The sequence below is a fragment of the Paraburkholderia sp. C35 genome (assembly GCF_003121405.1).
Classification (GTDB): Bacteria; Pseudomonadota; Gammaproteobacteria; order Burkholderiales; family Burkholderiaceae; genus Paraburkholderia.
In genome coordinates, this window is sequence record NZ_QBUY01000030.1 from 1 (window position 1) to 82,313 (window position 82,313).

An 82,313-nucleotide genomic window follows, 5' to 3' on the forward strand; every position below is an offset into this window, starting at 1 on the left:
CGTGTGAGGGATAGGACCGGTTGGGGGCCCGCAGGCAATAACTAGCATTGGCGGTGTTAGCCCGCTTTCTTTGCTTACTTTCTTTGCGGCGGCAAAGAAAGTAAGTGCGCCCCGCACAGGGGCAACACTAGCAGACCACTAACCAAAAGCGGATGCCAACAAAAGACAAACCAAAACCGACCCAAACCCAACCCCAAACCCTGATTTGCTAGTATCTGCTAAGTCAGTCAGATCCGCCGCACGCCCGGAGGGCAACCCAACCCATGCGCCACTACACCAAAGACAACTTCAGACTAACAGCCAGCGTCGGCTACCAGCTCGTAAAAGCAAGAAACCTGATCACAACCGAGATGGACGCAGCGCTAAAGGACCTGGACATTTCCAGCCAGCAAATGGGCATCATGCTGATGCTGAGGCAAAAGCTCGCGTCGACACCTTTCGAGCTTTCGAAAATGCTCAGCATCGACACGGGCCTGATGACCCGCATGCTAGACAAACTCGAAATGAAAGGCCTCGTAGTACGTTCCCGCGATGAACAGGACCGCCGCGTCGTCAACCTCGCGCTGACCAGACCAGGCATCGCCGTCGCCGACCAGATCCCCGAAATCGCACCGGACGTGCTCAACGCCCGCCTCAAAGACTTCACAAAAGCCGAACTCAACGAACTGCGCCGCCTGCTGCGCAAATTCGTCAGCGACTGAACACCCGTCCTTCCCGCCGCATGTCTGTGGCGCCCGCCCCATTATCCGTTTGAAAGAAAAGAACTACTGCGTCTAGTGCAACAATGAGTTGCACCCAGACGTGGTTGACTGTATCTGACCTGTCAATTATTGTTCGTGCAAATAGCGAGGAGTCAGAGATGTCGCACTATTCAAAGGAAGATTTCCATTTGACCGATAACGTCGGTTTCGCGATCTCCAAAGCGCGCAACCTCGTGACGAGCCAGATGGATGCAGCCGTAAAGGGCTTGAACGGGCGGGCGCATCACGTCGGGATTTTCATGTCGTTGCTGCGTGGCACGGACACGACGCCCGTCATGCTGTCGCGCCACCTCGGAATCGATTCGGGCCTGATGACGCGCACGCTGGACAAGCTCGAAACGCTCGGCATGCTCACCCGCACGCGTAGCCAGGACGATCGCCGGGTCGTGAATCTCGAACTGACCGAGGCGGGCCGCGCCGTGGCGCTGCGCATCACCGAGATCGCGCCTGACGTACTGAACGCGCGCCTGCAGCGCTTCACCAGGGACGAATTCGACGAATTGAGCCGTCTGCTTCGCAAGTTCCTTGACGATTGAACATTTTTTTACCCAATTATCTGATAGGTCAGACAATGAATAAGCAAAGAAATATCAGGCAACGTGCGGCAGGCACCTTGAAAGTGGGTGTGTCGGTGATGTTTGCCGCAGTGCTATCGGCATGTGTGAACTACGCTGGTATCCATAGCGATGCAAAACCGGCTGAGCCGCAGCAGTATGCGACGCAGCAGAGCATTCCCGCCGAACAGGGTCATTGGCCCGCCGCGAATTGGGCCGATCAGTTCGGCGACGCGCAACTGAAGGCGCTGATCGACGAGGCGCTGAAAAGCAGTCCGACGCTCGATCAGGCGCGCGCTCGCGTGGCGTCGGCGTCTGCCTACAGCGAAACGGCAAAGGCGAGCACGATGCCGCGCGTCGATGCCAGCTATTCGCTGACGCGTCAGCAATATTCGAGCACGGCGATCGTGCCGCCGCCATATGGCGGTTCGTGGCAGACAGAGAACAAGGGCCTGTTGAGCGCTTCCTATGATCTCGACCTCTGGGGCAAGAATCGCGAAGCGCTGAAAGCAGCCGTCTCGCAACTGCAGGCGAGTCAGGCCGATGCGGAAGTCGTGAAGCTGACGCTCACGACATCGATTGCGCGCACCTACAACCAGCTCGCGCGCCTGTATGCACTGCGCGATATTGCGCAACAGGAAATCGCCCAGCGCGAACAGATCGATCGCATCACGGCGGGCCGCATCGCGACGGGTCTCGATACGGAAGTGGAGCGCAAGACCGCGCAGGCGAACCTCGCGACGAGCCGCGCGACGCTGAAATCGCTCGACGGACAGATTCTGACCACGCGTTATCAGATCGCCGCTCTGCTGGGCGCAGGCCCGGACCGCGGCATCCAGATTGCGCGCCCGGCGCTCGGTATCGGCGATGACGTGAAGCTGCCCGACAACCTCCCCGCCAATCTCGTGAGCCGCCGCCCGGACATCGTGGCCGCGCGCTGGCGCGTCGATGCGATGACGCATGACGTGAAGGAAGCGAAGGCCGAGTTCTATCCCGACATCAACCTGAGCGCGGCCATCGGACTCGATGCATTTGGCTTCGGCCGCTTTCTCACGGCGGCGAGCCGCACGGCGTCGGTCGGTCCGGCAATCAATCTGCCGATCTTCGATGCAGGCCAGTTGCGTGCGCAACTGAAGGGCCGTTACGCGGACTTCGACTATGCCGTCGCGACCTACAACCAGACGCTGGTGACGGCATTGAGCGAAGTCGCCACGCAACTCGCCGACGTGCGTTCGACCGACGGACAACTGGTCGATGCACAGACCGCGCAGGACGCCGCGCGCCAGGCCGATCAGCTCGCACTCGTGCAATACAAGGCGGGACTCACGAATCAGTTGACCGTGCTGAATGCCGACGTCAACGCGCTCAACGCTGACCAGTCCGTCGCGAATCTGCGCATGGATCGCCGCGATCAGCAGATTTCGCTCGCGTCTGCGCTGGGGGGCGGTTTCGTCGATACATCGAATGCCGATCAGGATGCGCGCGTGGCATCGGCCAATGAAACGTCTGCCGCAGCGCGCTGAGCGCCCACCGATCGAACTACCAGGAGAACGAAAATGAGCGAAATCGAAACGACCGATCGCGAGAAGACACAAAAGAAGGGCGCGAATCAGCACGCAAACGCAAAGCCTGCTGCTGCGGCGAGTGAACCCAACACGCGCAAGCGCAAAGTGCTGCTTTCGCTGCTGGGCGTGGCGGTTGTGGTGTCGGCAGCCGCGTATGGCGCGTACTACATGACCTATGCGCGCTATCACGAGAACACCGACGACGCCTATGTCAGCGGTAATCTCGTGCAGTTGACACCTCAGGTAACGGGTACCGTGGTCGCCGTGAACGCCGACGATACGCAAGTCGTGAAGATGGGCGACCCCGTCGTCACGCTCGACAATGCCGACGCGAAGATCGCGCTCGGCAACGCCGAAGCGGCGCTCGGGCAGACCGTGCGTCAGGTGAGCAGCCTGTACGTGAATAACGATTTCTACGCGGCAAATGTCGCGCAGAAGCAATCCGATCTCGCACGCGCGCAAGACGATCTGCGCCGCCGTCAGGCGGTCGCCGGCACGGGCGCGGTGTCGCTCGAAGACATCTCGCACGCACGCGATGCCGTCACCGCTGCGCAGGCCGCACTCGATGCCGCACGTCAGCAGGCACAGGCGAACCTCGCCCTGACCGACCGCACGACGGTTGCAGAGCATCCCAACGTGCAGGCAGCAGCATCGAAGGTGCGCGACGCGTACCTCGCGTATGCACGCAACACACTGCCCGCGCCCGTCACCGGCTATGTGGCGAAACGCTCGGTGCAGGTCGGCCAGCGCGTGTCGCCGGGCACGCCGTTGATGGCGATCGTGCCGCTCGACGGCGTGTGGGTCGATGCGAACTACAAGGAAAGCCAGCTGCGCAACATGCGCATCGGCCAGCCTGTCACGCTGACGGCCGACGTGTATGGCGGCAAGGTGCAGTATCACGGCCGCGTTGTCGGTTTCTCGGCGGGTACGGGCAGCGCCTTCGCCACGTTGCCCGCGCAGAACGCGACGGGCAACTGGATCAAGGTGGTGCAGCGTCTGCCCGCGCGTATCCAGCTCGATCAGAAGGAACTCGAAGCGCATCCGTTGCGTATCGGTTTGTCGATGGACGTCGACGTGGATACGCGCGACAACACCGGTCCGCAACTCGGCGCCGCGATGACCACCACGTATCGAACGGATGTGTTCGCGCAATACGGCGCGCAGGCCGATGCCGAGATCGACCGGATCATCGCGCAGAACATGGTGCCGACGCATGGCGCGCAGCAAGCGTCTCGCGATGCATCACATCCGCTTGCCAGGCGTGACGCAGACAGCAAGAGCGTGACGTCCCAGCGCGCAGGCTAAGCCGAAACGGAGCGACGCGCACATCTGCGCGTCCTTGCATGTTCCATTACCTGACAGGTCAGATAAAGAAAGCGCCATGAATCCCTCGACGCAAACTGCACCGGCGCCGTTCACGGGCGGCAAGCTGGTTCTCGCGACACTCGCTGTCGCACTCGCGACGTTCATGAACGTGCTGGATTCGTCCATCGCGAACGTGGCGATTCCAACCATATCCGGCAACCTCGGCGTATCCGTTGATGAAGGCACGTGGGTCATCACGCTGTTTTCGGCGGCCAATGCCATCGCCATTCCACTGACAGGCTGGCTCACGCAGCGCGTCGGCCAGATCAAGCTGTTCGTTGTTTCGATCCTGCTGTTCGTGTTCTCGTCGTGGCTGTGCGGCATCGCGCCGAACCTGATCGTGCTGCTCGGCGCGCGCATTCTGCAGGGCCTCGTGGCAGGCCCGCTGACGCCGCTTTCGCAGGCCATTCTGCTCGCGTCGTATCCGAAGGAGAAAAGCTCGACGGCACTTTCGCTGTGGGCAATGACGGCGACCGTCGGCCCGATTGCCGGTCCCGCGCTCGGCGGCTGGATCACCGACAGTTATTCATGGTCGTGGATTTTCTACATCAACATTCCTGTCGGCATTTTCGCCGCTGGCGTGACGTGGATGCTCTATCGCGACCGTGAATCGCTGACGCGCAAGCTGCCCATCGACAAGATCGGTTTGCTGTCGCTGATCGTGTGGGTTGCCGCGCTGCAGATCATGCTCGACAAGGGCAAGGATCTCGACTGGTTCAACTCGCCCGTGATCTGTCTGCTTGCGGTAGTGGCTGCCATCAGTTTTATCTTCTTCCTGATCTGGGAGTTCACGGAAAAGAACCCGATTGTGGATCTGCGTCTGTTCGCGCTGCGGAATTTCCGTGGCGGCACGATTGCGATTTCCGTCGCCTATGGTGTGTTTTTCGCGAACCTCGTGATCCTGCCGCAGTGGATTCAGGGTTTTCTCGGCTATCGTTCCGTCGACGCGGGGCTGGTGACCGCGCCGCTCGGCATCTTCGCCGTGCTGCTCGCGCCGGTGATGGCGAAGATCATGCCGCGCTCCGACGCGCGTGTACTCGCTACGCTCGCTTTTGTCGGCTATGCGGCGGTGTTCTTCATGCGCTCGCAATACACGACGGGCGTCGATCAATGGACGCTGATCCTGCCGACGCTGCTGCAAGGCATTCCCACCGCACTGTTCTTCGTGCCGTTGACGGCGATCATCCTGTCGGGTCTGCCTGCGGAGAAGATTCCCGCTGCAGCGGGCCTGTCGAATTTCGCGCGGATTTTCGCGGGCGGCGTGGGCACGTCGCTGATCTCGACCGGCTGGAATAACCGGACGATCCTGCATCACTCGCAACTCGCTGAGCAGTCGAGCGTGAACAACCCCGACTACGCGAATGCGCTTTCCGGCATTCATGCGACGCTCGGCGGCAGCACGGATCAGGCAGTCGCGTTCTTCGAACAGTCGTTGAATGCACAGGCCACGATGCTCGGGCTGAACGACATCTTCTGGCTGTCGGCGATGATCTTCATCGTGATCATTCCGCTGATCTGGCTGACGAAGCCGAGCAAGGGCGGCGGTGGCGCTGCAGCGGCGGGCGCGCACTGAGCAACGCGCTCGATGCCTTTTGACCGGAAAGCCCCGTTCGCAACATCGCGAGCGGGGCTTTCCTCTATCTGCTGTGCGTTCAGCCGCGTTGCTGCTGCGCGATGGCCTTGCTGATGGGGTCGAACTTCTGCACGCCGTCGCGCGGCGGCTTCGGGGTTTCGTCGAGCCGTTTCGCTTCGATGTCGCCGTTGTCCTTGTTCAAGGTGCTGTTGGCCGCTTTCGCGGGCAGCGTCAGATCGGGCCTGCTGCAGATCTGATTGTGTGCGGCGGCCTGCATCGTCACGGGCTGCATGCCTGGCGCGTCCTTGCTTGCGCCTGCTTCGATCTGCGCATCGCTGCATCCCCACGATTCGAGCAGCGAGCGCGCCATGCCCGTCGCACACTGCGTGCGGCTGCGCGTGATGCGAGCCGCGGTCTTCGCGAACGCGCCGTCGTGCAAGCTTGCAAGCCGCTCATAGGCGCGGCCCGCGTCGTCGAGATTCAGCGCAACGGCGTTGCGATACGCGTCGCGTGCTTCGTCGATGGCAGCCGCAGACACGAGGCCTGTTTTCATCGACGGCAGCCTCAACGCGTCGCCGAGATTCACATACGCCTCCTGATAGCCGGGACTCTTCTCGATGGCGATCCGGAATTCACGCACAGCGCCTGCGCGATAGTCATGGGCCTGCGACGCCATGCCGGCGAGCATCGGCTTTTGCGCCAGCGCGAGCCATGCGCGTCCGAGTGCGTTGTGTGCGGGTGCGTAGTCCTTGTGCAGATCCACGGCGCGCCTGAGCACGTCGGCGGCCTGCTGGTAGCAACCCATGTCGTTCAGCGCGACGCCCCAGTTGTAGTAGGCCCACGGACGCACGCGCTGCCACGAATACAACTCGTCGCTCATCTCGACGATATGGCGCGCATGGCGGATCGAGCCTTCGTAGTCGCGTGCGTAGGTGTCCAGCTTCGACAATGCGAGCATCGCCCACGCGTTGTCTTCCTTCGATGCACCGGACGCATCTCTGCCCGAGCCTGCAGCGATCTGCGCGAACGCCTCGCGCACGTCGTCGAACTGGCAGGGCGTGGCGCCCGTCAGGCAGCGCTTCTGTTCCATCTGCGTCAGATACGACGCATGCAGCAGCGGGCTTTGATGCTGCAGGATCGTTAGCGCGGCCTGCCGGAGCGCATGCCGCATCGCCTGCGATTCATTGGTCACGTTGGGCTGTGTGCCTGTGTCGGGCGGCACGTCGTTGCCGAGCGCGACAGTGCGGCCATCGGGATCGCGCAACGTCAGCATCACCGCAAACGACGACGGCGTGCCGACCACCGTCCCATACACCGACGAATCGCGCTTGAGCAGCGTGCGCGCGAATTCGATCAGCGGCCGGACCGACAGGCCCGTTCCCGGCACCGTGAAGTCGGGCAGCTTGAATTCGGAGAGCACGTGCTCGGTGTCGTTGGCGGGCGTGACGGATTCGGCTTCCTTGCGCAGATCGCTGATCGTATCGACGAGCAGATGCTGCAAGGTCTGATCGGTATAGCCCTGGCGGCGAAAATCGTCGGAAACGGCGATCGGCTCGACCAGCGTCAGCGGATCGAACCACGCGCCGCACAGCGCGATGATGCGCGGCCCGAGAAAGAACGCGGCGACGAGGATCAGCGGCACCGCGATGCCGAGGTAGAGCACGTGGCGGCACAGGAACCGGACCGCCCAGAGCAGCGAGGCGAGCGGGTTGTCGAGGGGCTTCATGCGGATCTCCTTGCGGTGCGCAGCGATGGGCGCGATTGTCACAAGGCATCGAACATGCCAATTCGTCTGAGGCTTGGCGGAGGCCGGTCTGGAGGGCCACGCAGCCGAAAAGTGTTGGTTCTTCTCCAACGGACGGGTGGCGACCCGTTGGTCTGAATGGATCACATGCGGGCACCCGGCCCCAATATGAAGTCGAATAGCCGGTTTTGGTCGCGTGTCCGTCGACCATCCGTAGGGTGTTGAAAGGCCATCGAACGTCGAATAAGGGTAAACGTAAGGTCAAATCTGGTATCGTCCACCCCTGCTCGATCGGCTGGTATTTAGCACGAGCGTTTGAACCAGCCGGTACACCGGCGCGAGCGCGCTGGCTGGAAAGCGAGTCTCCATGCGGCCTGCGGCTGTGGGACGCCAGGCGCACGCGCGAGCCGCGCCATCTCCGGGGTGAGAAAAATTCGCCTCGAACTGAGCCCGATCATCGGCCACATCAGGATTTCTTAAGCGATAACTGCAAAAAATCGCCTCCGGGTCGCTCCCGGTGTCAACCTTTTGGGCAAATTGCCGTTGTCCATTTGTAAAGAGTTGAAAAAGGCGACTTCAGGACGGCAATCGCGTCCGGCGCGCTCCGAAATCCAACCTCATTCGATGCCATAGCAACGAGACCTTTGCTGCGGCATCAGGCAACACCCGGATTCATCCATGTCTGACCATCCCCGTTCGTTTTTCAGCCGCGCCGCCGCGCTGCTTCAGCGTGCATTTGCCGCGGCGAGCAGCCGGCGCGTGCTGTCGCCCGTGTTGTCGCTGGGCGTGTGCGTGCTGCTGCTGATCGTCTTGCAGCACCTGTCGCAGGCCGTCGATTACCGCTCGGTGATCCGCCATCTGCGGCATCTGACGGCGGGCGAGTGGTCGGCGGCGCTCGGCGCGACGATCCTCAGCTACATCGCCCTGGTGGGGCGCGACGCCGTCGGGCTGCGCTACATCGGCAAGGCGGTGCCGCGCGCGGCGCTGTGGATCGGCGCGACGGCGGGTTCCGCGCTCGGCAACGCGACCGGCTTCGGCGCGCTGACGGGCGGCGCGGTGCGCGCGCGCGTCTACGCGGTTGCGGAAGTGACGCCCGCGCAGATCGGCCGCATGACCGTGTTTACGAGTGTCTCGCTGGCTTTGGCCCTCGTTCTGATGACGGCGCTCGGCATGCTGTGCGACGCGCAGACGCTCGCGCCGATGCTGCACAGCCCGACGGGTCTGCTGGCGTGGGGCGGCGCGGCGCTGCTGACCGTGCTCGGCCTGATGACGCTTGCCTGCGGCAAGGAAACGCGCCAGATTCGCACGCGCTGGAGCTGGCTTGCGTTCGACGTGCCTGCGCGCCGCGATTTCGTCGAGCAGGTGCTGCTCGCCGTGCTCGACGTCGTCGCGGCTGGCCTCGCGCTGTGGGCGCTGCTGCCGCACGCACATGTGAGCTTCGTGTCGTTCATCACCGTCTATGCAGCGGCCATGCTGCTCGGCATGATCGGCCATACGCCGGGCGGCGTCGGCGTGTTCGAGGCGGCGATGGTGTTCGCGCTCGGCGGCAGCGTGCAGACGCATTCGATGGTCGCCGCGCTGCTCGCGTACCGCGCGATCTATTTCGGTTTGCCGCTGATCGTATCGGCGGGACTGCTGGCAGGTTTCGAAGGCCGCGCGCTGAAGAAGCATCTGCCGTTGCATCACGCAGCGACTGTGTCGCAACTCGCGCCGCTGTTCCTGAGCCTCGTGACTTTCGTGGTCGGCGGCATGCTGGTGATTTCGAGCGCGACGCCCGCGTTCTGGCAACGTATCGCGATCCTGCGAGATTTCGTGCCGCTGTGGGTGCTCGAAAGCTCGCAGATGCTGTGCAGCGTGGTCGGTGTCGCGCTGCTGTTCGTCGCGCGCGGTCTGTCGCGGCGTCTGGACGCCGCATGGTGGCTCACGCTGGGTCTTGCCGTGCTGAGTCTCGGCCTGTCGCTGACAAAGGGTCTCGCGTTCGTCGAAGCGGGCGTGCTGACCACGCTGATCGTGCTGCTGATTTCGACGCGCTCGCGTTTCAACCGCCGCTCGTCGCTGTTCTCCGAGCCGTTCACGGCGGGCTGGCTGGTCTCGGTTGCGATGGTGCTGATGCTGGCCGTGTGGGTGATGCTGTTCGCGTTCCGCGACGTGCCTTATACGCGCGACTTGTGGTGGCAATTCGCCTTCGACGAACGCGCACCGCGCGCGTTGCGTGCCACGCTGGCTGCCAGCCTGTTTGCGGCAACCTTTGCGTTCTGGCAATTGCTGCGTCCTGCAGCGGGCCGCTTCGAAAAGCCCGTCAAACAGGATCTCGACGACGCCGCGCGCATTTTCCGCGCACAGGAACGCAGCGACGCGGGCCTTGCGCTGATGGGCGACAAGAGCTTCCTGTTCTCCGAATCGCGCCAGGCGTTCCTGATGTACGCGAAATACGGCCGCACGTGGGCCGCGCTGCACGATCCGGTCGGTCCGCGCGCGGAATGGGCGGAGCTGATCAGCAAGTTCGTCGCGCTCGCGCATGCGCATGGTGGCCGTGCGGCTTTCTATCAGGTGCGTGCCAATGCGTTGCCGCTCTATCTCGACGCCGGTCTCACGCTGATGAAGCTCGGCGAGGAAGCGCACGTCGTGCTCGACGAATTCGACCTGAAAGGCTCGCATCGCGCGCATCTGCGCTATGCATTGAAGCGCGGCGAACGCGATGGCTTTGCTGTCGAAGTGATTGAACCGGCGCGCGTGCCGGAATCGATCGAAACGCTGCGCTCGATTTCCGATGGCTGGCTCGATAGCCGCGATGCACGCGAGAAGAGCTTCTCAGTGGCGGCGTTCACCGAAGACTACCTCGCTGCGCAATCGGTGATGCTGGTGCGCCAGAACGGCGCGCCCGTCGCGTTCGTCACCTTCATGACGACGGACCTCAACACGGAAGCCACGGTTGGCGTGATGCGTCACGTGCCGCAGGCTTCGCCGTATGCGATGGAGTATCTGTTCACGCAGCTCGCGCTGCATCTGAAGCATGCGGGTTTCCGTTCGCTGAGTCTCGGCATCGCGCCGTTCTCCGGCATGTCGCCGACGCCGCTCGCGTCGCGCTGGCATCGCCTCGCGAACATCGTGTGGCGCTTCGGCGGCCGCTTCTACAATTTCCGCGGACTGCGCGCTTTCAAGAGCAAATTCCAGCCTCAATGGGAGCCGCGCTATCTCGCTGCATCCGGTTCTGTCGGCGTGTTCTTCACGCTGGCCGACCTTTCGTTGCTGGCAGGGGGCCGGCGTTCATGATCATGCAAAAGTTTTACCGGCTCGCCACACTGGCGAGCGTTTCGTTGTGCTCGCTCGCCGTGTTCGCGCCGTCGGCGCATGCGTATGAGACCGTCTCCGGCGGCCGTTACGGCCAGGTCACGGTGACCAAGCCAGCAGGCGATGTGCGCGGTTTCGTCGTGCTGTTCTCGAAGGAGAGCGGCTGGAACCCGGCCGATCAACAGGCCGCCGACGCGCTCGCGAAGAACGGCGCGATGGTGGTGGGCGTCGATACCGCAAAGTACGCGGCCAATGTCGAAGCAAAGAAAGAAGCCTGTCATCAGCTGGTGGGCGATGCTGAAGCCGTCAGCCATCAACTCGAACGCCAGGTGCAGTCGGACCGCTATTTCATGCCGATTCTCGCCGGCTCGGGACAGGGCGGAACACTGGCCATGCAGGTGCTGAAGCAGGCGGCCGAGAACACGGTAGCGGGCGCGGTGTCGGTGGCTGCGCAGCCCGCGCTCGACAAGCGCTTCAATCCCTGCCCGCCGGACCCGACCATCACCCACGGCCCCGGTTTGCCGGGCTTCGCGGAAACCGATGCGAACGCGGCGGCAGGCACGCAGCGCATCGTCGATCTGACGTCGCCGCATCTGCGCGTCGTTGCGATGAAGGAAGAGGATGTCTCGGACCTGCCGCTGATCGAACTGCCCGCCGCGCATCCAAACGGCATGATGGCGATCGTGATCTCCGGCGACGGCGGCTGGCGCGACCTCGACAAGACCATCGCCGAAGAATTGCAGAAGGATGGCGTCTCGGTGATCGGCTGGGACAGCCTGCGTTACTTCTGGTCGGAGCGCTCGCCCGATCAGACGAGCCGCGACCTTGCACGCGTGCTGCAAACCTATAGCAAGCGCTGGCATGCGGATCACGTTGCGCTGATCGGCTATTCGTTCGGCGCCGACGTCATGCCGTTCGCGTACAACCGCTTGCCTGATGCGGTGCGTGCGAAGGTCTCGCTGATCTCGCTGCTTGGCTTCGCGCCTTCTGCGGACTTCCAGATCCGCGTGACGGGATGGCTCGGCATGCCTGCAAGCGACAAGGCGTTGCAGGTCAAGCCGGAATTCGCACGTCTGCCGCCGAAGCTCGTGCAGTGTTTCTACGGCGAGCACGAAGAAGACACGTTGTGCCCGACGCTCACGAACACGGGTGTCGAAGTGATCCGTACGTCGGGTGATCATCATTTCGGGCACGACTATGCAGCGCTCGAAAAGCGCATCCTCAATGCATTAAAAAAGCAGGCTGGCGGCGCCTGATAGAAAAAGGCAGTGCGGCGACTGCATGGTCATGCACGAGCATGAATGAGCAGTCGCCGCGCTTGCAATGGATAGCGGGCATGGCCCGCCATGCTGGCGAATAGACGCGGTCGCAATGACCGCGATGGCTGTGCGTCCTTAGTGGAAAATCAGATACAGAATCACAAGGACGATAAGCGGCACACCGAGCAACCAACCGATCAGATAAGGCATCTCTCTTCTCCCCTGTGCGACTGCCGAGACCAGACGGTCGTCGTGACACAGCGCTTGCCGGATGAATATGCAAGCGATATGCCACTGTGATGTCGATTGCAGCGCAGCATGACACTGCACATCGAGCAAAGCCTTGTCGCAGAAGGCTTTAAATGCGCTTTACGCGCGCTATCCCGATCCCGCTTATTGCGCTTTACAAAGGCTTTTTCGCCTTGGAGCGCGAATTCCCAATGCGCGAATTGCCGCGTCATCGCAATCTTTTCAGTGCTTTTTTTCCATCGATTCAATGCGGCGAAATTCGCCACGCGCACTACTATGAAATCTGACTGAAAGTGAAGGCGCGTTGACGCCATTTCAGTTGAGCCACGGCTGGTGCGTTTTACTGGTGTCGATGCGGGATTCCTCTGAGAGATGCCATGATGAAGCGTCGAACCTTCCTGCTGGGCAGCGCGGGCCTCGCGGGCGCGCTGGTAGTTGGATGGTCGGCGCTGCCGCCGCGTCAGCGGCTCGTTCCGTCCGAACCATTGCCTGTACGCCCCGGCGAAGCCGCGCTCAACGGCTACGTGAAGATCGCCGCGGACAACACGGTCACCGTCATGATGTGCCGGACCGAGTTGGGGCAGGGCGTGCATACGGGGCTCGCGATGCTCGTCGCGGAAGAACTGGATGCGAACTGGGCGGATATACGTGTTGCCGACGCACCTATCGACGGCATTTATAACAACATCGAAAGCGTGGTCGGCGATCTGCCGTTTCGCCCCGATAACGACGGCGTCTTCAAGGAACTCACGGTGTGGCTCACGCGCAAGCTGGCGCGCGAGATCGGCACGGTGATGACGGGCGGCTCCTCGACCATCAACGATCTCTGGCAACCGATGCGCGAAGCGGGCGCATGCGCACGCACCATGCTGATCGCTGCTGCTGCCGAACGCTGGGACGTGAGAGCCGTCGATTGCCGCATTGAAAAGGGCATCGTGCTCGATAACGCAGGCCATCGCGCAGCCTTTGGACAACTCGCGCTGGAGGCCGCACGTCAACCCTTGCCGCGCAGGCCCGTGCTGAAGGAACCGGAGCGGTTTCAACTGATCGGCAAGTCGCTGCCGCGTCTCGAAGCGCCGTCGAAGCTGAACGGCAGTGCTGTCTTCGGCATCGACATCAAGCCGCCGGACATGCTGTATGCCAGCATTGCGATGTGTCCCACGCTGGGCGGCACGGTGAAGAGTTTCGACGGCAGCAAGGCAGCGGCGATGCGTGGCGTGCACAAGGTCTTTGCCGTCGATGCCTATAACGGCGGCACGGGCGGTGTCGCCGTGATCGCGGAAGACACATTCATCGCGATGAACGCGCTCGAGGAACTGACGATCGTCTGGAACGACGGGCCGACCAAAGATCTCACCGACGAGGAGATCGACAGGCGTCTCGTGCAGGCGCTCAATGAAAGCGATGGCCATGCATGGTATTGCCACGGTGACGTGGATGGTGCGATGAGCCGCGCCACGCACCGCCTGGAGAAGGAGTATCGCGCGCCTTATCTCGCGCATGCGGCGCTGGAACCCGTCAATTGCACGGCGCAAGTGAAGGACGGCAAGGCCACGGTGTGGGCAGCGACACAGGTGCCCGCGGTTGCGCGCAAGCATGTCGCGGGACTGCTCGGCATCAGCACGGCAGACGTGGACCTGCAGCAGCAGATGCCCGGCGGTGCTTTCGGACGCCGGCTGGAAGTCGACTACATCACGCAGTCGGTCGCGATTGCGCGCGAAGCGGCTGGACGTCCCGTGCAAACGCTGTGGACGCGCCCGCAGGACATGCAGCACGACTTCTATCGGCCGGCCTGCCTGTCGCGTTTTCGGGCAGGACTCGATGCAGATGGGCAACTGATCGCGTGGCACAACACATCGGTGAGTCAGTCGGTTGTCGCGAAGTGGCTGGCGCGTAACTATGGCATCCCCGATCTCCACCTCAATCTCGACAAGACCATTTCCGAAGGCGCATTCGATCAGCCTTATGAAATGCCCAACGTGTGGATCGGGCAACGTCTGATCGAATTGCCGATGCCCGTCGGCTTTCTGCGTTCGGTTGGGCATTCGCACCAGGCATTCTTTGTCGAGAGCTTTATCGATGAACTCGCCGTATTGGCGCGCAAAGATCCCATTGCATTTCGCCTCGGTCTGCTCGCGCGGCATCCACGTCATCGCGCGGTATTGCAGAAAGTGGCGGCCATGTCTGGCTGGCGTTCGCCACTTGCCTGGACTGCAAAAGGCGTGAAGCATGCGCGCGGTGTCGCGCTTCACGAAGCGTTCGGCAGCATCGTTGGCCAGGTGATCGATGTATCGCTTGCGGCGGGCAATACCGTGAAGGTCGAACACGTGTACTGCGCGATCGATTGCGGTTTGCCTGTGAATCCGAATCTGATCAGACAGCAGGTGGAAGGCGGGATCGTGTTCGGGCTGTCCGCTGCATTCAAGGAGGAAATCACGCTTTCCGAAGGCGTTGTCGTGCAAACCCTCTACAGGCAGTTCGACGTGGTGCGCATGGATGAATGTCCCGACATCACTGTCGAGATCATGCCGTCGACATCGCATCCACAAGGCGTCGGCGAAGCGGCCGTGCCGCCCGTCGCGCCCGCCGCCGCCAACGCGCTGTATGCGTTGACGGGTACGCGCTACTACGCGTTGCCGCTGAACATGCCGCTGTTTTCCGAGGTGGAGCAATGCCCAGCAAGCTGAACATCAACGGCCGGAAGGTGGACGTGCACTCCGACCCCGAGACGCCCTTGCTCTGGGTTCTGCGCTGCGAACTGAAGATGACGGGGACGAAGTTTGGCTGCGGCGTGGGTGTGTGCGGCGCCTGCACGGTGCACGTCGGCAAGGTAGCAACGCCTTCCTGCCAGCAAACGATCAAGACAGTCGGCAACAACCCCATCACGACTATCGAGGGTCTGCAGGGGCCGCAAGCGAACGCGCTTAGAGAAGCGTGGACGCGCATCGATGTCGTGCAATGCGGCTACTGCCAGAGCGCGCAACTCATGGCAGCAAGCGCATTGATTCAGGGCAATCCGACGCCGAGTCTGAAAGACATAGACTGCGCGATGCACGGCATCATTTGCCGCTGCGGCACGTATCCGCGCATCAGGCAGGCGATTCTCGAAGCGACAGGGCAACTCAAACGAACCTGACGCAGCCCCGTCGCGTCTTCAACTGCCATGTACTAGTTATTGCCATGCGAGTACAGCGTCAGCTTGTTGCTGACCGACGTAACGCCCGCCACACCCTTTGCGACTTCCGTCGCCTGCGGAATCTGCGATCCATCGGGCACGCTGCCCGATAGCACCACAGCGCCGCCGCGCGCCCGCACAAACACGTTCGATACGTTGAAGCCAGGTGCTTTCGACAAGGCCTTGCGCACGTCGCGGCCGAGTTTCTTGTCGGCAGGTGTTGCCTTCTTCGAAGGCGCTGCCGGAGTGGATGCCATCGACATCGAATCGCTGGCTTGCGCGTACGCATTCGACGTCAACGTCACGCAGCCAATTACGGCGAGCAGCGTCAGGGCGTTGCGGATCTTCATGATGGCTTCTCCTTGTTTGCTTGCGGGACCGCTCACTAAAGATAGCCAACATTCTGCTTTCTCCAAAGTTGGGTTTGTTTGACCAGGGAAAACCCGCAACTCATCATTATCCAAAATCGAGATAACGCTTATTCACGCTATTGCGTTGCTCGATAGAGGCATGGACGGCACACTTTGACCCACATCAAAGACACGCACCACGCATTCAGGAGACACACATGCGTACTCAAGTCGGCATCATCGGCGCTGGTCCTGCTGGACTGCTTCTTTCTCATCTCCTCCACCTTCAGGGCATCGATTCCGTCGTGCTCGAATCGCGCAGCCGCGAGCAGATCGAATCGACGATCCGTGCGGGCGTATTGGAACAGGGAACGATGGATCTGCTGACCGAAACCGGCGTTGGCGAACGGATGAAGGCAGAGGGTGCGCTGCATCATGGTTTCGAGCTCGCGTTCGAAGGCAAGCGCCGCCGTATCGATCTCACCGATCTCACGGGCAAAGCCATCACCGTCTATGCACAGCACGAAGTCATCAAGGATCTCGTCGCCGCGCGCGTGGCCGCGCAAGGGGCATTGAAGTTCGAAGTGTCCGACGTGTCGCTGCATGACATCGACGGCACGACGCCCGTGATTCGTTATCGACATCAAGGCGAAGCGCATGAACTGCAATGCGATTTCATTATCGGTTGCGATGGTTCTCAGGGCATTTCGCGCAACGCGATTCCCGAAGCACTGCGCCGCGACTATCAGCGCGTGTATCCGTTTGGCTGGTTCGGCATTCTGGTCGAAGCGCCGCCTTCATCGGATGAACTGATCTACGCGCGCCATGAGCGCGGCTTTGCACTCGTCAGCACGCGCTCGCCGAACGTGCAGCGCATGTACTTCCAGTGCGATCCGAAGGACACCGTCGACCACTGGTCCGATGATCGCATCTGGGCTGAGATGCACGCGCGCGTCGATTCCGACGACGGGCATCAGGTGGTCGAAGGCAAGATCTTCCAGAAGAACATTGTCGGCATGCGTAGTTTCGTTTCGACGACGATGCAGCATGGACGTCTGTTCCTTGCCGGCGACGCCGCGCATATCGTGCCGCCAACGGGCGCGAAAGGGCTGAACCTGGCTGTGTCCGATGTGCGGATTCTGTCCGCTGCATTGTGTGCGTTCTATAAGGAAGACCGCAGCGATCTGCTGGAAAGCTATAGCGAAACGGCGCTCAAACGCATCTGGCGCGCAGAGCATTTCTCGTACTGGATGACGCGCATGATGCACCGTCTGGACGATGCGTCACCGTTCGAGCAGCAACTGCAGGTCGCGGAACTCGAGCATGTGACGACGTCGCGCAGTGCGGCGATCTCGATGGCCGAGAACTATGTCGGCGCGGTAGCGGTGTAGATCACAGTTACAGCGCCTCGACAGTCTTCCGCTGATAGCCTCGCGTCGCGAGCAGCAGACTCCGCGAATACTCATTCTCGACCTGCTGCGCGCGAATGCGCTCGACATCCAGCGCCTCGACGATCTCACCATTGCGCATGATCGCAACATGCGAGCAAAGAAAGCCGACCACGGCGAGGTTGTGACTGACGAGGATCATCGTCAGATTGCGCTCCTGATGCAGTCGTTTGAGCAGGTTCAGAATTTCAGCCTGCACGGAATCATCGAGCGCCGAAGTCGGTTCGTCGAGCAGCAGCACGCGCGGCTCGACGATCAACGCACGCGCAAACGCCCCGCGCTGACGCTGCCCGCCTGACAACTGATGCGGATAGCGAAAACGAAACGACGCATTCAGACCCACTTCGCGCAGCGCATTGACGATGCGCTCCTCATGCCGATCGATACCATTGATCCGTAACGGTTCACGCAAGGTCTGATCGACGGTGAAGCGCGGGTGCAGCGAACCATACGGGTCCTGAAACACCATCTGCACATCGCGCCGGCTTGCAGGCTGACCTTGCGGCCCGATGCGCATGCTTCCTTCAGCAATCGGCGTGAGTCCGCTCAACGCACGCAAAATGGTCGACTTGCCTGAACCCGATTCGCCGACGAGACCAAACACATCGCCCTGCGCGACATGAAAGCTCGCGTTGCGCACGGCATCGACGGCACCGGCTGCCGTCTTGAAGCGCACCGTCACTGCATCGACGTCGATCATGCGGAGGCTCCTTGTGGATCGGCGAGCCATGCTGGATCGCGCGACAGCACGGGCAGTTCGGCGGGTGGAGTGGCGAGAGGTGGATTGGCCGCAAGCAGGCCGCGCGGGTAGGGATGCTGTGCGTGCATGAGATCGCGCGCCGTGCAGGTCTCGACGACACGCCCCGCATACATCACCACCACGCGGTCGCAGAACGACATCACCAGCGGCAGATCGTGGCTGATGAAGATGAGGCCAGTATCATGTTTCGCGATCATCTCATCGAGCACGGCCAACACCTGCATCGATACCAGCACGTCGAGCGCGCTGGTCGGTTCGTCGGCAATCAGCAGGCGCGGCCCCGTCGATACCATCATCGCGATCATCACACGTTGCCCCATGCCGCCCGAGAGTTCATGCGGATAGGAATCCGCGACGCGCTCAGGATTGCGGATATGCACGGCCTCCAGCGCAGCGATGATCTTCTCGCGCATCGCTCGGCGGCCAAGCTTCGGGTCGTGCAGCGCAAACGCTTCGCGCATCTGCTGTGCAACGGTCATCACGGGGTTCAGCGAATACTTGGGGTCTTGCAGAATCATGCCCATCTGCTGACCGCACAGTTTGCGGCGTTTATCGGCGCGCATGCTCAGCAAATCGTTGCCGTCGAAGCGCATCGTCTTCGCGCGGCAATGCGCTGCAGGCGGCAACAGCCCGAGCAGCGCGCGGCCCGTCAACGCTTTACCCGATCCCGATTCGCCGACAATGCCAAGCCGTTCGCCCTTGTTCAACGTAAGCGAAAGCCCGCGCACGGCTTCGTTCATCGTGCCATCGTGGGTACGGAACGCAATGCGCAGATCGTCGATTTCGCACAGCGGCGCCGTCGTATCGTGCGTGCTCATGTCAATCTCCATGCCGCGGATCGAAAACGTCGCGCAGTCCGTCGCCGAGCAGATTGAACGCGAGACTTACGAGCAGAATCGCGATGCCCGGAATGGTGGCGACCCACCATGAGTCGAGCAGCACATTGCGGCCCGACGCCACCATGAAGCCCCATTCAGGGCTGGGCGGTTGCGCGCCAAGCCCGAGAAAGCCAAGACCCGCGACAGTGAGGATGATGCCCGCCATATCGAGCGTTGCGCGCACGATCACAGACGACGAACACAGCGGCACGATATAGCGCAGCAGAATGCGCGCGTTCGAAGCGCCTTGCAGGCGCGCGACGTGGATGAAGTCCGCCTGCACCAGCCGCAAGGTCTCGGCACGCGAGAGCCGCGCATACGCGGGCCAGGCGGTGATCGAAATGGCGATCACCGCGTTGATCACGCCAGGACCGAGCGCGGCGGCGAAGGCCAGTGCGAGCACGATCTTGGGGAACGCGAGCGCGATGTCCGTCACACGCATCAGCACGTTGTCGATCCAGCCGCCGAAGAAGCCCGCCGTGGTGCCGATCAACAATCCGATCGGCACGACGACCACCACGACCAGTATCGCAATCGATAACGTGAGCCGCGAGCCGTAAATGATGCGCGAGAGAATATCGCGGCCCAGTTGGTCGGTGCCAAGCCAGTGCGACGCGGAACCCGGCGGAAACAGCCGGTCGGAGAGCACCTGACGCAACGGATCGTGCGGGGCAATCCACGGTCCGATGATCGCGACGATCACGAGCAGCACGAGAATCAGAAAGCCGAATACCGACAGCGGATTGCCCGTGAAGCGCCGCCAGCGCCGGTATGCAAGACCGCATGCCGCCTGTCGCCGCGAAGCGGGCGTGTCCGTCAACAGCCATTCCTTCCAGGTGGGACGCGGCGCGTTCATCGGCCAGTCCTGCGTCGAAGGGTCAACAGGGTGTCGCACGTCGAAGGTCTCCGTTGCATCAGCGGGCGCGCGGATCGAACACGCGATAGAGTGCGTCGGTCAGCAGATTCAACGCGATGAATGTCATGCCGATCACGAGCGTGCTGCCGAGCACGGCATTCATGTCGGCGTTCAGCAATGCACCTGTCAGATACGAACCGATGCCGGGCCACGCAAAGACGATCTCCGTCAACACCGAGCCTTCGAGCAGGAAGCTGTACGACAGTGCGATCACCGTGAGCAGCGGCACGGCGATATTACCGAACGCATGCACCCACACCACGCGCCGCTCGGGCAGACCTTTGGCGCGTGCCGTGGTGATGTACTCCTGATTTAGCTGGTCGAGCATGAATGAGCGCGTCATCCGGCTCAGATACGCGACCGAGTAATAACCGAGTATCGCGGCGGGCAGTGCGATATGCGAAAACGCATTGAAGAACACATCCCATTCGCCCGCGATCAATGCGTCGATCAGCAGGCTGCCCGTTTTTGTGTCGACCATGCCGTCGAATACAGGATCGAGCCGTCCCGGTCCCGATACCCAATGCAGCTTTGCATAGAACAGCAGCAAGCCCATCAGGCCAAGCCAGAACACCGGCACGGAACTGCCGATCAACCCGATGAAACGCGCGACGTGATCGATCCAGCGGTTATGTCGCACGGCAGCGATCACGCCGAGCGGCACACCCACCAGCACACCGATGATGGTCGACAGCGTGGCGAGTTCGAGTGTTGCGGGGAACACGCGCTTGATGTCGTCGATCACCGGATTGGCTGTGAGCAGCGACACGCCGAGATCGCCATGCAACACCGCACTCACATAGATAAAGAACTGCTCCGCAAGCGGCTTGTCGAGACCCAGCTGGATGCGCGCGGCTGCATAGGCACTCGCCGATGCGCGATCGCCGAGTATCGCGAGCACGGGATCGATGGGCACCTTGCGGCCGATCACGAAGGTCACGGCCAGCAGCCCCGTGAACGTGATCGCCAGCGTGAGCACCCAGCGCAGCACGCGCAGCGTCCAGCGCACGCTTGCGCTGTGCGCGGACGCTGCGCGCAGACGGTCGGTGGGAGTGAGCGGTGTCGACATACCGGCCGTTATTGCTTCTTCACGTGCTGATACGACACGAGATCATTGATCGGACCGACTTCGAGACCCGACACGCCCGGACGCATCGCGACTTGCGACACCTGCTGGAACATGATGACGAACGGCGACTTCGCGAGCATTTCCTTCTGCATCGTCTGATAGAGCTGCGCGCGTTTGGCCGGCGACGATTCGGCAAGTGCCGCATTGGTCTCTTTCGTCAGATCGGGAATGTCCCACGAATTACGCCACGCGAGCATCTTGTACGCGGACTTGTCCGAGTTGTCGGGGTTCCACGCGTAGCCTTGCGCGTTGCTGTGCGGATCGATGTAATCCGCCGACCATTCACCGATATAGATATCGTGCTGGCGCGCGCGGTACTTCGCGAGCGTCTGCTTGTTATCGCCCGGAATGATCTCGACCTTGATACCGCCTTGTGCAAGATTGGCCTGTACGGCCTGTGCGATTTCGTTGTACGGGTACGCGCTACGCACATCCATTGTCACGTTGAAACCGTTCGGCAGGCCGGCTTTGGCGAGCAGTGCTTTCGCTTTCGCCACGTCCTGGTGATACGGATTGGTGTTCAGCGCGCCGAGAAAGCCTTCAGGCAGGAACGTCTGGTGTACCTTGAAAGTACTCTTCGTCACGTTCTTCTGGATGCCGTCGTAATCGATCAGCCATTTCATCGCTTCCTGCACTTCCGGCTTCGCGAGATTCGGGTTCTTCACGTTGAGGCCGAGATAGAGCAGCGTCGCTTGCGGCACGGACGTCACGCTGACCTTGTTGCCCTTCGTGAGCGCAGCGAGATCATCGGGGCTGAGATTGCGTGCGACATCGGCATCGCCGTTTTCGAGCAGCAGACGCTGGCTTGCAGCTTCAGGCACATGGCGCATCACGATGCGCTTCATGGCCAGCGGATTGCGATAGCCGTCGTACTTCTGCAGGATGATGCTGTCGTTAGCGGTCCACTTCACGAGCTTGTATGCACCCGAACCGGCTTCATTTGTGCGCAGCCATTCGTTGCCGAAATCATTGCCTTTCTGATGCGACATCAGCAGCGTCTTGTCGACCACGGAAGCGGGCCACGCGCCCAGTACGTTGAGCACGAAGGTCGGCGCGTACTTCTGGTCGGTCGTGATGCTCACGGTCGAATCGTCGATCTTCTTGACGTTTTGCAGCGCATTGTCTTTAGTCAGACCGATGCCTTGCAGTACGGCAGCGGCGCCCTTGTCGAGCAGCACGCAGCGCTGAATCGACCAGGCGACGTCGTCTGCCGTGAGTGGATTGCCCGAATGGAACTTGAGGCCAGGGCGAATCTTGAACGTAAACGTGAGTCCGTCCGGGCTGACCGTCCACGATTGCGCGACGTCGCCGTTGAATTTCGACGGGTCTTTCAGATCGACGCGCACGAGGCGATCGTAGGTATTGGCGACATACTCTTCGGGCACCAGCTCATACACTTCGCCTGGATCGAGCGTCGAAAATTCGTCGAGCGTGGTGGCGATCACCAGCATATCTTTCGGCGTGGCGGCCAATGCAGTGCCTGTTGTCGTCATCGTAAGCGTCAGTGCCGAAACGACGGCCACTGCCGCTAGCGCATTGCGCAAAACCAGATTCATACTCGCTCCGTATCGAGAGGGAACATGCGTGGAAAAGCTGCGAAACAAGGGATTACATCAGCTTCAACGGGCCGCTGTCGTTGTTGTCGATGACAGGCAGAGCGCGCGAGCCGGGTATTTCGTAATGCCACCACTCACTGGCGATATGGGTGAAGCCGGACGCGTGCATGATGCCGAGCAGCAATAGCCGGTTGCGCTGCACGTGCTGCGGCAGGCCCTGATGGAAGTGCTCGGACTCTTTGACCATGGCGTCGAAGCCCGTGCCCATGTCGAGTTCATCACCGTTGCCGTCGATCAAGGTCAGATCGATCGCGGTGCCGCGGCTGTGATTCGAACCGCGCCCGAGTTCTGCAATAAACGTGGGGTCCGGCAGAAAGTCCCACAGTACTTTTTGCGCCTGCGGCGGACGATACGCATCGAAAATGCGCAGCGTCATGCCGATACTGGCGGCAAGCTCGACGGCCTTGCGCAGGCCCGCTTCGGCTGGCGCGAGCAGCAGGCAGTGTGCTTCCTTGTAGATAGGCTTGCCGGTGAAATTGTTTGCGGTCGCGTAGGCGAGGTCGATCTCGACGCCATGCGTTTCCGTGGTGATGTGAATAAGTTGTGGGGTATCGGTCATGAGAATCAGAGGTCGAATTGATCGAGTTCGCGCTGCAACTCACGGTTGCGCGCGACACGTTCGTCGATTGACGGACCCAGCCGTTCGACAATCGACGTCAATAGCAGATTGAACAGGCACGTTAGCGGCGCGAGCGAGTCCCAGAACTGGCCGACATCCGTTTTCACCTGCATCAGATCGCACGAGAACTCGCGCGCCCACGGGCAATAGAGATCGGTGACGAGCGCAAAGGGCAGGCTGCGCCGCGTCGCGGCTTCGCAATAGCGCCGCGCGATGCGCGAATAGGCGCGCGTGTCGGTGACGATCAGATACGGCGATGCAAACTCCGAATTCAGCGAGTCGACGTACGAGCCGGACATGCCATCGGAATAGAACACGCGAGGGCGCAGGTACTCCAGGTAACTATAGAACGCGTTGGAAATGCCGCGTGTCGATTGAATGCCGAGAATGAAGACAGCATCTGCTTCGGCAATGCGCTGCGCGATGCGCGCAAAGGTCTCGCCTTGCGCCAGTTGATACACATAACGGATGGCATCGACTTCGAGATCGAGCGAACTCGCAACGGGCGGTTCGCAGACTTCAACATCATTGGCCGCGCCGTCCTCGCGCTCGCTGCGGTACGCGTCGAGCCGGTCGGTGATGAACCACGGGCGCGATTGCGCGCCGCGCAGTTCGCGCTTCAGATCGTCGAGATTGCGATAGCCGACGCTGCGCAGAAAGCGCCCCACGGAAATACCGCTCGTGCCCGTCTGCTGGGCGATCTGGTCCGCCGTTTCCAGCCCGAGCCGCTCCAGGTTCGCCAGCATATAGCTGGCGATGCGCTTGGCCGTGGGCGTCAGCGTCGCAAAGCTTGCTTCGACTGTGTGGGCGAACGCGGTGGACATCGAGTGTCGTTCCGAATCTTCTTCGTTAGTTATCTGTCATTGGCCGGCAACCTGATACGTATATGACAGGGACAATAAAGCAGGCGCTAACTTAATTTTTTTATCGGATCTGACAAATCCATAGTACTTAAGTGGATGCCTACCCCTTGTCTGCCCGCTTTTTCGAATGGCGATAAGATCGCCTGCGCTGTAACCGGTCCGCGCGTGTGGGTCACCGCGCGGCCTTTCATTTAGACGGCATCGCCGTCCCGATTTCGCCTCTGGCAAGCGTGACCGCAACGGCTGATAGTTGTGGCCGCAATTGCTGGAAATCCCACAGTACGATCCGGTGGCACAGCCCCGGAGCTCCCTATCAGTGTTGGAGGGCTAGACGTGAACAAGCTGACGACTGCTTTTGGCGCACCCGTTGTAGACAATCAGAACATCCAGACGGCAGGGCCGCGCGGTCCTGCGTTGCTGCAGGACGTATGGTTCCTCGAGAAGCTTGCGCACTTCGACCGCGAAGTGATTCCCGAGCGCCGCATGCACGCGAAAGGCTCGGGCGCCTTTGGCACGTTCACGGTGACACACGACATCACGAAGTACACGCGCGCGAAGATCTTTTCGGAGATCGGCAAGAAGACAGAACTGTTCGCGCGCTTTTCGACGGTGGCAGGCGAGCGCGGCGCCGCCGATGCCGAACGCGACATTCGCGGCTTTGCGGTCAAGTTCTACACGGACGAAGGCAATTGGGATCTGGTCGGCAACAACACGCCGGTGTTCTTCCTGCGCGATCCGCTTAAGTTTCCCGACCTGAATCACGCGATCAAACGCGATCCGCGTTCGGGCCTGCGCAGTGCCGAAAGCAACTGGGACTTCTGGACGCAATTGCCTGAAGCGCTGCATCAGGTGACGATCGTAATGAGCGATCGCGGCATTCCGAAGTCGTTCCGCCATATGCATGGCTTTGGCAGCCACACTTTCAGCTTCATCAATGAAGACAAGGAACGCTTCTGGGTGAAGTTCCATCTGCATACTCAGCAGGGCATCGAGAACCTGAGCGATGCAGAAGCGACGGCGCTGGTCGGCGTGGACCGCGAAAGCTCGCATCGCGATCTGTACGAGGCGATCGAAGGCAAGGCGTTTCCGAAGTGGACCATGTATGTGCAGATCATGCCTGAGGCGGACGCATCGAAGACGCCGTACAACCCGTTCGATCTGACCAAGGTATGGCCGAAGAAGGACTATCCGCTGATCGAAGTGGGCGTGATGGAATTGAACCGCAACGCGGATAACCATTTCGCCGACGTCGAGCAGGCTGCGTTCAATCCGGCGAATGTGGTGCCGGGTATCAGCTTCTCGCCGGACAAGATGCTGCAGGGCCGCCTGTTCTCGTATGGCGATGCGCAGCGCTATCGGCTTGGGGTGAATCACAGCCTGATTCCTGTGAATGCGCCGCGTTGCCCGGTGCACAGCTACCATCGCGACGGCTCGATGCGTGTCGACGGCAATATGGGTGGCGCGACGCCTTATAACCCGAATACGCGTGGTGAGTGGCTTGATCAGCCGGATTTCAGCGAGCCGCCGCTGTCGATTGAAGGCGCTGCGGATCATTGGAATCATCGCGTGGATGATGATTATTTTTCGCAGCCGGGCGCGTTGTTCAGGTTGATGTCGGCTGAGCAGAAGCAGACTTTGTTCGATAACACGGCTCGTGCGTTGGCCGGGGTGTCGGAGCCTGTCCGGAAGTTGCATGTCGAGCATTGCACTAAGGCTGATGCTGCTTATGGGCAAGGGGTTGCCGCGGCGCTTGAGGTGTTGAAGGGGTAGGGTTGGTTTTGCCTGCCGGCGCTTGGTGTTTTTTTGTAGCGCTGGCGTCTGCGGTTTGCTTTTGTGCTGGCATCCGCGGTTTGTTAGTGGTTCTTCATGCGTCGCCCCTGTGCGGGGCAGCACCTACTTTTCTTTGCCGCGGCAAAGAAAAGTAGGCAAAAGAAAGCCGCTGAACACCACCCACTACGATCCTTGCCTGCGGGTCCCCCGCCGGTCCTATCCTTCACACGGCATCACTCTGCTTGATGCCCGCTGCCAGCGCTCTTTAAAAGCGCATCACCCGCTTCAAACTCCCGCGTCTCAGCGAGCCTTACTAGTTTGGTCCAAGCCGCCCAGGTGGCAAACGGTGTGTCGGCCGTCGCACCTTATACGCACCACTCCGGACTGAAAAGCAAAGGCGGTGTGTCTTGTAGGATCGCCGACGCATACGGCGCGACAGCCGACACACCGTTTGCCACCTGGGCTGCAGTGACGGGTCGCTGCCGCTAGCAGTACTACGGGTGATTGGAGTGGGTGAGGCGCTCATAACGAGCGCTGGCAGCGGGCATTGAGAAGAACGATGCCGCGGACAGGACGGGGCCGTTGAGGGCCCGCAGGCAATAACTAGCATTAGCGGTGTTAGCCCGCTTTCTTTGCTTACTTTCTTTGCGGCGGCAAAGAAAGTAAGTGCCGCCCCGCACAGGGGCAACGCCTGAAGCACCACTAACAAACCGCGGATGCCAGCCAGCACAAAAAAAACACTACAAAGACGATAACGGATCAGAAACCACAGTCCTCAGCCCGTCAGGCACCCAATCAACAGTACATTCATCAACAAACCAGGCAATCCGCGACTGACAAAACTCAAGATAAGCCCGCACGATAGCGGAAGGATACCGATGCGACGGATACAGCAAATTCACCTGCTGATCCGGCATAGGATACGACGGCAACAACGGAACCAGCCGCCCTTGCCGGATAGGTCGCGCCGCAAGAAACGGCGGCAACTCAGTGACGAACTCACCCTTCAACGCCCGATCGCAAAGCTGCGCGTAATCGTTGGTGGTCAGCCTGTAATTCGGCTCGACGGTAAACTTGCCAAGCCGCCAGACAGGGATGTCGTTAGGCGTCCGGTTCCACAACGCACATGGAAAGCGCGTCAGCGCAGCAGGGTCGTCGGGCATGCCCAGCCGCTCGATCAACTGCGGACTCGCCACCAGCACATGCCGGTACGACAGCATGAGCCGCGCAACCATCGCCTCATTCGCAATGGCGCCGACCCGCAACGCCACATCGATCCCTTCCTCGATCAGATCGACACGCCGCTCGGTCGTATAAACATGCACACGGATGTCAGGATAGCGGCGCTGGAAATCGTGCAGCAAATCCCACCAGATATCGAACGCGGGCGGCAGCGATAGCCGCAGCCGGCCCTTGAGCATCGCCTGGTCGCTGACGACGGCTTCCTCGCCTTCCTCAAGGATCTCGACGCCCAGACTCGCGTGCTGATACAGGCGCGTGCCGGCATCCGTCAGCCGCGTGCCGCGCGCCGAACGCTCCAGCAATTGCACATTGAGATGCTTTTCCAGCGCGCGAATGCGCCGGCTGACAGTGGCGAGCGGCACGCCCATCCGGCTCGCCGCATTCACGAGGCTCCCCGTCTGGACGACGCTGACAAAGATGCGGACATCGTTGAGATCCAATGCGATCACCGGCTAGAGACGCAGTGATCGCGATCATAGTCCAAACGCCTGCCGCTGTGGGAACCCCGCCGGGGGGGAACTGCGAAGCCCATTTGTACTGAGCCGCAGTAAAAACCTCAGCGCAGCGAAGCGACGAAGATCTTCGCGACTGCTTCCAGCCCGGCACGGTCCGCGTCGTCGAAACGCGCGAGCACAGGGCTGTCGATATCGAGCACGCCGACCAGTTCGCCGTTCGCTTTTTGCAGCGGAATCACGATTTCGGAACGCGACGCCGAATCGCATGCAATATGACCGGGGAAAGCATCGACATCCGGCACGACCTGCGTTTCGCGCGTTTCGGCAGCGCGGCCGCACACACCACGGCCCATCGGAATGCGCACGCACGCGGGCTTGCCCTGAAACGGACCGACGACGAGTTCGCCGTCCAGCAGGAAATAAAAGCCCGCCCAGTTCAGCTCCGGCAGGCTATGAAAGATCAGCGCGGACAGATTGGCCGCATTGGCGATCTGATTCGACTCGCCTTCGAGCAGCGAGCGCGCCTGCGATGCCAGTTCCTGGTAGAACTCGGCCTTGGGCAGCGCGGTATTGATGGTGGCTTCGAACATCGGTTGCACTCGTGTTGACTTCGGGAGAACGCAATTTTCGCATCAATGCGCAAAACGCGGCGGCGGCCTGCATTTAAGCATGCACTTTCACTCATCGCGGTACAGAATACGGAGGCTGTTTCACCTCGTCATTGCAGTCGTAACGGCAACCATTCGAGCAACACAGGCGGCCCGGTGCGGGCCAAAAGGAAAGCTGATGCGTACACCGTTTGCAAGGATCTCGATGGCGCTTGCAGCCATCGCTGTACTTTTCATCGCACTGACAGCCGACGCGTGCACGCGCGCGCTCTATGTCGGTGACGACAATCTGATCATCACGGGCCGCTCGATGGACTGGTCCGAAGACATGATGTCGAACCTGTGGGTGTTTCCTGCCGGCATCGAGCGCGACGGGCGCGCGGGGCCGCGTTCGCCGCGCTGGAAAGCGAAGTACGGCAGCGTGATCGTGTCGGGCTATGAGATCGGCAGTGTCGACGGAATGAATGAACGCGGGCTGGTGGCCAATGCGCTTTATCTGGCCGAAACCGATTACGGCAAGCCCGACTCCACGCGTCCGCCCATGTCCATCAGTCTGTGGGCGCAATACGCACTCGACAACTTCGCGACAGTGGCCGAAGCCGTCGACGTGTTCGGCAAAGAGCCGTTTCAGATCATCGCGCCGCCCTTGCCGAACGGCAAACCGCTGACGATCCACCTGTCGCTGTCCGACGCGAGCGGCGACTCCGCGATCCTCGAATACCTCGACGGCAAGCTCGTGATCCATCACGGCAAGCCCTACAAGATCATGACGAACTCGCCCATCTACAGCGAGCAGCTTGCGCTCGATACCTACTGGCGCGGCGTCGGCGGCCTGACGTTCCTGCCCGGCACCAATCGCGCGGCGGACCGCTTCGTGCGCGCGTCGTTCCTGCTCGACGCCATTCCGAAGCAGCTCGATCCGAACTACATCGTCGGCGTGCCGAACCGCTCGTATGCCTATCAGGCGGTGGCGGCCGTGATGAGCGTGATGCGTTCCGTCAGCGTGCCGCTCGGCATCAGCACGCCGGACCAGCCGAATCTTTCATCGACGATCTGGCGCACGGTGGCCGACCAGAAGAACCTGATCTATTACTTCGATTCGGCGACGCGCCCCGACACGTTCTGGATCGACATGCACAAGCTGAACCTGAAGCCGGGCGCGCCCGTGCTCAAGCTGACCATCGACAAAGGCCAGGTCTATTCCGGCGAAGTATCGGGCCGGTTCGTGCCCACGCCGTCGTTCATCTTCATGCCGGCCATGGCTTCGTGAGCGAGCGCCGCGCGCTTCTTCAGATGCCGATGAACTGCGCGAATTCGTCCAGCGGCGTGCGTTGCGCGCGCCACTGGTTGATCGCGGCATCGGTGTCTTCATAGCCGATCGCCATGCCGCTGAACAGCATGCGTTCGGCGGGCAGATCGAGAAACGTGCCGATCGTCTGCGGATATTGCGCCCAGCATTCCTGCGCGCAGCTATGCAGGCCTTCCTCGCGCAACAGCAGCATGACGGTCTGCATAAACATCCCGAGATCGGCCCATTGCGGTGGCCCCATGCGTCGATCGACAGTGCAAAAGAGTGCGAGCGGCGCGTCGAAGAACGTGAAGTTGCGCGCAAACTGCGCGAGACGCGCAGGCCGGTTCTCGCGCGCCACGCCGATGCTGCGGTACAGATCCTCGCCCACCTGAAAACGTCGTTCGCGATACGGCGAATGCAGGCTGGGCGGATAGACGTGGTACTCCATGTCCTCGCCGCCCGGCGCCGCTTCGATACGTTCACGCATGACGTGCTTGAGTCGCGCGAGCGCGTCGCCACCCACGACGTGGATGTGCCACGGCTGCAGATTGCCGCCCGACGGCGAGCGCGCGGCCGTGGCGGATCGCATCGGGCGGAACGGGCGTAGGAAGAAACTGGCGGACGGACTTGCGGCTGGTGACGGCTTCACTGACTTTCACGCGTGACTCCTCGATGGCGTGGCGCTTTGCTCGTGTGCGGTGCCGCGTAGATCGGCAAAAGCCGATGATACAGGCGGGAACCGCCAACCTTTCGCGCTAAAGCTTCTGTAAGACTTGCCGTTAATGCGGGCGAACCAGCACGACCACACCAACGGGGAGCCGCATTTGAACACGATGAAGCTGGCCACATCTTTCGCGGCGCTTGCCGCTTTTGCCTCACTAGCCGGTTGCGTCACCAGCGAGCAGCAGATCTCCGCCGCGCCCACGCGGCCAAGGCCGCAGCCTGCCGTCGTCGCCGTGCAGCCACCACCGCCGCCCGCCGTAGTCGTGCGCACGCCGGCGCCGCCACCGCCCGTTTATGTCTCCGCGCCCAGCGATGTCTATATTGCAGGCGTCGTGGATCGCGACGTGGTGTTCGTCAGCGGGAATACGTATTTGTGGGTGGTCGGCCCGGACGGCAAACGCCATCGACAGTTCTATGCGCGCGGCGACCGCCGCGCCGAAGTGTTTCGCCGTCGCGAGCATCTGCGCGCCGAGATGGCGCATCGCGGCGGGCGTCCGCCTGTTCACGCGGCCATGCCGCCGCGCCGCGACGAGCACCGTCCGCCTGCGCATGGCGGACGTCCGTCGTATGCACGCGACGCGCATCGGCCGGATCGTCACGATGGCCCGCCCGCGCGACATGCGGAGCATCGGCCGCAGCCGGGGCAGGAGCGTGTCGCCGGGCAGCGTGGACATCAGCCGGGTCCGGGCGATCACCGTCAGCCGCCGCGCGTCGACGAGGCGCAGCAGCCGCAACATCGCCAGGGGCACGCGGGCGCCTGAGCGTTCGGGCCGCGTGCGGCGGCTATCATGAGAACAGCACATGAAAAGCGCAGCCGCGCCATGGAGGCCGTCATGACCCTCGCCGCACGCATTGCCTGTCTGCGCATCGCGCTCATCTGCATCGGCCTGATCGCGCTGCTTTGCATCTATCCGTTGATGCTCTTCTGGCCATCGGGATGGAGCTGGCACACGGGCTATTCCGACTATCCGCTGATGATCGTCGGCATTTACGCGACGCTTGGCGTGTTCCTGCTGATGGCCGCGCGCAATCCCCTCGAGCATCTGAGCCTGATCTGGTTCACCGTGTGGTCGAGCGTCGTGCACGGCACGATCATGGCTGCGCAGTCGCTGATGCATGGCGCCCATCTCGGGCATCTGCTCGGCGATGTGCCTGCGCTGTTCATCGTGGCGATCGTGCTCGCCGTGCTCACGCCGCGTGGCGAAGCGGCACGCACGATGCGGCGGTCGACGTGGCTGAAATCATTTTCCTGATCCGTACGCGCGCCAGAAAAAGGCAATCGTGATGCAGGCGGTGACCAGCAGCGTGCCGTATCGGATGACGGGCGCGGGCGTGCGGCGGCCCACCAGCGCGCCGCCATATCCGCCGATCGTCGCGCCGATCAGCATCGCTATCGTCTCGGGCCAGTGCACGGCGTGCGCGCTCACGAAAGCCACCACGGCCATCGTGTTGGCCGCGCTGACCAGCAGCGTGCGCGGCGCGTTGAGCAGTTTCAGTTCGCGGCTGTCGAGCAATCCCCACACGGCCATCATCATGATGCCGACGGCGCCGCCGAAGTAGCCGCCATACACGCCGAGCGCGAACTGCACGACCAGCACAGCCGTTTGCCCGATGTGCCAGCGCGCACGCATCCATTCGCCGAAGCGCCGTCCGAACGCGAGCGCCAGCGTCGCGACCAGCAGCAGCCACGGCACGACGATATCGAAGGTCTTCGACGGCGTGAGCAGCAACAGCAACGCCCCGCCAATACCGCCGACCAGCGTGGTGAGCAGCAACGCGCGCAACGACACGGAACCAATCGGCCCCAGCCCGTCGCGATACGCCCATGCGCTTGCCAGCCCGCCGGGATACAGCGCGACCGTGCTCGACGCGTTGGCCTGAACGGACGGCACGCCTGCCGCGATCAGCGCGGGCAGCGTGACGAAGGAGCCGCCGCCAGCCAGCGCGTTCATGCCGCCCGCGAGCAGCCCGGCGCCCGCCACCAGTAAGAGATTGTTCATGCGACGCATCATAGCGGTGCATACTTCGCGGCTACAATCGGGATTCTCCGATGCCAGCATTCGCCTTAGACGAAGATGATCACGACGTCGCGTTTCGACCTCACTGACCTGCGGCTATTCCTGATGGTTGTCGAACAGGGCAGCCTCACGCGCGGCGCGCAGGCGATGCATCTCGCGCTGGCGTCGGCGAGCGAGCGCATCTCCGGCATGGAGTCGGCGCTCGGCACGCCGCTGCTCGAACGCACGCGGCGCGGCGTGCGCGCGACGCCCGCAGGCGAGGCGCTGGTGCGGCACGCGCGGCTGATCGTCGGACAGATCGAGCAGATGCGCGGCGAATTGCGCAGCTACGCGCAGGGTCTCAAGGGCCGCGTGCATCTGATGTCGAACACGGCCGCGCTCGCCTCGTTTCTGCCCGCGCAGATTTGCCGCTTCCTGAGCGCGCATCCCGATCTTTCCGTCGATATCGACGAGCGGCCGAGCGCGGACATCGTGCGCGCCGTTGCCGAAGGGCGCGCGGATCTTGGCATCGTCGCGGACATTGCCGATCTCGCCGCATTGCAGACGCACATGATCGCCGACGATCAACTGGTGGTGGCCGTGAGCCGCACGCATCGCGTGGCGAACGAAGCGCGCGTTGCGTTCGCCGAGATTGTCGACGAGGCAGTCGTGGGATTGTCCGACGCGGCGCTGGAGCGTCATCTGACCGATCGCGCATCGCGGCTCGGCAGGCAGATGCAGTACCGCGTGCGGCTGCGCAATGTGTCCGACCTGGGCCTGCTGATCGCGGCGGGTGTCGGCATCGCGATTCTGCCTGCCGTCTGCACGCAGCCGCTAAAGAATGCGGATATCGCCGTGTTGCCGTTGTCGGAAGCGTGGACGACGCGGCATCTGCATCTATGTGCACGGGATTTCTCTGCACTCACGCCGCATGCGCAAGCGTTGGCGCAGCAGTTGATGACCTTCGACGCGTGAGCCTAGCGTAGCGTGCCCGCCGATACGCGCATGACCGGCTGCGCGTTGCCGCCCAATACCGCATTGAAGCGTCGCATATGCGCTGCAACGCGTTGCGCGTATCCCTTGCCGCCGCCGCTATAGCGCCATAGTGCGGCATCGACGTCGCCGCCTTCGGCATCGAGGTAAGCGCGCAGTATCGACGATCCTATGCGCACGTTAATAGCAGGATCGTCGAGTTCTTTCACGTTGGCAAATGCGCGTGGATGCGCTGCTGGCAACACCTGCATCAGGCCGCGCGCGCCGAGTGCGCTCACGGCACGTGGATCGAAACCCGACTCGACGGCCATCACCGAGAGCAGCAGCACGGGCGACATCGAATAACGGTTGGCTTCCGTGAGAACGGCTTGCGCGATGGTCAGCGCGTCGCTGGCAGACACGCGGAATTGCGCGCGCAAGGTGGCGACGATGTCGGCAGGCGAGGGAAGCGTGGGTGTGCCGCTGAGCTGGGATGTTGACGGCGCGGTTTCGGCCCGCGCATGAGAGAAGGGCAATGCGCTGCACAGTGCGAGACTCGCCGCCATCAGGGCGAGTTTAACGAGCGCATAGGTCCGTCGTGCTGTCGCCAAGTCGTGTTGTTCTTGCATACCATCAGGTACTAGCCCGGATGCAAGAACTCTATGGAGATCGCCGTCGAGATTTTCAAAAGAAAGGCACGTTGCGCGTAAAAAACGCGTAAATGAAGGGCTTTTTCGACCTCGCTTCTATAGCTGCGATTCGATCGGCAGAATGCTCAGAAACCAGATGCCGGCCTTGCGCATACCCGATACATCGGGCTCACTGTCGAGTACTTTGGTGGTTCCGTCAGGCGCCGTATCGATCCACACAATGCTGCTCGTGCCATTCGCATTCGGACGCAGTTCGAGCCGCCAGGCAATGCGGTCGAGGTTCGGTTCGAGCGTATCGGCGACCTGCGCGGCAGCGGGCGCGCTCTCGCAATACACGCCGATTTCCGTATTGAGTGCGACCGAACGCGGATCGAGATTCATCGAGCCGATAAAGATGCTCTGACGGTCGAATACGTAAGTCTTCGCATGCAGCGACGCTTTCGATGAACCGAATACATGCTTCTTGTCCTCTTGCCGGTTGTCCGTTTTGTTATCGGCAACCGGCTTCAGCTCATAGAGCCGCACGCCCGCTTCGAGCAATGCCTTGCGATAACGCTGATAGCCTGCATGCACTGCGGCCACATCTGTTGCGGCAAGCGAGTTCGTCAGCACGGTCACGCTCACATGCTTCTGCGTAAGACCGGAGAGCCACGCCACGCCTTCTTTTCCCGGTACGAAATACGGCGAGACAACCAGCATCTGTCTGGTCGGCTGCAGATCGAGTGCCTTGAACTGCGTCATCAGGTGGCCTTGCGAATCGCCCGGCGCACGCGTGATCTTGGCGGGATCGTCGTAGAGCAAGGTGGCTTTTCCCCATGAAAATACCGCGTCCTGCGATTGGATCATCTGCGAGAGCTTCGCGCGTGCATTCACCACATACGGATTGCCGTCTTGCGATGCCAGATAGGTGTCGAGCTGTTGACGAACGCCGGCCAGCGCGGCCGGGTCCGCCTTGCGGCCCATCAGGCTGTCAATCGGATACGCGGCTTCGGAGTTCCAGAAGGTATCGAACGCATTCGACACTTCATGCACGACGGGGCCATGCACGAGCACATCGAGATCGCCGAACGCCACGTCGCTCGACGCACCGAAGTATTCATCGCCGATATTGCGGCCGCCCAGTATCGCGCCTTCGTTGTCGGCGATCATCGCCTTGTTGTGCATGCGCCGGTTCACGCGGAAGAACTCCGTTGCCATGCCGAGCTTCTTGAACGTGCGGTTGGCAACGGGATTGAACAGACGGATCTGCACGTTCGGATGCGAGTCGAGCGCGAGCAGCAGATTGTCGTCGGCATTGGTGCCGAGATCGTCGAGCAGGATCCGCACGCGCACGCCGCGATCGGCGGCGCGCAGCACGGCGGCAGCGAGGCCGCGGCCTGTCAGGTCGTCATGCCAGATGTAGTACTGAAGGTCCAGCGTGCGATCTGCGGCTTCCGCGAGCACGAGCCGGGCGACGAGGGCATCGACGGCGTCGGGCAACAGATGAAAAGCCGTCTCGTCGGGATGGCGCTGTTCCTGCGGCGTGAACGCAATGCCAAGGCGCGTGCCCTGCGTGTCGGTGACGGCGTGCGTCTGGACGCGCTCTGTCTGCGGCGGCAGGCTCGCGCACGAAGTCAGCAAGGCGACAGTGAAAGCCGCGAGAAGACTTCGAATTCTGATCATGTGCGCGCTCCGCAACGGCGATGCGCGTCAGATTAACGGCAGGGAACCTCCGTTACAAGTAGGGTTGCGCCCGCTGGTCATGAACGGAAGTAGCGTTCGCGATTGCGCGCGACCGTGCCGAGCAGCGTCGCGAGAATATCGACGACCATCAACGGATCAATGGGCTTCGCGCATACGCCATCAAAGCCGCCTTCGCGCAACTCGGCGTAGTTGTCCGTCGTCTCGCAGGCGGTATAGGCGATCAACGGCACGGACGCCGTACCGGGCGACTCGCGCAACGTGCGCGCGACGGCAAGACCCGACAGACCCGGCATCGCGACATCGAGCACCACGCTGTCGGGATGCCATTCGTTGGCGATCTTCAATGCGTCGCAGCCGTTATAGGCGACGCGAGTATCGAAGCCGGTAGTGGAGAGAAACGCTGCGAGTGCGTCGGCGGAATCGATGTAATCGTCGACGACGAGCACGCGCGGCGGCATCGACTGCGCGACGAAGCGTGCTGCCGTCCACACCTGGCTGCGGACTGGCGAGAAGGTTCTGTAGTGCATCGTGTGCCTCCTGTCTTCTGGCGCTGTTTTCAGCTGTCTTGCAGACGATGCAGCAACGGGTATTCCTGCATGGCAGCGAGCGCATGCGAATCATGTGCAAAACCACAGGAGAAAGGAGTTGCACCGCTTGTCACGTCAAGCCGCAAGACGTGAGGCGCACGCGCGTGCGATGCATTTCAGGCATGCGTTACCGCTTTTTACGCAGAAGGCAGGCAACGCCGGACCAGTTGTTCTCGCGCACATGCAGCACAAAAGGACAATCGGGCCGACGTAATGCCATGCTAGGATTGTTTCATTCCCCGGGAGAAACCCAGGCCCGGATTGCATCGCACTTTCTTCGCTTCAGGAGGTTTGCCATGCATTTCGACTACAAGGGATTTCACATCGACTGCCGTGCCAGGCACGACGACGACGGCCACTACGTCGCACAAGCCAAGCTCACGCGCGCCGCAACGGCGAGTTCTCCAGCAGAAGTCCATCAATCGGGCGACATCGATTCATTCGTCGACGAGTCCGATGCCATCACGTGTGCGCGCACCTGGGCCATCGAATGGATCGATGAGAACTGGGATTGATTCTTCTCTTTCCTGAAAGCGAACGTAATGCTTACTGAAGCATTACGTGCCTCGCCTGCCATTGTTCGTGTATTCGGAAACTTTAGACGGGGATTTCCCCATATTGTCGGGTCGCGTCCGCTCGAATACCTTCGTGAAAACCCTCAAATGTTAAATATTTGGGAGGAGGCAGCCGATAACCAAGTCAGAGGAAGAGAAGCCGCGCGCGGAATCGATGCGCAGCAGGGTTCCTTCTCGCAACGCCTGAACTGAGAGCAGGCGTTTTTTTGCATAGAAAACATTCATATCCAAAGCAAATTTAATTGGCACACTTCCGGGGGCCAGCAATGAAGAAGAGCTTTTCCATCAGGACGAGGCTGTTCATCGGTTTTCTATCGATGGCGGCCATTGCAATCGTCATTTCTGCCGTCTCGTTGTACAGCCTTGCCAGCACGACGCAGGGATTCGGGCAGTACGTGCATGGCATCGACGCGCGCGCGCAGGTGGCAGCCGAAGTACGCGCGGCCGTCGATAGGCGCGCTATCGCCGCGCGCAATCTCGTGCTCGTCAAGACACAGGCCGATCTCGATCTCGAGACGGCTGCCGTCAACAAGGCGCATGAAGATGTCGGCATCAAGCTCAAGCAGCTCAACGAGATGATCAACAACGCGAGCGATACGAGTGAGACTGCCCGCTCGCTGGTCGCGGAGATGAACCGTGTCGAAGCGTTGTACGGGCCGGTTGCATTGCACATCGTCGGTCTTGCGCTCAGCAATCATCGCGACGAGGCTATCGACGAGATGGACACGAAATGCCGGCCGTTGCTGGCGCAACTCGTGAAGGCAACCGATAACTACGCGTCCTACACGAAGACCCGCCAGAGCGAAATCGTGCAGAACTTCGAAGAGCGTTTCGCGATGCTGCGCAACATCATCATCGGCGTGAGCGCGCTGGCGATCTTCACGTCGCTGATGCTGTCCGTGCGCATGGTGCGTTCGATCACGCAGCCGATCACGCGTGCTGTCGAAGTGGCACGTACGGTTGCGATGGGCGATCTGACGAGCAACATCGTGGTCGATCGCGATGACGAAGCCGGCGAGTTGCTGAAGGCGTTGCGCGACATGAACGAGAAGCTCACGGAAACGGTTGGCCGCGTGCGTTCGAGCAGCGCAAGCGTCTCGACGGCGACCAGCGAGATCGCCAGCGGCAACAGCGATCTGAGCCGCCGCACGGAAGCGCAAGCCGCATCGCTGCAGGAAACCGCGGCGAGCATGGAGCAGTTGACATCGACCGTGAAGCAGAACGCCGACAGCGCACAGCATGCGAAATCGCTGGCATCGAACGCATCGGAGATTTCACAACGCGGCAGCGATACCGTCGAACGCGTGGTGAACACGATGGAAGCCATCAGCGCGAGCTCGGGCAAGATCGCAGAGATCACGGGGATCATCGAAGGCATCTCGTTCCAGACGAACATTCTTGCGTTGAACGCGGCCGTCGAAGCGGCGCGCGCAGGTGAAGAAGGGCGTGGCTTCGCAGTCGTTGCCGGTGAAGTGCGCAGTCTCGCCCAGCGCTCGGCGCAGGCCGCGAAGGAAATCAAGGAACTGATTGCGCGTTCGGTGCATGAGATCCAGAACGGCTCGTCGCTTGCCGACGATGCGGGCCGCACGATGAGCGACGTGAAGCAGGCCGTGGCGCGCGTGTCGGAGATCGTCGATGAGATCGCAGCGGCGTCGGAGGAGCAGGGACGCGGCATCGAGCAGATCAACCAGGCAATCTCGCAGATGGACATGGTCACGCAGCAGAACGCGGCGCTCGTCGAGCAGGCTGCTGCTGCTTCGCAGTCGTTGCGCCATCAGGGTGTCGAACTCGACGATACCGTCTCGCAGTTCCGGCTCGTTGCCGCCTGAGTAACCTGATTGATCGGCATCGCATGCGGCGCGGTTTATCCGCGCCGCATTGCGTATTCACGTGCCCGGACAATACGGCTGTGCTGCCAGGCGATGCATGTTTTGCCGATTCCGTCTTCGTGTAAATGCGGCAGCCGGTAATTCATTAATTCATCTATGCACTTCGCTTTATCGCATCGAAGCGATGCCAAATGCCGTGCATTAATCGATTGCAAACAGGTTGCAGTGCCGCATAAACCGACTATGATAGGAACATCGTGTCGATGCGCAATGCCATGCACGTGGAAGCCTTGCAGGACGGTGCTTCGCGTGCAAAGTCCTTTGCGTTGCCAAATACGGCGCGTAATAAAGCGATTTGAGAAAACGCATGATCGATTCATGCGCACAATTGAATCGCGTTTAATAGACGTGCACGTTTGCACCTGTCTGAAGTGCAATGTCGTTGCATGCAGAACCTGAGAGAACGAACGCCGTAGCGACGTGGTTTAGCCGTGGCGTTTGAAGCAGAGAGGGCACAATGAACGCGGCTTTGACCATTGAGTCGGTCTGGAAGGCATTTTGCGCACGTCAGATCTCGCGCGGCGTGTCGCGGGCACAGCTTCAGGAGTCGGAAACGGCGTTCTATTCGGGCGCAGTGGCCATGTACGACATCATGATGACGGTCACCGATCCCGATCTCGATCCCATGCAGGCGCGCTCCATACTGGCCGCGCTGTATGACGAGCGCGAAGACTTTCTGCGCGTCAGCGAGATCGCAGCGATCGATCGCTGAAGCGCGCCAGCGTCACGCGCCGCCGCCGCGCATCGGCGCGCGCTACTGCGCCGTTTGCTGGCGCTGGTACTCGTTCTTCTTCATCTGCAGGTATTCGTCGCGGTCCAGTTCGTGCAACTGCCGCGGATACTGCTCGGTCGCGTCGAACCAGGTGGCGAAACGCTGATCGACACGCTTGTCGGCGGGAAGGGCAAGCGAGGCGAGATACGCGTCGATGGCGAGGTAATAGCGCATCGTGTTGCGCTCCACGAGTCCGCGCACGCCGCCTATGTAGTCGCCCGATGCCTTGGTGAATCCCACTTTCGCACTGCCGATGGTCGCGAGATACGTCTTCATCGCGATGCGTCCCGCCGTGCCGAATCCATATGAATACGTGAGATGCAGGAACGTGCGTCCTTTGCCGATATCGACGGCTTCGAGCACGATGCGATAGTCCTTCGTGCTGAGCGGTCCTGTCGCGGCGCTCAGGTCGACCTGGAAGTAATCCGGGTTCGTCGCCACCGACCGGTAATTGAACTGCACGCGGTAGGTATCGCCGAGTTCCTGCTCCGTCTTCTTGCCGACGTTCATGTTGATGATCGCGCCATTGCCGCTCACCGAGGCGTGACAGTACTTCGTATTCAGATGCAGGATCAGCACGTCGCACCAGTTTGCCGGGCCTTGCTGCGGATCGTTGAAGGCCTTGTTGACGGTGGCGAACGGGTAGTCGACGACGGCGTAGATATCGCCTTTCAAGGTGTTCGGTGTCTCTTCCGAATCCAGATGGATTGGCCGGTTGAACACGTTGGACTTGAGCTGCGGCGCCAGCGAATCGTACTTGTCCTTCAGGGCGGCGGCGTTGTCGTCGGCCCATGACAATGCGCCGAGCGTGAAGCCCAGTAGCGCGAGGGCAACCAGTACCAACCGTTTTGTTATCCGCATGATCCCGTGAGTGCTCATGGCAGGCGCTCCCGCTGACAACGCTCTATCTGGTGGAATGACGCACGAAAATATAGCAGAGACGGCCCGTCGCACCGATGAGCCGTTCGAGCATAAAGCTGATTTGAACCAGCATTCACGGTAGCAACGTACGTTCCTAGAATGACTTCCATGCGCTGACCCAGTCGCGCAAAGCAAACAACCTTTTGAATATATGGAGCACATCATGGAACGTCTGAACCGCCAACCCGTTGCTGAAGCTACTGGCCAGGCTGCTGATCTTTTCGCAGGCATCAAGCGCGCTGTCGGCATGGTGCCGAACGCTTACGCAGGCATCGGCTCGAACAGCCCGGCTGCACTGCAGATCGTGCTCGCCACGACCGAGGCGCTCGGCAAGGGTGCACTGTCGAAGAAGGAAATCGAAGCGATCAAGCTCGCGATCAGCGGCGCAGTGGATTGTGACTACTGTCTCGCTGCCCACTCGCTGGCAGGCAAGAAGGTCGGCATTCCCGTCGACGACGTGATTGCGCTGCGCGAAGGCCGCGATTCCGCCGATGCGCATCTGAATGCCATCGCGACGTTCGCACGCACCGTGTTCACCTCGCGTGGCACCGTGCCGGCAGAAGTGGTCGATGCCGTGAAGGAAGCCGGTTACAGCGACCAGCAGATCACCGAAACGCTGCTCGCGATCGCCGACATCACCTTTACGAACCTGTATAACCGGGTCAACGACACGGTCGTCGATTTCCCGAAGATCTGATGTCGTAAGCGGGTCTTGAACCTGCAATCCCGCGGCGGGCTTCGGCTCGCCGCGGGCCGTTGCGATTGTCGCGCGCATGAAGATCCGCAGCGCGCAACGGCTTATTTGTAGCAAGTTGATTCAAGTCTCCTGGGGCAAAGGGGCGATCCGCTAGAATGAGGCTCGCTTTTCAAACCAAGGAGATACGCGTGAAATCAGTTGTTGCCCTGCTCGCCGCGGCCGCGCTCGCATCGGTGGCGCTTACCGCTAACGCTGCATCGACGGAAAAGCTGCCTTCCGGCGTCGTCGTCGAACATCTGACGCAGGGAAGCGGTCCGCAGCCCACGGCTGCCGATACCGTGCGCGTCAACTACCGCGGCACGCTCGCGAACGGCACCGAGTTCGACGCTTCGGCCAAGCATGGCGGCCCCGCAGAATTTCCGCTCGGCCGCGTGATTCCTTGCTGGACCCAAGGCGTCGCGACCATGAAGGTCGGCGAAAAAGCCAAACTAACCTGCCCGGCTGCGACGGCTTACGGTTCGCGCGGTGTCGGCGTGATTCCGCCGAACAGCGATCTGACCTTCGAAGTCGAACTGCTCGCCATCGTCAAGTAAGCCCGGTTATCTCCCGGATAACCCTTCCGGCAACCCGGCCATCGTGCCGCCGGGTGAAGCCGGCAGCAGCGCCCGCAGCGGCGCTGCGAACCTCTCTCAACGCAAGACCCTGCAACGTGTGCGCGCCGCTTGACTGGCCCGCCACTCCGCCTTGCGGCGCCCGTTATCGTTAACGCTGGCTGGCCGAACGCAAATTGGCGTGATAACTAAACGTTCTTGCGGAGAATCAAGTCGGACGATTGGGATTCTGTCACCAATATGAAAAACTGCGCGCTCAGAATCCCGCAAAAAATAGAATCTGCACGACGGGGTGTAGGGTGACCAGAAAACAAAGAGTGCTGTTCCTTTGCAGGGACAACGCGACGCTTAGCATTTTGGCGGAAGCCTTGCTACGCGAGCTGGACGGATTGCATTTCGACGCATTCAGCGCGGGCCTCGAACCCGCCGACAAGGTTCACGCCGCGGCGATGGGCGAGTTGCGCCATGGCTTTTCGAGTCTCGAACTGCTCAATCCCAAGAGCTGGCTGGAATTCACGAGCGAATGGGCGCCGGAGATGGACTTCGTGGTGACGCTGTGCGATGAATCGGCGCGCGTCGACATGCGCGCGTTCCACGGCGCGCCGAAGCTCAGTCACTGGGCGCTGACGCCGTCCGCCTATGCCGCCGCCGGCACGATCGAGAACGCGTTCTGGCAGATCCTCAAGCGTGTCGAAGGCTTTATTGCGGCCGAGCGCCGCCCCTGGCCATCGCTGAAATTGTCCGCCGTGGCCGAGTGTTCATCCGAAGCGTGTGACCTGCTGATGAGCGGCCAGTAACACGCAATGCCTGCACGGCAGTGCGCTGTCTGGCGCCCGGCGGAGCGTTCTGCAGGGATTCAGCGGCGTGCGGTGCGCGAGCGCAAGGTCTCGCGCACACGCTTGGCCGCGAATAGCGGCACATAGTCGAGAATGCGTGCGTCGCGTTGATACGCCTGCACGGCATCGGTGTACATCTGCGAGACGACTTCTTCGGGGGCATCGGTGGATTCTGCGATTTCGTGCACGATCTTCTGCGAATCTTCCGTCTTCATGCATGCCTCCGTTCATCAGTCGGTTGTCAGAATCCTGAATTGAAGGACATGCATTGCGCACACGCCAATAGAACTTCGCAATCGGTGCGCCCGCGTGCCGATGCTGCGAAGTCACGCGCGAAGAAACCCTGTTTGATCAGACAGATAGCGCGTGCGCCCAGAACTTTTCCACAGGTCTTTCAACAGAAATTGTGGATAACGTGGATGCAAAACGCTTGCATCGCACGTTGCGCGGCACTTGCCTATTCAAGCCACTTGCGCACGTCTTTTTCCCAGTCGGGGTCGCCGCAGCCTTTCGGGTTCTCAGGTCCGAGCACGGTGATATAGCCCTTGCTCTTCATGCACGACTCGTAAGCGCGCACCTTCGTGCATTGCCCCGGCCCGGCGTTGCGCGACACCGTCTTGCACTGTGCGACGGTGCGGTCCATCGGGCCGAAGTCCAGGTCGCCCGCGTTGGTGGAGGTCGAGGCGTCCGCGCCTGTTAGCGAAAATTCGACGGGACCGGTGTGAGTGCAGGCTGAGGTCAGCATCGCGAGCGAAGCCGCTGCGACAAGAACATGCGCACGCAAGATCATGGTTCGTTTCCTTGTTGATGTTGTTGGCCGTCTGCTGGAAAGCTATTCGCCGATCAGATGCAGCACGATATCGCGCCCCTGCGGCCTTGCGCGATGCTCGAACAGATAAATCCCTTGCCATGTGCCGAGCACCATGCGGCCGTGCTCGACGGGTATCGATAACTGTACCTGCGTGAGTGCGGTGCGCAGATGCGCGGGCATATCGTCCGGACCTTCCGTGTCGTGCTCGTAGCGCGTCGGGTCTTCGGGCGCGAGCATGGCGAAGTGCCGTTCGATATCGCGTTGCACGGAAGAGTCCGCGTTCTCCTGAATCAGCAACGACGCCGACGTATGGCGGCAGAACACGGTGAGGATGCCTGTCTCGATCGACGTATCGTGCACGAAGGCCGCGACTTCGTGAGTGAACTCGGACAGGCCGCGGGCGCGCGCCCGCACGTTCAGATGGTGAATGGCCTGGCGCATGAATCGTTCTCCATTGTGCTGTGTGACATGCCGTGGATGCGTTGCGCCGAGTTTACCGCGAGCCGCGCAGCGGATCGCATGATGCGAAAAGGTCTATGCTGGGACTACAGTGCCACGGGCGTCGTGGCAAAAACGCTGCAGGGAGACAACCAGCATGGAACGCGACGAATTCATCGAGGCATTGAAGCGCGAAGGCTACGCCGAAATCGTGACCGTCACGCGCGACGCGCACGGCACGCTCGATCATCACACGCATCCGTTCGAAGCGAAGGCGCTGATCCTGCATGGCGAACTGACGATACGCATCGGCGCCACGGATCACCTGTACATAACGGGCGATGTATTCCATCTGCAAGCGAATGTAAGCCATTCGGAACGCTTCGGGCCCGAAGGCGTTCAATATCTGGTCGGCCGCAAGTAGCCGCGACGGAGGCGGGCAAAGCGCCTGCACGCTTCGCATCGAGCCGTTACTATTTTCGATGCGTTGGCATCTATCGTGCCGATGTCTTGTCGCTCATATTCACCATCGAGGAGGTTCTGAATGCCTACGTCCACGACGCCCGTCTGGTTTATCACTGGCTGCTCAACCGGCTTTGGCAAGGAACTCGCTCTTGCGGTGCTCGCGCGCGGCTGGCGCTGCGTGGCGACGGCGCGGGACGCCGCGTCGCTGGCCGGGCTGGCCGAGCCGGGCAGCGACGCCGACGCCCGCCTGGCGCGCGTGCAGCTCGACGTGACCGATGCCGCGCAGATCGCCGCCGCTGTCGACACCGCGCAGCAGCGCTTCGGCGCAATCGACGTGCTGGTCAACAATGCGGGCTATGGTTATCAATCGTCGGTCGAGGAAGGCGAGGAAGCGGAGATCCGCGCGCAGTTCGACGCGAACGTGTTCGGCCTGTTCGCGATGACGCGCGCCGTGCTGCCGGGCATGCGTGCGCGGCGCAAGGGGCATGTGGTGAACATTACGTCGGTGGCAGGGCTGGCGGGCTTTCCTGGCTCGGGTTACTACGCGGCGAGCAAGCACGCAGTGGAAGGCTGGTCCGATTCGCTCGCGACGGAAGCCGGGCCGCTCGGCATCCACGTGACCTGCGTCGAGCCTGGCCCGTTCCGCACCGACTGGGCGGGACGCTCGTTGAAGCAGACGCCCAACCGTATCGCCGATTACGCGGAGACGGCGGGCAAGCGCATGCAGACCACGGCGCAATACAGCGGCCATCAGCCAGGCGACCCTGTGCGCGCCGCGCAGGCCATGATCCGCCTCACGGAAGCCGACAACCCGCCGCGCCATCTCGTGCTCGGCGCATTCGGCGTCGATGCGGTGTCGAAGCGTCTGCATGCCACGCTCGCCGATATCGACGCGTGGCGCGAGACGAGTCTCGGTGCGGATTTTCCTGACGCTTCGCGATAGCGAGCGCTAACCTTCGCGTGGGCGACGACTGGTTTTACGCGGGCCGCGCGGCGTCGGGATAGTATTGCGGCGCTTCGCGGCGATCGAACATGCCGTAATCGCGCACCACACGCACGCTGCGCAGTCGCGCGCCTGCTGGAAAGGCCAAGGCGCTCGCGAAGGCACTGGCGGCCTGTACGTCGCGCCACGCGGTCAGCAGGATGATGTCGCCCGGCGTCAGCACCGCGTCGAACACGTCCCACGCTGCGAGGCCCGCGGCGTCTTCGCGCAAGCCCAGGAAGCTCGCGACGCCGCATGCCCCCGCCTGTTTTACCCACTCCGCGTCACGCCGAGCATCGATCAGTACGATGGTGGTCGCATCGCCTGTTTCGGTTTCGTCGAGTCGTTGCTCGTGCAACGTGTGTCCGGCGGGCAGCCGCGTGTCGTGTGTGATCTGGCCGACGCGCAGCCGGTAATCGCTGAAGGTCTGCGTGCGGCCTTTTTCCTGCACGCCGTGATGCATCGCCTGCGTGCGCCATCGCACCAGCGCTTTCTCGTCGCGCCAGCCGGACAGCGATAGCAGCACGCCTTCGCGCGTGAGACTGGCATAGCGGACGTTATCGACGAAGCCGTCGATCTGTTCCAGCTCCGGCTTCAGCATTTTCGCGTAGCCGAGATACGTGTCCCATCGGTCCGCACGTGGCTGCACTTCGAACAGCACTGAAAACATCGTGTTCTCCTGTTCAGACGCGCTAAACGCGCTCAGACGGCTGCGATGCAGTCGATCTCGATGTCGAACCGCCCCGGCCATGCAGGCACGCACACAAAGATGCGCGCGGGCGGATCCTTTGGAAAATAGCGCGCGTAAATCGCGTTGACGGCGGCGAACTGCTCGACCGACGTGCAATACACGTTGCACTTGAGCACGTTGTCGAGCGAGGAGCCGGCCGTTTCGACGCAGAGCTTGAGTTGCTCGAGGACCAGTTCGGTCTGGCGTTCGAGCGGCACATCGGCCACTTCACCTGTTTCGGGATCGAAAGGCGGCAGGCCCGACACGTAGATCGTGTCGCCATGCCGCGTGACGACGGACGTCGGCGCCTTCCAGCGTTCCAGCCAGCCCGACAGCGGTTCCACCCTGATGATTTCACGTTTCATTGCTGTGCACTCTCCTCGCATGATCTGGCTGCCATCGTAGCGCCGCGGGCTGCGCCGACGTTTCAGGCTGACACGAAATGACGGGTGCGATTGCGCAAAAGCGCTGCTCATTTTCCACTCATTCTGCGAGCTTACGATGCATACATCGAAAGAACGCAGCGCACCCGCCAACGCGGCGCGCTGCTTACAGAGGGGAACACCATGAACAAGTCATTCGTAACAGCATGTGCTTCGGCACTCGTCGTCTCGCTCGCACTGAGCGGCTGCGCAACCTTCGACGGCTCACCCAACGTCTACAGCGCATCGCAGGCGCAGCGTGAGGAAAGCGTCCGTTTCGGCACCGTCGAAAGCGTGCGTCCCGTCACCATCGATACCAGCAACGGCCAGCCCGGCTTTCTCGGCGCGTTGGGTGGCGGCGCGATTGGCGGCATTGCCGGCAGCGCGATCGGCGGCGGACGCGGCTCGATCCTGACGGGCATCATCGGCGGCATTGCGGGCGCTGTGGCGGGCAACGAGGTGCAGAACCACTTCGAGAAGAAGCAGGGCGTGGAAATCACCGTGCGCCTGGACGATGGCTCGCTGCGCGCCATCACCCAAAGCACCGACGGTCCGATGTTCTACGCAGGCCAACGCGTGCGGTTGCTGTCGGATGTCGGCGTGACCCGCGTGACGCTGTAAGCGCTGGTACGGCAACGAGCGGCAACGGGCAGCACACGCCGCAACCCGGCAAGCAAACGAAGGAGACCATCATGTTCATGCGCGATGACGTGATCTACGAGTTTCATCACATCGGCATCCCGACCAGCGAAGTGCGCGAAGGCGAGCGCTACAGCCCGCAGTACCGGATGTACACGAGCGACAGCGACTGCAAGCTCGCACGCATCCAGTATCACCGCTTCGAAGCCGACAGCCCGCTGCACGAACTGATGCGTCGCATGCCGCATCTGGCGTTCAAGGTCGACGATCTCGAGCGGGCCATCGACGGCAAGGAGGTCGTGCTCGGCCCCTACGAACCGATCGACGGCTTCCGCGTGGCGGCGATCATCGATGGCGGCATGCCGGTGGAACTGATCCAGACCGTGCTCGACGATGAAGAAATCTGGAGCCGCGCGGTGACGGGCCGGCACGCGCGGCTGTACTGCGCACAGTACGAGGCTTGAACTACGCGGCGCGTTGCACCCACGCGCGCCAGCCGCCGTATGGCGTGATGTCGGTGGCGCCTTCGATGCCGTATGCCTCGCAGACAAAGCCCGTTTCCCAGCTGCCGTCCGCCAGTTCGACTTTGCCCAATGCAAGCGGCGCAGGAATGGCGGCGAGAAACGAGCCTGCTTCGCTCGCAGGCATGTCCCACACTTCGACTTCGATTGCCGTGCCGTTCGCGCTGTCGCGCATCATGCCCGGCCGTTGTGTCGAGCCGCCCGACGCGAGCGCATACAGTCGATAACGCGGCGCGCTCGTGGTCCTGCCGACAAGCGTTGCACCTCGCGCGGTCAACTGCCCGTTCAGCGGCAACCCTTCGAGATGCGCCCCGCACACCACCAGCTTCATGCGGTCGTGACGGGCCGCATTGGAAGGCACGTTCGCATCCTGCTGCGCGCCGCCGATCGGCGGCACGGCGAGCTTGCGATGCAGCGCATCGGCGACGCTCAGCAGATACTGATCGGTGAATGCGCGGCCGAACAGCGTCACGCCCCACGGCAGGCCGTTGCGCATAAAACCGGCAGGCGTGGCGACGGCCGCGTAATCGAGCAGGTTCATGAAGTTCGTGTAATGCCCCAGCAGCGAATTCGCGCCGACAGGATCGCGTTCGAGTTCGTCGAGCGTCACTGCACGCGGAATGGACGGCGTCAGCACGCAATCGAGTCCGGCGAGCACGGCATCGCAGCGCTGCTTCAGCGCCTGCAGTTTGTACTGCGCGCGGAAGGCATCGACGGCGGTGGTGCCGGGCGCTTTCGCGAGCACATCGCGAATCACGGGCAGCACGGCGTCCGGCTGCGATTCCATCAACGCGCCCGTCACGCTGTAGCGCTCGGCGACCCACGGTCCTTCGTAGAGCAGATGCGCGGCCTCGATGAATGGCGCGAAGTCGATCTCGACCGCTTCGCCGCCGATCGCTTCGAGCGCTGCACGGGCCTGCGCGAACAGTGCAGGGCTTTCTTCGCAGCCCGCATATTCGAGCTGACGCGGCACGCCGAAACGAAAATGCTTCACGGCGCCGAAGGCCGTTACGTCGTTCCATTGCGGATTGGCGCGGCTGTAGGCATCGGCGGGATCGTGGCGCGCGGTGAGCGCGAGCAGTTCGCTCGCCTCGCTGGCTGTCGCGGTGAAGTAGGTCACGCAGTCGAGCGTGCGGCACGCAGGCACGACGCCCGCTGTCGATAGCAAGCCCTTCGTGCCTTTCGTGCCGACGAGATTGTTCAGTGCCGCAGGCACGCGGCCCGAACCCGCCGTGTCGGTGCCAAGCGAGAAGCTCGCGACGCCGAGCGCGACGGCGAGCGACGACCCCGCACTCGACCCACCCGAAGGATACGCAGCGTGCACGCTGTTGCGGCACTTGCCATAGGGCGAGCGCGTGCCGTTCAGACCAGTGGCGAACTGGTCGAGATTGGTCTTGCCGACCGGCACCGCACCGAGCGCGATCAGCTGCGCGACGAGTGTTGCGGTTTCGTCAGGCGTGTATGCAAAGGCCGGGCAGGCGGCCGTGGTCGGAATGCCCGCGAGATCGATGTTGTCCTTCAGCGCGAATGGCACGCCATAGAGCGGCAGCGATTGCGCGTCGCGTTCGTCCAGTGCGGCGAGATAAGGCTCGATTTCAGCGTCGGACAGCAGATGAATGAACAGATGAAAGTCCGGGTTCAGCGCGGCGGCGCGCTTGCGCAACGCGCCGATCAGTTCGCGCGGGGTCGTGCGGCCTGCACGGTACGCGGCGCGTACGGCAGGAAGACGCAGATCGAATGAATCCATGTTCGATGATTCCTTGAATGCGTTGTTTGAAGCGCGCGTCACGCGTGCTGTTCGATCACGACGACGCGCTGCCCCGCGCGAACGGGCGAACCGGGCGCAACGTGAATCTCGCCGACGGTGCCCGCGCAAGGCGCGATCACGGAGATCTCCATCTTCATCGATTCGATCACGAGCAGCACGTCGCCGGCTTCGACGCTTGCGCCGGGTTCGACGCGCACCTGCCACAGATTACCCGCGATCTCGCTATCGACGGCGATCTGGCCTTCCGTGAGCGGCGCGATATCGGCCTCTGCGGCGACGGGCGGCTCCAGCGTTTCTTCGTTGCTGCCTGCTTCATGCCAGCGCTGGCGCTCTGCCTGAAACGCCGCTTGCTGGCGCGTGCGGAACTGCGCGATGTCGTCCGACTCGCGTTCGAGAAACGCCTGATAGTCAGCCAGCGACAACTCCGTCTCTTCGATCTTCAACGGATAACGTCCGAGCGGAAACGCTTCGCGGATACGCAGCAGTTCGTCGGCGGAGACTTCGTAAAAGCGGATCTGATCGAAAAAGCGCAACAGATAAGGACGCCCCGCGAAGTCCGCGACATCGCGATAGCGATTCCACATCTGCAGCGTGCGTCCGACGAACTGATAGCCGCCGGGACCTTCCATGCCATACACGCACAGATACGCGCCGCCGATGCCGACCGAGTTCTCCGCTGTCCATGTGCGCGCCGGGTTGTACTTGGTCGTCACCAGCCGATGACGCGGATCGAGCGGCGTCGCGACGGGTGCGCCCAGATAGACATCGCCGAGTCCCATCACCAGATAGCTGGCATCGAAGACGACACGTTTTACAGCGTTGATCGAATCGAGGTCGTTGATGCGGCGGATAAACTCCAGATTGCTCGGGCACCACGGCGCGTCCTTGCGCACGGTGGTCATGTACTTGTCGATAGCAAGCTGGCACGCAGGATCGTCCCACGATAGCGGCAGATGCACGATACGCGACGGCGCGCGCAAGTCCTTTTGCAGCAGCACGCGTTGCCATGTTTCGGCAACGTGATCGAGCAGTGTGGCAAGCGGCAATTGCTCGGGCTGATAGTGAACCTGCAGCGAACGGATGCCCGGCGTCAGATCGATCACGCCTGGCAACTGCAGCGCTTCGAGCGATTGCATCAGCGCGTGGCCGCGAAAGCGCAGCACGAGATCGAGTTCGGGCGGGCCGATTTCGAGCAGCAGATGCGTGTCACCGGAAAGACGCGCGACGAGTTGCTCGTGGCCTTCGCCGACATGCAGCACGATGGGCGACTGCAGGTGCTTATCTGGCTTCGATGTATTCGCGACATTCGCAGCGTTCGCAGCATTCGCAGCAGTGAGCGATGCCACCTCTTCGGCGCGCGCAAGCGCCGCTGCGCGTGCCGTCGCGATATCGACTGGCGCGAAGCGCACCTTGTCGCCGGCCTTCAACTGACCGATCTGCCACAGGTCCGCTTCGATGACCGTCACAGGACACACGAAGCCGCCAAGGCTCGGACCATCCGGGCCGAGAATCACAGGCATGTCGCCCGTGAAATCGATTGCGCCGACGGCATATGGATTGTCGTGAATGTTCGACGGATGCAGGCCCGCTTCGCCGCCATCAGCGCGCGTCCACTCGGGTTTGGGACCGATCAGGCGCACACCGGTGCGGCTCGAATTGAAGTGGATTTCCCAGTCGGTATCGAGAAACTGCTCGATATAGCGTGCGCTGAAGTATTCGGGCGCGCCATGCGGGCCGTAGATCACGCGCAGCACGCGCACGTCGTCCAACCGATGCGCGAGCGAGGCAGGCAATGCAGCCCCTGCCTCGCGATCGGTCAACGCATGCAGATGCAGCACGTCGCCGGCACGCAGCGCGCGCCCGCCGTGGCCGCCGAACTGGCCGAGCGTGAACGTGCTGCGACTGCCGAGATAGTGCGCAACGTCGAGGCCACCGCGCACGCACAGATAGGCGCGCGCGCCTGCGCCGCGTATCGTGCCGAGTGCGAGCGTCGAGCCTGCCGGTACGAACAATGTCGTGTTCATCGGCTGAGGGATGTCGTCGAGCATTACGGGCAGCGTCGCGCCCGTCACGGTGACGACAGCATCGGTATTGAAGCGCAGCGTGGGCCCGCTCATCGTGATTTCGAGGGCGGCTGCCTGTGCGTCGTTGCCGAGCAGACGATTGCCCAACCGCAGCGCGCGGTCGTCCATCGGGCCTGAAGGCGGCACGCCGACGGCCCAATAGCCCGGACGGCCCGGATAGTCCTGCACAGTCGTCTGCGTGCCGCCGCTGATCACTTCGAATGTCGATGCGCGATATCGCAGGCCTTCGAGGCAACGCGTCCACGGATGGCCGCTGGCGAACGGCGCATCGGCAAGAATCTGCCGCAGATAATCGCGGTTCGTTTCGACGCCGTAGATGCGTGAGGCTGCGAGCGCGGCGTCGAGCGCTGCTCGTGCTGCATCGCGAGTCGGTTGCCAAGCGATCAGTTTCGCGAGCATCGGATCGAACCAAGGTGGCACTTCGCAACCCGCTTCGATCCACGTGTCGATGCGCAATGCGCGGCCGTCGGCAGAAGGGAACGACACATCGGTCAACAGCCCCGGACAGGGCTTGAAATCGCGGCCCGGATCTTCTGCATAGAGACGTGCCTGGATCGCATGCCCTTGCGGTTTCAGATCGCGCGACAACACATCGAGCGGCGCGAGCGTGCCTGCAGCAAGCTCGATCATCCAGCGTACGAGGTCGACGCCCCACACCTGTTCCGTTACGCCGTGCTCGACCTGCAAGCGCGTGTTGACTTCGAGAAAGTAGAAACGTGCGGCGTCGCTGTCATAGACGAATTCGACCGTACCTGCCGACCGATACGAGACCGCTTGCGCAAGGCGAATCGCCGCATCGCACAGCGCGGCCTCGACGCCATCAGGCAGATTCGGCGCAGGCGTTTCTTCGAGTACCTTCTGGTTGCGACGCTGCACCGAACAGTCGCGCACGCCGAGCGCGATGGCTGCGCCTTTGCCGTCGCCGAACACCTGCACTTCAAGATGTCGCGCTTTCTCGATGTACTTTTCGAGGAACACGCCGGCATCGCTAAAGTTGTTTTGTCCGAGACGTTTGACGTTATCGAACTGCGCCGCAAGTTCCTCGGCAGAACGGCACACGCGCATGCCGATGCCGCCGCCGCCCGCCGTGCTTTTCAGCATCACGGGATAGCCGATCCGTTCGGCTGCTTCCAGCGCGGCGTCGAGGCCATCGAGCAGGCCTGTGCCTTCGAGCATCGGCACGCCCTGTTCCGCAGCGATCGCGCGCGCCGTGTGCTTGAGGCCAAACGCGCGCAGTTGTTCAGGCGTCGGCCCGATGAACGCGACGCCCGCCGCTTCGCATGCTTCGGCAAAGGCCGCGTTCTCCGACAGAAAGCCATAACCCGGATGAATCGCCTGCGCGCCTTGTGCACGCGCGATCTCCAGAATCTTCGCGATGTCGAGATACGTGACGCTCGCCGCGCCGTCGCCGAGACTGCACGCCGTATCGGCGAGACTGACGTGGCGGCTCGCGCGGTCCGCTTCGCTATAGACGGCGACGCCTTTTACGTCGAGTTCGCGCAGCGTGCGCAGAATGCGGCAGGCAATCGCGCCGCGATTCGCAATGAGGACTTTATCGAACATGAGTGGATGTTCAATGCGTGGGCGGGCCGTCCCGCCACGTGGGCATGCATGCCGAGGTCGTCCACGGCAGATCGCTTTGTATCCGGAAAGCGTGCGATGGTTAGCGCTTCGTGCGGTCGATGCGCATGAAACGCTCAGCGCGCACTTTCATCACGGTGTAGAACCATACGCGCAAGTTGCTCAGTTCCATATCGTCAGCTCCGCAGGAGTGGGGTTGTAGGCGTTGCACGGATTGTTCAGTTGCGGGCAGTTCGAGATCAGCACGATCACATCCATTTCGGCGCGCAATTCGACGTATTTGCCCGGCGCGGAAATGCCGTCTTCGAATGTGAGGCCACCCTCGGATGTGACGGGCACATTCATGAAGAAATTGATGTTGGCGGCGATGTCGTGCTTTGACAGGCGGCCATCGTGTGCGCACGCGCGCAGATAGTTATCGCGGCAGCTATGCATGTAGCGCTTTTCCAGCGCGTAGCGCACAGTGTTGCTCTCTTGCGCGCACGCGCCGCCGAGCGTGTCATGACGTCCGCACGTATCGGCGACGATGGTCAGCATCGGGTTGCCGAGATTCGAATAAAGCACCGTGCCTGTTGTCAGATAGAGGCTCTGCTGGCGGCGCAGCGTGCGTTGCGCGTCGTAGCGTTCGCGCGTATCGGCGAGGCTGTAGAACAGCGTGTCGATAGCCTGATTGCCTTCTACATCGCGAATGCGCAGCGTCTGGTCGGCTTTCACTTCCTTGAGCCACGGCTCGCCCGCAGGCAAGGTTTCCTGAAAGATCGCATCAGCGGGATTGAGCGTGCTGGTCGTAAGGGTGGATGTCGTCATGGCGCGCGTCCCGCTCAGAGAAAGAATCGTTCGGTATTGATGAAGCCGCGCGCGTTTTGATCGCATGACGTGCGGCAGATTTCGGCCACCTGGCTGTCGGCAGCAGTGAGCGTCAGCTTGACGGGCTTCGGCGCGTAATCCGGATTCGTGTCGAGTGGATGCTGGATCGCGGTCAGCACGACTAGCGTGTTCATCGGCGCATACAGTTCGATGTAGTCACCCGCCTTCGAATTGCCCGCGACGAAGCTGAGCGCGCCCGCATCCGTCACGTCGACACGGCTGAACAGATTCAACGTCATCAACAGGTCCGAGATGCCGAGTCCCCACTTGCCGAGTTCAACGAGCAGGTTGTCCGTGCCGTTGCGATAGAACGCATTGCGCAGTTCCTGATACCGGCCTTGTCCGTACTTCTCGAACACTTCCGCCGCGTCCGATACACCCGCGAGACTGTCGTGCCATCCACATGTATCCGCGACGATTGCGGCGAGCACGCGGCCCATATCGGAGTACAGGCAATGGCCTTTGGTCAGCTTCGCGGTGTGCTGGCACTTGAGCGTGTCAGGCAGGTTCAGGCGTTCGCTCTTTTCAGCGGCGTTGAAAAGCAGCATGGCGACGTTCGCGCCGCCGCGCGGATCGGTGATGCGCAGCAGTTGTCCGCGCTTGACGATCAGCGACGCATGGCCGCCGCCAGGCACGGTTTCTTCGAGCAATATGTCGTTCATGTGTGTGTCCTTTCTTCTGGTCATGCGGGCACGGCGAGCAGCGGCGGAATCGCCATGGCTGCGTGCGCTTCGCGCATACCGTTACGTTCGAGAGGAATGTCGTAGGTGATACGCGCGCCATAGGCCTGCGGCGCGTGTGGATCGATGCGCACCTTGTCGAAAACGAGCACGCGGCTGCCGAGCGTGAAACCTTCTTTCAGGTCGTGCGTGACCATGAAGACGGTGAGCTTCGCTTCGCGCCACAACGCAGTCAGCAGTTCGTGCATATCGCGGCGAATGCCGGGATCGAGTGCGCCGAACGGTTCGTCGAGCAGCAGCACGCGCGGCTTCATCACCAATGCCTGAGCAAGTGCAAGACGTTGCTGCATGCCGCCTGACAGTTGATGCGGATACTTGTCGAGTGAATCGGCGAGACCGACACGCGTCAGCATCGCGACGGCTTCATCTTTTGCGAGCTTGCGACGCGCACCAAAGAGCCGTCCTGTGAACCGCGCATGCGGCAATTCGAGGCCGAGCATCACGTTGCGCAGCACCGTCAGATGCGGAAACACCGAATAGCGCTGAAACACCACGCCGCGATGCGGGTCCGGCTCAGGCGGCAGCGGTTCGCCATCCAGCAGGATTTCGCCACGCGTCGGACGTTCCTGGCCCAGCAGCAGACGCAGAAACGTCGACTTCCCGCAGCCCGACGCACCGACCATCGAGCAGAACTCGCCTTCCGCGATGCGCAGATTGAGCCGCTCCAATACGACCTGATCGTCGTACTGCTTCCACAGGTTGCGGATTTCGATCATGCGCGGCCTCCGTTGTACCAGGGGAACGCCCACTGCGTGAGACGGCGCAGCGCTTCATCGATCAGCCATGCGAGCAGCGTGATCCACGCGACGTACGGCAGGATCACATCCATCGCGAGATAACGGCGTACGAGAAAGATGCGATATCCCAGCCCATCCGTCGATGCAATTGCTTCCGCCGCGATCAGAAACAGCCACGCCGAAGTCAGCGCCAGACGCAGCGCAATCAGCAGACGCGGCAACAGTTGCGGCACGATCACGCGCAGAATCAGCGTCCAGCTCGATGCACCGAGCGTTTGCGCCTTGATCCACAGTTCTTCAGGGATCTCGCGTGTGCGTTGCTGAAGATCGCGAATCATCATCGGCGTGATGCCGATCACGATCAGCACGACTTTCGACAATTCGTCGAGACCGAACACGATGAACAGAATCGGCAATACGGCGAGCGGCGGGATCATCGAGATCACCGTGATGAACGGCGACAGCGTTGCGCCCGCCAGCGGCAGGCTGCCCGTCGCGATGCCGAACACCAGTGCAATCGCCGCACTTGCAACCAGTCCGATACCGAGCCGCTTCATGCTCGACACCGTGTCGTCCCACATCATGTACTCGCCCGTGCGCTTGTCTTCGCTGAACGCGTATTCGTGCAATGCGTCCTTCATCTGCGTGGCGCTCGGCAGCAGCTTGTCGTCGGGATTGGCCTGCAGCCGCAACGACGAGCCGGTGAAGTACACCGCGATCAGCACGATGAAGGGCAGCAGCAACAGCATCAGACTGCCGGTGCGGCCAGGATGTCGGTTGATGAGCCGCATGGGCCTCTCCTTCAGAACGGCGCGGCGTTTAGAGCTTGCCTTGCGCGGCCATGCGCACGTAGGTCGGATCGAAGCGCAGCTTCAGGTTGCTCTTGCTGCCCACGACGACGTTGTTATCGAACGCCATGCCCACTGCGCCCGCATTCGGCGCGCCCTTGCCGAGCAGGCCGTGATCGAACGAGAACTGCGCGACGCGTGTCATGATCTTCGGCATGTTCGGGCTGGTGGCGAAATCGAGTGCCTGTTGCGGCGTGTAGAAGAGGGCCGTGGTGGAGAGTTGCGCCTTGTAGCCGGCGAGGTCGGTGCCCGATGCCTTGGCCATCTCGGTCAGCGCGGTCTGGCTGTCAGGCGTCGTGCCGTGCATCGTCTGCATGATCTCGAACCATGCGCCCGTGAGTGCCTTGCCGAGCGCGGGGTTGTCATGCAGCGTCTTCGTGTTGACGACCATCATGTCCATGATTTCGCCGGGAATGCGGCTCGAATCGAACACTTCCGTGACGTTCGGCTTTGCCTTCAGATCGGCGAGCATCGGGTTCCATGTCACGGCGTTGTGCACGGTGGGCGTCGCGAATGCGCCGGAAATATCGGCGTCGGACGTGTTGACGGTCTTGATGTCGCGCTCGCTCATGCCTGCCGATTCGAGCGCACGTGCCAGCAGATAATGCGAAACGGAGAGTTCGACGAGATTGACGGGCTGACCCTTCAGGTCCGCGACCTTCTTGCCTGCACCCTTGATGAGCACGCCGTCGTTGCCGTTCGAGTAGTCGCTGACGATGAGTGCCGTGCTGTCCACGCCGCCCGTGGCGGGAATGGTCAGCGCGTCCATGTTGGTCATCGCGCAGCCGTCGAACTTGCCGGCTGTGTACTGGTTGATCGATTCGATGTAGTCGTTCAGTTGCACGACATCCACGTTGATGCCGTACTTCTTCGCCCATTTGGACATGATGCCTTGCGTCTTCGCATAGCCCCACGGCATCCAGCCGGCGTAGATAGTCCAGCAGACCTTGAAGTCTTTACGGGCTTGAGCAAACGAAGGAGTGGAGACGCACAGGGAGAGAGCGACGGCGGCAGCGGCGAAAAAACGGAGCTTGCGCATGAGGTTGACCTCGCAGGGACGGTTATCGACGGCAGGAGCGGCGCGACGCATCGCGTTCTCTCCCGGGCTTTTATCCCGCCGTGTAACCTCATCGAGGTCGACAACTCTCGGACCAGCGTCGGACATCGATTGAATCGATGCGCGACCGGAACCCTAGTCGTCCATTTACCAGATTGTGACTACTAAACCGGATGCTGCACCGGCTCCTGTGCTTTACTAAGCGATAAGCGTGCCATTGCTGTCTTTACGTGGAATCGGCCGTTTGCGCGCACATCTTGTGCACAAGATTGAAGCCACGTCGCAATCTGCTTGCGCGCGTTCGCACCAGTCGGGTGCGTTCGATTCGGGTTATTTGCCGAGCCTTTCGGCGAGCGCATAGCGGCGCATGCAGCGCTCCATGCTGTCGAGAAACGCGTGATCGGCTGCGTTCATCTTGCGTTCGCGATGCCATAGCAGATGCACGTCGACATCGACGAGTCCTTCTTCGGGCGGCAAGCGCCACAAGCGTTGCTGCACCACGTCGTCGCGCACGATGTGCTCTGGCAGACAGCCGATGCCAAAGCCCGCGAAGATCAGGCGGCGCACTTCATCGAGCGATGGCGACGACGCGACGATGCGCCCCGTGAAGCCCTTCTGATCGCGAAACACGGTAAGCGGCGAAAGGCTGTCGCCGATCTGGTCGCTGGTAAACGACACGAAGTTTTCGGCGAGCAGGTCTTCCATCGTCAGCGGCGACTTGCCGTACAGCCTGTGATGACGCCCGCAGAAAATCGCGTAACGTTGCCGTAGAAAGCAGCGCATTTCCAGCTTGTCGTGCGGCGTGCGGCACAAGCCGAGGCCCGCCGTCGCCGTCTTCTGCAACAGCGACGAGATGATGTCGGACGAGCGCATTACCTCGATCTGCAAGTCGATACGCGGATACGCGCGATGAAAATCCGCAAGAAACTCGTCATACACGGGCGATTCGATCCGGCTGATAGTCAGCAGGCGAATCGAGCCGCTGATGTCTTCAGTGCGATCGTCGATTTCGGTTTCGAGCCGCGAGATGTTGCCGTAGATATCGCTGGCAATGCGATAGACCTCTTCGCCTGCCTGAGTCGGCGCGAAGTATGGGCCGCGCCGTTCGATCAGCTTGCGCTCCAGCGTTTCTTCGAGCCTTCTTAAAGCCTGGCTGACGGCCGGCTGCGTGACGTGCAGCCGCGCGGCGGCGCGGCTCAGGCTGCGTTCCTGCATGATCACGAGGTACGTGCGCAGCAGGTTCCAGTCGAGCCGGTCGTTCAGAAAGCGGGCGATATCGGAGCGCATCGAGCGTAACTATAAGCTGAATTTATGCGGCGAATAATAACTCGAAATTTGACTAATGTTTTCTGGACGCCGATAAATGTCACATGCCGTGGCGCGCGCCCGCCCGGAGAGAAGGGCGGACTATCCATCCCAACACCGCGCGCGCAACCACGGTTTCAACCCACGTCAGACGTGCATCAGGAGCCAGCATGACCCAAGCCATCAGTACCCGTCAGCCGGGACGCGCCGCCACGGCCGCGTTTATCGGCACGATGATCGAGTGGTACGACTTTTACATCTACGCGACCGCTGCCGCGCTCGTATTCGGCGAACTGTACTTTCCGTCGAGCGATCGCTTCATCAGCACGATGGCGTCTTTTGCGACCTTTGCAGTGGGCTTTTTCGCTCGTCCGCTGGGCGGCATCGTGTTCGGCCATCTCGGCGACCGTATCGGCCGCAAGAAGGCGCTGATGACCACGCTGATGATGATGGGCGTCGCGACGGTATGCGTCGGCCTGTTGCCGGACTATTCGAAAGTCGGCGTGCTGGCGCCTGTGTTGCTGGTTTTGCTACGCGTAGTGCAAGGCGTCGCCGTTGGAGGTGAATGGGGCGGCGCGGTGCTGATGGCGGGCGAACATGCGCCGCAAGGACGCCGCACGTTCTTCGCTTCGTTTGCTCAGCTTGGCAGTCCGGCGGGTTTGATTCTTTCGCTGATCGCATTTCGCGCGGTCACGTCGATGGACAAGGCGGACTTCATGTCGTGGGGCTGGCGTCTGCCGTTTCTCGCGAGTTCCGTGCTGTTGATCGTCGGTATCGTGATTCGTTTGGGCGTGAATGAATCGCCGGAATTCCAGCGCGTGAAGGAAACCAACCGCACCGCGAAGCTGCCTATCGCCGAAGTGTTCAGCTCGGCATGGGGTCTCGTGCTGCTGTGCATCGGCGCGAATACGATCGGCATCGCAGGCGTGTACTTCACCAACACCTTCATGATCGCGTACACGACGCAATACGTCGGCGTCACGCGTTCGATGATTCTCGATTGCCTGTTTGTCGTTGCCATCATCCAGTTTCTGTCGCAGCCGGTCGCGGCGTGGATCGCTGAACGGATTGGCGGCGCGCGCTTCCTGAAGATCGCCGCGCTGCTCGCGATGATCTCGCCGTATCCGATGTTCATGCTGGTGCAAAGCGGCGCGGTCGTGCCGATGGTGATCGGTATCGCGATTGCCGTGGTCTGCATGGCGAGCTTCTACTCGGTGATCGCGGGCTTTGTCAGCGGCATCTTCCCGACGCGTGTGCGCTACTCGGGCATATCGCTCGCGTATCAGGTGTGCGGCGCGATTGCGGGCGGCCTGACGCCGCTGGTCGGCACCTGGCTCGCTCATCGCTATACGGGCCAATGGTGGCCGCTTGCCGTGTTCTATACGTGCCTCGCGGGCATCTCGCTGCTGTGCATCGTAGCGCTCGACGCGCGCCGTGCCGCGCATGCCGATCAGGCCGAAGCCGTCGGCGCGCATTGAATCGAACTCACGTTGAACGACCCGGAAGACTCATGAAAGACCTGATGCAAATCGATGGCGCGCGCCTGTGGCAAAGCCTGATGGACATGGCGCAGATCGGCGCGACGCCGAAGGGCGGCGTGCGGCGGCTCGCGCTCACGGAAGACGATGTGCGTGGCCGCGATCTGTTCGCGCAGTGGTGCCGCGATGCGGGCATGACGGTGAGCGTCGATGAAATCGGCAATCTGTTTGCGCGTCGAGAAGGCGCACGCAAGGACGCTGCGCCTGTGCTGATCGGCAGTCACCTCGATACGCAGCCGGAAGGCGGACGCTTCGATGGCGTGTACGGCGTGCTTGCTGCGCTCGAACTGGTGCGCGCATTGAACGACGCGAATATCGTCACGGAAAAGCCGATCGAGATCGTCTCGTGGACTAACGAGGAGGGTGCGCGCTTTACGCCCGCGATGCTCGGCTCGGCGGTGTTCACAGGCATCACCTCGCTGGACGAAGCGCTAAAGAAAGAAGACGCGGACCACATCACGCTCGCCGATGCGTTGAAGCAAAGCGGTTATCGCGGTGAGCGCGCCGTTAAAGGCCAATCCGTCGATGCCTATTTCGAAGCGCACATCGAACAAGGTCCCGTGCTGGAAGCGAACGGCACCACGATCGGCGTGGTGACGGGCGGACAGGCGATCCGTTGGCTCGACGTCAACGTGACGGGCATGGCCGCGCATGCGGGCACGACACCGATGCCGTATCGCAAGGACGCGTACTTCGCGAGCGCGCAGATGGCGCTGGAACTGGAGCGCATCGTTGCCGGTTACGCGCCGCGCGGACTCGTGACGATCGGGCAGATTGGTATCAGGAACGCGTCGCGCAACACGATTGCCGGCGACGTGTCGTTCACCGTCGATCTGCGTCATCCCGACGACAGCGAAGTCGATGCGATGGAGCGTGATTTGCGTGCAGCGTTCGCGCGCGTCGCGCAAGACCGCGGCGTACAGCTTGCCGTGGAAACGTATTGGCGCAGCCCGGCAACACCATTCGATAGCGAATGCGTTGCGCTGGTTGCGAATGCGGTTGAAGCTCTCGGTTATTCGAACGAACGCATTGTCAGTGGCGCGGGCCACGATGCGATTCATCTCGCGCGCTATTGCCCGACGGCGATGGTATTCATTCCGTGCGTCGACGGCTTGTCGCATAACGAAGCCGAAGATGCGCTGCCCGAAGACGTCACGCGCGGCACCAACGTGCTGCTCAATGCGGTGCTTGCCCGTGCAGGCGTGATGGCGACAGCGGACGTGCAATAAGAAAGGATCTGCAATGAAGACGTTTTTTCACCCGGAACAACTGCTGCATCATCCGCGCTCGTATCTGTCGCGTGGTCAGATGCGTGCACCGCAGGAAGTGCCCGAGCGCGCGGCGCGACTCGTGGCCGCAGCGAAATCGCTGGACTTCGATGTCGTCGAACCGGCGAATCATGGGACGGCGGCGATTGCCGCTGTGCATGATATGAACTATCTGCGCTTCCTCGAAGAAGCACATCGCGACTGGAAGAAGATGCCCGACGATTGGGGCGACGAAGTGATGTCGAACATCTACGTGCGCGATCCGAATCCGTTGCGTGGCGTGCTCGCGAAGGCGGCGCGTTATCTCGCCGACGGCAGTTGCCCGGTCGGCGCGAATACGTATCGCGCTGCATACTGGTCGGCGCAAAGTGCGCTGGCGGCGGCATCGGCTGTCAACGAAGGCGCGCGCGAAACGTATGCGCTGTGCCGGCCCCCTGGCCATCACGCGCGTGCCGATGCGGCAGGCGGGTTCTGCTATCTGAACAATGCCGCGATCGCGGCGCAGTCGCTGCGCAGCCGCTTCAAACGCGTCGCGATTCTCGACACCGACATGCACCACGGCCAGGGCGTGCAGGAGATTTTCTACGGTCGCGACGACGTGCTGTACATCTCCATTCACGGCGATCCGACCAACTTCTATCCGGTGGTTGCTGGCTATGAAGAGGAGCGCGGCGCGGGTGACGGCGATGGTTTCAACGTCAATCTGCCGATGCCGCACGGTTCATCGGAAGCGGTGTTCTTCGACAAGCTCGATGATGCACTGGCCGTGCTGAAGCGCTTCGAACCCGATGCGCTGGTGCTCGCGCTTGGCTTCGACATCTACAAGGACGATCCGCAATCGCAGGTGGCTGTCACGACGGAAGGCTTCGGGCGACTTGGCGAAAAGATCGGCGCGTTGAAACTGCCTTCTGTGATCGTGCAGGAAGGCGGCTATCACCTCGAAAGTCTCGAAGCGAATGCGCGGGCATTCTTTGGTGGCTTCATGGAAAAGCGCGCCTGAGGCGCGTGCTTTTCCAGTGAAGACAAGCAGCGTAACGTCAGCGTGACTCGTGGCTCATCGCTGCGCTGGCGAGCGCGGTGACCTCTGCGGGCGCGTGCTTTTTGCGCTCGCTGTACCGGTCAGTCAGATAGTCCGAACGATCGCGTACGAGTAGCGTGAACTTGTAGAGTTCTTCCATCACGTCGACGACGCGATCGTAGTATGCCGAAGGTTTCATTCGCCCATTCTCGTCGAACTCCTTGAATGCCTGAGCGACGGAACTCTGGTTCGGGATCGTCACCATACGCATCCAGCGGCCAAGCAAGCGCAGCGAGTTGACGGCATTGAACGACTGCGAGCCACCGCATACCTGCATGACGGCAAGCGTGCGTCCCTGGGTGGGACGCAGGCTGCCCGAAATCAGCGGCAGCCAGTCGATCTGATTCTTGAATACGCCTGTCATCGCGCCATGACGCTCGGGACTGCACCACACCTGTCCTTCTGACCACACCGACAACGCGCGCAGCTCAGCGACTTTCGGATGATCGGGCGGCACGCTGTCGGCCATCGGCAATCCGTGCGGATCGAACACTTTTGTTTCGGCGCCGAACTGCTGAAGAATGCGCTCGGCTTCGAGTGTCAGCAGCTTGCTGTACGACGTCGGCCGCAATGAACCGTAGAGAAGCAGAATACGCGGCGGATGTTGCGAGACCGCGCGCGGTTCGAGTTTCGCGAGATCAGGTGTGTCGAGGTGAAGCGCGTCGATGTTGGGAAGATCTGTCTGCATTGGCAATGGCGGTTACAGGGTGATGGCACGTGTAAGCAGCGTGGCGCCTGATGGGCACAGGCCAGCGGCTTGACGTGTAGTGAGTATGGTTGCTGGTGCGGTATCCCGGCTGGACTGCCGGAAGCCTGCCTTTTCGAAGAACGCGGCTTCGCTCGTCGTGAGCAGCCATGCGGTACGGGCACCGGCGTCGAACGCCGCGCGCAACAGCACGGCAAGCAGATTGCGGCCGATGCCTTTACCACGTTGCGCCCGCTCAACGACGACTGACCGCACGAGTGCGTCGGAGCCGTACTGCTCGAATCCCCCGTAGCCGAGGTGGACTCCCGTTAGCGTGGAGAACGAGAAGAAAACGCGATGGGGATCGCTCAGATCATCGGTTGGAAGTCCTGCATCGTGCAGAGCCTGCGTGAATGCAGCTTCGTCACCTGGGATCGCGCGAGCAACGATGAACGGCGTGCCTTCCTCCTTCAGGATCTCATGCTTGGGCACGGCGTCGAGCAACTCGATCACAGCATCCGATGGCCGGCATAGACGCGTGCCGCGCGGCGTTACGACAATCGGCCGGTTGATCAGAATGGGATGGGCGAGCATGGCGGAGATCAGTTGAGCGTCGCTCAACGCTGGATCGTCGAGTCCGAGTTCCCGATACGGCGTGCCTTTTATTCGAAGGACATCTCTGACCGCCATTCCGCTATCGGCGATCAGGCGTTCGAGCGTGGCGCGATCGGGTGGATGCTGCAGGTACTCGATCACGTGCGGGTTCTCTCCGGCTTCGCGCAGCAGCGCGAGCACGTTGCGAGACGTGCCGCAATCGGGGTTGTGATAGATGGTGACGCTCATCGCGCCTGCCACGTACGCGTGATCGCCCGCATCACGATCGGGCCGCCATTCCACAATCGGCACCCGCACAGCAGTTTTCAGTGAGGAACCCGATCAGGCCGGTCATCGCATCGAAGTTGGCCGAGTAATAGACGAAGCGTCCTTCCTGCCGGCCCGTGACGAGTCCGGCATGCGAAAGATCTTTCAGATGGAAGGACAGACTGGATGGCGACACGCCAAGTTGCTGCGCGATTTCGCCTGCGGGCAGGCCGTCGGGACCGGCAACAACGAGTGCGCGGAAGATCGCCAGCCGGGATTCATGGGCGAGCGCGCCAAGCGCTCGCACGACGAGATTCGGGTCCATCGGCCCAGCATAAAGCGATCGGTTCGATATTTCAAGGATTATTGAAATGATGGTGCCGATTACTGGCTATTGTTTGGTTTGCCAGCGCAGGGGGGAGTGCGGGAGAACAGCGGGTCGTGGAAGGTGCAGCGGGGAGCATGGCGAAAGATGCTTCGACGGTAGCTTCAGAAGCAAGCCCGGTTGCTAGTGTGTAAAACGGAAGTTGTGTGCGCGCCACACTGACGCAACGCCAATACGCGGCCGTCGCGAACAGACGGCAGACGCGAATGAAAACGGGCGCCCAGTGGACGCCCGTCAAAAGCCTTACAGCGTGAAGCCGATCAGCCCGGCATACGCGGCGATGCAGCCGGTGCGCGGTTGTTCGACGCGACACCCGTATCCGTCGGCCGCGCGGAGCCTTGCGCTTGCGCGACGAGGTTTTCCGCGGCCGGGCCGATTGCGTCGGGGAACGGCTTCGGACGCACGCCGATAGCCAGCACCAGCACGGCCATCGCGCCGAGCAGCACGAATTCGCGGCGGCCCAGATCACGCAGGCTCGACACACGCGTGTTCTTGACGGCACCCCACATCACGCGCTTGTACATCCACAGCGTGTACGCGGCGCTCAGGATCAGCGTCAGCGCAGCCGTCGCGCCAACCCAGAAGTTGAAGCGGATCGCGCCCATCAGCACCAGGAACTCGCCGACAAAACCCGACGTGCCCGGCAGGCCGACGTTCGCCATCGAGAACAGCATCGCGAAGGTCGCGAGCTTCGGCATCGAGTTGGCCACGCCGCCGTAGGCGTCGATGGAACCGTTCTTCGTGCGGTCGAACAGCATGCCCGTGCAGAGCAGCATCGCGCCCGACACGATGCCGTACGACAGCATCTGCACCACGGCGCCTTCCGTGCCCATACGGTCGAACGTGAACAGGCCCAGCGTGACGAGACCCATGTGCGCGACAGCCGAATACGCGAGCAGCTTGCGCATGTCGGTTTGCGCGAGCGCCAGCAGGCTGCCGTAGATCACCGCGATCAGCGACAACGCGATCATGGCCGGTGCGAAGAAGTGGCAGGCGTCGGGCACGATGGGCAGCGCGAAGCGCAGCAGGCCGTAGCCGCCCATCTTCAGCATGCCGAGCAGCACGGCGGCGCCCGTCGGGCCGTCTGAGTGGACGTCAGGCAGCCACGTGTGCACGGGCCACATCGGCACCTTCACGGAGAACGCGGCGATGAAGCCGATGAACACCATGATCTGCGGGATGAAGTCGAGCTTGAGCGTGCGCCACGTAGCGATGTCGAACGTGTGCGACTGCGCCCACAGGTAGATCAGCGCGGCCAGCATGGCCAGCGAGCCGACCAGCGAGAAGAAAAAGAACCGCACCGCTGCATAGACGCGGCGCTTTTCGCCCCACGTGCCGATCAGCAGGTACAGCGGAATCAGCGACGCTTCGAAGAAGACAAAGAACAGCATGCCGTCCATCGACGTGAACACGCCTTGCATGCAGCCCGACAGCAGCAGGAACGCGCCGTAGTACTGCGCGACGCGCGTCGAGATCGATTCCCACGACGCGATCACGATGATCAGCGTCGTCACGGACGTCAGCGCGGTGAACCACAGCGAGATACCGTCGACGCCGAGGTGGTACGAAATACCGAATTCCGGCAGCCATGCGGCCGTCTGTTCGAACTGCATCGCGGGAAGCGACGAGTCGAAGCCGGAAACCAGCGGAATGACGGGAAGGATGCTGACGGCAGCGCCGATCAGCGCGAGCCAGCGCGTGCGGCTTTGCGCGCTGTCTGAGCCGCCGAGCAGCACAACGATACCGGCGACGATGGGGACCCAGATCAGGAGGTCGAGGACTGATGGGAGGTGCATTTGCTCTTTGATGAAACGCCTGAACGCGAATAGCAGGCCCTCGCCCGGAGGACGAAGGATCAAAAAACCTTACATGGACATTTCGACGGACGGCCCCGAGGGGCGCAGGACGATGCGCAGGGCTTGCGCACGCGCGTAAGCAAAACGCATGACGGTCAGGGTTAACGAGGATAACTCAAAATAGTCATGTTGCGCTGCCACAAGCTCAATATTTATTTATTGCGAAACTCGCGCTTGACTTTACGTGGCGCACCTGAGCAGGTGATTGCGCTGCACAAAAAAGCGGCACTGGAAGCGCTTCCACACGACGAAGCGCAACGCAGGCTTACAGGGGTTGCCCTAGATTTAAGCGTCGGTTGTTCGCTGTACGCTTAAGTTGCGAGGAGACGAACCCATGAGCACGAGAAAAGTTTTTCACATCGCCGTTATCGCCGTTCTGGCTTACCTGGTCGCCGACCGTGCGTTGCTGCATGCGCAGGCGAAAGAAGCCAGTACGTTCGCGTGTTCGCAAGGTGCCGAACAGGTCAAGCTCGATGCACTAGGCCGGGGGTTTGGCGACGCTGCCGCGAGCAGTCAGGGCGAAGCGTTCAGGTCGGGGTGTCTCGTGACGGGCCGTGGCCGTCCGACGGAGATGCTGGCGGTCAACTGATCCGTTGACGAAGCGCCGCTGAGGCAGGGCAGGGGAGCCGCGCCGGCCGCACGATGAAGCCTGTGCAACCGGCGCGAAGATGCGCGTCTAACCGGAGGTTAGCGCGACATCATGTTCATGCTGACGTTATGCATGACCCACAGCGTGCCGCCGATCACGATAACGGCAGTCAACACCGTGAACGCAAAAGCGGTCACGTTCCAGCGCTGACCCGACGACGTGTTCATGTGCAGGAAGTACACGAGGTGCACGATGATCTGCACGAGGCCGAGGCCGGCGATCGCGTAGAGCGCCTGCGTGCCCGTCGCCCAGCCCATCAGCACCACGCCGAATGCGGCTGCCGTCAGGATGACGGACAGCACGAACCCGATCATGTAGCTGCCGAAGCTGCCGTGGCTTTCGTCACCGTGCGCCGAATGTGATGAGTGAGAGTTGCTGCTCATTTAGATCACGCTCGCAAGATAGACAAACGAAAAAACACCGATCCAGACGATGTCCAGAAAGTGCCAGAAAAGGCTCAGGCACGTCAGACGGCGCAGTTCGCGCTCGCTCAGCTTCGGTGCGCGCACCACCTGAACCATCATCACCAGCATCCACACCAGACCCGACGTGACGTGCAGACCGTGCGTGCCGACCAGCGTGAAGAACGCCGACAGGAACGCGCTGCGGTCCGGGCCTGCGCCTTCGGCGATCAGGTGCGAGAACTCGCGGATTTCCAGCACGACGAACGAAGCGCCGAGCACGAACGTCACGGCCAGCCAGAACAACGTGGTGCTCTTGTTGTTCTTGTGCGCGCCGAGCATCGCGAAACCGTACGTGATACTCGAGAACAGCAGGATCGCCGTTTCGATGGCCACGCCCGGGATTTCGAACAGATCCTTGCCGCTCGGACCGCCGGCGAACTGATGGCTCATCACTGCAAACGTCGCGAACAGCGCCGCGAACAGAATGCAGTCGGTCATCAGATACAGCCAGAAGCCGAATACCGAGTTGGACGGTGCGTGATCCGCATCGTGATGATGCGGGTCCGCAACAGTAGCGTTATGTTGCATCAGGCAATCTCCTCAGCTTCGGGCAGTTGCTTCGCGATCGTCGCGCCCGAACCGGCGCCGTTACGTTCTTCGATCAGTCGAACGGTATCGGCAGGGATGTAGTAATCGGTGTCGTTATCGAAGCTGCGTGCGATCCACGTACCGATCGCGCCGATGAATGCTGCGATAGCCAGCCACCAGATGTGCCACGTCAACGCAAAGCCCAGCGCGAGGCTGAACACGCCGATGAAGAAACCAGCGCTCGTGTTCGACGGCATGTGAATGTCGCGGTACACAGGCGCTTCGACGTTGCCGCGTTGCTTCATGTCGTGGAACGCGTCCAGTTCATGAACCACAGGCAGGGTTGCGAAGTTGTAGATCTGCGGCGGCGAGGTCGTTGCCCATTCGAGCGTACGGCCATTCCACGGATCGCCCGTGAGGTCGCGGTTTTCCGGCTTGTTGCGATCGCGGATCGAAACGACGAGCTGCAGCAGCTGGCAGGCGATACCGATTGCGACGAGCACGGCGCCCAGTTCGGCAACCAGCAGCCACGGATGCCATGCCGGGTTGTCGTAGTGGTTCAGACGACGCGTCATGCCCATGAAGCCGAGCACGTACAGCGGCGTGAACGCAACCCAGAAACCGAGCTGCCAGAACCAGAAAGCAGCCTTGCCGAGCTTCTCGTTCAGCTTGAAGCCGAAGGCCTTCGGGAACCAGTAGTTCATGCCCGCGAGGTAACCGAACAGCACGCCGCCGATGATCACGTTGTGGAAGTGAGCAATCAGGAACAGCGAGTTGTGCAGCACGAAGTCCGCGCCCGGGATCGCCATCATCACGCCCGTCATGCCGCCGATCGTGAACGTGATCATGAAGCCGATCGTCCACAGCACAGGCGTCGTGAACTCGATGCGGCCCTTGTACATCGTGAACAGCCAGTTGAACACTTTCACGCCCGTCGGGATCGCGATGACCATCGTCGCAATGCCGAAGAACGCGTTGACGTCGGCGCCCGAACCCATCGTGAAGAAGTGGTGCAGCCACACGAGGAACGACAGCTCCATGAGCGCGCACGTCGCGTAGACCATCGTCTTGTAGCCGAACAGCGGCTTGCGCGCGAACGTCGAGATGACTTCCGAGAAGATACCGAACGCTGGCAGGATCAGGATGTAGACCTCAGGGTGGCCCCATGCCCAGATCAGGTTCAGGTACAGCATCGCGTTGCCGCCGGCTTCGTTCGTGAAGAAGTGCATGCCGAGGTAACGGTCCAGACCGAGCAGCGCGAGCGTGACGGTCAGGATCGGGAACGCAGCCATGATCAGCACGTTCGTGCAAAGTGCCGTCCACGTGAACACGGGCATCTTCATCAGCGTCATGCCAGGCGCGCGCATCTTGATGATCGTGACGAAGAAGTTCACGCCCGTCAGCAAGGTGCCGATACCTGAAAGCTGCAAGGACCACAGGTAGTAGTCCACGCCGACACCCGGACTGAACTGCAGCTCCGACAGCGGCGGATAGGCCAGCCAGCCCGTCTGCGCGAATTCGCCGATCAGCAGCGAGATGTTGATCAGGATCGCGCTGATCGCCGTCATCCAGAACGACAGCGAGTTCAGGAACGGGAACGCGACGTCGCGTGCGCCGATCTGCAGCGGCACGACCAGGTTCATCAGGCCGACCATGAAGGCCATCGCCATGAAGAAGATCATGATGACGCCGTGCGCCGTGAAGATCTGGTCGTAGTGGTGCGGCGGCAGATAGCCGGGCGAGTGATAGGCGAGCGCCAGTTGCGTACGCATCATGATGGCGTCGGCGAAGCCGCGCAGCAGCATGATCATGGCAACGACGATGTACATCACGCCGAGGCGCTTGTGGTCGACCGACGTGAGCCATTCGGTCCACAGGTAACGCCACTTGCCGAAGTACGTGATGGCGCCGAGCACAGCCAGCGCACCGAGAATCATCCCGAGGCCAGCGACCACGATGATTGGTTCGTGGTACGGAATGTCCGCCAGGGTTAATTTACCGAACATGCTTACCCCTTGGTCCCGTTAGGTGCACAGTTCACGTCCTTCATGTTGTCGATGACGTGACCGTTGTTGTAGCGGGCGACAATGTTGTTGAAGAGCTTGGGATCGACCGACGAGAAGTACGACACGGAGGCCTTTTCTTCCGGCTTCGCCACTGCGTAGTAGCGGTCCATGTCGAGGTGATCCGTCGATGCGCGAGCCTTCGCGACCCATGCGTCGAAGTCTTGTTGCGATTCAGCGAGCGTGCGGAACTTCATATCCGAGAAGCCCTTGCCGCTGAAGTTCGCGGACGTGCCGGCGTAATCGCCCGGTTCTTCAGCCAGCAGATGCAGACGCGTCTGCATGCCTGCCATCGCGTAGATCTGGCCGCCCAGTTGCGGGATGAAGAACGAGTTCATCACCGTGTCCGACGTGATGCGGAAATTCACCGGGGTGCCCACGGGAATTGCCAGCTGGTTCACGGACGCGATGCCCAGATCCGGGTAGATGAACAGCCACTTCCAGTCGAGTGCGACGACTTCGACGTTGATCGGCTTCACGTTCGATTCGAGCGGCTTGTACGGGTCGAGCTCATGCGTGCTCTTCCACGTCAGGACGGCGAGGAACAGAATGATCAGCGCGGGGATCGTCCAGACGGCGACTTCGATTGCCGTCGAATGCGACCAGTTCGGACGGTATTCGGCGGACTTGTTCGATGCGCGATAGCGCCATGCGAACAGCAGCGTCAGGAAGATGACGGGAACCACGACGATCAGCATCGCCCACGTCGAGGTCGCGATCAGCGACTTCTCAGCGGCTCCGATGGGGCCTTTCGGCGCGAGCAGATCAAGGTTGTTGCACCCCGATAGCAGGAACGCTGGGGCAATAGAGACGAGACCGGCGAGCCGGCCCGCGATTTTTTTCATCATCGCGGCCCTCTACAAAAACAAACGAACGAACGCATGCATTTCCTTGCTCCTTTTATAAGCGCTCGCATAATACGAAATGCACGTGTTGCAGTACAGCACTTTGATGCGAACGAACTATTGCGTGATCGGTGGTGAGTCAAAGTGTCGCAATGGGGTGTCGCAGGGACTTTTTCGGGCTGACGCCGGTCGAAAATGCGGGTTTGAAAGGTCTTTGTATGGATTCGTGAGAATGTTTCGAGCGTGCCGGGGTCGCGCGCGACGGCTTGCAAAATGATTACGGAGGACGCGATGAACGATCCGTTCGACCTTCGGCGCTTTACCGATGCTCAGGCACCAATTTATGAACAGGCGCTAGCGGAATTGCGCAACGGGCGCAAGCAAACCCACTGGATGTGGTATGTCTTTCCGCAGTTTCAGGGCCTGGGAGATAGTCAAATGGCCCAAAAATTTGCCATCAAATCTCTTCCCGAAGCTGTCTCATATTTGCAACATCCGGTGCTCGGTCCCCGATTGATTGAAGCAACGCGGGCGGTCAACGAAGTTGAGGGCCGGTCGATCGAGACGATCTTCGGCTACCCGGATTACCTGAAGTTCCGCTCGTCGATGACGCTCTTTGCACAGGCCGCACCGGGCGAGCGGGTCTTCTCCGACGCGCTTGCGAAATACTTCGGCGGCAAGCCGGACGAGCGGACGCTGGCGCTGCTTTGAGCCGCGTATCAACACGTGCATGAGTCGGCGCGCGCCGCTCATGCAAACGCAATAAGCGATTCTTAAGGATCGTGCGGCCAGAATGGTCCGTCGCGAGGCCCGGCAGAGGCTTTGCTCTTCAACGACGGGGCCACACACATGATTGCGATCTACGCAGCGCTCAAAACGGCAGGGCTGCGCCCGACGACCAGCCGGGCCGCTGTGTTGCGGCTCTTTCACGAGCTTCCGCACGAGCATTTCACCGCCGATCAGGTGTATCGCAAGCTGTCGCACGAACCCGAGCCTTGCAGCCTCGCGAGCGTGTATCGCGCGCTCGCGCAGTTGCATGAAGCAGACCTCATCTCCAGCGCATCACTGGGCGACGCGCGCATCGTCTACGAGCTCAATCGCGGCCAGCGTCACTATCACCTCGTCTGCAGCCGCTGCGGCTGCATTCAGGATGCCTACGATCCCGGCCTCGAACAGCAGCAGGCGAAGATTGCCGCCGACCATCACTTCCACTACGCGGCTTCCAGCCTCGTGATCTTCGGGCGCTGCGATGCCTGCGAGGGCCAGCCGGCCGTGACAGCACGACGCGTGGGCACGAACTGAAGTCGCGCTTTTCCCGTGATGACGCGCTTAAGGGCGCGCTAAGCTATGGGTTCCGACAATGGAGGCCAGTCACGGGTGGAAAGGGAGAAGAGGCGCGATGCGTTTGCTGCTGGTGGAAGATGACGAGATGATCGGCGAGCCTGTCGTCGATACGATGCGCGGCGCAGGCTATGCAATCGACTGGGCGCACGATGGCCGCGAAGCCGAGCTGTCGCTGGCACATGACGTCTACGATCTGGTGCTGCTCGATCTTGGCTTGCCGAAGGCAGACGGCATCGACGTACTGAACCGCTACCGGCGGCGCGGCGGCGGTGCGCCCGTGATCATCCTGACCGCGCGCGACGCCGTCGAAAACCGCATCGCAGGGCTCGACGCAGGCGCGGACGATTACCTCGTCAAGCCATTCGATCTCGACGAACTCGCGGCACGTGTGCGAGCCTTGCTGCGCCGTCGCACGGGCCACACCAATCCCGTGTATGCACACGGCGACCTGACCTTGAACCCTGTCTCGCACGAAGCCACGCTGAAGGGCGAAGCGCTCGCGCTGGTGCCGCGCGAATTCAGCCTGCTGCAAGCGCTGATCGAAGAGCCGACACGCGTGTTCACGCGCTCCGAACTCGAAGACAAGCTCTATGGCTGGGGTGAGGAAGTCGGCAGCAACACGATCGAAGTTCACGTGCACAGCTTGCGGCGCAAGATCGGCGCCGAGCAGATCGTGACGGTGCGCGGCGTCGGCTATCGGCTGAAACGCGCCGTATGACGTCGATCCGGCGCTGGCTGCTCGGCTGGCTGATAGCAGGCCTCGCGCTTGCGGCACTGGTCGCGGCATACGGCATCTTTTATACGGCGCGCATCGAAGCATCCGAACTGTTCGACTACGAGTTGCGCACGGTGGCGCTCTCGGTGCCTGCGACGGTCGGCAGCACGGATGCCGGTGCGCGGCGCACGCCCGATTTCGGTGGTCTTGCCGACGACCGCCTGTTCATCGAAGTGTGGAACGACGCGGGTCACAGCGTGTACCAGTCGCTGGATGGCATCGACGTGCCGCGCTATCCGCCGGGTCTGCGCACCATCGAGCGCGACGAGTATCACTGGCGCGTGTTCGGCGTGCAGGAAGGCGACCGTTTCGTGCAGGTCGCGCAGCCTGTCTCCGTGCGCGAGGATCTTGCACTGCATCTCGCGTTGCGCACGCTATGGCCGCTCGCGTTGTTCCTGCCTGTCATCGTGCTGATCGTGCTGTTCGTGGTGGGACGCGGGCTGGCGCCCATACGCGGCATCTCGCGCGCGCTCGCCACGCGTTCGTTCGATTCGCTCGAACCGTTGCGTCTCGATGGACGCACGCCCGTCGAACTCAAGCCGCTAGTCGATGCGCTCAATGATCTTTTGCATCGGCTGAATGTGGCATCGCAGGCGCAGCGCACGTTTGTCGGCGACGCAGCGCATGAGTTGCGTTCGCCGCTGGCCGCCTTGAAGCTGCAGTTGCAGGCTGCCGAGCGCGACGGTTCGCTGGTGGGCAGCAAGCAGACCTTCGAGCGTATCGAAGGGCGTCTGAACCGGCTGATCCACCTTGTGCATCAGTTGCTGACGATGGCGCGCGAAGACGCGCAACCCGGTGCGCGCTTCGAGCCGGTGAGTTTGCGCAGGCTGTGCGAGCGCGCAGTCGGTGATTTTTCGATGCTTGCCGAAGCACGGCAGATCGATCTCGGACTGGAGTTCAATCCCTCCCGCGATGCCGACGACGCATACAAGGTCAGCGCCGAGCCTGCCGGTATCGAGGTGCTGCTCAACAATCTGATCGACAACGCGATCCGCTATACGCCGCCAGGCGGCAAGGTCGATGTGATTCTGAAGCGGGGCAGCGATGCGATCAGCCTGTGCGTGTCGGATAGTGGTCCCGGCATTCCGGATGCCGAGCGCGAGCGCGTGTTCGATCGCTTCTATCGCAGCGCGGGGAACAAGGAACACGGCAGCGGATTGGGCCTTGCGATTGCGCTGAAAATTGCGCAACGCCATCAGGCTACGCTCAGCATCGACAACAACGAAAGCGGTTCGGGCTTGCGCGTGACGTTGTCGGGATTGCGAGCAGAGTGACGATGATGCGGGCGCGCATTCACTCACGGGAACATCAACACGAAGCGCGTGCTGTGCGCATCGCTCTCTGCGTGTACGGTGCCGCCATGCAGTTCCATGATCGTGCGCACGATTGCAAGCCCAAGCCCTGTCGATCCCGGTGATCCTTGAGGCGCAGCCGAAGAGGGCAGCGCACTGCGTGACGGATCGACGCGATAGAAGCGATCGAAAATCCGTTCGAGATGCTCGGGCGCGATCGGCTCCGCGCCTTCGTTCGAGACGATCACGCGCACGCCGCCATTCACGTCATGCGCATCCAGCACGATCTCCTTGCCGCGCGGCGTGTAGCGCAGCGCATTCGCCAGCAGGTTGCTGACGGCGCGGCGGAACAGTTCGAGATCGGCGGTAAGCATGGCGGCGCCTGTCACGCGAATGCGTACGTCGGCATCTTCCGCCACGCCTTCAAAATACTCGCCGATATGCGTTAGTTCCTGCACGGCATCGAACACGCGCATGTGCTTGACGAACTGTGGATGCTCCGCGCGCGCAAGGAACAGCACGTTCTCGATCATGCGCGACAGGCGCTCGCATTCCTCGAGGTTCGAGGCGAGCAGCGCTTCATACTCTTCATTGGAACGCGGGCGCGCGAGCGCCACTTCCGTCGCGCCGCGCATGTTGCCGAGCGGCGTGCGCATGTCGTGGGCGAGATCGGCGGTGAAGCGCGACATCTGTTTGAAGCCGTGATCCATGCGTTCTAGCATCGCGTTGAGCGTCGTAACCAGCGCGGCGAGTTCGCTCGGCACGCGTTTGACGGCGATGCGTGTATTCAGCCGGTTCACGGTGACGCTCGCCGCGCTCGCCGCGATGTCGTGCACGGGCCGCATTGCTGCGCGGATTAGCACATAGCTGAGCACGGTGGCGAGCAACACGCCAAGGATGCCGTACAGCTTGAGCTGGTCGCGATAGTGATCGAGCAGTTCGTAGCGGTCGCTCAGATTGCGCGCGATCAGGATGCTGACCATCTCGCCGTCGCGCAGCTTCACATCGGTCGCGATGCCGCGTATCGGCGCGCCGGTTTCATTCTTCCATTCGACGATGTCCGACTCCGTGATGCGTTGCGCGTCCGGCACATGACGGATCGCGCGGCCCGTCGCAAGGATCGACGCATCGCTGGCAGGCGCGGCTATGCCGAGCGTACTGGTCAGATTGTGCTCGATGGCGAGTTGCCCGTCGGGATCGAACACTTCCATCGACATGCCCGGATTGCCGAGCACGATGCTGGTGATGCGGTCGCCATGCTCACGGATGCCTTCCGCGGCGTCGATTTCCTGCGCGAGGCGTCGCGCATGACGGGCTGCGAGCACGATGCTCATATCGTCCTGCGAGCGGATCTCACGTTCGAGCGCGTCATACAGAAAATTGCCGACCAGCACGAACACGGCGAGCGTCGTCGCGCCGAATGCGAGCGCGAGCGTGGTGGTGATCGAACGGCCACGCATCAAGCCGCGTCCTTGATTTCGAGCACGTAGCCGACACCGCGCACGGTGTGGATCAGCTTGACGGGGAAGTTGTCGTCGACCTTGCTGCGCAGCCGGCGTATCGCGACTTCGACCACATTCGTGTCGCTATCGAAGTTCATGTCCCACACGTATGAGGCGATCTGCGTGCGGCTCAGCACTTCGCCATGGCGACGCGCGAGCAGTTGCAGCAGCGAGAATTCGCGCGGTGTGAGATCGATGCGCGTGCCGCCGCGTTTTACTTTGCGGCGATTGACGTCCATCTCCAGATCGCCGATGCGGATCAGCTCGCTTTCGCGCGGCGGCCCGCGGCGGGCGAGCGTGCGAACACGGGCCAGCAGTTCGACGAAGGCGAAGGGTTTGACGAGGTAATCGTCGGCGCCGAGTTCCAGGCCGCGCACGCGGTCATCGACATCGTCGCGGGCGGTGAGAAACAGAACGGGTGTGGCGCGCGTCGCGCGCAGTGTCTTGATGACGGTCCAGCCGTCCATCCACGGCAGCATCACGTCGAGGATGATCACATCGTAGTCTTCCTCTTGCGCGAGGATCAGACCGTGAGAGCCGTCATTGGCGACTTCGACGGAATAGCCGGATTCCTCGAGGCCCTTCTTTAGATAAGCCGCCGTTTTGGCTTCGTCCTCGATGACCAGGATACGCATTGCGGTTGCTCCGCTCGATGTGCGGTGGATGATTTTTTAATCATACTCATCTGGATGGAATGGCTGATTACATTTCGGTAATGTTCCCGAATCTGCGCGAGAACAAAACACGACGCGGTAATCAGATCATCCTGCTCCACAACGACTATGATTGATCAGTCGATATATGGTCAGCAGCCCAACGCAAGCTGCGTCCAGACGAAATTCGTCGATTAACAAACCGCGAGTGTCACGACGAACACGCCAGTGCAAAACGAGGAGCGGCTATGGATGCAGTCCGAACATTACTCGAATCGCAACCATTGCTCACACTGTTTCTCACGGTAGCGCTTGGCTATGTCATCGGCGAATGCAGCATCAAGGGCGTTGCACTCGGCTCGGGCGCGGTGTTATTCGTCGGACTGGCAATCGGCGGCTTCGCGCCAAAGTCCGCACCGCCTGCATTGCTTGGCACATTGGGCCTGCTGCTCTTTCTCTATGGCATCGGTGTGCAATACGGCGCGCAATTCTTTGCAGGACTGTCCAGCGCCGAAGGCCTCAAGGCGAATGCAGCCGCTTTGCTTGGTGTGATCGGCGCAGGCTTCGTGTCGCTTGCACTCGGCCCATTGTTCGGCGTGAAACTCGATCAGGCGTTAGGCCTCTATGCAGGCGCAGGCACCAGCACGGCCAGCCTTCAGGCAGTGCTCGCCGTGCTGAAAGGCGAAGGCGCTGCCGTTGGTTATAGCGTCGCATATCCGTTCGGTGTCGCCGGGCCGATCCTGTTTCTGTATCTGCTCAGCGTTGCGCTTGCACGCAAGATCGAAGCGCCACCTGCACACATCATGGAGACAGCGGAAATCGCGCTACGCAATCAGGCGTTCGTCGGACTCACGTTTCCAGAGCTAAAAGCGCGTCTGCCTGCAGGTCTCGCGATCGCTGCCGTACGTCGCGCACATCACAACCAGTTGCCCGCCGATGACTTCGTTATGCAAACCGACGACGTGCTGCTCGCCACCTCGATGGACGGCGACGAGTTGCGCAAGGCCACCGAACTGCTCGGCGAGTTGCATCCCGGCCGCATGATGCGCTTTCGCGAAGACCTCGACTATCTGCGCGTGTTCGCGTCGAGCCGCGCGGTGGTCGGCCACGCGCTGCGCGATATCCGCTTTCCCGCAGGCATGGTGTGCTCGATCGCCCATGTGCGGCGAGGCGATGCCGACATGTTGCCAAGCCCCGACCTGATACTCGAATCCGGCGACCGTGTCGGCCTGCTGATCGGGCCAGGACAACGCGAAGCCGTGCGCAAGCTGTTCGGCGATTCGATCAAGGGAACGGCGGAACTGAGCTATATTTCGATCGGTGTCGGTGCGGCGATCGGCTTGCTGGTCGGGCTGATTCCGTTGCCGATTCCCGGTGTCGGCAAGCTGTCGCTCGGGCTGGCTGCGCTGTTGCTGGTCGCGCTGTATCTCGGCAAGATCCGGCGCGTGGGCGGACTGGTGTGGACCATGCCACTCTCGGCCAATCTCGTGTTGCGCAACTTCGGGCTGACCGTTTTTCTCGCGCAGGTCGGGCTCTCTTCGGGACCGAAGTTCTTCGCCACGATCGGACTGACGGGCATCTCGTTCCTGCTATACGGCGCGGCCATTCTGGTTGCGCTTGTGTGCATCACGGCAGCATGCTGTCTGTGGCTATTCCGGTTGCCGTTCGATGCCACCGTCGGCGTGATCAGCGGCGCAACGGGCAACCCGGCGATTCTCGCGTTCGCCAATCGCATCGCGCCGACCGAGCGCCCCGATATCGGCTACGCGATGATCTTTCCATCGATGACCATCGTGAAGATTCTGTTCGTGGAGATTGCGGCCGTCGTCGTGGGCAGTTAAAAAATGAATGCCAAAAAGTACTATTGATCTGACGAATACAATGCGCGATGAATGAGCATTACACGCGTGTGTTGCGCAAGTGTGTGTGGTGCGGTCGATACAGCGTGACGCTTCCTGCTGCTTTGTTTACTGGCGAACGTGGGCGCTCTCGTATCATCAAGTTCGCCGCGAAACTGCCGTAAAAAGTGCAGGAACGCGACCGACGCTACTCATTCACGCAGCCGAACCATGATTCGCCCGCAGGACTTCGCCTCGTTTCGACCCGTACCTGCTATGAAAGCCGCGCTGTCACGCTCGCAGTTCGATGCTTTCTCGCGGCAATTGCCGCTGCTGTACGTGATTCTGGTGGTCAACAGCCTGGCTGTGGCCGCCACGCACGTTGCCGTCGCGCCCGCCTGGCTCGCGATCTGGGTGCCGCTCGCGATGTGCACGGCGTGCGCGATCCGGCTCGTCGTGTGGGTCAGGCGCCGAAAGCATCTCGCCTCGCTGACGGACGAGCAGGTGGCATCGCGTCTGAAGACCACGGTATGGCTGATCCTGCTGCTGGGCGTGATCTTCACCGGCTGGGGTCTGCTGCTGTTCCCGTATGGCGATCCGTATGCACGTGTGCACGTCGCCTTCTATATGTCGATCACGGTGATCGGCTGCATCTTCTGTCTGATGCACATGCGCAAGGCTGCGCTGCTGCTCACAGTCATTGTCATCGCGCCGTTTTCGCTGTTCTTCACGTTGACGCACAACGCGGTGCTCGTTGCGATTGCGATCAACATGTTGCTCGTCGCCGTGGCGATGATCTTCATTCTGCTCACGTACTACCGCGACTTTGCGGATCTCGTTCAGTCGCAGCATGCATTGCAGACCAAGCAAACGGAGATGCAACGTCTGAGCGACGAGAACTTCCGCCTCGCCAATCTCGACATTCTGACGGGACTGCCGAACCGCCGCCGCTTTCTCGCCGATCTCGACGCGCTCTTCGCAACGGCAGCGGCGGGCGGTTCGCAATTTGCCGTCGGCGTGATCGATCTCGACGGGTTCAAGCAGGTCAACGATCTCTACGGTCACGGCGCAGGCGACCGTGTGCTCGAAGAAGTCGGCCGGCGCTTGCTCGACGTGTCGGGACCGCATGTGCATCTCGCGCGGCTTGGCGGCGACGAATTCGGCCTGCTGGTGACGGACGTGCGCGAGCCGCAAGCATTACGCGACATCGGCGCGGCCATCTGCGAAACGCTGCGCGCGCCGTATGCATGGCCGGGTGCGACTGCGCGGTTGTCGGGATCGCTGGGCTTCGCGATCTACCCCGATGCGGGCCGCTCGCCCGCGCAACTGTTCGAGCGTGCGGATTACGCGCTGTACTTCGCGAAAGAACACCGGCGCGGCTGCACGACGATCTTTTCCGCCGAGCACGAAAAGCAGATCCGCGAACTGGGGCAGATCGAACAGGCTTTGCGGCATGCGGACCTGGAAAACGAAATGACGCTGCATTTCCAGCCTATTGTCGACACGATGAACGGAAGCATCGTCTCGTACGAGGCGCTTGCGCGCTGGACCAGCCCCACGCTCGGCGACGTGCCGCCGTCGCTCTTCATCAAGGTGGCCGAGCGCAGCGATTTCATTCATACGGTGTCGGCGGCGCTGCTGCGTAAGGTGCTCGCGGCGATGCACGAGAGTGATCCCGCCGTGCGCGTTGCCTTCAATCTGTCGGCGCGCGACATTGGCTCGGCGGAAGCGGCGGCGAACATCGCCGCCATCGTGCGCGAGAGCGGCATCGCGCCGGATCGCCTGACTTTCGAAGTGACGGAGACCGCCGTCATTCAGGATTTCGAGCGTGCGTCTGTTTCGCTCGATGCATTCAAACGGCTCGGCATGCATATCTCGCTCGACGATTTCGGCACGGGCTATTCGAGCCTCACGTGTATCCACCGGCTGCCGCTGGACAAGATCAAGATCGACCGCAGCTTTCTCGAACGCATCGACACCGATACGGCGGCGCAGGACATCGTGCGCAGCATCGTGGAGCTATGCCGGTCGCTGAAACTGACGTGCGTGGCCGAAGGCGTGCAGACGGAAGCGCAGATGACCGTGCTGCGCACTCTGGGCTGCACGGTGATGCAAGGCTTCCTGTTCGGCGTGCCGCTGCCCTTCGAGGAACAGTCGCTCGCCGCCTGACGCCGCCGCGCTCATGGCTCCACTGATACCGCGCGTTTCAGGCAGCGCAATGCAAATAGCGAGCGGCTGTCCTGGAAGCCTGGCAAGCGATACAGCTTGCGCCGCAGGAACGACTCATAGCCCTCCGTGCCCGCCACGGCGACCTTGATCAGATAGTCGTATTCGCCCGAAACGAGAAACGCCTCGACCACTTCGGGCAGATCGGCGAGCGCTTCGCCGAAGCGGTCGAGCGTGCGTTCATCGTGTTTGGCGAGCTTCACTTCGATGATCACGGTATCGGGCAGACCCAGCGCTTTCTGGTTGAGCAGCGCCGCATACCCTTCGATCACCCCTGCCTCTTCGAGTGCGCGCACGCGGTTCCAGCAAGGCGTTGCCGACAGGCCGACGCGCTCGGCGAGCTTCGCGTTGGAAAGGCGTCCGTCGCTGCGCAGTTCGCGCAGGATGCGCTGGTCGGTGGCGTCCAGTTTCATGGTGTCTCCCTCTGAAGACGATTCGTCTTCTGTCATGGCATTTCGATGGTCGATTATTCTGCCATGACGGCATTCTGACCAGTTAAACAGCACGATTTTCCGAATCTGGCCGCATACACTTTTGCCACCGGCCCACGCTGCCTTGCGCGGGTGCCGGGAACATTGCCGTCTTCGTGCGCGACCCGCGCGACGAGCGGCCAGCCGGCGCGAAGCGATGGCTTTGCGCGGACTCAACTGCCTGCCCACAAGGAAGGAACAAGATGGACCGATTGACGACGAACTTCGCTGGAACGCTTTTTGGGCTTCACGGCGAGCCGGCACACGAACGCATTGTCGTAGCCAGCGATGCCGAATCCGGCCTGCAAGCTGTGATCGCGGTGTACAACACGGCGCGCGGCCCCGCGTTTGGCGGCTGTCGTTACTGGCAATACGCGTCGGACTACGAGGCGTATCACGATGCGTTGCGCTTGTCGCAGGGCATGGCGTTCAAGAACGCGCTGGCTGGTTTGCCGTTTGGTGGCGGCAAGGCAGTGATCCTGAAGCGTCCCGAGCAGATGGATCGCACGGCGATGTTCAAGGCGTTCGGGCGTCTGGTGCAATCGATGGGCGGTGTGTATCTGACGGCTGAAGACGTCGGCACGACGGCGGACGACATGCGTGCCGTGCAGAGCGAAACGCCGTACGTGAGCGGCATTCCGCGCGACAACGATGTGTATGGCGGCAATCCGTCACCGCGCACGGCGTATGGGGTGTTCGTCGGATTGAAGGCGGCGGTGCAGGTGGCGATGGGGCGTGACACGCTGGATGGCGTATCGGTTGCCGTGCAGGGCCTGGGATCGGTGGGTTGGGATTTGTGCGAGCGTTTGCATCGCGCGGGTGCTGAGCTGATCGTGGCGGATATCGATGCAGTCCGGGCCGAGAAGGCGCGGCAGATGTTTGGTGCGCAGATCGCCGATACGGGACGGATTGCATCCGTGAATGCCGATGTGTTTGCGCCTTGTGCGTTGGGCGGTTCGATTACCGAGGCTGTGGCTGCTGAGTGTCAGTTCAAGGTGATTGCTGGTGGGGCGAACAATCAGCTGATGTCGTTGGCTGAGGGTGATGTGCTGCATCGGCGTGGGATTTTTTATGCGCCGGATTTTCTCGTCAATGCAGGTGGGATTATTAGTTGTGTGCGGGAGTATCTTGGTTCTGCTGATAAGCAGTCCGTGCTCGATGAGGTTGGGTTGATCGCGCCGCGGGTTTTTGAACTTGCTGAAAGGGTTAAGGTTAGTGGTGTTGCGCCGGCTAGGGCGGCTGTTGCCTGGGCTCGGGAGATGATGGTTCTTCGGTAACGGTTTTGGTTTTGGTTTTGCTGGCATCCGCGATTTCTTACTGGTGCTTCATGCGTCGCCCCTGTGCGGGGCAGCACCTACTTTTCTTTGCCGCGGCAAAGAAAAGTAGGCAAAAGAAAGCCGCTGAACACCACCCACTACGGTCCTTGCCTGCGGGCCCCCAGCCGGTCCTATCCTTCACACGGTATCGCTTCTCTTGATGCCCGCTGCCAGCGCTCTTTAAGAGCGCATCACCCGCTTCAAGCACCCGCGTCTCAGCGAGCCTTACCAGTTCGGCCCAGGCCGCCCAGGTGGCAAACGGTGTGTCGGCTGTCGCGCCTTATGCGC

At 61.6% G+C, this 82,313-nt stretch carries 77 protein-coding genes, 1 pseudogene and 1 riboswitch; of the genes and pseudogenes, 37 read left to right on the forward strand and 41 right to left on the reverse strand.

Features of this window, described 5'->3' with window-relative positions; all coding sequences use genetic code 11:
• The first annotated feature begins 263 nt into the window (after positions 1-263).
• From DK391_RS19345 to DK391_RS19365, 5 genes are all read left to right on the forward strand, one after another.
• Entirely contained in the window at positions 264-701 is a 438-nt protein-coding gene (locus tag DK391_RS19345; protein ID WP_109479585.1) for a MarR family transcriptional regulator, read from the forward strand.
• Positions 702-859: 158 nt separating this feature from the next.
• Positions 860-1,297 carry a MarR family winged helix-turn-helix transcriptional regulator gene (locus DK391_RS19350; RefSeq protein ID WP_109479586.1) on the forward strand — a complete coding sequence of 146 codons (438 nt, stop codon included), beginning with the start codon at positions 860-862 and terminating at the stop codon, positions 1,295-1,297.
• 35 nt (positions 1,298-1,332) lie between these two features.
• A complete protein-coding gene (locus tag DK391_RS19355; protein WP_109479587.1) occupies positions 1,333-2,838 on the forward strand; it encodes an efflux transporter outer membrane subunit in 1,506 nt (501 codons plus the stop codon).
• Between the two features lie 33 nt (positions 2,839-2,871).
• Entirely contained in the window at positions 2,872-4,185 is a 1,314-nt protein-coding gene (locus DK391_RS19360) for an HlyD family efflux transporter periplasmic adaptor subunit (RefSeq protein ID WP_109479588.1), read from the forward strand.
• Between the two features lie 76 nt (positions 4,186-4,261).
• The gene (locus tag DK391_RS19365) at positions 4,262-5,818 is read left to right on the forward strand and encodes a DHA2 family efflux MFS transporter permease subunit (RefSeq protein ID WP_109479589.1); all 1,557 of its coding nucleotides are present in this window, start codon (positions 4,262-4,264) and stop codon (positions 5,816-5,818) included.
• Positions 5,819-5,897: 79 nt separating this feature from the next.
• Here the strand turns inward: DK391_RS19365 and DK391_RS19370 are convergent, their stop codons facing one another.
• Complete coding sequence (locus DK391_RS19370; protein ID WP_109479590.1) at positions 5,898-7,544, reverse strand: tetratricopeptide repeat protein; 1,647 nt, start codon at positions 7,542-7,544, stop codon at positions 5,898-5,900.
• A gap of 696 nt (positions 7,545-8,240) precedes the next feature.
• On the opposite strand from DK391_RS19370, the gene mprF reads away from it, so the two are divergent.
• The 5 genes from mprF to DK391_RS19395 all read left to right on the forward strand — a co-directional run bounded on the left by mprF (position 8,241) and on the right by DK391_RS19395 (position 15,497).
• A complete protein-coding gene (gene mprF / locus DK391_RS19375) occupies positions 8,241-10,835 on the forward strand; it encodes a bifunctional lysylphosphatidylglycerol flippase/synthetase MprF (protein ID WP_109479591.1) in 2,595 nt (864 codons plus the stop codon).
• On the forward strand, positions 10,832-12,109 hold the full coding sequence (locus DK391_RS19380) for an AcvB/VirJ family lysyl-phosphatidylglycerol hydrolase (RefSeq protein ID WP_109479592.1): 1,278 nt from the start codon (positions 10,832-10,834) through the stop codon (positions 12,107-12,109). The genes mprF and DK391_RS19380 overlap by 4 nt, the downstream gene beginning before the upstream one ends.
• Positions 12,110-12,474: 365 nt before the next feature.
• The gene (locus DK391_RS44355; RefSeq protein ID WP_162600856.1) at positions 12,475-12,648 is read left to right on the forward strand and encodes a hypothetical protein; all 174 of its coding nucleotides are present in this window, start codon (positions 12,475-12,477) and stop codon (positions 12,646-12,648) included.
• Positions 12,649-12,738: 90 nt separating this feature from the next.
• Positions 12,739-15,048, forward strand: coding sequence for a molybdopterin cofactor-binding domain-containing protein (locus tag DK391_RS19390; RefSeq protein WP_109479594.1), 2,310 nt, complete (start codon positions 12,739-12,741; stop codon positions 15,046-15,048).
• On the forward strand, positions 15,033-15,497 hold the full coding sequence (locus DK391_RS19395; protein WP_109479595.1) for a (2Fe-2S)-binding protein: 465 nt from the start codon (positions 15,033-15,035) through the stop codon (positions 15,495-15,497). The genes DK391_RS19390 and DK391_RS19395 overlap by 16 nt, the downstream gene beginning before the upstream one ends.
• A 32-nt stretch (positions 15,498-15,529) precedes the next feature.
• Here the strand turns inward: DK391_RS19395 and DK391_RS19400 are convergent, their stop codons facing one another.
• Positions 15,530-15,886: a BON domain-containing protein gene (locus tag DK391_RS19400; RefSeq protein WP_109479596.1), complete on the reverse strand. Its 357-nt coding sequence runs from the start codon at positions 15,884-15,886 to the stop codon at positions 15,530-15,532.
• A gap of 218 nt (positions 15,887-16,104) precedes the next feature.
• Here DK391_RS19400 and DK391_RS19405 point away from each other — a divergent pair, with 218 nt between their 5' ends.
• The gene (locus DK391_RS19405; protein WP_109479597.1) at positions 16,105-17,277 is read left to right on the forward strand and encodes a 4-hydroxybenzoate 3-monooxygenase; all 1,173 of its coding nucleotides are present in this window, start codon (positions 16,105-16,107) and stop codon (positions 17,275-17,277) included.
• A gap of 7 nt (positions 17,278-17,284) precedes the next feature.
• On the opposite strand, the gene DK391_RS19410 is transcribed toward DK391_RS19405, so the two are convergent.
• The 7 genes from DK391_RS19410 to DK391_RS19440 are packed head-to-tail and all read right to left on the reverse strand — an operon-like array spanning position 17,285 to position 24,076.
• Positions 17,285-18,034, reverse strand: a complete 750-nt coding sequence (locus DK391_RS19410) for an ABC transporter ATP-binding protein (protein ID WP_109479598.1) — start codon at positions 18,032-18,034, stop codon at positions 17,285-17,287.
• Complete coding sequence (locus DK391_RS19415; RefSeq protein ID WP_109479599.1) at positions 18,031-18,912, reverse strand: ABC transporter ATP-binding protein; 882 nt, start codon at positions 18,910-18,912, stop codon at positions 18,031-18,033. The genes DK391_RS19410 and DK391_RS19415 overlap by 4 nt, the downstream gene beginning before the upstream one ends.
• A 1-nt stretch (position 18,913) precedes the next feature.
• Positions 18,914-19,828 carry a nickel transporter permease gene (gene nikC, locus DK391_RS19420; RefSeq protein ID WP_109479600.1) on the reverse strand — a complete coding sequence of 305 codons (915 nt, stop codon included), beginning with the start codon at positions 19,826-19,828 and terminating at the stop codon, positions 18,914-18,916.
• 58 nt (positions 19,829-19,886) lie between these two features.
• A complete protein-coding gene (locus tag DK391_RS19425; RefSeq protein ID WP_109479601.1) occupies positions 19,887-20,957 on the reverse strand; it encodes an ABC transporter permease in 1,071 nt (356 codons plus the stop codon).
• Between the two features lie 8 nt (positions 20,958-20,965).
• Complete coding sequence (locus tag DK391_RS19430; protein ID WP_109479602.1) at positions 20,966-22,573, reverse strand: ABC transporter substrate-binding protein; 1,608 nt, start codon at positions 22,571-22,573, stop codon at positions 20,966-20,968.
• A 52-nt stretch (positions 22,574-22,625) separates the two neighbouring features.
• The gene (gene ddpX / locus DK391_RS19435; protein WP_109479603.1) at positions 22,626-23,192 is read right to left on the reverse strand and encodes a D-alanyl-D-alanine dipeptidase; all 567 of its coding nucleotides are present in this window, start codon (positions 23,190-23,192) and stop codon (positions 22,626-22,628) included.
• A gap of 5 nt (positions 23,193-23,197) precedes the next feature.
• Positions 23,198-24,076, reverse strand: coding sequence for a MurR/RpiR family transcriptional regulator (locus tag DK391_RS19440; RefSeq protein ID WP_109479604.1), 879 nt, complete (start codon positions 24,074-24,076; stop codon positions 23,198-23,200).
• 372 nt (positions 24,077-24,448) lie between these two features.
• On the opposite strand from DK391_RS19440, the gene DK391_RS19445 reads away from it, so the two are divergent.
• On the forward strand, positions 24,449-25,885 hold the full coding sequence (locus DK391_RS19445; protein ID WP_109479605.1) for a catalase: 1,437 nt from the start codon (positions 24,449-24,451) through the stop codon (positions 25,883-25,885).
• Positions 25,886-26,625: 740 nt separating this feature from the next.
• Here the strand turns inward: DK391_RS19445 and DK391_RS19450 are convergent.
• Together DK391_RS19450 and DK391_RS19455 are read right to left on the reverse strand one after the other, a co-directional pair.
• The gene (locus tag DK391_RS19450; RefSeq protein ID WP_109479655.1) at positions 26,626-27,567 is read right to left on the reverse strand and encodes a LysR family transcriptional regulator; all 942 of its coding nucleotides are present in this window, start codon (positions 27,565-27,567) and stop codon (positions 26,626-26,628) included.
• Positions 27,568-27,683: 116 nt separating this feature from the next.
• Complete coding sequence (locus DK391_RS19455; RefSeq protein ID WP_109479606.1) at positions 27,684-28,172, reverse strand: GAF domain-containing protein; 489 nt, start codon at positions 28,170-28,172, stop codon at positions 27,684-27,686.
• Positions 28,173-28,395: 223 nt separating this feature from the next.
• Here DK391_RS19455 and DK391_RS19460 point away from each other — a divergent pair, with 223 nt between their 5' ends.
• On the forward strand, positions 28,396-29,460 hold the full coding sequence (locus tag DK391_RS19460; RefSeq protein WP_109479607.1) for a linear amide C-N hydrolase: 1,065 nt from the start codon (positions 28,396-28,398) through the stop codon (positions 29,458-29,460).
• Between the two features lie 19 nt (positions 29,461-29,479).
• Here the strand turns inward: DK391_RS19460 and DK391_RS19465 are convergent.
• Positions 29,480-30,140, reverse strand: a pseudogene (locus DK391_RS19465) (nitroreductase).
• Between the two features lie 174 nt (positions 30,141-30,314).
• Here DK391_RS19465 and DK391_RS19470 point away from each other — a divergent pair.
• Both DK391_RS19470 and DK391_RS19475 read left to right on the forward strand, forming a co-directional pair.
• Complete coding sequence (locus DK391_RS19470) at positions 30,315-30,965, forward strand: hypothetical protein (protein WP_239482886.1); 651 nt, start codon at positions 30,315-30,317, stop codon at positions 30,963-30,965.
• Between the two features lie 72 nt (positions 30,966-31,037).
• The gene (locus DK391_RS19475; RefSeq protein ID WP_109479608.1) at positions 31,038-31,457 is read left to right on the forward strand and encodes a DUF6632 domain-containing protein; all 420 of its coding nucleotides are present in this window, start codon (positions 31,038-31,040) and stop codon (positions 31,455-31,457) included.
• On the opposite strand, the gene DK391_RS19480 is transcribed toward DK391_RS19475, so the two are convergent.
• Positions 31,446-32,204, reverse strand: a complete 759-nt coding sequence (locus DK391_RS19480) for a sulfite exporter TauE/SafE family protein (protein WP_109479657.1) — start codon at positions 32,202-32,204, stop codon at positions 31,446-31,448. The two genes, DK391_RS19475 and DK391_RS19480, sit on opposite strands and share 12 nt — an antisense overlap.
• A gap of 75 nt (positions 32,205-32,279) precedes the next feature.
• On the opposite strand from DK391_RS19480, the gene DK391_RS19485 reads away from it, so the two are divergent.
• The gene (locus tag DK391_RS19485; RefSeq protein ID WP_109479609.1) at positions 32,280-33,176 is read left to right on the forward strand and encodes a LysR family transcriptional regulator; all 897 of its coding nucleotides are present in this window, start codon (positions 32,280-32,282) and stop codon (positions 33,174-33,176) included.
• Between the two features lie 2 nt (positions 33,177-33,178).
• Here the strand turns inward: DK391_RS19485 and DK391_RS19490 are convergent, their stop codons facing one another.
• From DK391_RS19490 to DK391_RS19500, 3 genes are all read right to left on the reverse strand, one after another.
• Complete coding sequence (locus tag DK391_RS19490) at positions 33,179-33,784, reverse strand: lytic transglycosylase domain-containing protein (RefSeq protein WP_239482885.1); 606 nt, start codon at positions 33,782-33,784, stop codon at positions 33,179-33,181.
• A gap of 135 nt (positions 33,785-33,919) precedes the next feature.
• Entirely contained in the window at positions 33,920-35,485 is a 1,566-nt protein-coding gene (locus DK391_RS19495; RefSeq protein WP_109479611.1) for a phospholipase D family protein, read from the reverse strand.
• Positions 35,486-35,562: 77 nt separating this feature from the next.
• Entirely contained in the window at positions 35,563-36,033 is a 471-nt protein-coding gene (locus DK391_RS19500) for a response regulator (protein ID WP_109479612.1), read from the reverse strand.
• A gap of 356 nt (positions 36,034-36,389) precedes the next feature.
• Between DK391_RS19500 and DK391_RS19505 the strand changes: the two genes are divergently transcribed.
• From DK391_RS19505 to DK391_RS19515, 3 genes are all read left to right on the forward strand, one after another.
• Complete coding sequence (locus DK391_RS19505) at positions 36,390-36,608, forward strand: hypothetical protein (RefSeq protein WP_109479613.1); 219 nt, start codon at positions 36,390-36,392, stop codon at positions 36,606-36,608.
• Positions 36,609-36,934: 326 nt separating this feature from the next.
• Positions 36,935-38,497, forward strand: coding sequence for a methyl-accepting chemotaxis protein (locus DK391_RS19510; RefSeq protein ID WP_109479614.1), 1,563 nt, complete (start codon positions 36,935-36,937; stop codon positions 38,495-38,497).
• Between the two features lie 517 nt (positions 38,498-39,014).
• The gene (locus DK391_RS19515) at positions 39,015-39,269 is read left to right on the forward strand and encodes a hypothetical protein (RefSeq protein WP_109479615.1); all 255 of its coding nucleotides are present in this window, start codon (positions 39,015-39,017) and stop codon (positions 39,267-39,269) included.
• Between the two features lie 42 nt (positions 39,270-39,311).
• Here DK391_RS19515 and DK391_RS19520 read toward each other — a convergent pair whose 3' ends face one another.
• Positions 39,312-40,208, reverse strand: coding sequence for a hypothetical protein (locus tag DK391_RS19520; protein WP_109479616.1), 897 nt, complete (start codon positions 40,206-40,208; stop codon positions 39,312-39,314).
• Positions 40,209-40,413: 205 nt separating this feature from the next.
• On the opposite strand from DK391_RS19520, the gene DK391_RS19525 reads away from it, so the two are divergent.
• From DK391_RS19525 to DK391_RS19535, 3 genes are all read left to right on the forward strand, one after another.
• Complete coding sequence (locus DK391_RS19525; RefSeq protein ID WP_109479617.1) at positions 40,414-40,947, forward strand: carboxymuconolactone decarboxylase family protein; 534 nt, start codon at positions 40,414-40,416, stop codon at positions 40,945-40,947.
• A 188-nt stretch (positions 40,948-41,135) separates the two neighbouring features.
• Positions 41,136-41,540, forward strand: coding sequence for an FKBP-type peptidyl-prolyl cis-trans isomerase (locus DK391_RS19530; RefSeq protein ID WP_109479618.1), 405 nt, complete (start codon positions 41,136-41,138; stop codon positions 41,538-41,540).
• 317 nt (positions 41,541-41,857) lie between these two features.
• The gene (locus DK391_RS19535; RefSeq protein ID WP_109479619.1) at positions 41,858-42,355 is read left to right on the forward strand and encodes a protein tyrosine phosphatase; all 498 of its coding nucleotides are present in this window, start codon (positions 41,858-41,860) and stop codon (positions 42,353-42,355) included.
• A gap of 59 nt (positions 42,356-42,414) precedes the next feature.
• On the opposite strand, the gene DK391_RS19540 is transcribed toward DK391_RS19535, so the two are convergent.
• From DK391_RS19540 to DK391_RS19550, 3 genes are all read right to left on the reverse strand, one after another.
• Positions 42,415-42,609, reverse strand: coding sequence for a DUF3562 domain-containing protein (locus tag DK391_RS19540; RefSeq protein ID WP_109479620.1), 195 nt, complete (start codon positions 42,607-42,609; stop codon positions 42,415-42,417).
• 242 nt (positions 42,610-42,851) lie between these two features.
• A complete protein-coding gene (locus tag DK391_RS19545; RefSeq protein WP_109479621.1) occupies positions 42,852-43,184 on the reverse strand; it encodes a hypothetical protein in 333 nt (110 codons plus the stop codon).
• A 42-nt stretch (positions 43,185-43,226) separates the two neighbouring features.
• Positions 43,227-43,646, reverse strand: a complete 420-nt coding sequence (locus tag DK391_RS19550) for a secondary thiamine-phosphate synthase enzyme YjbQ (RefSeq protein ID WP_109479622.1) — start codon at positions 43,644-43,646, stop codon at positions 43,227-43,229.
• Between the two features lie 154 nt (positions 43,647-43,800).
• On the opposite strand from DK391_RS19550, the gene DK391_RS19555 reads away from it, so the two are divergent.
• Both DK391_RS19555 and DK391_RS19560 read left to right on the forward strand, forming a co-directional pair.
• Positions 43,801-44,067, forward strand: coding sequence for a cupin (locus DK391_RS19555; RefSeq protein ID WP_109479623.1), 267 nt, complete (start codon positions 43,801-43,803; stop codon positions 44,065-44,067).
• A 120-nt stretch (positions 44,068-44,187) separates the two neighbouring features.
• Complete coding sequence (locus DK391_RS19560; protein ID WP_109479624.1) at positions 44,188-45,051, forward strand: oxidoreductase; 864 nt, start codon at positions 44,188-44,190, stop codon at positions 45,049-45,051.
• Between the two features lie 34 nt (positions 45,052-45,085).
• Here DK391_RS19560 and DK391_RS19565 read toward each other — a convergent pair whose 3' ends face one another.
• Together DK391_RS19565 and DK391_RS19570 are read right to left on the reverse strand one after the other, a co-directional pair.
• Positions 45,086-45,760 carry an antibiotic biosynthesis monooxygenase gene (locus DK391_RS19565; RefSeq protein WP_109479625.1) on the reverse strand — a complete coding sequence of 225 codons (675 nt, stop codon included), beginning with the start codon at positions 45,758-45,760 and terminating at the stop codon, positions 45,086-45,088.
• Positions 45,761-45,792: 32 nt separating this feature from the next.
• Complete coding sequence (locus DK391_RS19570; RefSeq protein ID WP_109479658.1) at positions 45,793-46,185, reverse strand: RidA family protein; 393 nt, start codon at positions 46,183-46,185, stop codon at positions 45,793-45,795.
• Between the two features lie 201 nt (positions 46,186-46,386).
• Here DK391_RS19570 and DK391_RS19575 point away from each other — a divergent pair, with 201 nt between their 5' ends.
• Positions 46,387-46,863 (forward strand): glycine zipper 2TM domain-containing protein, encoded by a 477-nt coding sequence (locus DK391_RS19575; RefSeq protein ID WP_109479626.1) that lies wholly within the window; start codon positions 46,387-46,389, stop codon positions 46,861-46,863.
• A 71-nt stretch (positions 46,864-46,934) separates the two neighbouring features.
• A complete protein-coding gene (locus DK391_RS19580) occupies positions 46,935-47,345 on the forward strand; it encodes a hypothetical protein (protein ID WP_109479627.1) in 411 nt (136 codons plus the stop codon).
• Between the two features lies 1 nt (position 47,346).
• Here DK391_RS19580 and atzF read toward each other — a convergent pair whose 3' ends face one another.
• From atzF to DK391_RS19620, 8 genes are all read right to left on the reverse strand, one after another.
• Positions 47,347-49,149, reverse strand: a complete 1,803-nt coding sequence (gene atzF, locus DK391_RS19585; protein ID WP_109479659.1) for an allophanate hydrolase — start codon at positions 49,147-49,149, stop codon at positions 47,347-47,349.
• Between the two features lie 38 nt (positions 49,150-49,187).
• Entirely contained in the window at positions 49,188-52,817 is a 3,630-nt protein-coding gene (gene uca / locus DK391_RS19590; RefSeq protein ID WP_109479628.1) for an urea carboxylase, read from the reverse strand.
• Between the two features lie 180 nt (positions 52,818-52,997).
• The gene (locus DK391_RS19595) at positions 52,998-53,642 is read right to left on the reverse strand and encodes an urea amidolyase associated protein UAAP2 (protein WP_109479629.1); all 645 of its coding nucleotides are present in this window, start codon (positions 53,640-53,642) and stop codon (positions 52,998-53,000) included.
• Positions 53,643-53,656: 14 nt separating this feature from the next.
• A complete protein-coding gene (locus tag DK391_RS19600) occupies positions 53,657-54,364 on the reverse strand; it encodes an urea amidolyase associated protein UAAP1 (RefSeq protein ID WP_109479630.1) in 708 nt (235 codons plus the stop codon).
• 20 nt (positions 54,365-54,384) lie between these two features.
• Positions 54,385-55,158 carry an ABC transporter ATP-binding protein gene (locus tag DK391_RS19605; RefSeq protein ID WP_109479631.1) on the reverse strand — a complete coding sequence of 258 codons (774 nt, stop codon included), beginning with the start codon at positions 55,156-55,158 and terminating at the stop codon, positions 54,385-54,387.
• Positions 55,155-55,970 carry an ABC transporter permease subunit gene (locus tag DK391_RS19610; RefSeq protein ID WP_109479632.1) on the reverse strand — a complete coding sequence of 272 codons (816 nt, stop codon included), beginning with the start codon at positions 55,968-55,970 and terminating at the stop codon, positions 55,155-55,157. The genes DK391_RS19605 and DK391_RS19610 overlap by 4 nt, the downstream gene beginning before the upstream one ends.
• A gap of 28 nt (positions 55,971-55,998) precedes the next feature.
• Positions 55,999-57,066, reverse strand: a complete 1,068-nt coding sequence (locus tag DK391_RS19615; RefSeq protein ID WP_204117397.1) for a putative urea ABC transporter substrate-binding protein — start codon at positions 57,064-57,066, stop codon at positions 55,999-56,001.
• A 57-nt stretch (positions 57,067-57,123) separates the two neighbouring features.
• Positions 57,124-57,234: riboswitch (guanidine-I (ykkC/yxkD leader) on the reverse strand.
• A 180-nt stretch (positions 57,235-57,414) separates the two neighbouring features.
• Positions 57,415-58,371 carry a LysR family transcriptional regulator gene (locus tag DK391_RS19620; RefSeq protein WP_109479634.1) on the reverse strand — a complete coding sequence of 319 codons (957 nt, stop codon included), beginning with the start codon at positions 58,369-58,371 and terminating at the stop codon, positions 57,415-57,417.
• Between the two features lie 188 nt (positions 58,372-58,559).
• Here DK391_RS19620 and DK391_RS19625 point away from each other — a divergent pair, with 188 nt between their 5' ends.
• Genes DK391_RS19625 through DK391_RS19635 form a run of 3 tightly spaced genes read left to right on the forward strand, consistent with a single transcriptional unit; the run spans position 58,560 to position 62,195 of the window.
• Positions 58,560-59,867: an MFS transporter gene (locus DK391_RS19625; RefSeq protein WP_109479635.1), complete on the forward strand. Its 1,308-nt coding sequence runs from the start codon at positions 58,560-58,562 to the stop codon at positions 59,865-59,867.
• A 32-nt stretch (positions 59,868-59,899) separates the two neighbouring features.
• Positions 59,900-61,156 carry a Zn-dependent hydrolase gene (locus tag DK391_RS19630; RefSeq protein WP_109479636.1) on the forward strand — a complete coding sequence of 419 codons (1,257 nt, stop codon included), beginning with the start codon at positions 59,900-59,902 and terminating at the stop codon, positions 61,154-61,156.
• Between the two features lie 13 nt (positions 61,157-61,169).
• A complete protein-coding gene (locus DK391_RS19635; protein ID WP_109479637.1) occupies positions 61,170-62,195 on the forward strand; it encodes a histone deacetylase family protein in 1,026 nt (341 codons plus the stop codon).
• A 37-nt stretch (positions 62,196-62,232) separates the two neighbouring features.
• Here DK391_RS19635 and arsH read toward each other — a convergent pair whose 3' ends face one another.
• The 4 genes from arsH to DK391_RS19655 all read right to left on the reverse strand — a co-directional run bounded on the left by arsH (position 62,233) and on the right by DK391_RS19655 (position 66,000).
• Entirely contained in the window at positions 62,233-62,961 is a 729-nt protein-coding gene (gene arsH, locus DK391_RS19640; RefSeq protein ID WP_109479638.1) for an arsenical resistance protein ArsH, read from the reverse strand.
• 12 nt (positions 62,962-62,973) lie between these two features.
• A complete protein-coding gene (gene arsC / locus DK391_RS19645) occupies positions 62,974-63,801 on the reverse strand; it encodes an arsenate reductase (glutaredoxin) (protein WP_109479660.1) in 828 nt (275 codons plus the stop codon).
• Between the two features lie 31 nt (positions 63,802-63,832).
• On the reverse strand, positions 63,833-64,144 hold the full coding sequence (locus DK391_RS19650) for a metalloregulator ArsR/SmtB family transcription factor (RefSeq protein ID WP_109479639.1): 312 nt from the start codon (positions 64,142-64,144) through the stop codon (positions 63,833-63,835).
• A gap of 320 nt (positions 64,145-64,464) precedes the next feature.
• The gene (locus DK391_RS19655; protein ID WP_109479640.1) at positions 64,465-66,000 is read right to left on the reverse strand and encodes an NADH-quinone oxidoreductase subunit M; all 1,536 of its coding nucleotides are present in this window, start codon (positions 65,998-66,000) and stop codon (positions 64,465-64,467) included.
• Positions 66,001-66,394: 394 nt separating this feature from the next.
• Here DK391_RS19655 and DK391_RS19660 point away from each other — a divergent pair, with 394 nt between their 5' ends.
• The gene (locus tag DK391_RS19660; protein WP_109479641.1) at positions 66,395-66,649 is read left to right on the forward strand and encodes a hypothetical protein; all 255 of its coding nucleotides are present in this window, start codon (positions 66,395-66,397) and stop codon (positions 66,647-66,649) included.
• Between the two features lie 98 nt (positions 66,650-66,747).
• Here DK391_RS19660 and cyoD read toward each other — a convergent pair whose 3' ends face one another.
• Genes cyoD through cyoA form a run of 4 tightly spaced genes read right to left on the reverse strand, consistent with a single transcriptional unit; the run spans position 66,748 to position 70,612 of the window.
• A complete protein-coding gene (gene cyoD / locus DK391_RS19665) occupies positions 66,748-67,092 on the reverse strand; it encodes a cytochrome o ubiquinol oxidase subunit IV (RefSeq protein ID WP_109479642.1) in 345 nt (114 codons plus the stop codon).
• Positions 67,093-67,701, reverse strand: coding sequence for a cytochrome o ubiquinol oxidase subunit III (gene cyoC / locus DK391_RS19670; protein ID WP_109479643.1), 609 nt, complete (start codon positions 67,699-67,701; stop codon positions 67,093-67,095). It lies immediately after the preceding gene.
• Complete coding sequence (gene cyoB / locus DK391_RS19675; protein ID WP_109479644.1) at positions 67,701-69,707, reverse strand: cytochrome o ubiquinol oxidase subunit I; 2,007 nt, start codon at positions 69,705-69,707, stop codon at positions 67,701-67,703. The genes cyoC and cyoB overlap by 1 nt, the downstream gene beginning before the upstream one ends.
• A 2-nt stretch (positions 69,708-69,709) precedes the next feature.
• Complete coding sequence (gene cyoA, locus DK391_RS19680) at positions 69,710-70,612, reverse strand: ubiquinol oxidase subunit II (RefSeq protein WP_109479645.1); 903 nt, start codon at positions 70,610-70,612, stop codon at positions 69,710-69,712.
• A gap of 288 nt (positions 70,613-70,900) precedes the next feature.
• Between cyoA and DK391_RS19685 the strand changes: the two genes are divergently transcribed.
• The 4 genes from DK391_RS19685 to DK391_RS19700 all read left to right on the forward strand — a co-directional run bounded on the left by DK391_RS19685 (position 70,901) and on the right by DK391_RS19700 (position 74,002).
• Entirely contained in the window at positions 70,901-71,320 is a 420-nt protein-coding gene (locus tag DK391_RS19685) for a DUF1810 domain-containing protein (protein WP_109479661.1), read from the forward strand.
• A gap of 138 nt (positions 71,321-71,458) precedes the next feature.
• Positions 71,459-71,911: a transcriptional repressor gene (locus DK391_RS19690; RefSeq protein ID WP_109479646.1), complete on the forward strand. Its 453-nt coding sequence runs from the start codon at positions 71,459-71,461 to the stop codon at positions 71,909-71,911.
• A gap of 97 nt (positions 71,912-72,008) precedes the next feature.
• A complete protein-coding gene (locus tag DK391_RS19695; RefSeq protein WP_109479647.1) occupies positions 72,009-72,671 on the forward strand; it encodes a response regulator in 663 nt (220 codons plus the stop codon).
• On the forward strand, positions 72,668-74,002 hold the full coding sequence (locus DK391_RS19700) for an ATP-binding protein (protein ID WP_109479648.1): 1,335 nt from the start codon (positions 72,668-72,670) through the stop codon (positions 74,000-74,002). Before DK391_RS19695 ends, DK391_RS19700 begins: the two co-directional genes overlap by 4 nt.
• A 23-nt stretch (positions 74,003-74,025) precedes the next feature.
• Here DK391_RS19700 and DK391_RS19705 read toward each other — a convergent pair whose 3' ends face one another.
• Together DK391_RS19705 and DK391_RS19710 are read right to left on the reverse strand one after the other, a co-directional pair.
• Positions 74,026-75,480 carry a heavy metal sensor histidine kinase gene (locus DK391_RS19705; protein ID WP_109479649.1) on the reverse strand — a complete coding sequence of 485 codons (1,455 nt, stop codon included), beginning with the start codon at positions 75,478-75,480 and terminating at the stop codon, positions 74,026-74,028.
• Positions 75,480-76,157 carry a heavy metal response regulator transcription factor gene (locus DK391_RS19710; protein WP_109479650.1) on the reverse strand — a complete coding sequence of 226 codons (678 nt, stop codon included), beginning with the start codon at positions 76,155-76,157 and terminating at the stop codon, positions 75,480-75,482. Before DK391_RS19710 ends, DK391_RS19705 begins: the two co-directional genes overlap by 1 nt.
• Positions 76,158-76,423: 266 nt before the next feature.
• On the opposite strand from DK391_RS19710, the gene DK391_RS19715 reads away from it, so the two are divergent.
• Both DK391_RS19715 and DK391_RS19720 read left to right on the forward strand, forming a co-directional pair.
• On the forward strand, positions 76,424-78,016 hold the full coding sequence (locus DK391_RS19715) for a TrkA C-terminal domain-containing protein (RefSeq protein WP_109479651.1): 1,593 nt from the start codon (positions 76,424-76,426) through the stop codon (positions 78,014-78,016).
• Positions 78,017-78,244: 228 nt separating this feature from the next.
• Complete coding sequence (locus tag DK391_RS19720; protein WP_109479652.1) at positions 78,245-80,182, forward strand: EAL domain-containing protein; 1,938 nt, start codon at positions 78,245-78,247, stop codon at positions 80,180-80,182.
• 11 nt (positions 80,183-80,193) lie between these two features.
• On the opposite strand, the gene DK391_RS19725 is transcribed toward DK391_RS19720, so the two are convergent.
• Positions 80,194-80,652: an Lrp/AsnC family transcriptional regulator gene (locus DK391_RS19725; RefSeq protein ID WP_109479653.1), complete on the reverse strand. Its 459-nt coding sequence runs from the start codon at positions 80,650-80,652 to the stop codon at positions 80,194-80,196.
• A 260-nt stretch (positions 80,653-80,912) separates the two neighbouring features.
• On the opposite strand from DK391_RS19725, the gene DK391_RS19730 reads away from it, so the two are divergent.
• A complete protein-coding gene (locus tag DK391_RS19730) occupies positions 80,913-81,986 on the forward strand; it encodes a Glu/Leu/Phe/Val dehydrogenase dimerization domain-containing protein (RefSeq protein WP_109479654.1) in 1,074 nt (357 codons plus the stop codon).
• Positions 81,987-82,313 lie beyond the last annotated feature (327 nt).

Coding starts and splice junctions, on each gene's coding strand:
- DK391_RS19460 (WP_109479607.1), top strand. CDS start 28,396: ATGGCGCTTGCAGCCATCGCTGTACTTTTCATCGCACTGACAGCCGAC.
- DK391_RS19485 (WP_109479609.1), top strand. CDS start 32,280: ATGATCACGACGTCGCGTTTCGACCTCACTGACCTGCGGCTATTCCTG.
- DK391_RS19690 (WP_109479646.1), top strand. CDS start 71,459: ATGATTGCGATCTACGCAGCGCTCAAAACGGCAGGGCTGCGCCCGACG.
- DK391_RS19730 (WP_109479654.1), top strand. CDS start 80,913: ATGGACCGATTGACGACGAACTTCGCTGGAACGCTTTTTGGGCTTCAC.
- DK391_RS19525 (WP_109479617.1), top strand. CDS start 40,414: ATGGAACGTCTGAACCGCCAACCCGTTGCTGAAGCTACTGGCCAGGCT.
- DK391_RS19600 (WP_109479630.1), bottom strand. CDS start 54,364: ATGAACGACATATTGCTCGAAGAAACCGTGCCTGGCGGCGGCCATGCG.
- DK391_RS19540 (WP_109479620.1), bottom strand. CDS start 42,609: ATGAAGACGGAAGATTCGCAGAAGATCGTGCACGAAATCGCAGAATCC.
- cyoD (WP_109479642.1), bottom strand. CDS start 67,092: ATGAGCAGCAACTCTCACTCATCACATTCGGCGCACGGTGACGAAAGC.
- DK391_RS19615 (WP_204117397.1), bottom strand. CDS start 57,066: ATGCGCAAGCTCCGTTTTTTCGCCGCTGCCGCCGTCGCTCTCTCCCTG.
- DK391_RS19505 (WP_109479613.1), top strand. CDS start 36,390: ATGCATTTCGACTACAAGGGATTTCACATCGACTGCCGTGCCAGGCAC.
- DK391_RS19650 (WP_109479639.1), bottom strand. CDS start 64,144: ATGGACCCGAATCTCGTCGTGCGAGCGCTTGGCGCGCTCGCCCATGAA.
- cyoA (WP_109479645.1), bottom strand. CDS start 70,612: ATGATGAAAAAAATCGCGGGCCGGCTCGCCGGTCTCGTCTCTATTGCC.
- cyoB (WP_109479644.1), bottom strand. CDS start 69,707: ATGTTCGGTAAATTAACCCTGGCGGACATTCCGTACCACGAACCAATC.
- DK391_RS19520 (WP_109479616.1), bottom strand. CDS start 40,208: ATGAGCACTCACGGGATCATGCGGATAACAAAACGGTTGGTACTGGTT.
- DK391_RS19395 (WP_109479595.1), top strand. CDS start 15,033: ATGCCCAGCAAGCTGAACATCAACGGCCGGAAGGTGGACGTGCACTCC.
- nikC (WP_109479600.1), bottom strand. CDS start 19,828: ATGAACGCGCCGCGTCCCACCTGGAAGGAATGGCTGTTGACGGACACG.
- DK391_RS19405 (WP_109479597.1), top strand. CDS start 16,105: ATGCGTACTCAAGTCGGCATCATCGGCGCTGGTCCTGCTGGACTGCTT.
- DK391_RS19570 (WP_109479658.1), bottom strand. CDS start 46,185: ATGAAACGTGAAATCATCAGGGTGGAACCGCTGTCGGGCTGGCTGGAA.
- DK391_RS19705 (WP_109479649.1), bottom strand. CDS start 75,480: ATGCGTGGCCGTTCGATCACCACCACGCTCGCGCTCGCATTCGGCGCG.
- DK391_RS44355 (WP_162600856.1), top strand. CDS start 12,475: ATGCGCTTTACGCGCGCTATCCCGATCCCGCTTATTGCGCTTTACAAA.
- DK391_RS19345 (WP_109479585.1), top strand. CDS start 264: ATGCGCCACTACACCAAAGACAACTTCAGACTAACAGCCAGCGTCGGC.
- DK391_RS19415 (WP_109479599.1), bottom strand. CDS start 18,912: ATGAGCACGCACGATACGACGGCGCCGCTGTGCGAAATCGACGATCTG.
- mprF (WP_109479591.1), top strand. CDS start 8,241: ATGTCTGACCATCCCCGTTCGTTTTTCAGCCGCGCCGCCGCGCTGCTT.
- DK391_RS19365 (WP_109479589.1), top strand. CDS start 4,262: ATGAATCCCTCGACGCAAACTGCACCGGCGCCGTTCACGGGCGGCAAG.
- DK391_RS19700 (WP_109479648.1), top strand. CDS start 72,668: ATGACGTCGATCCGGCGCTGGCTGCTCGGCTGGCTGATAGCAGGCCTC.
- DK391_RS19625 (WP_109479635.1), top strand. CDS start 58,560: ATGACCCAAGCCATCAGTACCCGTCAGCCGGGACGCGCCGCCACGGCC.
- DK391_RS19400 (WP_109479596.1), bottom strand. CDS start 15,886: ATGAAGATCCGCAACGCCCTGACGCTGCTCGCCGTAATTGGCTGCGTG.
- DK391_RS19630 (WP_109479636.1), top strand. CDS start 59,900: ATGAAAGACCTGATGCAAATCGATGGCGCGCGCCTGTGGCAAAGCCTG.
- DK391_RS19695 (WP_109479647.1), top strand. CDS start 72,009: ATGCGTTTGCTGCTGGTGGAAGATGACGAGATGATCGGCGAGCCTGTC.
- DK391_RS19500 (WP_109479612.1), bottom strand. CDS start 36,033: ATGCACTACAGAACCTTCTCGCCAGTCCGCAGCCAGGTGTGGACGGCA.
- DK391_RS19620 (WP_109479634.1), bottom strand. CDS start 58,371: ATGCGCTCCGATATCGCCCGCTTTCTGAACGACCGGCTCGACTGGAAC.
- DK391_RS19370 (WP_109479590.1), bottom strand. CDS start 7,544: ATGAAGCCCCTCGACAACCCGCTCGCCTCGCTGCTCTGGGCGGTCCGG.
- arsH (WP_109479638.1), bottom strand. CDS start 62,961: ATGCAGACAGATCTTCCCAACATCGACGCGCTTCACCTCGACACACCT.
- DK391_RS19685 (WP_109479661.1), top strand. CDS start 70,901: ATGAACGATCCGTTCGACCTTCGGCGCTTTACCGATGCTCAGGCACCA.
- DK391_RS19635 (WP_109479637.1), top strand. CDS start 61,170: ATGAAGACGTTTTTTCACCCGGAACAACTGCTGCATCATCCGCGCTCG.
- DK391_RS19355 (WP_109479587.1), top strand. CDS start 1,333: ATGAATAAGCAAAGAAATATCAGGCAACGTGCGGCAGGCACCTTGAAA.
- DK391_RS19550 (WP_109479622.1), bottom strand. CDS start 43,646: ATGCGCCAGGCCATTCACCATCTGAACGTGCGGGCGCGCGCCCGCGGC.
- DK391_RS19565 (WP_109479625.1), bottom strand. CDS start 45,760: ATGTTTTCAGTGCTGTTCGAAGTGCAGCCACGTGCGGACCGATGGGAC.
- DK391_RS19555 (WP_109479623.1), top strand. CDS start 43,801: ATGGAACGCGACGAATTCATCGAGGCATTGAAGCGCGAAGGCTACGCC.
- DK391_RS19410 (WP_109479598.1), bottom strand. CDS start 18,034: ATGATCGACGTCGATGCAGTGACGGTGCGCTTCAAGACGGCAGCCGGT.
- DK391_RS19515 (WP_109479615.1), top strand. CDS start 39,015: ATGAACGCGGCTTTGACCATTGAGTCGGTCTGGAAGGCATTTTGCGCA.
- DK391_RS19715 (WP_109479651.1), top strand. CDS start 76,424: ATGGATGCAGTCCGAACATTACTCGAATCGCAACCATTGCTCACACTG.
- DK391_RS19380 (WP_109479592.1), top strand. CDS start 10,832: ATGATCATGCAAAAGTTTTACCGGCTCGCCACACTGGCGAGCGTTTCG.
- DK391_RS19605 (WP_109479631.1), bottom strand. CDS start 55,158: ATGATCGAAATCCGCAACCTGTGGAAGCAGTACGACGATCAGGTCGTA.
- DK391_RS19595 (WP_109479629.1), bottom strand. CDS start 53,642: ATGACGACATCCACCCTTACGACCAGCACGCTCAATCCCGCTGATGCG.
- DK391_RS19655 (WP_109479640.1), bottom strand. CDS start 66,000: ATGCACCTCCCATCAGTCCTCGACCTCCTGATCTGGGTCCCCATCGTC.
- atzF (WP_109479659.1), bottom strand. CDS start 49,149: ATGGATTCATTCGATCTGCGTCTTCCTGCCGTACGCGCCGCGTACCGT.
- DK391_RS19350 (WP_109479586.1), top strand. CDS start 860: ATGTCGCACTATTCAAAGGAAGATTTCCATTTGACCGATAACGTCGGT.
- DK391_RS19475 (WP_109479608.1), top strand. CDS start 31,038: ATGACCCTCGCCGCACGCATTGCCTGTCTGCGCATCGCGCTCATCTGC.
- DK391_RS19580 (WP_109479627.1), top strand. CDS start 46,935: ATGTTCATGCGCGATGACGTGATCTACGAGTTTCATCACATCGGCATC.
- arsC (WP_109479660.1), bottom strand. CDS start 63,801: ATGAGCGTCACCATCTATCACAACCCCGATTGCGGCACGTCTCGCAAC.
- ddpX (WP_109479603.1), bottom strand. CDS start 23,192: ATGACCGATACCCCACAACTTATTCACATCACCACGGAAACGCATGGC.
- DK391_RS19390 (WP_109479594.1), top strand. CDS start 12,739: ATGATGAAGCGTCGAACCTTCCTGCTGGGCAGCGCGGGCCTCGCGGGC.
- DK391_RS19575 (WP_109479626.1), top strand. CDS start 46,387: ATGAACAAGTCATTCGTAACAGCATGTGCTTCGGCACTCGTCGTCTCG.
- cyoC (WP_109479643.1), bottom strand. CDS start 67,701: ATGCAACATAACGCTACTGTTGCGGACCCGCATCATCACGATGCGGAT.
- DK391_RS19545 (WP_109479621.1), bottom strand. CDS start 43,184: ATGATCTTGCGTGCGCATGTTCTTGTCGCAGCGGCTTCGCTCGCGATG.
- DK391_RS19510 (WP_109479614.1), top strand. CDS start 36,935: ATGAAGAAGAGCTTTTCCATCAGGACGAGGCTGTTCATCGGTTTTCTA.
- uca (WP_109479628.1), bottom strand. CDS start 52,817: ATGTTCGATAAAGTCCTCATTGCGAATCGCGGCGCGATTGCCTGCCGC.
- DK391_RS19660 (WP_109479641.1), top strand. CDS start 66,395: ATGAGCACGAGAAAAGTTTTTCACATCGCCGTTATCGCCGTTCTGGCT.
- DK391_RS19360 (WP_109479588.1), top strand. CDS start 2,872: ATGAGCGAAATCGAAACGACCGATCGCGAGAAGACACAAAAGAAGGGC.
- DK391_RS19560 (WP_109479624.1), top strand. CDS start 44,188: ATGCCTACGTCCACGACGCCCGTCTGGTTTATCACTGGCTGCTCAACC.
- DK391_RS19495 (WP_109479611.1), bottom strand. CDS start 35,485: ATGATCAGAATTCGAAGTCTTCTCGCGGCTTTCACTGTCGCCTTGCTG.
- DK391_RS19425 (WP_109479601.1), bottom strand. CDS start 20,957: ATGTCGACACCGCTCACTCCCACCGACCGTCTGCGCGCAGCGTCCGCG.
- DK391_RS19440 (WP_109479604.1), bottom strand. CDS start 24,076: ATGTCCACCGCGTTCGCCCACACAGTCGAAGCAAGCTTTGCGACGCTG.
- DK391_RS19470 (WP_239482886.1), top strand. CDS start 30,315: ATGAAGCTGGCCACATCTTTCGCGGCGCTTGCCGCTTTTGCCTCACTA.
- DK391_RS19710 (WP_109479650.1), bottom strand. CDS start 76,157: ATGCGTATCCTGGTCATCGAGGACGAAGCCAAAACGGCGGCTTATCTA.
- DK391_RS19455 (WP_109479606.1), bottom strand. CDS start 28,172: ATGTTCGAAGCCACCATCAATACCGCGCTGCCCAAGGCCGAGTTCTAC.
- DK391_RS19725 (WP_109479653.1), bottom strand. CDS start 80,652: ATGAAACTGGACGCCACCGACCAGCGCATCCTGCGCGAACTGCGCAGC.
- DK391_RS19430 (WP_109479602.1), bottom strand. CDS start 22,573: ATGAATCTGGTTTTGCGCAATGCGCTAGCGGCAGTGGCCGTCGTTTCG.
- DK391_RS19610 (WP_109479632.1), bottom strand. CDS start 55,970: ATGCGGCTCATCAACCGACATCCTGGCCGCACCGGCAGTCTGATGCTG.
- DK391_RS19720 (WP_109479652.1), top strand. CDS start 78,245: ATGATTCGCCCGCAGGACTTCGCCTCGTTTCGACCCGTACCTGCTATG.
- DK391_RS19480 (WP_109479657.1), bottom strand. CDS start 32,204: ATGAACAATCTCTTACTGGTGGCGGGCGCCGGGCTGCTCGCGGGCGGC.